Below are 115343 nucleotides of genomic sequence, written 5' to 3'. Positions count from 1 at the left end.
ATTTATCTTTTCTTTATTATAATCTAGTAGTCCAATTATTTCTACATTGTTTTTCTTTAAAAAGTTTATATATTCGTATATTTCTTCAGTAATTATTTCTCCTGGCACTACTATTGGTATTCCTGGTGGATAGGGAATGATAAAGCTGGCAGAGGTTCTACCTATACTGTCCTTTAATTTACAAGACTGCTTTTTACTGAAAAATCCTTCCCTTATTGACCTGGATATAATTGGCTTAAACTCTTCAAAATTAAAATCTCTCTTTTCTTCATATGGTGCCCATTTAGATATATCTTTTAAAGCAGATACAAGACTATTTAAATCTTCTTCTGTATTCATAAGGGTAGTCAAAGCCAATGCATAATAATAATCTGACATTTCCAATTGTATATTATATTTCTCCCTTAATATCTTTTCTAGCTCAGTCCCCCTTATTCCTTCTATACTTAAAAGCATTTTAGTTATATCCACATCTTTAATAGTAGAATCTTCTATATCACCTGTAAATATAGATACTCTATCTATTTCTTCTATTTCTGATATACATTTCTTTATATTTTGTATATGTTTATTCAGTCTTTCCTTTCCTTCTTCAGCCATATAAGCTCTAGCTATATCTAATGAAGCCATAAATATGTAGGAAGGACTAGTAGTTTGATATAGATTATACATATCTTTCAATTTATCTATATCTACCCTATCAGATCCTACATGAATCATAGAAGTCTGTGTAAAGCTAGGTAATGTTTTGTGAGTGCTTTGGATTACTATATCTGCTCCTACCTCTAATGAAGACTTGGGAAGAGTATCAGAAAATACTAAATGGCTACCATGGGCTTCATCTACTAAAAGTATTTTATCGTATTTGTGAACTATATCTACTATCTTTTCTATATGACTACATATTCCATAATAACTAGGATAGGTAATGACAACTGCCTTTATATCTGGATTTTCTTTTAAGCTATTCTCTATATCTATTGGATGGATTCCCGTTATAATATTATGTTTTTCATTATAGTTTGGATAAATATATTTGGGAACAAGATTATTTAAAATGATTCCATTATAAACAGATTTGTGACAATTTCTTTGAATAAGCACACTGTCTCCAGGGTTTGTTATAGCAGACAACCCTATATATATTCCCCCTGTAGTTCCATTTACAGAATAGAATGTTGATTTTGATTTAAAGGTCTTAGCAGCTAGCTTTTGACTTTTAAGTATTATCTCACTAGGGTCTTGTAAATTATCAAGACCTTCTACTTCTGTTAAGTCTATAGTCGGTATATATTTTTCCCAATTTATAGTAGTATATCTACCTTTATGACCTGGAGTATGAAAAGATATATTATTTTCTTTTATATATTGTTTAAGTCCTTCAAATATTGGAGTTTGCATTTTTTGCTCCTTTCAATTTATTATATATGTATATTATAACAAAAAAGAGTATCAGTTTAATTAAACCTGACACTCTTTTAATATATCTTTAAAGATATCCATATATTTTTTATACTCTTCATCTTCAACTCTCGTCTTTGTAATATTATCTAAACATTTTTCACATAAATGTACTTCTAAAAATTTTATCCCTTCATCTTTATTTTGTTTACAAACTGCACAGTACAAATAATCAACTCCTTAACAAGCTTTTATTATGATTATTGCCTATACATTACATATTATTCTTATTTTAGGAAAATTGTGCTTGTTTATAAGGAGTCTAATATTTCAATCTTATATTATAGCCACAATTTGTACATTTGTTATCTTCAATACCTATGATTTCTACACCATAATTTCTCTCTACTAATTTTGTGCTACATTCTGGACAATAGGTATTGGCATCTGCTCCCCACACATTGCCTATATAGACATAGTTTAAGTATTTAATTGCTTCATTTTTGGCATTTAAAAGAGAAGCGTAACTAGTTGAAGGAACATTCATTCTAAAAGCTGGATAATATCTAGTCAGATGTAGAGGAATGTTTTTATCTATACTGGATAGCCACTTTGAAATTTCTCTAATCTTTTCTACAGAGTCATTCCTGCCTCCTATAAGAAGGGTTGTTACTTCAATTAAGGTTTTTTCTTCAGCCAATTTTATAGTTTCTAGTACTGGTTCTAGACTACCTTTACATAGTCCCTTATAAAATTCATCATCTATAGATTTTAAGTCTATATTCATAGCATCTATATAAGGTAATAGTCTTTTTAAAGGTTCTTTTTCTATATACCCATTAGTAATATAGACATTTTTAAGCCCTTCATCTTTTACTTTTTTTGACATATTTAAAATATATTCATACCATATGGAAGGTTCATTATAGGTATAAGCTACACCTATAGAAGAATTGGACTTTGCTAGTTTTAAAATATCTCCATCAGATATTTCTACTGTGGCTGGATTGGAATGGGCAATTTCCCAGTTTTGGCAAAAACTACATTCTAAATTACACCCAAAGGTTCCTATGGAAAATATTTTGCTCCCTGGATAGAAATGATATAATGGTTTTTTTTCTATAGCATCATAGGCATAGGAAGAAACTTTCCCATAGTTTAGTGTATATAATACCCCGTTTTTGTTCTGCCTTGCTTTACAAAATCCTAGATTTCCATCCACTATAATACAGCCATGAGGACATAAATGACATTTTACTTTTTTATCTCTAATTTTTTCATAGTACAGTGCTTCTTTAAGTTTTTCCATGGAAAACTCCTCCTATTATGAATGTCTTTCCACTTCAAATCTTTCTATAGTATAATCTTCCTTTTCATTTATACCTGCTTTTTGAAGAGCTATTTTAACCTGTTCTTCAGGACTAGTTATCCCTTCTAAATTAGGTAAAAGTAATCCTCTTCTAAAGCCCTTTGAAACTATAACACCATACTTTTCTACATCTAATTGGTCTATAGAGTCTACTTCTTCTGCTTCTTTTAATATATCTACAGAATACACTAAATCCTTTAATTCTTCTTCATATACAACTGGGAACCTAGGATCCCTTGTACCTGCACTTATAGCATTTTTAATTATTTCTTCTGCTACAGAAGATTGGACAGGATCTATTGTACCTATACATCCTCTTAGCTTTCCATCTTTTTTAATGGAAACAAATACACCGGCTCTTTTATCTGTTAAATCCTTGCCGAGATTGTTAGGAATTTTCATCTGTTTTTTGTTTTTTATATAGTATTCTAAACTTTTTCTAGCAAGAGACACATACTCATCTTCATTTTCTCTTATAGATTTCAGTCTATTCCTTTCTTTTTCTTCTAATTTATCATATGATTTTTTATTGTCATCTCTTCCCTTTATATCTACTTTTGCTGTACAATATCCAACTCCAAAAGGTCCTTCATAGGAGTAAACTTGAGTTTCTACATCAAATCCATCTAAAAACCCTGCCATGATCATTAAAGATCTTAGTCCACATTCTCCTGCACTTTCTCCTAAGTTAATATCAAAGGAAGCTATAGATTCAAAATCATTATTTCTCAAATATTTAACTATTTTTTTATCAAATACTTCTCCATCTGGTGAATAACTATAGGGTCCTTTATTAGAAAGTCTATGAGACAAGTCTCCACTTGCAATAAATACTACTTCTTCTTTTGAATCTAAAACAATTTCTTGTAGGATAGTTCCAAATCTATATAGTTCTAAAGGTGATATAAGTCCATAAGTAATGTGAACTAATTTATAGTCTTCATATTCCTTATTTACAAAGTATAATGGAACCAATGTACCATGGTCTATTTCTGTTTCAATATTATAATCTAAAGCGAACTCCTTATCTATAGGTGCAATAGCTATTCCTTCTTTGCCAGCGTTTCTAACAATCTTATTTACTATATCTCTATTATTCCTAAACTTAAATTTTAAATCTTTCCTGCCAAAATTTTTAAAGCTTCCCATAAGTATTTCTTCGCAAGATATAGATAAAGCGTCGCTAAAAACTGGACCATGAGGAGTAATTATAATTATAGTAGTTGGCTTTTTTGATTTTATATCTTTTGCTAGTTTTTTTACTCCTACAATAGTATTTTCTGCTCCTTTTTCTCCACCTCTTCCTATTTCTTCAACTATTATTGGGGGATGAGGAAATAGATAGGTACCTAATAATTTTCCCATTTTTTTCACCTCCAATTGTTTTAACGTTTTCCTTTATCTTCTATTGTAAGCAAATAATCAATAAATATCAAACTTGTTTGATATTTATTGCCAAAAATAAAAGAGGCTGTCCCATGATTTCTCTTAAAATCATTTAAAGACAACCTCTTTTGACATTATTTCGTTTTGTAATGGCTGGGATTTACTTGAAACTTTGAAGAATTAATAGAAGATACTTTGCCTTTCTTCTTACTTCTTGAAAGTTTATAATCCTTTTCTAAATCCCTAAATGCATAGGTTAAAAAAGTGAATATGCACATTAGGATAATAATAGAAATAATGTATTTCATATGATAGTTCACCACCAGTGCAACACATTATTTCTATACATTATATCAGATACTAATATCTATTACTATAAATTATTTATTCTTCATCAGCATCTTCTTCAGATTCTTCACCGATTACTTCTACTTCTGGCATTTCTTCTTCTAAATCTTCTTCCACTTCTTCAGCTACTTCAGTCAATACAGCTATTGGATCTTTTACATCATCCAATATAGTTATATTCTCATCTTTAGCTATATCTAAGTCTTCAATAAGTAAAGGAGTATTTAAATCAATATTAGAAACATCTGCCTCTACTGATTGAGGTATATTCGCTGGTAAACATTCAATATTAACTTCATCAATTTGTTGAACTAGTATAATATCTCCCTTTTCAACATTTTCTCTTCCTACTATAGTTATAGGTATAGTAAGTTTAACCGTTTCATCCATACGAAGTTTTTGGAAATCAACATGAAGATATTGATTCTTAATAGGATGTTCTTGTATTTCTTTTATTATTACTGGAATTACCTTATCATCTAATTCTAAATCCATTAGTGATGAGGAGCCATGTTTTCTCAACACCTTTCTAAATTCTGCTTCATCTACTTTTACAGGTTGTGTTTCCATTCCTTTTCCATATAAAATACCTGGAATATAACCTTTATTTCTTAATTGCCTAGATCTGTTTTTCCCCATCTCATTTCTTAATTCTGCAGCCATTTTAACTTCTGCCATTTTTATAGCCCCCTTCGTGTATTTTTAGCTATATCGTTTGGTAAAACGATATTACATTAGTTATATCAGAAAAATTGAATATTTGCAAATTCCCAGTCAATTTTTACAGTATTGCTTGAAGTATAAATAAGAGAATTACTCCTGGAACCCCTAGAAAACCTGCAACTAAAGCATTTAAAGGGTTTATCACTATAGATAGTCCAAAAAGTCCTCCAATAAGATTTACTAAAAGGAGTATCACTCCCCCCAGTATACCATTTATTATTAATTTAATTATTATCTTAATAGGAATAACCAATAGCATCCCAATTAGATATAGAAGCATTAACCCAAAAGCATAAGCAAGTACTATGCTGAAATTCATACTATCCCCCCTTATTATATGTTTACAATATTATATAATAGGGAAGTCTTTTTACAAGTATGATTTTATTCTTATATCCTTTTTCTTAGCCTTTTTTAGAAAATAAATGTATTTTATCTTAGAGGCTTCTATTTCATATATAGCATGATCTATTAAGTCTGGTTCTGTAACAGATTCAAAGTAAATTTCTTTTTTCTTCCATTCTTCAAAAGCTTCCCTCAATTTATTAACTATCTCTTCTTCCTCTGTTAACTCCTTGTTTCCACTTAACTCTTTAATTTTTTCCGAAAAAAGTCTTACTGTATCCATTATCTTTTCTGGTCTTTTCTTATAATCTTCCTTTATATCAGCCATAATAATCCCCCCGACTTTTTTTATTAATATATATCTTTAACAAAAAAGGGGAATATTATACTCATTAAACTATTCTAACCATTTGCTTATGCCTTTTCTTATAGAATAAGCAACTTTTTCCTTATATTTATCATCTTTTAATAAAGCGTTATCCTTTGAGTTAGTTATAAAGCCTATTTCAACTAATACCCCAGTATATTCTGTTTCTCTCAATATAAAATAATCATAGGGAAAATATTTAGCATTCAAATCTTCTTTTAAATAATTCTTATATACATTTGTATTTATTGAATCACAGATGCTTTTAGCTAATTTTTCACTTTCAGATGAATCTGGATAATAATATACTTGAATACCTCTAGCTGAAGGACTTTTACTTGAATTAACATGAATACTTACAAAAGCAACTGGCTTACTTTTGTTTATAATAGTCTTTCTTGCATTTAAATCCCTTCTATATCTAGAAGCATTGATACTACTAAAATCTTCTAAGGATTCATCAGCCTCCCTTGTCATGACTACATTGAATCCTTCTTTTATTAGCTCCTGCTTTAAATATAGCCCTGTATCTAAATTTATATCTTTTTCAAGTAGTCCATCCCTATCACTTGTACCTCCATCAATTCCCCCATGGCCCGGGTCTACTACAATTACTCCATTGCTATTATATTTAAATATGCTAAGTGACTTTGAGTTACTAAAAAAAGTGATGAGTATAATTAAAAATATTATTAAACCCAATAGAGCCAATATTAATTTCCTATTTAATTTGATTACATAAATTCTTGGTTTTCTCTTCATTTTATTACCTACATTCTTAAAATAATATAGTTCTCTCTATTATATCTATTTAACACTCTAACTATATAGACCTAAAAATATTAAACAGATATAATAAAAAAACTAGGCTATAAATATAAAAAAGATCCTATGGAGTAGACAATGAAAAAAGTCTACTTCTACAGGATCTTTTTTGTACAATGTAATAGAAAGGTTGTGAATATAATGAGGAAGAAACTATTTTCTGTCTATATAAAAACCCCTCTCTTTTTGCTTATAAGCATTGAATCACTTCTCCTCTGTTGCCAGATTAGGTTGTGACAACATGAATATTAAGGGTTTGCATTATACTTCATAATATTCTATAATTTAACTATAAAGTTTCTATTATAAATGAAATGAGGTGGAAATTATAAAAAAATTATTTGTTTAATTATAGTTAGTACATTTTTTTTAAGCTTTTCTAGTTTAACATTTGCTGAAACTAATTTACCATCTTCTCAAAATCAACTAATAGAAACACATAACCACAACGACACATCTGAAGAAAATATAGAACCAGAATCAGCTTCAGTTGGCAAAACGATTGTAGGATTATCAATGTGGGCATCTCATCGTAATTATCATACCTCATATACTAGAACAGTTGTTAGACAAGGAAAAAAATACGTAGTAACATATAAAGCGGCTCCTAGATCAAAGTGTAAATATTGCAAAATAAAATCTTATTAAAGGAGAATATTATGGACATTATAAAAAAGTTTGTTAGTAGATATGCAGAATATTTTATTATATTTTTCCTTGCTGATTTATTAATTGATCGTACATTTAACATTGTAGGAAATTTAAAAATTACATTTGTTATAACAGTCATAACAACGTTATTTGTATATGTATCAAAAAAATTACCATCTTAATAAAATCTAAACTTAGACATACTTTCACCCCTTAATTTAATTCTTTATGAAAATTCTTTTCAATTTTACAAACCTATACCTATAAGTTTGTCAAGTGAAAGATTAAAAGAGGTGAGTAAAGACTTTACCTTTACTCACCTCTTTGTTTCTAAACTATTTAATTTTTTCCGTTTTTAAGCCATTGTGCTACCATAGCTGTTCGTTTACCTTGATGTTTTGCTGCTTCTTCTACATCTTCAATCATTTTTCCATCTTGATCTATTGTTACGCTGGTTCCATAAGGGTTTCCTCCAGCCTTAAAAATAGATTTGTCTGTATATCCAGGAGGTACAATTATTGCTCCCCAGTGCATTGCTGATGTATATAACGCTTGAACAGTAGCTTCTTGCCCACCATGAGCATTTCCTGCACTAGACATAGCACTTACTACTTTGTCATTTAATTTTCCTGCTGCCCACATTCCCCCCATTGTATCTAAAAATTGCTTCATTTGAGAAGCTACATTTCCAAAACGAGCTGGTGAACTAAGTATAAATGCGTCAGCCCATTCTATATCGGCTTCAGAAACAACAGCTACATCTTTGGTCGCCTCTACATGAGCTTTCCATTCTGGTTTTGAATTAATCGCTTCTTCAGGTGCCAATTCTGGAACCTTTAACACCCTTACTTCTGCCCCTGCTTCTTTCGCTCCTTCTTCAGCCCATTTAGCCAGCTGATAATTAGTCCCTGTGGAACTATAATATATAATCGCTAATTTAACTTTTTCCATATCTAAATTCCCCTTCCCAAAATAACTTTACTTCTCTCTTATATAAATGTTACCCTAAAAAGTAGGATATAAACTTTGGACATTAGGAACAATTATTTTTATTTCGTTAAAAAATATATTCTTATAAAAAGTAAATACTAATATCAAGCCTTAAATATCAAATTGGAGGGATATTTTTTGAAAATAAAAGGTTTTTTTAGCAACTTAAAATCAGCAAATAAAGCAATAGAAGAGCTTAAAAAAGAAGGCTTTAAGAATGCCTATTTAGATGCTAATGATCATTATATAGGGAATAGGAATGTTCAAACCAACCTTCCTGGAGCTGATGGTGCTGGAAGTCTTTCAGATTTAGTAATAAATTCAGGTTCTAATAATATTGAAAGGGATGAAGCTCCACTAGCCGCAGCTAATCCAATGGTAAGTGGCATGGGCAACTTTGAAGAAATAACAGATATAAATTTTAGTGTAGTTGTAGAAACAGATGGAACAAATTCTACCAAAGCTGAAGAAATAATTAAGAATATGGGTGGAATGACTGATGACCCTAATGTAAGCAGAAATAAAGAAATATCTAAGGCTGATATAGACTTTGGAGAAATAACAAAAAATACCAGGAAATATTAAGGTAAAAAAGGTAGGTGCTGTTAACAGCACCTACCTTTTTATACTGGATCTATACTTGCTTTTCCATGAGCTTATTCATTATCATAAGCTTGAATTCATCATCGTGAACTATACTAGCTTCCCCAAAAACTAATACACTCCAAAACCTCATGGTGAAATCTTTAGCCTCAGATGTAGAATATATTTTTCCTGGACTACTAACTTCTAAACAAACCTTAGGATTATATCCTATATTATCTAGTTTTCTTCCTTTAAAACCTGTGTGGAAATATATCTTTTCCATAATTGCTATTTATTGAAAAATTTATTGCTTTAAGATATTATCTTAATATAAGAATTTTTGAAATATTATATTGGAAAGGAGAATGGATTTGGAAGTCAAGGAAAAGAAAAAAGTTAAAGTCCCTCATGTATATGTAATAGTTTTTTTCTTAGTTCTTATTGCTGCCATTTCTACATGGTTTATACCTTCAGGAGAATTTGAATATGAGGAAATCAATGTTAACGGAGTTGTAAGAAATGTCGCTGTACCTGGTTCTTATAAGATTATACCAAAAGAAGAGACTACAAGGGCTGGACTAATAGAATTTATGAGTTCCTTTCATAAAGGAATGATAAATAATGCAGAAGTTATGATGCTAATATTCATAGTGAATGGCGCTTTTGCATTGATTGTAAAAACTGGTGCTTTTCATGCAATGCTTGGATCACTTCTTAGAAAGCTTGGAAATAAATCAAAAATTATTATTCCTGTATTCTTTGTATTATTTGGCTTAGGCGCTTCTCTATTTGGTATGAATAATGAATACAATGGTCTAATTCCAATCTTTGTTGGACTTGGAACTGCCTTAGGTTATGATGCAATGTTAGGTTTCGCAATTATAGAGTTAGGCAGGAGCTTAGGATTTGCAGCAGCAATTATGAATCCATTTACAATAGTAGTGGCCCAAAGTATAGCTGGAGTTCCTATATATTCTAATACTCCATTTAGAATAGGTATATTCATTGTTTTCAACATTATAGGTATATATTGGATTTTTAGATATGCTAGAAAGCTAGAAAAAGATCCAGCAAATAGTTTGATGAAAGATGAAGAAACAATGTTTTCTTTTGACAGAGAAGAATTAATAGAATACGAAGTAACCAATAAACATATTTTAATATTTATTGAAATGCTATTAGCATTATTACTTATAATGTATGGATTTATCAAACTTGAATGGGGTTCTATTGAATTATCTGGTATATTCTTGTTAATGGGAATTATAGCTGCCCTAATCAATGGATGGAGCCCTAATAAAATAGCTGAAGAATTTATAGAAGGCTGTAGGAATATTGTATATGGAGCATTAATAGTAGGTTTTGCAGGGGCTATTTTAGTAGTGCTTAAGGAAGCTCAAGTAATAGACACTATAGTTAATTTCATGGGCTCCAGTCTAGGCCGTTTTCATCCTGCAATAGCAGCTCAAGGTATGCTATTTATACAAACTATAATTAATTTCTTTATACCTTCAGGGTCAGGCCAAGCTGCAACCGTAATACCTATGATGGCACCTATAGGTGATTTAGTAGGTGTAAGCAGGGAAATAACTGTTTTAGCTTATCAAATGGGAGATGGACTATCAAATCTACTATGGCCAACATGCGGTATTGTAACAGCCTGTGGAATAGCAGGTATACCTATTGATAAATGGTGGAAATTCTTCATTCCTCTATTTGGAATAATGTATGTTATGCAAATGATAATAATATTTATTGCAACTGCTGTAGGAATGTAAATAAAAAATCTGAGCTAATTCTGGCTCAGATTTTTTATTATCTTATTTTTCCTTCTTGTTTAAATAGTCTTTTATTGCACTTCTAAGTGCTTGAACTCCAAGATTAGAACAATGTAGCTTATTCTCAGGAAGACCGTCTAATGCTTCAACTATATCCTCTTCTTGTATTTCTAAAGCTTCTTCTATTGTCTTTCCTTTTGCAAGAACTGTAGTCATACTACTTGTAGCAACTGAAGCAGTACATCCAAATACTAAGAAAGATATATCTTCAATTACCTCGTCTTTAACCTTTATGTAGATAGTTAGTGAATCACCACATCCAGGGTCACCAAAAGTTCCTTTACCATCTGCCTCAGCCATAGTTCCCACATTTCTTGGAGTCATAAAATGCTCAATAACCTTATTCGAATACATTTCCATCACATCCTAATTTAAAGTTTATAATATATGTCACTGGAATGTTTTAGTTGTTACATATTTTTAATCTTTATTTCTTGCTAAAACTTTCACTTATAAGTTTGCTTATTTTTCAGAAAAAATACAATGTGAAGTCTATTTACTTCCCGTTCATATGCCTATATTATGTGCTCTCTATATTCTTGAGAAAAAACATCTTTTTTCTTACTGGGTGAATGGTTCTGCAGAATTAGGAATAATATCTTCTGCCATATACCTATCATTCATTTATAAACTCCCCTTTACATCAAAAAGCTCTCTTGTACTATCTAAATCTCCCTAATTACCTTACAAGGATTTCCTACGGCAACTACATTTTGCAATAATCAATCTTCTTAATATCTCTTCTTTTTTTCTCTTTTCACCAGGTCTTGTATTGTTGAACTCAAAAGTTAATTCTCTTGCATATTCTCTTTCTCTCACTAATTCTTTATCATTAGCATTATAAAAATCACCTGCTAACATTTTCTCCTTTTCACTTCTCATAGTACTTTCTCCTTTATAATCTTATAAAAATCCTAATACTATTATATCTAAAAAATTTTTTCAAAAGCTATTCTTCCACTTCCATCTTCTAAATAAATTATTCCACAATATTTAAATCCATTTTTCTTAAGCAGTTTCTGCATGGCCAAATTTTCCCTATGGGTATCTATTTTTATGCTATGTACATTTTTTCCCAAACAAATTTTCTCTACATTCTCTAAAATCAAACTTGCTAATCCTTTTCCTTTATATTTTGAATCAATAGCTATTCTATGAATAACAACATATTCACCATCACTAATCCATTCACCATCATAAATATGTTCATAAGTTTTTTCTCCATCAAAGGAAACTGCTGCAGTGCCAACTATAATATTATCTTTTAACAATACATATCCATAATTATTAGCAATATCATTACAAACTGTTTCATAATTAGGATAGTTGTCTTGCCACTGGTCAATTTCTTGTTCTTTAAAATAGTCTTGTGCCTGCTTTATAATATTCATTATACTATTGGCATCTGATTTAAAAGCTTTTCGAAGTTCCAAACTTATAGCTCCCTTCCTTACTCCATTCTACCCCATTTCATTTCTTCACCATTTAAATCATATTTTTTTCTCTTGGCATTGATTTCTTCTATATCTATTCTATATACATTGGTCCTTTTCAATCCTGCTTTAATAGCCATGTCAAAATAATCCATCTTTGTCTTAGTATATTTCTCACATATCAATCTCATAGCTTTAACTTTTTCTTCCTCATCTTCTACTAATTTTACTTTACCTGTGACAACAGCAGACTCATATTCAGTTGTAAAGACCTTGCTAATAAGTAACACTGCTTTCGACTCATCTTTTACTATTTCATCTAATTCCTCTTTGGTATAGTTTTCTGGAATTTTTGTTTCTCCTACAAAGGCTATACTGACTTTAGGGTTTTTTTCAAATATTTCAACCTTTTTCCCACCCATAGCCGAATGAAAATATAGGTTGTTTTCATCCCTTACAATAGAAAGAGGTATGCCATAAGGTTCATTATCTTCATCAATCATAGATATAACTCCATATTTAGACTTGTCTATGACTTCTAAACCAAACGCCTTAGTCATTTCTCTGTCTTTTCGCCTCATTGTTTTCACCTGCCCAATTAGTATGCTTTTGTTTCTTTCTCCCACACCTACTCAAATATATCAGACAATTTAATTATCAAATCTTTAAATATTACCGATTTTATTATATCTTCTTTAGAGTAAATAATTGGTTCTGAATAAAAATCATCCTCATTCAAGTTAAAAATTTGAACTGTTTTATTTTGAGGAGATATTATCCAATATTCTTTCACCCCTACCTTCATATATAATCCCATTTTTTAATGAAATCATTAGAAGCAGTAGAAGGAGATAATACTTCAACAACAAGGGTAGGAACACCAATATAGTTTTGTTCTCCTAAACCTTCTTTATCACAAATTACAGTCAAATCTGGCTGAACTCTATGGGTTTTATCTTCATGCTTTAAAACCACATCAAAAGGAGCAACAAAATGTCTACATTCTTTACCTTTGAAGTAATTACCAAATTCTGTTGAAAGATTAGTAACAACTATTTGGTGAATTACAGAAGGAGCAGATAGTAGATATATCTTACCATCTATAAACTCTAAATTATCATTACTCTTTTTATCTATTTCTAAAAATTTTTTATATGAAATTTCTTTTTCTTGAGGAGTCATATTTCCACCTCCAGTTATATTTAATGTATCTCTAAATAATATCTTCTATATTATTTATATAATATCATAAATTATAAACTTCATCATTGTCTTTTTAATATTTCATGTGTAGAACTCATTTAATTGAAATAGCTTTTTGCCTTATTTTATAAAAATATATTTCTTATAAAAAGTAAATACTAATATTGATTTGTGAATATAAAAATGGAGGGATATTTTTGGAAGTCAAAGGTTTTTTTGAAAACTCAAAATCAGCTAATGAGACCGTAGAAAAACTAAGGTCAGAAGGATTTGAAGATGTTCATTTAGATAATAGTATACATTATATAAGGAATAGAAATTCTAAAACTAATTTTTCTGGCACTAATGGAACAAATCTTTCTTCAGATATAATTTTAAACTCTGAAGTAAATAATGCTAATGATTCTGATGAAATGACAAATATAGGATGCAGTATCATTGTTAAAACAAATGAAACAAATTCTGATAAAGCTGAAGAAATAATAAAAGATATGGGTGGAATAACTAATAAATCTATCTAATAAAAATGAAAAATAATAGAAACCATAGCTCTAAGGTAATCATTCTCACCCTAGAACTATGGTTTCTAGCAAATTATATTATTATACTGGCCTATTTTTTAATACTTTAATATCTACTTCATGTCTTCCTATTATATCTTTTACTGCTTCAAGATTTTCATCCACATTCTTTAAATATCCTTGTATATGTGCTATATCATTAGACATTTTATCATGTTCTGCTTTATTTATTTCCGAATTGTGCATCAATGCCTTCAATATGGAATGATCCTCTTTTTGTTGCTCTTTAATCCATTTTATTTCATCCTTAATTGATGACATTTCACCTTTCATTGATGCCATTTTCCCCGTCAGCTTTTCATCTAGTGATGTCATTTCACTTTTTATTGAAGTCATTTCATCCTTCATTGATGTCATTTCACTTTTTATTGAAGTCATTTCATCTTTCATTGATGTCATTTCCCTCAATATAGATTCTAATATTTCTCTATCTGTCATAAAAGTTCACCCCCAGCTTTACAACTCTCTTCTACCTTCCAGTGCCTTGGAAAGTGTGACTTCATCATAGTACTCTAAGTCTCCTCCCACAGGTATACCATGGGCTATCCTTGTTGTTTTAATTCCCATTGGTTTTAGAAGTTTTGAAATATACATTGCTGTTGCTTCTCCTTCTACTGTAGGGTTTGTTGCTAGGATTACTTCTTCTACTTCACCATCTTGAAGCCTTTTTAAAAGCTCTTTTATTCTTATATCATCTGGTCCTATATCATCCATAGGTGATATGGCACCATGAAGAACATGATACATTCCATTGTATTCTTTAGTTTTTTCCATAGCTACTACATCTTTTGGTCCTTGTACTACACATATTGTAGAATTGTCCCTCTTTGTATTCTTGCAAAGATGGCAAGGATCTTCATCTGTTAAATTACAACATATACTACAGTATTTAATTTTTTCCTTTGCGTTTACAATTGAATGTGCCAATTTTTCTGCTTCTAAAGGCTCCATTTCAAGAATATGAAAAGCTAATCTTTGAGCTGTTTTTTTACCTACTCCTGGAAGTCTAGATAGTTCATCTATTAGATTGGCTATAGGTAATGCATAATATTCCATACTTTATTGCCTCCTAGAAAAGACCTGGAATATTCATTCCTCCAGTAATCTTTTGCATTTCTTTTGAAACATAATCTTCTGCACTTCTTAACGCTTCGTTTACAGCTGCTAATACTAAATCTTGTAACATTTCTATATCATCTGGATCTACTACATCTTCATCTATAGTAATAGAAACTACTTGTTTTTTACCATTAGCTACTGCAGTTACTGCTCCTCCACCTGCGCTAGCTTCTATTTCCTTTTCTTCTAATTTTTCTTGAAGCTCTGCCATTTCTTTTTGCATTTTTTGAACTTGTTTCATCATACCACCCATATTGCCCATTCCTGGGAATCCACCTCTAGCCATAATTTTTTGCCTCCTTAATCATCTATTATTCGGACTAAGTCCTCTCCAAAGAAGTCTATTACTTCTTTAGCCATTTCCTTTATTTCATTGTTTTTTTTTTCTTCTTTTCCATCTTCATTTTCCATACTATTTGCCATAACAAATTTCACTTTTATATTTTTATTGAAATGGCTGGAAATAATTTTTTCAACAAATTCTCTATTGTGATCTTTTTCTATAGCCTGTTTGTGAAATCCAAAGCCATCACCATACCCTATTGTCAACATCTTATTATCATAAAACAGTGGCTTGCCTTCCTTCAACAAAGCTTGTGTAGAAACTCTTTTACTTTTTACCAATTTTAAAACATTTGGCCATTCTTTTTTTATTTCATTAAAACTTATATCTTTTCCATCATCTACTATATCTACTACTTCCTCTATTTCTTCAGTATCTTCCTCATGAGTTTTTTCTTCAACTTGTTTACTTGTATTCTGTTTTTTCTCTATTTTGTTTTTAGTATTTATTTTTTCATCTGCTTTTTTTTCTGATACAGTTATATTTCCACTTTGTATCATCTTTTCTAATTTATCTATTCTTTCTTCAAGGCTATCCTCTCCAGTTAATGATATAAGTCTTACAACTATCATTTCGAGAATTATCCTAGGTTGACTAGACCATTTAGCTTGATTTTCTCCTTCATTTAAAACTTGAATTGCTTTTAATATGAAATTAAGAGATAGTTCTTTAGCTTGTTTAGTATATCTTTCTACTATTTCAATTTCTAAATCTATTATATCCCATGGGTCTGTAGAAGTTTTTGATATCATTAAATTCCTAAAATGGTATATTAAATCCTTTATAAATTGGTTAATATCTTTACCATTTTGTATAATGTCATCAACTACATTCAATGCTTCTTCTAGTTTTTTATCTTTTATACTGTCTATTAGATTAAACATTAGATCATTGTTAGCTATACCCAATATGTCTAGTGCATCTTCATAGGTTAGGATACCTTCTCTAAAAGATATACATTGGTCAAGTAAACTTAAAGCATCCCTCATTGCTCCATCTGAGTTCCTTGCAATAAGTTTTAGTGCACCTTCTTCTGCTTCAAGACCTATTTCATTACATATATTATTTAAATTTTTAATTATATCTTGTGTGCCAATCCTTTTAAAGTCAAACCTTTGGCATCGGGAAAGAATAGTCTGAGGAAGTTTTTCAACTTCAGTAGTGGCAAGTATAAATATTAAATGTTTCGGCGGTTCTTCCAATGTTTTTAATAAGGCATTAAAAGCTCCCTTTGAAAGCATATGAACCTCATCTATTATATAGACCTTATACTTTGCCCTAGATGGAGGGTATTGTACTTTTTCTCTCAATTCCCTTACATCATCTACACTGTTGTAACTAGCTGCATCCATCTCTATTACATCCATTATACTTTCATCAATAATTCCACTACATATATCACAACTATTGCATGGATTGCCATCCTTTGAATTAGTGCAATTTACAGCTCTTGCAAAGATTTTGGCTGCAGAAGTTTTACCTGTTCCCCTAGTTCCTGAAAAGAGATAAGCATGGCCTATATTATCTCTTAATATTTGATTTTTTAAAGTAGTAGTTATATGTTCCTGTCCTAATACTTCATCAAAGGTTTTAGGACGAAAGCGTCTATAAAGTGCTTGATACATATTATTTTCCACCTTTATTGTACTTAATAAATATATTATACCAAATAACTCTTGTCAAATACATACCTTAATTATATTCTAAAAATTTTTGTATATAAAAAGACTAAATTTAATGACAAAAATAAATTTGACATACTCTAGTTTTTCTTGTATAATAAGAATCTGTAATGTACAAATTTAAAGTTTTTAAATTTAGTCAAAATTTGGAGAGATGACCGAGTTGGCTGAAGGTGCTCGCCTGGAAAGCGGGTAGACGTTAACGCGTCTCGTGGGTTCGAATCCCACTCTCTCCGCCATAAGAAATTTTGCCGTGCTAGATGGGGAGGTAGCGGTGCCCTGTAACCTGCAATCCGCTATAGCAGGATTGAATTCCTAGTTTCGGCTTATTTATTCTAGGGTCTGCCCTAAATAAGTGATGTTGACGATTGGGTCCTGCGCAATGGAAATTCATGAACTCCGTCAGGTCCGGGAGGAAGCAGCGGTAAGTGAACACTTTCATGTGCCGTGGGAGTGCCTAGTCCGAGTTAACTGTTTAGGTAACGTCTAGGGTAATAAGTCTACGCTAGGTGCACGGCTTACATATGAGAAAAAACTGTCTCTTAATATTAAGAGACAGTTTTTATTTTATCCTTTAAAATCTTTATTTCCTTTTAATTGATATTCGGCAAGATTAGATTTTCCATAAGTAAGTCCTGTAACTATTTTAGGATCTATATTTTTCTCTAATTCACTAAAGCCTTCTTTAAGTGGCATAGTTATCTTAATAGCTTTTTCAAAATAAGTCCTATCCTTATTACTTTCTCCCATAGTTAGAAGCTTATTTATATAGATATATATTTCTTTTAAATTCTTTGCTATTTCTGAATTCCCTTGCAGGGTAGAAAGAAGCTCTGCTAGAATATCTCTGGAATTATTATTTATATAATTCAGCTCATTATAATCTTTTTCATCTATAGCAACTATACTATCTTCAAAATTATCTATTATTGCCTCGTACAATATAGTTACTAGTCCTGCTTCATTAGTAGATAATATTCTCTTTTCTATTTCCTCTTTATTAAGCATATATCCATCTCCTATTATCTAAGTAATTGTAATACTCCTTGTGGAAGTTGATTAGCTTGGGCCAACATAGCTGTTCCTGCTTGTTGGAGTATATTTAGTCTTGTAAATTCACTCATTTCAAGGGCCATATCTGCATCTTCTATTCTTGACATAGAAGATGTTAAGTTTTCAGCAGTGTTGTCAATATTTTTCATAGTATGTTCTAGTCTATTTTGATAAGCTCCAAGTTTTGAACGCATACCTGCTACCCTGTCTATGGCAGTATTGAAAATTTCTATACCATTTGCAATTTTTTCATTGCTTAATTTCTCATCCTTTTCTGCTGCTTTTATTGCATCTTCTATTTCCTTTTTAAAATCATTAATTTCTAGTCCAGAAATTGTAGCATTTATATCATTCATATCTATCTCTATAGTTTGTCCTTCATTTGCACCAACTTGTAATTGAACCTTTTCTTTTCCATTTAATAATTTCTTTCCATTAAATTCTGTATTATTGGCTATTTGATCTATCTGTTCTGTTAACTGTACTATTTCATCCCCTATAGCTTTTAAATCATCTTCTGTATAAGTACCATTTGCACCTTGTACAGAAAGCTCTCTCATTCTTTGAAGCATAGCATGAATTTCATTTAGTGCTCCTTCTGCTGTTTGTATAAGGGATATACCATCTAAAGAGTTTCTACTAGCTTGTCTAAGCCCTCTTACTTGAGCTTGCATTTTTTGTGATATTGCCATTCCTGCTGCATCGTCAGCAGCCCTATTGATCCTTTTTCCTGATGACAATCTTTCTAAAGACTTTTGCATAGCATTTGTATTTCCAGTAAATATTCTATGGGTATTTAATGCTGGTATATTATTATTTATTCTCATTTTCTTCCTCTCCTTTGTACACTTTTTCTATAAAATTTAAAGTCTCTGATAGTATTAGAAAAAGTTCTTCTGGAACTTTGTCTATACTATCTGTTTCCAATCTATCCTTTATATCTAATTTATTTTCTCTATATTCTCTTTCATAGGCCTTCTTTATTTGACTTTTAGGAACCAATCTAAGTTTCACTCTATATCCTCCTGTCCACAGTTTTAAGAGAATATTCTTCCCCTTCTTTGTCTTCCTGAGAAAAATCTTTTAAATTGTATCCAATATTTTTTAACCCTTCTTTAAAAATACTTTCCTTTTTTAAAAGTTTAGGTATATTTTCTTTGCTTGATATAAAGCTTACTGAAATATCTTTGCCTTCTACTTCTAAACTAAATTTTATATTACCTAAGTTCTTTGCATTTAGATTTAAAAGAAACCTCATATTGCTTTTATTTATTCCTTTATTTAAATTAGGAATTATAAGTTGCAAATTTTCATAGCCATCTTCTATAGAAATAGGAATTTCTAATACTAGATCATCTTTGGAAAGAGCTTTTCGTATAGATAGTGCTTCTCTCATCTGTCTAAATCTATCTTTTTGTTTTCCATCATCTTTAAAATCAAAGGAACTAGTCAACTCTTCGATTTGTTTTATTAGTTCTTTATACTCTCTTTTAGATTTTTCTTCTCCATTTCTTATACTATTAGAAACTTGTTTAGACTTTTCTTCTATATTCTCTATGGCTTGTCTCAACTCTGAGCTTTCTACATATTTCCCTTCTTTTATTAAATCGTCTATAGCTTTCCCCAATCCATTTTCATTTTTTTGAAAAGAATCTATCCTTCCCAGTTCCTTTAAGGAAATATCCAAATCATTTTTCATAGCCATAGTTATTAAATCACTTTCTTTCCCTTTTAAGGATTTTACCTTTTGAAGAATATTTTCTCCTTGTCTATATTTATTTATCTTTTCTATGTATTCATTTAATTCATCTAAAGGCATATATTCTATTTCTAAACCTTCTTTTACACTTTCCTTAACTATATTTAATGAAAGGCTTTTTTTAGCTTTTAAATATTCTTCTCTAATTAAATTTTCTGTTGATTTCTCTATAGATGGTATCTCCACATAGTTTTCTTGTACTGTCATCTTACTTTCATATAAGCTATTTAAACTAATAGTTGAAAATTTCTTAACAGTTAGAGAGATAGTATCTGATGACAACTCTCCTAAACTGTGGATAATATTGGATACCTTAAGTACCTTATCCACAAGTTTATTGCTTTCTTCTTTTGATATATTTTGAAATGTAGATAGATTTTTCAAATTTTCTATTTTAAAGTCTTCACCTTTTTTTATTAAAGATATTAATTCTTCATCCTTTATATTTTCTAACGCTTTGATTTCCTTAAGTATTTCTCTTGTTTTCCCACTATCTATATCTGTATTTTCAGGGGTTTTCTCCACTTCATCTTCTTTAATAATTTTAGAAAGTTCTCTTATATCTTCTTTTAATGGATCTACACCTTTATTTAAAAGTAATGAAACTTTTTCTTCATCTAGCAAATTTTCAAGCTCCTTTAAAGCTTCTTTCATTTCTTCTATTTCTGCTATGTTGTCAACAGTTATATCTAAATCATTCACAATAAACTGCTCTACAATATTTAAGTTTTCTTTTGAAGGCTCTAGTCCTAGTTTTGCAATATGTTTTAATATATCTTGTTCTGTAGCTTTAGATTGGATTATAAAATCATTATATTTATTTACAGCTAGATTTCTATCTGTTTCTGTAATACTATAGGAGTGTTTTGTCTTATATATATTTTCTATATTAGGAGTTAGATCCTTTTTAATTATTTTGACTAAATCTCCATTTTCTATATCTTTTAAATCCTGAAGTTTATACACAACTTCCCTTACCTTTTCAATATTTTCCTTGTTTATTTCTATTCCTTCTTTATGCAAAGCTATGATGCTATCATAGATATCTTTTCCCATTCTCCTACCATAGATTTGTATACAAATTTCTTCTGCCTCTTTATAGGTTAAATCTTTTTTTAAACCCAATATCTTAGCCAATGAAAAATCTTCTTCTACTTCTATTTCATTTATATATTCTGCAATTTTTTGAAGAGATTCTCCTTCTAAATCTATATCTTTTTTTAGAAGTTTTATAGCGGAGTCATAGTCCAGTTTTTCTATTATCTCATCTAAGTATTTTTCACATACAGAAAATTTTTCTATATTTTCTTTGGTTATTGGTATACCTTGTTTTGATAATATTTCTGCTATTTTAAGATTTTCTTCTGTTATTTTAACTCCTGTACTTTTAAGTAAATCTTCTATTTTTCTTGACCCTTCTTTACCCTCTTCTTCTTTTATAGAATATTTGGAGGATAATATATTTTCCTTCTCTATTAAAACTTCTTCACCTTTTTCTTCTTCTATCTCTTCTTTTAATTTTAATGTATATTCTACAACCTTACCTCCTACTTGGGATTCTACTTTTATATTTTTTCCTTCTTTTTCAAGAAGAATCCCTTCTATGTCATAGGAAAGGGTTGGTTTAATATCATAGGCATTTATTAAATTTTCATTATTTATATTTTTTATAGAATTCATTTAGACCACCTTTATATTTTCTACTAATTTTATCGTCATTTACATAGTTTTCTTTAAAAGACTTTTAATTTATATTTTCTTGCCGATAATATATAATAAGAAATAGAAGGAGAGTGATCTCTTTGGTTAAAATAGAACCTATAAATGGGCAAAATAATATACCTAAAATAGAAAGGGTAAAAAACCAAGACAAGAAAACAATAAATACTACTTTTAAAGAGAAGTTAGAAAATCTAAAACAAGAGCAAATAAGGGATGAGTTGAAAACTTTATTTTCCAAAATTGAAGGTCAAACTTCAAAACTTCAAGATAGGCTTTTCATAGAAGATTTAGTGGAATATAAAAAACTAGTTAGAGATTTTCTAGATATTTCAGTGAACAATTCCCATATATTTTATAAAGAAAATTCCTTAGATAGAAGAGGAAGGCATAGAATATATTCTATAGTTAAAAAAGTAGATACCGAGTTAGATGAGTTAACTAAAGACTTTTTAGATATAGAAAATAATAGACTTAGAATTTTAAATAGATTAGATGATATTAAAGGTTTACTTCTCGACATTTTAACATAGAATATTGATTGAAAAGCTTATTATGCTATTATTAAGTTAATAGTTTCTTTAAAATAGGAGGGATTAGAATGGATAATACTTTAAAAAATATACTATTGGCTGGAATAGGTAGTATGGCTTATACTTATGAAAAAGCTAGTAGTATGGTAGAAACTTTAGTTCAAAAAGGCGAAATCACTGTCAATCAAGGTAAGCAGTTAAATGAAGAACTAAAAAAAGTTATAGACAATAATACCAATAATCAAAGCACAACAAATATAGACACTGAAACATTAAAAAATATCATCCAACAATTAGATCTACCTACTAAGAAAGATATTGAAGACTTAAAAACTAGAATTGATAATCTAGAAAAAAATAATTAATATGGGAGGATTAAAAATACCTTGATTTATCAAGGTATTTTTAATAAACATTATGAAAACAAATTATACTAAAAAAAGATTAAAAGAAATAGTTTCTGTTTCTGTAAAGCATGGATTGAAAGGTGGAATAAATAATCCTAGCCAACTTAGAGAAGCTTTGGAAGAACTAGGTCCTACTTTTATAAAAATTGGCCAAATACTTTCTACAAGGCCTGATATCTTATCTAAAGAATATATTTTAGAGTTACAAAGACTACAAGATGATGTAAAACCTGAGAAATTTGAAATGGTTAAAAATGCAATAGAAAGTGAATTAAATAATCCTTTAGAAGAAAATTTTGCTATATTTGAAGAAGAACCTATTGCTTCTGCTTCCCTTTCTCAAGTTCATTATGCTGAATTAAAAACTGGGGAGAAAGTAGTAGTAAAGGTTCAAAGACCAAATGCAAAAAAGATGATGATGGCTGATATAGATATTTTGAGAAAATTAGCCCCTTTTATAAATCTCACCCCTACAGGAAGTGCTATGGATGCTAAAGAGGTTATAGAAGAGTTGGCTGCTGCAACTAAAAAGGAATTAGATTTTATAAATGAAGCAAAAAACACTAAATGTTTTAGAGAGAAAAATAAAGATGTAAAGTTCATTTTATGTCCCAAAATATATGAAGATTATTGTACGGAAAAAATTATAGTAATGGACTATATTGAAGGTATAAAGATTGATAATATAGATAAATTGAAAGAAGAAGGTTATGATTTAAAAGATCTTGCTACTAAACTTACATACAATTACTTTAAGCAAATATTTGAAGATGGTTTCTTCCATGCAGATCCTCATCCAGGCAATATATTTTTATGTGGTAGGAAAATAGGATATATAGACTTTGGCCTTATGGGGGTTCTAGACGATAACCTCAGAAAAAAGTTCAATGAATTTCTTGAAGCAGTAGCCAATAGAGATGTAAATTTAATGACTAAATCTGTAATGAAAATTGGCCAAAAAAGAGGTCCTGTAGATAGAAGCAGATTATATGAAGATATTGAAATAATCTATGACCAATACATTGAGGAATCTATACAGGATTATGATCTTCCTCAAATAATTGAAGAGATATTTAAAGTATGTAAAGACAATAATATATATATGCCAAAAGATATTACTTTGCTAGTAAAAGGTCTAATGACTATTCAAGGGCTAATAGCTAAGCTAGATTCAGAAATAAATATTATGGATATAGCTCTTCCTTATGTAAAAGAGCATATTACTAATGAAAAATTAAAAGATTTAAATTCTATAGAAACCCTTCGTTCCCTATATGAAATAATAAAGTCTAATTTAATATTATCTTCAAAGATCATTGAATTAATAGAACAAATTAAAGCTGGAAATTTAAGAACCCAAATAGAATTTAAAGAATCAGAAGAAGCTTCAAATGAGTTAAATAAGATGGTCAATAGATTGATCTTTGGAATGATAGTCGCAGGATTGGTTGTTAGCTCTTCTATAGTTATAAATGCTAATGTAGGACTTAAAATATATGGAATATCAGCCTTTGGCCTTATAGGATATTTAGGTGCTGCTATAGCTGGGTTTTGGCTACTTATTTCAATAATTAAATCAGGAAAACTATAAAAGTAGTTGTGATTCAAAATTGAATCACAACTACTTTTCTTTTATTTTTCAAAAGCTTTAATTATATCATCATAATTCTCAGCTTCTATTAAGGCTTGTCTAACTTCATTATGCATAAGTCTTCTTGAAATATAACTTAAAACTTTTAAATGTATATCATCAGATTTTTCAGGAACTGCTATTAAAAATATTAAATGTGCTGGCTCTCCATCCATAGAATCAAAATCTACCCCATTTTTACTTATTCCAAAAGCTATAGCTGCTTCAGTTACAAATTTACTTTTTCCATGAGGTATACCTATCCCATTACCAATACCAGTAGAAAATTCTTCTTCCCTTTTCATAACTGCTATTTTAAATTTATGTTTGTCTTCAATTACATTATCATTAAAAAGAATTTCTATTAATTCATCTATTACCTCTTCTTTCGTTAATCCTTTTAAGTTGAAAGATATTCTATCTTTTGTTAAAAGCTCTTCAATATCCATGTCGCTCTCCTTTCTATTATAGTTGTCTTATTCCAACATCTTTTACAATCTTATTTATTAATAATCTATCTGGTTTTTTTGTGCCTTCTGTCATAACTTTAGAAGCTGCACAAGCTGTAGCCAATTTTAATGTATCAATATCATTTAATTGATTCTTTATAGCATAAGCTAATGCTGCTACCATAGCATCCCCTGCTCCTACTGTGCTCTTAACAGGAACTTTGAAACTCTCAGAAAAAAAACTACCTTCTTCAGTTATATATATTGCACCTTTACTACCTAATGATATTAGAACCTTCTTTATACCTGTATCTACTAAACGTTTTCCTCCACTTAAAATAGAATCCATATCATTTTCATCTATTTCCATAACCTTTTTTAACTCATCTATATTGGGCTTTATAGCATATGGAATAGATTTCATTCCATAATATAAAGGTTCCCCATCTGCATCTAATACTACTTTTGCTTTTTTTTCCTTTAGTTTTTCTATTATATACCCATAGGAATCGGAATCTATACCTTCTGGTAAACTACCAGAAATAACTACTATATCTCCTTCTTTTACAAAAAATAAAAAATAACTTAAAAAATTGTCCAAATCTTTCATAGTCATTTTAAATCCTCTATCATTTATATCTGTTAGGATATAATTAGTCTTCTCCACTATTTTTATATTGGTCCTATTTTCACCAGATATAATATGAAAATTAGTATCTATGCCCAAGTTTGTTAGATATTTTAGAAAAAAATCAGAATTTTCTTTTCCTAATATTCCAGTACATATACTTCTAGTATTTAATGAACACAATACTTTAGAGACATTTATTCCTTTTCCACCTACATCTACTCTAGAATTTAATATTCTATTTACTTCCCCTTTTTTTAGCTCTTCCAATATTATAGTTTTATCTATAGCTGGATTTAATGTTACAGTATAAATCATTTTTTTCCTCCCTTAAGCTTAAGTTAAAACTTTAATTCCACATTTTTCATAGTATTCAACTTCTTCTTCTGGTCTTTCATTATTGGTAATTATATAATCCAGTTCATCTAAACTGCATATTACAGAAGAATACACTTGACTAAATTTAGACTCATCTACTAAAAGATACACTTGACTTGTTGCATCTATCATAGCTTGTTTAATCACTGCTTCATCTAATGTTGGAGTAGTTACTCCATATTTTATGGATAATCCATTAGCCCCTAGAAAAGTTTTATTTACTCTAAATTGTTTTATAGTTCTTTCTGTTATAGGCCCTACTTGCGCTTTTGTATTGATTCTAATAGTACCACCAGTATTTATTACCTCTATGTCCTCCCTATTGGCTAATTCATAAGTCAATACAATTGAATTAGTAATTATAGTTATATCCTTTGCTTTTAAATATTTAGATATATAATAAGTAGTTGTTCCTGAATCTATAATTATAGTATCTCCATCTTCAATTTGGCTTGCAGCTATTCTGCCTATTCTATCTTTTTCTTCCGCATATTTATCTTGTTTTTCTAAAAAAGTAGCTTCTAACTTATTAATACTTTTAGATACAGCTCCTCCATGGGTTCTCAATATTTTCCCTGATCTCTCAAGCTCTACTAAATCCCTCCTAATTGTTGATTCTGATACATTAAACCTTTTCGTAAGCTCAGATACTTTAACGCTCTCACCTTTTTTTATCATTTCTATTATTTTCATGCGACGTTCTTCTGCAAACATATATACACCTCTCTGATTGTTTATAATTGTTTTATCAATTTCAGCGATTTATAATAGCTATTTATGACTGTTTATGATTGATTTAATTGTATTTAACTTTTAAAGATTTGTCAAGGGAATTTCATGAAAAATAAAAACTGTTAAGTAAAAACTTAACAGTTTTTATTTACTCTATATTAAATTTAAGATCTCCATTTTCCACTTCCACTACTATATTGTCCTTATCTTTTACTTCGCCAGCTATAATCTTTTTCCCTAATTCAGTCTCTATTTCTCGTTGTAAAAATCTTTTTACTGGTCTTGCACCATATTTGAATGAATAAGCTCTATCTAATACCAATTCTTTTGCTTCATCTGTTAGTTTTATATTAATTTGTCTGTTTTTTAATTTATATTGAATATCTTTAAGTTGTAAATCTATGATCTTAAATATCTCTTTTCTTCCTAAAGGTTTAAACATAACTATTTCATCTATACGGTTTAAGAACTCTGGTTTGAAAGTTCTCCTCATCTCTTCTCTTACTCTTTCTTTTGCTTCTTCACTTATTTCTTCATCTTCTTCTAGACCTTCTAACAAATAAGAAGAACCTAGATTAGAAGTCATTATTATAACTGTATTCTTAAAGTCCACAATTCTTCCTTGATTGTCTGTAAGCCTTCCATCATCTAATACTTGGAGCAGTATATTAAATACATCTGGATGAGCTTTTTCTATTTCATCAAACAATATTACAGAATAAGGCTTCCTTCTTACTGCTTCTGTAAGCTGTCCTCCTTCATCATAGCCTACATATCCTGGAGGAGCACCAATAAGTCTTGATACTGAAAATTTCTCCATATATTCACTCATATCTATCCTTATCATATTTCTTTCATCATCAAATAGTGTTTCTGTTAGAGACTTAGCTAGCTCAGTCTTTCCTACCCCTGTTGGACCTAAAAATATAAAGCTTCCTACAGGTCTGTTGAAAGATTTTAGTCCTGCTCTTGCCCTAATAACTGCATCCGAAACACTTTTTACTGCTTCATTTTGCCCTACTACCCTTTTATGAAGTATATTTTCTAAGTTAAGTAGTTTTTCTTTTTCACTTTCTACTAATTTGGTTACAGGAATTCCTGTCCATTTAGATACTACTTCTGCAATTTCTTCTTCAGTTACTTCTTCTTTCAACATCCTATCTTCATTCTTATTTAACTCTTTAGTTTTTTCTAACTCCTTTTCAAGTTCTGGCAACTTTCCATATTTTAATACTGATAGTTTTTCTAAATCATATTCTCTTTCGGCTTCTTCTATTTCTCTTTTAGTATTATCTATTTCTTCTTTTATATCTTTTACCTTTTTTATATCTTCTTTTTCTTCTTCCCATTGTTCTTTCTTATGTTCATATTCTTCCTTTAAATTGGATAACTCCTTTTCTAGTTTTTCCAATCTTTGTAAAGAACTTTCATCTGTTTCTTTTTTTAGAGCTTCTCTTTCAATTTCGAGTTGCATAATCTTTCTTCTTATTTCATCTAATTCTACAGGCATACTATCTATTTCTGTCCTTATCATAGCTGAAGCTTCATCCATTAAATCTATTGCCTTATCTGGTAAAAATCTATCTGATATATATCTATCTGACAAAGTAGCACAGGCTATTACAGCACTATCTGATATACGAATACCATGGTGAATTTCATATTTCTCTTTAAGTCCTCTCAAAATAGCTATAGTAGCTTCTACATCTGGTTCATCTACTAATACTTTTTGGAATCTCCTTTCAAGAGCTGCATCCTTTTCTATATACTGTCTATATTCATCAAGGGTAGTAGCTCCTATACAGTGAAGTTCTCCTCTTGCAAGCATAGGTTTTAAAATATTTGAAGCATCCATTGCTCCTTCTGCTGCTCCTGCACCTACTATGGTGTGAATTTCATCAATAAATAATATTATTTCTCCCTCTGATTTTTCTACTTCTTTTAAAACTGCTTTTAACCTTTCTTCAAATTCTCCTCTAAATTTTGCTCCTGCTACTAATGAACCCATATCTAATTCAAATATAGTTTTATCTTTAAGTCCTTCTGGCACATCACCATTAACTATTCTTTGAGCCAATCCTTCTACTATAGCAGTTTTTCCTACTCCTGGCTCTCCTATTAAAACTGGATTATTTTTAGTCCTTCTTGAAAGGATTCTAATTGTATTTCTAATCTCATCATCTCTTCCTATAACAGGATCCAATTTTCCATCTTTAGCTTCTTTAACTAAATCCCTTCCATATTGTTTTAATGGATTATAAGTTCCTTCTGGATTGTCTGAATTAACACTTTGATTTCCTCTTATATTTTTTAATTCTTCCATAGTCCTTTCAAGATTGATATTATATTTTTTAAGGATTTTTTCAGAAGAAATTCCTCTTTCTTTAAGCATAGATATAAATAAATGTTCTACACTAATAAATTGATCTCCAAGTTTTTCAGCTTCATCTTCTGCTCTTAAAAGTATTTTTGCAAAAGCTCTGCTATTATAAAGAGAATTGGAACCATATTGTTTTGGAAGACTATCTACAGCCCTTTTTACATCTTCCCTTATTAAATCTACATTTTCTCCCATATTATTTATGAGTTTTGGAATAAGTCCATTCCTATCTTCAATAAGGGCTAAAAATAGATGTAGATCTTCAACTTGAGGATTTTCATATTTTATAGCTAACTCTTGAGCTCTACCTATAGCCTCTTGGCTTTTTTGAGTAAATCTTTCCATATCCATATATATCACACTCCTATTCTCTTGGATTATAATTTGAAATATCCCTTAACTTTTTATAAAGTCTTTTTTGCTCTTCTGTTAAATATGGTGGATTTACTATAACTATTTCTATATATAAATCTCCTGTATTTCCCTTCATATCACTATATCCATTTCTCGGTATCCTTATTTTTTTACCACTTTCTATACCACTAGGTATCTTAACTTTTATTTTTCCCGATAGTGTTTCTACTAATACTTCAGTTCCAAATACTGCCTCCCAAGGTAGTATTTTTATTCTAGTAGTTAAATCTAATCCATCTAGTTTAAATTTAGCATCTTCTAAAATATTAACCTTTAAATATAAATCTCCATTAATTCCTATTTTTTTACCATCTATTTTTATCTTTTTACCTGGAAGAATACCTTTTGGTATATTTACTGAAATAGTCTTAGTTTCATTCCCTATTCTAAAAGATACCTTCTTTCTAGTTCCCTTATAGGCTTCTCTTAAGGATATACTAATTTCACTTTCTATATTTTGTTTTGGTTCATTGTAGAAGTTTTGTCTTCTTCTACCTCCACCAAATAAATCACTTATTCCAAAATCTTCTCCTCCAAAGAACATATTAAAAAAGTCACTAAAACCTTCACCATTAGTGGTGTAGGTGTAGGTATAACTTCTTCCGTTGCCAAAATTGTCAAATCCAAATTGGGAGGGATCAAAATTTTGACCATTAGTAAAATTACCATTACTACCAAACATATCATACTTTTTCCTTTTCTGTTCATCTCCCAATACCTCATAGGCTTCGTTAACATCCTTAAATTTTTCTTGTGCACTTTTATCTCCTGGATTTAAATCTGGATGATATTTTTTAGCTAATTTCCTATATGCTTTTTTAATTTCTTCTTGATCTGCATTCCTATCTACTCCCAGTATTTTATAATAATCCTTATATTCCAAATCTCATCCCTCCTTTATAATAAAATAAACGCTTATCTGATTTTGACTTTCTCTGACCTTTATATCTATTATATGGTTTTTTAAGAAAAAAATCAATAATAAATACAAAGAAATAGGAAAAGCTAGTACTAGCTTTTCCTATTAAATTTATTTTAATATGCTTTTTTATTTTATTCCTTCTTTATAATATTCTAATATGACCTCATCTAACTCTTTACTTATTTTTAAAACTTCTTTAGTATTGATATTTTTAAAATTTACCTGCTTATTTAATTTCTCCCTTATTTTTTCAACCTTATCCAACACCAGACTTCCTCCCATATAACTTTTTATTATTATTAATTTTTTACTTATATAATAGAATAGCGTTTTTTGTGCAAATTGGCAAGTATTTTTTTATGCTAACAGCTTATTTAGTTGTAAATAGTAAAATAATACAGTTAATCATGAGGAGTGGAGTATATGGACAAAAAAGAAAAAGATTTAAACTTTATAGAGATAGGAGCAAGAATAAGAGCAGAACGAGAAAGGTTAAATTTAACTAGAGAAAAACTTGCAGAAATTATTGGATTGTCCCCTTTTTATATAGGTCAAATAGAAAGAGGGGATAGGAAAATGAGCGTTGACACCTTGGTTAAAATATCTAATTCTCTTCATGTATCTGTAGATTATATATTGAAAGGTTGTAAAAAATCTAACGAAGAATTAGATTTACAAAAAGAATTTCATGTACTAGAAAATAGTGAAGAAAATTATAATAAAGCGTTAGATGAAGATATTAAAGAACTACTTAATATATTACAACGTTGTTCTAAAACAGAGATAAATTTAATAAAAGATATGACTAAATTGATTGTTCCATATTTAAAAAATAGATAATATAAAATAAATATCACGAAATAAATATGTCTTGTTAGAAAAGAGCACCTCTCATGTTAAAATCATAAATTAAATTACAAACTTAAATAATAAAATGTACCAGCTGATGTATCAGCTTCCTCACAAACCCAAACAAGCAATCATTTCTTCAAATCCACCTCACTGGCTTAGGTCTATATACCAGTACCACAAAATTAGTTAGAGCAATGCTTTTACAATAAAACATGAAAACTTTGTTATAATTTACGACTTAAGTATTACATATTATGACAAAGTTTATCGTGTTTGTATGATAATTTAGTATTTAAATGAGAAAATTGCATAATTTAAAATCCAAAGCTAAATAGATATAGCATAACAACATATAGCATATATTTAAAATTTACATACTCTATATTGAAGTGGTATTGTAGATAAGTTAAATGTGCAATTTCCTCAAATACTAAAAGGAGGTTATATGGACATGAAAAAAAAGATTTCTTTATTACTATTAGGTTCATTATTTTTTGTACTAATAGCATTTCCACAAAGTAAAGATATTTATGCTAGTAGTGATTCATTAGAAGAGTTCGATTTTTCAACAGATTTAGTAGTGGAACCTTGTACAATGTATGATTGGTCTGGCAAACCAGTAAAAATACCTGCTCATAGTCAAAGGTATATGGACCACCCCAATAAACAAGGTTTCAATACAAGAAATGCAGTAGGAAGTAATACCTATTACTCAACTTTTAAGGTAAGCTATAGCATAGGCGGTAATAAAAATTTCAAGATAGAACTAATGAAAGATGGAAAAGTTGTTAATTCTAGAATAGTTAAAAATGGAAAAGGAACTGTATATTTTAAAAAACTAGATCCAGGATGGTATAAAATTAGACTCACAAATTATAATAATTTCCAAGTTATTGCAAATATGCATGTGTATACACAGGATCTTAATTGTATAGGATGTCCTAAATAGATTATAAAGTGAAAGATTAAAAGATTTTAATCTTTCACTTTATTTTTATTTGAAAGTTTTTTGGCGACAAATATAATTAATAATATTAAACCTACATTAGGCAGGAAAACATTGCTACTAGTAGTGATGTATAATATATTTTTGTTTTTTATATTTAAATTTAATTTAGAGAGTAGTAAACTGATTGCATAAAATCTATTTGGTATTATTATATACAATATATTAAGTACGATAATTAGTATTATAAATAAAAAATTTATAAAGCTAAGATTATATATATTAATTCTTGATAAAAAATCTATTTTATTTATTAAATAATCTAATAAATAAAATAAAGGCAAACTAAATAATAATAACTTTAATAAGTTAACATCAAATGAGTAAGTAAATTTAGTAAATTGACTTAATATAAAAAATACAAAACTATCTATTATAGTTATTATTAATAAAGAAACTATACCTATAAAAACTAATACTTTCATGGTCTCTAGAGTATTGTTTTTTATTAATTTAATTTTTATATATATATATATTATTAAATAAGAAAAAAAGAAAGATTTACTTTGTGGTAAATTATCTGGAACTCCTAAAATATGTGCAAAAAGGTATAACGACATAAAATATAAAAGCACCATTAAAGCTATTGATTTAAAATAGTCTTTTATATAAAAATGTGACTGTTTATTGATAGTATAGGCTTCTTTCATATCGGAAATAAAATTACTATACTTAAAATCATTAATAGATTCTTTTTCAGCTTCTTTTTCAGATAATCCATTTTTCATGTAGGTACTCTTAGATTCTTCTAAATGAGATTTTATTTCATTTTTAACTATTGCTTTTTCTTCTTCATTTATACCTATTTGTTCTATCACAGAAGATATGTATTTATCTATCAAACTTTTCATTTACATATACCCTCCTCTAGATATTTTATTAAAGAACCTAACTCTTTAAATTCTTGACACTTTGAAAAAAATTCCTTTTTACCATCTTCCGTTATCTTATAATATTTTCTTTTTCGTTTGTTTTCCTGGTTAAAATGCATATATGATTTTAAGCACCCTTTATTCTCCAACCGCTTTAAGGCGGGATATAGAGTACCTTCAGCTATAGCATATTTTTCGTTGGACAAATCTTTTATATTTTTCGCTATTTCATATCCATAGCTATCCTTTTTAAAAACTAAACCCAATATGAAGATTTCTACAACTCCCTTTAATAACTCAGTATTCATGATTAAAACACCTCATAAGTATTATATGTAGTAACACTATACATAGTAACACGATATATGATATTTGTCAATAGTAAAAAGTATTAAAATCCCCCCAAATTTTAAGATTAAATCAACATACACTATCTATCTTGAAATATTAAATTAAATATATTAATTCTTAGGGCTTTTATATCATATTTTCCTTTTAATATTTATAGCTGGCTATTAACAATTTAATTTATTTTGTTCCATTATTTAACTTACAACAAGAAATATGATTATAAACACCATTCAACTTCAGTACTATCATCAAATATTTAATATTTCAATAATTTAAAACAAATATGTTATTCATCTATTTAGTATATAAAATAAACTGATGCCATATGGCATCAGTTTATTTTATATATTTATCTATTATAGTAATTATCTCGTTTATTTTTTCTTCTCCTTCATGCTCACCTTTCAATATAGCTTCGCTAACACAGTGTTTCAGATGTTGGTCCAATATATTTATATTAGCTTTTTTTAAAAGGGCTATTGCTGATAGTATTTGAGTTGATATATCTACACAGTATCTATCATCTTCTATCATCCTCACAATACCATCTATTTGACCTCTTGCAGTCTTTAAAAGATTCATTGCCTTTTTTTTCTCATCATTCATCATTTTCTTTATCACCATCTACATTATTTTATTTCAATTATATCATATCCTGCTTCATCTATGGCTTCTTTTATTTTATTATCATCTAAATTATCCCCTTCAACAACTGCTTTTTTTCCTTCTAAATCTACAACTACAGATTTAACCCCGTCTAATTCTTTCAATGCTTCTTTCACTGCCTTAACACAGTGACCACAAGACATACCTTCTATTAATATTGTTTTTTCCATGATAATCTCTCCTTTTTTATTTTATCCTTTAAAATTTTTAAGCCTTAAAGAGTTTGTTACAACTGATACTGAACTAAAGGCCATTGCTGCACCTGCTATCATAGGATTTAAAAAGCCCATGGCTGCAATAGGGATTCCAGCTGTATTGTATGCAAAGGCCCAGAATAGATTTTGTTTAATAGTTTTCATAGTCCTCTTGCTCAATCTTATAGCCTTAGCTATATCCTTCAAATCTCCTCCCATAAGGGTTATATCTGCTGCTTCCATAGCTACATCTGTACCAGTACCTATGGCAAATCCTATATCTGCTGCAACTAATGCTGGTGCATCATTTATTCCATCCCCTACCATACCTACTTTCTTTCCTTTAGCCCTAATATCTTCTACTACTTCTGCCTTATGTTCTGGAAGTACCTCTGCCAATACATTTTTAATTCCAACTTCGTTGGCAATAGCTTTTGCAGTCCTCTCATTATCCCCAGTTATCATATATATATCTATATCCATATTCTTTAACTGGTCTATAGCTTCTTTAGAGCTTTCTTTTACACTATCTGCTACAGCTATTATACCTTTTATCTCCCCATCTATGGAAAGAAGCATAGCAGTTTTTCCTTCATCTTCTAATCGTATAAGCTCTTCTTCTGCTATTTCCACTTCTATACTTGCATCCTTCATTAATTTTTTATTTCCTATATAGATATGCTTTCCATCTATTACTGAATGGATCCCTTTTCCTGGTATAGCTAAGAACATTTCAGGATCTATTAACTCCATATCTTTTTCTTTTGCCTTCATAACTATTGCTTGGCCTAATGGATGTTCCGATGTTTTTTCAGCTATTGCTCCTAATCTCAGAATATTGTCCTTATCTTCTCCAAAAGTTATTATATCTGTAACTTCAGGTTCTCCTTTAGTTATAGTTCCTGTTTTGTCAAATACTATAGTGTCTAGTTCATGGGTTTTCTCTAAATGCTCTCCGCCCTTGATTAAAATACCCATTTCTGCACCTTTTCCTGTTCCAACCATAATAGCCGTTGGAGTTGCTAATCCTAATGCACAAGGACAAGCTATAACAAGTACGGCTACTGAGCTAATTAGGGCATGGGTAAAATCTCCTTTTACAAAATACCATATTAAAAAGGTTAGTAATGCAATAACTAATACGGTAGGAACAAATACTCCTGATATTTTGTCTGCTAATCTTTGAACTGGGGCCTTTGAACCTTGAGCATCTTCTACTAATTTAATGATTTGAGCCAATGCTGTATCTTTTCCTACCTTTTTTGCTTCAAATTTAAATGTACCAAATTTATTTATAGTTGCTCCAACTACTTCATCCCCAGCCTTCTTATCTACTGGAATACTTTCCCCTGTAATCATAGATTCATCAATAGATGAACTCCCCTCTACTATCACTCCATCTACTGGAATCCTTTCTCCTGGTCTAACTACAATAATATTTCCTACTTCTACATCATCTATTGGAATATCTATTTCTTCACCATCTTTTATAATCCTTGCAGTCTTAGGTTGAAGACCCATTAGCTTTTTAATAGCTTCTGAAGTCTTTCCCTTAGCTACTGCTTCAAAGGTCTTTCCTAGAAGGATTAAAGTAATGATAACTGCCGAAGCTTCAAAATAGTATTCTTCTACTCCTGACAATAAATTATATAAACTAAAGAAATATGCCGCACTAGTTCCCATAGACACTAGCACATCCATATTGGCTCCTCCACCTCTTAATGAGTTAAAAGCACCTTTGTAGAATCTATACCCAATTATAAATTGTACTGGAGTTGCCAATGCTAATTGAAAATATCCATTATTAAGTATAGTGTGTACTCCAGCCATATGGAAGAACATTGCTGAAAATAGTGGTATGCTTAATATAGCTGATATAATAAAAGAAGTTTTTAAAGACTTTATCTCTTTTTCTCTTGCTTCTTTTTCCCTATCTGCATCCCTTTCCTTTTCTATTTCTGCTTTGTATCCAGCCTTTTCTACAGCCTTTACAAATTCTTTAGGATCTAATTCGTCAGATATATAGCTTATAGTTCCCCTGTTTAAAGTTAAGTTTACATTAGCTTCTACTACTCCATCTATTTTATTTAAAGCCTTTTCAACCCTTGCAGAACAAGCTGAACAGGTCATTCCTTCAATTAAAAGATTTACTTTATTCAACCTGACTTCATAACCTGTTTTTTCAATAGTTTTTACTATATCTTCTAAGGAAATTTTATCTTCATAATACTCTATTGTAGCCTTTTCTGCCAATAAATTGACTACTGAAGATTCTATGCCTTCATGTTTTGAAAGTACCTTCTCTATTCTCTGTGCACATGCAGCACAGGACATACCAGATATATTTAAAGTTATACTTTTTGTACCCATTTTTTCACTCCTTCCCTACCCCCATGGGGGGTGTCTGAATATATAGTATCATTATCTTTTAAATTTGTAAAGCCATTATATAGTTTTTCTCAATTATATATTTCTAATCAGTTTATTGAACAGAAAAATACCTACTATTTTAAAATAGTAGGTAGGAAGGGGATACTAAGGGGCGTCTTAGTAGTAAATATTGCACATATGCATTAAGTTTTTAATTGAATTTATTATCTAATACTTATTATAGTACTATTTTGCATAAAAATAGTTACAGACTAGTTACATCTTACTCCCCTTTCAATTTTTTAAAAAAGTTTAGATATTTTTTAACAAAACCTATTGATTTTAAATCTATTATGTATTATCATGTATTTGATAATGATTATCATTTTCGAAAAAGTTCGGATAAGGAGGATGAAAATGAAAAGTTTAGATGAAATGCCTTTAGGCTCAAAAGCTAAAGTTAAACAGATATCAAAAAATACTTCTGTTAGAAGAAGGCTTATGGATATGGGGGTAGTTCCAGGGGTAGAAATAGAAATTAAAGGTAAGGCTCCTTTAGGTGATCCTATTGAAATATTATTAAGAGGATATAAACTTACTTTAAGAAAAAATGAAGCTGCTAATATAATAGTAGAATAGCTTTAGGAGGTGAAAATATGAACAATATGCCTTTAAGTTTTTTTAACACTGGTGAAAAAGGTACGGTTGAAAATATTTTAGGTGGCGAAAAAGTATCTAAAAGATTATATGAAATGGGGTTTAACAAAGGAACGGAAGTAAAAGTTATGAAAAATGATGCAGGCCCTATTATCGTTTCCCTGTCTGGCTATAAAATTGCCTTGGGACGTGGACTTGCTCAAAAAATACTGATTAATAAACAATAATTAGTTTGTATATTATTTTTTTAAAATGTGATTGATAATGATTATTAATTGATTAGGAGGCGAATACTTTGAACACAATTGCATTAGTTGGAAATCCTAATAGTGGAAAAACCACCTTATTTAATGCTCTTACAGGAACTAATCAGCATGTAGGAAATTGGCCTGGAGTTACTGTAGAGAAAAAAGAAGGAACCCTTGACTTTAACGGTAAAAAATACAATATAGTAGATTTACCTGGAACCTATAGTTTAGGGGCCTATTCTGAAGATGAGGTTGTTGCTAGGGATTTTATTATGAAGGATGATCCAGATATAGTTATAAATGTAGTGGATGCAACAAATATTGAAAGAAATTTATATCTTACCACCCAGCTATTAGAAATGGGTACAAAGGTTATTATTGCTTTAAATATGATGGATGAAGCTAAAGAAAAAAATATTTCCATAGATATAAAGAAACTTTCAAAAGAATTAGGGGTACCTGTTATAGCTACAGTAGCTTCTAAAAAGAACGGAATAGATGATTTAGTTAAAGAAGCCATTGATTTCATGGGAAGAGAAAAAACATCTCAAAATAAGATAGATTACGGAAAAGATATTGATCTAGAAATTAATAGACTTAAAGAAGTTATAGAAAATGCTAATTTAAATACTGGTTATCCTTCAGAATGGATTGCTATCAAACTTCTTGAAGGTGATGAGTATATTTCTAAAATAATAGATAAAAATATTCTTAACATAGCTCAAAAAAGTAGCGATACTATTGCAGTTGCAGCTATGGAACCTGAACTTATAATAGTTGATAAAAGATATGAATTTATCGGAAATATAGTTAATAAAGCTGTTAAAAAACCTAAGGAAGAAGTAATTACTAAGTCGGATAAAATTGATAAAGTTTTAACCCACAAATGGTTTGGTCTTCCTATATTTGCTCTCATAATGCTTGCTGTATATCAGTTAACTTTTGCCATAGGAGAAGATATTCTTCAAGAAGGTTTAAACGCTGGAATGGAAGCTCTTACCGAGGCTATTGAAGGCTTTCTTATTAGTGTAAATGCTCCAGAATTATTAACAGCTTTTATCACCGATGGAATACTTGGAGGGGTTGGAGCAGTTGTTGAATTTGTTCCATTAATAATGGTTTTATACTTATTACTTGGAATTTTAGAAGACAGTGGATATATGGCAAGAGCTGCCTATGTTATGGATAGAATAATGCGTTCTGTAGGACTTCATGGAAAGACTTTTATATCTATGTTGGTTGGCGTTGGATGTAATGTTCCTGGAATAATGGCTACAAGAACTTTGGATAGCAAAAAAGATAGAATGATAGCTATTTTAATAAATCCTTTTATTTCTTGCGGAGCTAGACTGCCTATATATTTAGTATTTATATCTGCTTTCTTCCCTAAACATAAAGCTCTTATATTATTTTCTATATATGCTTTTGGATTTTTAGTAGCTATAATTATGGGTAAAATATTCAGTAAAACATTATTTGAAGGAGAATCCTCTTATTTTGTCATGGAATTACCTCCTTATAGGATTCCTACTTTAAAAGGTACCCTTCTTAATATGTGGGATAAAGTAAGTTCCTTCTTAAAAAGGGCTGGTACTGTAATATTTGCTGTTGTAACTGTCCTTTGGGTACTATCTGTCCTACCATATGGAGTAGAACCTTATAGTGAAGCTAGTATACTAGGAAAAATAGGAACTTTCATTGCTCCTATATTTAAACCAGCAGGCTTTGGTACATGGCAAGCATCAGTAGGATTGTTTGCAGGTATTGTTGCTAAAGAAGCCGTTGTTGCTACACTTGGTATGGTATATGCAGGTGTTGAAGAAGGTGCTAAACTAATATCAGCAGTTCAAGGAGCTTTTACACCACTAAGTGCAATATCCTTTATGGCTATGACTTTATTATACACACCATGTGCTGCAGTAATTGGCACTATAAAACGAGAAACAAATTCAACTAAATGGGCAGCATTTACAGCATTCTATACTTTTGCAATTGGTTGGATAGTATCAGTACTTATATTCCAAATTGGTAGATTGTTCGGATTAAGTTAAGGAGATGATCATATGTTAGTAGATATGTTAAAAGAAATCAACAATATGGAGGCTTTTTCTAAGAAAGCATTAGCAAATAAACTAAATACTAGTGAAAGTATGATTGAACATCTTTTAACTCAATTAAAAAGGATGGGATATATTGAAGAGGAAGAAATGCCTAACAATTTTTGCAATAAAAAATGTGCAGGTTGCAATATAAAATGTTCTGTAAATATAGCAAATAGCCTTTATATTACAGACAAAGGTAAAAAGCTATTAACTTCTAAATAATAATATCTAAAATTAAGAAGCAATTATAATTGCTTCTTAATTTTTTTAGCCAATATTTATAATTTTCTGAAAAAACACTTTACAATTCTATTATATTAATATACAATTAATATAAATAGAACCAATAATCTTTACTGGCCATTCATCAATAAGCTTTTTGTCCCTTGGTCCCCTTGTATTTAGATAGATGGCCAATTATTATATATTACTTTACACTTTATAAAAATTAATTTAATCTTTAAGCTTTTTATAAAACAAGAAAAGGAGAATTAACAGATTGGAAAAAATAGATTTTTGCTGTTCAAAGGCTAGTATGGTTATAAGGTTCTATTTACTTGATTAACGGGTGGCCCTAATTAGGAGAATTGGAGTCATCCGTTTTTATTTTTAGTAGTATAATGTTGAATTTTTTCATATTTCCAAATATAATTGAAGTAACAAAATAATTTTAAAAGGAGATTTGACATGACCAATATTGATTGGAAAGATAAGAAGAACTTAACAATGCTTGCAGACTTTTATGAGTTTACTATGGCTAATGGGTACTTTGAATGTGGAATGGAAGACAAGATAGCCTACTTTGATATGTTTTTTAGAGCTATTCCTGACAATGGTGGTTTTGCTATAATGGCAGGAGTAGAACAACTTATTGAATACTTAAAAAACTTAAAATTCCAAGAAGAAGATATTGAATATTTTAGGAGTAAAAATCTATTTAGCGAAGAATTCTTAGATTATCTAAGAAACTTCAAATTTGAATGTGATGTATGGGCTGTTCCTGAAGGCACTCCTATATTCCCTCATGAGCCTATAGTTACAGTTAGAGGCCCTATAATACAAGCACAGATAGTAGAAACTATGGTTCTATTAACTATAAATCATCAAAGTCTTATTGCAACTAAAGCTAATAGGATAGTTAGAGCAGCTAAAGGTAGATCTGTAATGGAATTTGGTTCTCGTAGAGCCCAAGGATATGAAGGGGCTATTTTGGGAGCTAGAGCTGCTTATATTGGAGGATGTATAGGTACGGCATGCACTATAGTTGATAGAGATTTTGAGGTACCTGCACTAGGTACAATGGCCCATAGTTGGGTACAAATGTTTCCTACTGAATTAGACTCCTTTAAAGCATATGCAAGACTATATCCAAATAGTTGTGTGCTTTTAGTAGATACTTATAATGTTTTAGAGTCTGGAGTTCCAAATGCTATAAAAGCTTTTAATGAAGAAGTTGTTCCTAGAGGCTATAGACCAAAAGGCATTAGAATAGATAGTGGAGATATTGCTTATCTTTCAAAAGAAGCAAGGAAAATGCTAGACGAAGCTGGATTTGAAGACTGCCCTATTGTAGCTAGTAGTTCTCTTGATGAGTATGTGATTAGGGAACTTTTAAACCAAGGAGCTAAAATAGATTCCTTTGGAGTTGGGGAAAGACTTATAACAGCTAAGTCTGAACCAGTATTTGGTGGAGTATATAAATTAGCAGCTATAGAAAAAGATGGAAAAATAATTCCTAAAATAAAGGTTAGTGAAAACGTTGGTAAAATAACTATTCCTGGTTTCAAACAAGTATATAGACTCTTTGATAGAGATAGTGGAAAAGCTATAGCAGATGTTATTACACTTCATGATGAAGTTATAGATGATTCCAAACCTTATGAAATATTCCATCCTATATATACTTGGAAACGCAAAACCATAACAAATTTCTATGCAAAGAAACTTTTAGTTAAAATATTTGATGGTGGAGAATCAGTATATGAAAGTCCAAATATAGAGGATATTAGAAATTATTGTGGTGAACAAATAAATACCCTTTGGGAAGAAGTACGTCGTTTTGAAAAACCTCATAAATATTTTGTAGACTTATCTGAATCTCTATGGACTATTAAAAATCAACTATTAGAAAAACATAAATAAGAAAAATAAAAAATCCTAGATATCTAGGATTTTTTATTTTAACTTTTTATAGTTTGCCTTATATTTCTTTATATCTTTTTTATCTACTTCTTTGTTTCCATATCTTGTATCTATATAGATATTTCTAAACTCTTTTAAGACTTCACTACTATATAGTATTTCTGCTTTATCATTTATTTCTTCCGTTGTATTATGTTTTTTTATAATAATATTGTTTTCCATACATTTATTTAAAAACTTAATATAATAATATCTTACAAGCTCTTTTCCCTTTTTAGGTATTAATAGTTTCCTTCTTGATTTTTTCCTATTTATTTTAATAAATTCTTTTTCTTCTACATACCCTTCTTTTTCAGAGCTTTTTTGTTTAGTTTCTTTGAACATTCTCCATATTATATATAGGACTATTCCAATAAGAAATATTTTAAATACAATCTCAAATATTAACTTAATAGTAGGAGAAATTCCTTTAGTTGTTATTTCTAAAATTTCTTCAGATATCTGTTCAGATTCTTGAGGTTTTATCTCTTCTATATTATTTGATGAAAAACGCTTTTTGAATATATTTATTATGAATACAACTAAATAAGCAACTCCAATAATAAGCCAACGAAATACTTTGGATAATATTTCCACCAAAGCAATATAAATGTTTTTTAAAATAAGAAGTATTCCATTTAATAGTTTTTCTGAACTTCCAATTATAGAAAATATAATAATACCAATAAAGTATTTTAAATTCTGTCTATTTATTTCTTTCATATCCCTATTATGTTCTAAATGTCTTAAACTACGGAGTAGTACAACCCCTGATAAAAAGTATATAATCATAAAAAGCCCAGAGTTTTTATTAATATAAGATATGGTTTCTGTTAGAAATGAAAAGAAAATCATGACCATAAAAACAGTAAGACCTCTTTTAAATTCTTCAGTAGTAAAAACTACTGTATCTATTCCTTCATATTTATATAGATAAAAATATATAGACACAACTATAATAGTGACAAACAGTATAGATATATATTCTTTAAATAATATAAAAAAAGGAATCAATAAAAGGCCTACTAAAATATAAGGTTTTCTTTTTCCCTTTAGATAAAAACCAAAACAAGTAACTAATATTGTCCATATATATATGATTATATGTACTGATAGAATTCTTGAAAAATTTGAAATTATGTGGTATGGAAAAAAATAAGTTGCTATGGCAAAAACAAAGGAAAGTCTTACCATTATATTGAGAAGTTTTATTCCTATCATTCTTTCTCCCTCACATATTTAATTATGGAATCATCCAAAAGATCTAAATTTTCACAGTCTAAAGAAATAAGAACCAGTCTATTTGCCATTTTATTTAATCTTTTTACAGGCTCTATATAAGAGCTTAAAACTTTCGGTGTAATGACTATATAAGTGGTATGTTTTTCATTTTTTCTCATCTGCTTTTCAATCAATTCTTCAAAAGAATAGTGTATATTATAAGAAACTCTACCTAATGTCTCTAATATATAATCTAAATGGGTTGTACCAATTCCTGGATATATTAAACTTTCTCCATAATTAAATCCATTTATTTGAGAATTTGTTGCAAACCCATAGGGAACTTTTTCTTTTTCAAACTCTTCTATAACCCCTCTAGATAAAGATATAGATTCTTCAATACTCTCTTTATTTATATCTGCCCAAAAAGGTTTACTGGACTCGATATTCAAAATAAGCATTACATTGTTATCCGTTGTAAAATCAAAGTTTTTAACCATAAGCTTCCCATATCTTAAAGAAGAATTCCAGTGAATATATTTTTGAGGCTCCCTTCCTGTATACTCTCTAATTCCTATAGTCATTAAAGGATCATCAATTATCCATCTTTTAACAGATATATCTCCATTATAATCTCCATAAGCTACTAAAGATTCAGCTATGTTGAGACTTTTAGGAAGCACTACTAACTCTTGAAGATATTCGATTTCTCTATACTCAGTATTAGAACCTAAGAAATCTCCTACTGACAGAGAAGCATTTCTCAATATATGCACCCCTCTTTCCCTTCCCATCATAGTATAGGTCCTTTTTATCCTTTGATAAGGCATGAGAAACATATTTGTATCATGATACAAATATCCACTTGTTTGAATAGGGTTTGCTTTGAATTTATATTGAAAGCTATCTGGAAAATGTTCTGTCACTTTTAAAAAAGTTACAGGTAGAGGTTTTCTATTTTCAACTATCATAGTTATTTTGAACTCTTCACCTATTTCAACATTTGTTTTAGATATCTTTCTATAGTATTCTATTCCTTTAAACCCGTATTTTATAGTTAATTTATTTAATAAAAAAGTAAATATTAATATTAAAATATAAAACCAAAGCATATAATCCTCCTAAAGTTCTTCCACAGGTACTTTTATATGGTTAAGGATATTGGAAAGTATATCTTTGCTAGTTTTTATATCACTTGCTCCTCTTATTAAGATTCTATGGTTGAATACATAGGGGCATAGTTCTTTTACATCTTCTGGAATGATATAATCTCTTCCATTTATAGCTGCATAACTTTGACAAGCCTTAAATAAAGCTATACTTCCCCTAGGACTTACTCCTAACTGAATCTTACTGTTATTTCTAGTAGCCTCTACTATATCTAAAATATAGTCCATAACATCTTCTGTGATTTTTACTTTTCCATAATTATTAAGTACATAATCTAATTCATCTTGGGATACTATTGTAGGAAGATCGTCTATTATATTGGATGATGGTTTTCTAAATATTACTTCTTTTTCTTCTTCTCTTGTAGGATAGCCCATACTAATTCTCATAAAAAACCTATCCAACTGGGCTTCTGGCAAAGGGAAGGTTCCATAAGATTCTACTGGATTTTGAGTAGCCAATACCATAAAAGGAATATTTAATACTCTAGTTTCTCCATCTACTGTTATTTGTTTTTCTTCCATAGCTTCTAAAAGGCTGGACTGGGTTCTAGGAGTTGCTCTATTTATTTCATCTGCCAATACAATATTTGCAAATAATGGCCCTGGTCTAAATTGAAAATCATCTATTTTTTGATTGAAATAGTTTATACCTGTAATATCTGAAGGCAATAGATCTGGGGTAAATTGAATTCTTTTGAAAGGTAATCCTAATGTTTTAGCAAAAGCTTTAACTAGCATAGTCTTCCCTACACCAGGAATATCTTCTAATAATACATGTCCACCTGATATTAATGCTACTATTAATAATTCAATTATATTATCTTTTCCAATTACAACTTTGGATACATTTTTAATAATTTTAGCTTTAAAATCTACAAAAATTTTATTGTCCATAATTTCCCTCCAATATTTATTCTATTATATTAGTTCGATAATTAAGACAATTCTCCTTTTTTAAAAAGTAAAAAAACATCCTTTTAGTAAGGATGTTTTAATCTATTTTTTCCCCTTAACTCTCTTGAGTCTAAAAAAGTCTTCTCTTTCCTTTTCTTCTAAAACTTCTCCAATAACTTTTATTTCTTTTGTGTATTTAGGAATTTGGATTTTTTCCAATGCATTGGCTCTTTTTTGAGTTTTTTCTATTTCTGTAGCCAACTTGTAAACAGAATTTTCTATTTCTGCTAATTTATAAATAAGGTATCTTATCTTTATAAAAGACAATACTGCCATATCAAAAGTAGGATTGGTCCTAAAGAAATCATATTCTGTAGAAAAAGGTTCTTCTTCGTATTTTATATAAGGAATCTCTACCCCCATGATACTTTTAAAAAGTATATCAAAACCTTCTTCTTTTTCTAATGACATGGCTATCTCTTCTACCGAATCTGAACCCATAGTTATATTAGCAAACTGTAGTTTTTTATATGCTTCTTGAAAAGCTATATTTATTTCATTTTCTATTTTATTAGCACTTTCAATTAGAGCCATCATTTCCCTTATGAGAACTGTTCTCTTTTTATCTAACAGCTCATAACCTTTCTTAGAGAACTCTAAAGAATTTTTAGCTTTAATTAAATTAGCTTTTGTAGGGGTCATTTTATATACTGGCATATTATCACCTATTTTTAATATGTTTTTCTATTAATTTAGAATCTAACCTATCTAACTCTTCTATTGGTAGGATAGATAACAATTCCCAACCTATGTTTAAAGTATCTTCTATGTCCCTATCATCGTTAAAATCTTGATTTACAAATACTTCTTCAAACTTCCTGCCAAATTCTAAATACCTTTTATCTTTATCTGATAAATCATCTTCTCCTATTATTTGGGCAAGGGATCTTACTTCTTGAACTTTTGAATAGGAAGAAAAAAGTTGATTTGATACATCTGGATGATCTTCTCTTGTAAATCCTTCCCCTATACCATCCTTCATTAACCTTGAAAGTGATGGCAGTACATTTACAGGTGGATAAATATTCTTTTGATATAATTCTCTTGAAAGAACTATTTGTCCCTCTGTTATGTATCCAGTTAGATCTGGAATAGGATGGGTAATATCATCATTAGGCATAGTAAGTATAGGTATCAATGTAATTGAACCACTTTTATCCTTCAACATTCCTGCCCTTTCATATAGACTTGCTAAATCTGAATAGAGATATCCAGGATATCCTCTCCTACTAGGTACTTCCTCTCTTAGTGAAGATATCTCTCTTAGCGCTTCTCCATAACTTGTAATATCGGTCATTATAACTAATATATGCATATTTTGTTCAAAAGCTAGGTATTCAGCTGCTGTAAGAGCAGCTCTTGGAGCTATAATTCTCTCCATAATAGGATCATCTGCATAGTTTATATACATAACTACCCTATCTAATACATGGGATTTTCTAAAAGTTTCTCTGAAAAAATGGGCCTCATCATGTTTCACTCCCATAGCTGCAAATACTATTCCAAACCTTGTATCTCTTCCATCTTTAGCCTTTATCTTTGCCTGCCTTACAATTTGAGCTGCCAATTCATTGTGTGGAAGGCCATTTCCAGAAAATATAGGAAGTTTTTGTCCTCTTATTAATGTCATAAGTCCATCTATTGAAGAAATTCCTGTTTGAATATAATTTCTTGGATACTCCCTTGCTACTGGATTTATAGGTCTTCCATTAACATTGTAACTTTCTCTAGAGTATATCTCTCCCATTCCGTCTATAGGCTTTCCTATGCCATTAAAAGTTCTTCCTAAAATATCTTTTGACAATGATATCTCAAAAGGTTTCCCTTTAAATCCCACCTTAGTATTTTTAGTAGATATGCCTGTTGTAGAACCAAAAACTTGAACTATTACACTATCTTCCTCTATCTTTATAACCCTTCCAAGTTTTTTATTCCCATTATTATTTTCTATTTCTACTACTTCACCATAGCCTACATTGTGAGTATTTGAAAGCTCTATCAATGCTCCTTCAATTCTATCTAATTGTAAATACTCCTTCTTCATATTATCTACCTCTCTACCTAGAGTATTTTGCATCTAAATCATTGTAAAAATTATCTATTTGTTCATTTAATTCAACAATTCCATCTAAATTATTATTTGGAATATTGTATTTCATCTTAATAATATCCTCAAATAATTTGTTATCCTTTATCTGAGAAATTGGTATTCCCTTCTCAATTGAATTCAATCCTCTTTCATAGAGATGGTCTATTGTCTTTAACATTTGAATTTGTTTTTTCAATGGGACAAATGTATCTTCTTTATGAAAAGCATTTTGTTGTAAAAAGCCTATCTTTATCACCCTTGCTATCTCAAGGATAAATCTCTGTTCATCTGGAAGTACATCTTCCCCTACCAATGAAACTAAATCTTTAAGCCTATTTTCTTCATATAAAAGCTTCAACATTTTTCCTCGAAGCTCTTTTACATCTTCATCTAATTCTCTACTATAGAAATCTTTGAGCATTTCTACATATCCACTATAACTTGTAAGCCAATTTATAGCTGGATAATGTCTAGAATATGCTAATTCTCTATCAAGGGCCAAAAATACATTTACAAACCTTTTTGTATTTTCTGTAACTGGTTCTGAAAAATCTCCACCTGCTGGTGACACAGCCCCTATAATAGTTACAGACCCTTCTTCATTGTTTAAATTTTTTACATATCCTGCTCTTTCATAGAACTCTGCAAGCCTAGTAGGTAGATAAGCAGGATATCCTTCTTCAGCTGGCATTTCCTCAAGTCTGCCAGAGATTTCCCTTAAAGCTTCAGCCCACCTAGAAGTAGAATCTGCCATTATGGCTACATGATATCCCATATCTCTAAAATACTCAGCTATAGTTATTCCTGTATATATACTAGCTTCTCTGGCAGCTACAGGCATATTTGATGTATTAGCTATGAGGACTGTCCTTTCCATTATAGGTTTATTAGTTTTAGGGTCGATTAATTTCGGAAAATCTTCCAATACTTCAGTCATTTCATTGCCCCTTTCACCACAACCTATATACACTATAATATCTGCATCAGACCATTTTGCTAATTGATGTTGGGTCATAGTTTTTCCTGTTCCAAATCCTCCAGGAATAGCAGCAGTTCCTCCTTTAGCTATAGGAAAAAATATATCTAATACCCTTTGTCCTGTAATGAGTAATCTATCTATTGGCAATCTTTCTTTAACTGGTCTTGGTGTTCTAACAGGCCATTCCTGGTACATCTTTAACGAATGATTATACCCTTTTTCATCCTCTACTACTACTAACTCTTCTTCTATAGAATATTTGCCATTTTCTTTAATATTAACAACCTTTCCTCTAACTCCAAAAGGCACTATTAATTTATGGGTAATAAGGGATGTTTCTTCTACAGTTCCAAATACCTGACCTTCATTTATAAAATCCCCTACATTAACTAAAATATTTACTTCCCATAGCTTTTCTTCATCAAGGGATATAAGCCCTATGCCTTCTGGAATAAAGCTTCCAAAATCATTATTTATCTTTTTCAATGGCCTTTCTATACCATCAAACATATTTCCAAGTATTCCTGGTCCTAATTTGAGGCTCAAAGGTTTCCCTGTAGATACAATAGACTCTCCTTTTTTTAATCCTTCTGTCTCCTCATATACTTGTATGATACCAGTCTCCCCATCAATGGAAATAACTTCACCTATAAGCTTTTTTTCGCCAACTAGCACCATCTCACGCATTTTAAATCCTGTCATCTCTACACCTCTAATAACAGGCCCGTTTATCATATCTACTTTTCCCAATATATCAGTCAAGAATATCACCTGCTTTTCCTAAGGTGCTATATAGTTCTTCTCCTATTAAGTATTTGTTTTCTTCTATTTTTCCCTTAAAGCTTTCATCTATTAAATATTTTTTATCTATATCAGAAACTATAAATCCTCCAATTATATCTTCATTGGCATTTTCAAAAGAAATTTTCTTACCTATTTCTATACCTACCTTAGCTATACTTCCACTAAGGCCAAGTCTATCCTCATTCTTCAAATAAATTATTATAGCCTCATCCTCTATATCTTTTAAAACTCTTCCTATTCCATCTAATAAATACTGGCTATATTCTTCAGAGTTTACAAAGTCTTTAGCTTTTTTCTCTAAAGATAATATAAGGTCATCTAACAACCCTTCTTTCTTAGTAAATATCCTTTTTCTAGCTTCTACTATTTCCTGAGAAATTAATTCATCTTTTTTCAATTCTCCATTTTTAATACTTTTTTCTATGATATCATCTTTTACTTTAAATAGTCTTTCTCTATGTTTATCTAAAGTCGCTTTATTCTTTTCTTCAATCTCATTTAATACTTTTAGACTTTCTTCTTTTTCTTTTTCTAGTACTATCTTATAAAATATATTTAGTTTATCTTCAATGGTAATCACAATGCCACCACCTTAAATTTTAATACCTATTGAATCTCTTATATATTTTGTAATAAAATCTTTATCCCTCATTCCATATCTATTAGGTATAGTAATTATTAAAGGGACTTTTTTTCTTAGCTTTATCTCCAAGACCTTATCTTTTACCTTGTTAAATGTATTTTCTGTAAGAATTATTATTCCTATATCCTTATTTTCAATAGCTTTATCTAATTCTTCAATTATGTCTTTGCTTTTTGTGGCTAAAACTCCATCTATTCCAGCAAGCCTAAGACCTACTATTGTATCTTTATTGTCGCTAATTAGAAATGATCTCATTTTCTACAGTCTCCCTAATATAAGGATTGACACTATAAGACCGTATATAGCTATACCTTCAGCTAATCCAACAAATATAAGGGTTTTCCCTAATATACCTGGTTCTTCTGATACAGCACCTAAGGCAGATGATCCTACTACTCCTACTGCATATCCTGCACCAATAGTTGCTAGTCCTGTAGAAAGGGCTGCTGCCATAAGGCCTAGTCCTGAAGGTGAACTAGCATTAGCTCCTTGGGCTTGAGAAAAGTTTGGTACAAATATAACAATAGCTGAAACTAATAGTGGTATAAATGCATATAGGTTAAAACAAAGTACCTTTTTAAGTTTACTTTTATTAGCTTCTACTCCCTTATATAGAAAATAAAACCCTGTTCCAATAGTCATTAAAACCATGATTGTAGTTGATATCATTATGAAAGTCATTTAATTTTCCTCCTATCTTTCAATTCTTATTGGCTTAAATTCAATACCTTCTCCTTTATAATACCTGCTAAACAATTCATAATACTGAAGCCTTAAACCTTGTATAAATACTATTAAGCCTTCAAGGCCTATTATGATTAAGTTTCCTAAAATCAAAACAATTACATTCCCTACTTGAGTACCTATCATTTCTCCTATAGTTTGAAAAGCTATAAATAGCCCTACATGGGTAAGGGCAAAGGCACCTACCCTTATAAAAGATACTGTGCCACTTAACATACTTAGAAGGGTTTCCAATATAGAAAAACTACTTTCTATATAATAACTTGAAGGGTCCTCTCCATATAATGGCCTCTTTCCTAAAATTAAATTGGATAATGGCTCTTTTAAAATCATTAAGGCAATAAAAACAATAGATAACACCAAACCTAATGTTTTAGGAATAATAGTCTTTCTAAGTACTACTCCACCTATAAGGAGCAATAAAAGTATATAGAACATAAATCCTACTAATCCGTCTTTTCCAAATAATCCATCCTTTAAATCTTTCCTCTTAATACTGTTTAACATGCTAAATATATAGCTTATAAACAACAAAAGTATTCCTATGGCTATAGCAGCTTTTAAAACTATATCTATATTTTCAAAGGGCCTGATTAAAAGGGCTGGAATTACATCCTCAAATCCAAAAAAAGCTCCATAAAGGGTCCCAAATATCATAGAGCTAATCCCTAATCTAGAAACTAAACCTCCAAACACTTTACTTCCTTTTTTTCTTGAAAGAATATATCCTCCCAAAAGGAGTACTAGTCCTTGACCTAAATCTCCAAACATTGCTCCAAATAAAAGCATATATGTAATACTCAAAAAAGGTGTTGGATCTAATTCATTATAAGAAGGTGTACCATACATCTTAACCAATGTTTCAAAAGGTCTAAATATTTTATTGTTCTTAAGTTTAGTAGGTGGGTTAGATTTTGAAATTTCACTTTCATCTTTAAATGTAATAAGTAATCCTTCATATTTAGCTAGAGCACCTTCTATATTGTTTTTATAGCTAGCTGGCACCCATGCTGAAAGGTAGAAAAATTTTTGGGAGCAGGCCATGTTTTCCTTTGCCTCTTCAATTTTTTCTGCCATCTGAACCTTACTCAGAAACTTTTGAACTTCATCTATATTATTCTTCTTTAACTCTTCTAGCTTTTTTTCTAGAGATTCTAATTTATCTTCAATTTCACTTTTCTTTACATGAAGATCCTCAATTATATTTTGTGGAGTACCAGAAAATTCTTCAGGAATATCTATCTTATTGAAATTTAGGGATCTTAAAATTCTAGTAGTCTCCTCTTCTAAGCTACTAGGATATATAATAAGATATACTTCTCCATTATCCCCAGTACCTGTATGAAGAACTGCTGCTAATATATTTTCATAATTCTTTTTCAATTTCAATCTATCTTCTTTTGTTAAAACCCCAAAGTCATAATTAAAATACTTTAAGTTTCTTAAGTCTTCCATATGAATTTCGGTATCTTGCAAATACATGAAATTCTTATAAGCTTTATTAATGCTTTCTAATTCATCCTCTAAAGATAATATCTCATCATATGTTAATATAATTTCTTCATAAATACTTTGAAAAGCCTTTATAGATTCCTCAAAATCATAATCTTCTTTTAAAGAATTTTTATCTAAATAAAGTTCTTCTTTAAATATACTATTTAATTTTTCTACCTTTTTTAAACAATCTTCACATTTTTCATCTTTAGGGAAAGATGATATGAAATTTAAATCTATAATCTTTTCAATATTTTCGTCTTTTACATTGAACATAAAGCTATTTTCTTCTATTTCTCTTAGAGCATTAACTAGACTAATACTTTCTAAAAGGATAAGATCCTTCAATACCTTATCTGCAATTCTTACATCTCCTACAATATTCATCATAGACATTTTTTCAACAGCCATTATCTATCATCACTTCCTTCAATTCTCCTTATGAGATACTTCTTTCCCTCTTCAAAAGATAGTCCATATTTTATAACTTCTATAGTAGAAAAAAGATCTCTCACTTCGTATTCCAATAGATGAATATAAGCTAAAGATACTGTAATATCTAATTTACCTTTCCTAAGTAATTCTAAGGATTGAAAATACAAATACCGTTCTATTCTTCTTTCCATATACAAATCTATATCTTGTTTAGTATCAAATAAAAAACTATATTTTGAATTTAATACCTTTTCTTTAAACTGTCTTTCATTAGAATAGCAAAGGGACTTTATATCCTTGCATTTAAATTCATGTCCATCTTGAATTGTATAGTTTATAAGCTCTTCAGGAATTAATTTATAAAATTTTATTCCTCTATAAATCCATTCCAAATTTAATAAATCAATATTTTTTCCAAGAAATTCCCTAAATAAAAGGCTATCCTTTTTATTTAATCCCATAGAATACTTTCTAAGAAGTGAAAAATATAATCTATCTAAATTCATTTCCATATAAAATAAAAGTCTTCTGTCTTCTTCAGTTAAATAAGGTTTTAATACTGGATAATATATTGTTTCTTTCAAGCTTTCTACAAATTTATTAAGTTCATTAATATCTTCTTTCCTTGATAGATTTCTCAAATGCAATTTTAAGTCTTCTATTTCATACCTAATAAATATAGTTTCAAATAGCTTTCTATAGTCATCTGTAAAATAATAAAGAAGCTTCTTATATTGGAGCACTATGTATTCCTTAAGTAACTTTTCTAAATCTCTCCTATGAATGTTTTTTATATTTACATCTTTTAAAACTACTTTATAATTTGTACTTTCTTTTAAATACTCGGCAATTTCCACTACATTTTTTTTATCAAAAAAATATATGAAATCCTCATCTGTCAAAAGATTTCCCTTTAAAACCCTTATCTTAGTATTTAATGCTGCAAATCGTCTTTCATTTTCCATGATTTCAGCCCCTTAAATTAACCATTAAAAACTTCATTAAAAATTTTATTCAATATTAGGCCTTTTTCTTCCCTATAAATCATTTCAATTTCCTTATTTATAGCTTTCTCTTTTTCTTCAATTTTTTTAATCTCTTCTTTTCCCTTTTCTAAGATTTTTTCATAAATGTTTTGTCCTTCAAGTTTTGCTTTCTTCATCATTTCTTCCTCTATTTTATCCATATTTTCTTTTAGTATTTTTGCATTTTCTTTTTTTATATTTTCAAGCTTTTCTTTTGTCTTTACAGTTTCACTATTAATATTTATTATTTCTTTTATTATATTTTCCAAATATATCACCTCATAATTATTTCATTATACTCCTCCAATAAATATTGTAAATTTAAAATTTAGACATTAATTAACTATATAAGCCTAAACTACTCCATCTTGATTTAGTTTTTGTAATAAATCACATAATATTACTAAAAATCTTCAATTATTTACTTTTATTTTCATTTTTTATTCTTGACATAAAAAAAGCACCCTTTTTTTAAAGAGTGCTTTTTTCAAAATTCTAGTTGTCTTTTCTTAGAAAACTCCATTTAGTTTCTGCTGTAATTATAGCTATTAGAACTATTAAACATCCGAAGAAAAGTTTTAGAGTAAACTCTTCTCCTAATAACAATACAGAAAATAAACTACCAAAAACAGATTCCATACTCAATATTATAGCTGTATGGGTAGATGATGTATATTTTTGGGCTACATTTTGAATCCCAAAAGCTATTAGAGTACTTACAACTGCTAAATACAACATGGAAAATATAATTTCATTGTTCATAGAACCCATATCCACTTTGAATACCAATGCTACTATTAAAGAAAAAACTGCTGCTGCTGCAAATTGAATTATAGTAAGTATAATAGGATCATGTTCTTTTGTAAAATATTCTATTGCAATTATATGACATGCAAAAAATACTGCACAAATCATTGTAAGTCCATCTCCTAAGCTTATAGACAAGCTTTCTTCAAGACTTAATAAACCTACCCCTATAAAACATAGAATAGCTGCTATAAATCCATAAATATCTGGTTTTTTCTTTGTAAGAGCCCAATATAAAAATGGAACCATTACAACATAACTTGCAGTTATAAAAGCTTGTTTACTTACAGTAGTGTACTTTAAGCCAATAGTCTGGGTAAGGAAAGCCAGAAATAAAAACACCCCAATAATACTTCCTGCTTTAATATCTTCCTTAGTTGTATTTTTAAATCTCTTCCAAAATACTAAGGCCATTAATACCGCTGATAGTGAAAACCTTAATACTAAAATATAGATAGGATGGATAAAGTCTAATGCATTTTTTATAACTATAAATCCACTTCCCCATATTATTGCTACTAAAAGTAAAGATAAATCTGCATATAGACTTTTCTTTTTAGTTGAAGTCTTCATTTAATTCCCCCTCTTATATTATTTTGTTTAATTATGTAAATATTGCTTATTTTTTAAAAGTTAATACCTGGCAATTCATCATCCACTTGTAGAAGATGGGAGAATTCTTGCCTAAAATAGGTTAAATACAATCTTATATTATATAATTGCAACATGTATGCCTAAATCTTAACAATCTCTTTTCTTCTGATAAAATGGCCCTTTTAAAGCTAAATAAAATATTTTCCTATATATTAAACCGCAAAATTTCAATCACCAGACTTTTACGTTTAGTATTGTAACCCTTAGATTCATTGAGATTTGCGTAGAAAATAGATGAAATATAAACCGCCACTTTTCCAGCAAACCAATGCAAATATATTTGCATTGGTTTATTTTATAGGATAAAAATATACAGTAGTTTATATAAACTACTGTATATTTTTTGTTTAAGCTTCTTTAGCTGTTTCTTTTCTCAAATCTTTAACTATTGGTTTATTTTCATCTAATGGTGCTAATGCAATACCTAAAAATCCATATAGCGCTGAAACAATAGGTGTAATAAGGCCTAAGAAATGGAACCTTCCATATTGAAACGCACTGATTCCTAATGTAGTTCTATAAACTCCACCACAAGTAGACCAAGGTACTAATCCTGATGTTAATGTACCAGCATCTTCTAATACTCTAGATAAATTTTTAGGATGTAGATTTAATTTTTCATATACAGGTCCATACATTTGTCCAGGTATTACAATAGCCATATATTGATCTGCTGCCATAAAGTTCATCGCTACACAAGCTATTACATTAGATAGCATAATTGAACCTCTAGTATGACAATGATTAAGTATTACTTCAAGTATATTGTCTAAACAACCTATTTTCTTTATTAAGCCACCAAAAGCCATAGCACACATTACTAGGGAAATGGTTTCCATCATCTCTAGAAGTCCACCTCTATTTAACAATGTATCTACCATTTCATTTCCTGTTGCTATTTCGAATCCATAGAATAAGTTATACAATACTTCACTGGCACCAGTTCCTTGTGCAAATGCAAATATAATCCCTATAGCTGTTCCACCAATCATTCCTGGTACTGCAGGTACTTTAAATATAATCATCAATATTACTGATATTGGCGGAATAAATATTAATGGTGTTATAGTAAAATTTGCATCTAATGCATTTAATATACCATTTATTTGAGCTGTATCTACTGATGTACCCTTATACCCTTGTCCTATTATACCAAATATAACTACGGATATTAAAAAACTAGGTACAGTAGTATAAAGCATATGTTTTATATGATCAAAAACATTTACTCCTGCAATTCCTGCTGCTAAGTTTGTACTATCAGATAATGGTGACATTTTGTCTCCAAAAGAAGCACCTGATACTACTGCTCCTGCTGTTATAGCTGGAGGAATTCCTAATCCTGCTCCTATACCCATTGCAGCTGTTCCCATAGTTCCTGCTGTACTCCATGCACTTCCTGTTGATACTGCAATTACTGCACATATTACTGGTAATAATAATAAAAACATACTTGGAGTAAATAATTGAAGACCATAATATATCATTCCAGGTACTACTCCACCAGACATCCAAACTCCTATTAAACATCCTACTATCATAATAATAAAATTTGCTTGCATAGTCATAGCATTTGAATCAATCATTGCTTGTTCCATTTCATCCCATGAATAACCTAAATATTTCCCAATAAATGCTGTAACTATACAGGCCATTATTAATGGTATTTGTGGCTCACTTCCAAGGCCAACTACTCCTATAAGCATGAAACAAATAAGACAAATAAAAGGTACTAACGATAAAGCTAAAGATGGTTTTTTAACTTTGTTCAAACTTTCCACTTATATTCTCCTTTCTCGTATATAGCTATTTTAAATTTTGCATAAATATTAATTGCTCTACTTGTTAAATTTTAAATTAAATCACCACCTATATATAAACTTAGAGAAATCAATATTTAAATTAAATATTAAAATATAAAATAATTTATTGATTATACACATTTAATTGCAATATCCGTGCCTAATTTTATTATTAAAAATTATATTAGTAAAATAGCTATATCACTGAGTTTGAAAGAGAAAATATTTTCCTGTTTTAAAATATTTAATTTTTTATTGCCAATATATTAACAATTATTGATTTTTCAGCATTTTTCTTTATAAAATATGTTTATTCTACATTTTCAATTTCATATTTTTTTATTTTATATTGGAGGGTCTGCCTTTTTATTTTTAGTAGTCTTGCTGCTTCTGAAACATTTCCATCAGCTCTATCTAATGCTTCTAAAATAAGTTCTTTTTCAACTGCTATAATTCTTTCTTCATAGCTCTTATCTTTATTAACTTTAAGAATTTTTTTCATCCTTTTTCTATTGTTTTCATTTATAATATATTTCGGTACATGCTTTATTTTTATTACATTTTCTCCACAATCCACTTTAAGATTGATCATTGATTGTATAATTACATTTTTTAATTCCCTTACATTGCCTACCCAAGGATAATTTACAAATAAGTGCCTAACTTCAGGAGATAATTTAATCGATTCCATATTTAAAAATTTAGCATTTTGATCTATAAAATACCTACTTAAGTACAATATATCTTCTTTCCTTTTTCTTAGTGGGGGAATTTCTACATAAATCTGAGATATTCTATAGAAAAGATCCTCTCTCAATTTCCCTTTATTTATTAATCCTAAAGGATCTCTATTTACATTAGCTATAACCCTTACATCTACTTTTATATCTTCTTTTCCTCCTAATCTTCTTACATAGCCTTCTTCTATTACCCTTAAAAGTTTGGCTTGAGGATAAACTGGAAGGGAATTTAATTCATCTAAAAAAATTGTTCCTCCATCTGCCATCTCAAATAAGCCTGGTTTACTTTCCGCTCCTGTATAAGCACCTTTCTCAGTTCCAAAAAATATAGATTCTAAAATATTTTCAGGTACAGCTGCACAGTTTTGCGCTATAAAAGGTTTGTTTTTTCTATAACTTGCATTGTGAATACTTTGAGCAAGTATTTCTTTACCCGTACCTGTCTCTCCAAATATTAGTACATTATAATCATATTTAGAAATAGCTTCTAATTTGTTTATATTTTCTTTCAATTCTATATTATTAGTTTTAAAATCTCCAAAGTTATAGTAATTAGCCCCTTTTTTCCCTTTACCCTTTTTAAGGCTAATATCTTTAGAGCTATACCATCTATTAAAGGTTTCATATAAACTACCTATTGAATCCATGTCTAATGCAAACTCAACTACTCCTTCTACTTTTCCATCTTTAATTATAGGAATATTAGTGACAATAGCATAAATTTGTTCTCCTTTGTTGTTTAAATAACTTTGTATATTATTGTATATAGGCCTACCGGTTTCAATGCATTTAAACATTGTACTATTCTCATAGTTAAAACTTGGAAAAATATCAAAAATAAATTCACCAATAACCTCTTGACTACTAAGTCCTTCTAACTTCTCAATGGCCTTATTATAATAAAGTATAGTCCCTCTGTAATCTATTACATCAATCCCTACATTGATATTATCAAAAATAATATCAAATAATTCTTCTTTTGAAACTGGAAATTCCTTTTTGGAATTATAATCTTTGATTTCTTCCATTTTCTCCCTCCCTTGATCTTATATCCGTTATAAATTATATTTATTTAGAAGAAAAACTTTATTTTGATATAAATAAGTTAATGTTTTATCAAAGATATGATGGCTTTTCTTGTTTTTTAATACATTTAAGTGGTTTTTTACAAGACTTTTATAGATGTGATTTATATAGAAAATAAATGGTTTTTTCCATAACTCTTGAGAAAAAATGATTTTAAGTTACTATATATTCTATTACAAATATAAATAAAATCAATGTTTAATACTCTTTTTAAAAAATTATTATAAATATAAAAATACAGTAGTTTCTATTTTAGAAACTACTGTATTTTTAGTTATTTATTGTATAATTATAAGTTTAATCATCTTTGAATGTTTCCATATTTACTTCGTCAATTTTTTATTTTATTCTATTTCTATTTGATTACCCTTAGATTTTTCAGATTCATCTTTTGGCAGTGTAATATATAAAATACCATCTTTAAATTTAGCTTTTATTTCATCTTCTTTTATATTATCTACATAGAAACTTCTTTGGAATCTCCCTCTTTTTATTTCTCTTCTAATATAATTTTCTTTTTCTTCTTTAATTTCTTCATCTCGTTCTACAGAAATTGTTAATAAATCATCTTTAAGTTCTAATTTTATATCTTTTTTATCAACACCTGGAATCTCTGCTTCTAAGATATATTCTTTATCATTTTCTTTAATATCTACTTTTATGCCTTCATTAGCCATTGATGTAAAACTTGGAAAACCTACACCATTGAAAAATTCCTTTACCATAGAATTAAACATTCGATCAATAGTATCCATAGCGTTGTAATCTTCTCTTCTACTAACTCCTCTGTTTCTATATGGTGTTAAGTCAAACATATATATGCACCTCCCACATTATATATTTATTTGACTTTCTTTGACCTTCCATGTATATTATATACATTTATCCTGTATTATGACAAATCCTCTATACGTTAATTATCATATGCTATTAATGATTTTATTTGAATATTTTATTTTATATCCATTTTTCTCATAATTTCTATTGTTTTTATAATTTTTTAATCATATACATTTCCAACTATTTCTTTCTCTGCAAATAGTCCTGTTCCTCCTCCTGTATGCCAAAATACCACTTTGCTTCCTTGAGGAATTATCCCACTCTTTACATAGTCTATAAGGCCTGACATAGCCTTTCCTGTATAAACTGGATCTAAAATAATACCTTCTTTTCTTGCAAAGTATTTTATAGCATTAGAAGCTTCTTCTGTAGGAATTTCATATCCTTCACCAACATAATTTGTATCCACTTTTACACTATCTCTAGATATAGTTTCATTTACACCCAATAACTTTAATGCATCATTTGCTAAACCTACTACTCTTTCCTTATACTCTTCCCCTTTTGGACTAGCTGCTATTCCAATTACATTTGTATCGGAATCAAGTAAACTAATACCTGCCAATATTCCTGCCAATGTACCTCCGCTACCTGCTGTAACAAATAAATAGTCTATATCTCCCACATGGTTCTCTTCTAATTGAATATATAGTTCTAAAAGTCCCTTAATAAATCCTAATGTTCCTACTGGTGTCGAACCGCCTACTGGTATTTCGTAACAAAACTTTCCTTCAGATTCTAATTCTTTAATCCTTTCTTTAGCCTTCTCATGTGCAATTTTTTCCCCTTCTGCTTCTGTCATTCCACCTTCTAATTCTATTATATTGGTTTCTGCACCAAGAACTTTATCTAATAGAAGATTGCTTTTTAAGTTAGCCATATCTGGAGATACTAGGGCTAATAAATAAAGTATACAATTTAGACCTAATTTATTACATGCTGTAGCCGTCTGCATTGCGTGATTTGATTGGGTAGCCCCATGAGTAATTATATAGCTTGATCCTTTGTCAATAGCATCTCCTAATAAAAATTCTAATTTTCTGATTTTATTTCCTCCAAAAACACTAGGTCCAGTAATATCGTCCCTCTTCAAATATAGTTCTACTCCTAACTCTTCAGAAATTTTATTTACTTTATATATTGGAGTTGGAAAATATCCTAACTGGGCTTGAGATATACTTTCAAATAATTTTTGCTTTTCTAAAACTCTTTCTTTATTCATAAAATCCGCACCTTCTTTTTAATTAATTTAATTAATTAGACATTATATCTCTATTCTATCACTTTATTGGAAAATATTCTAATTATGAATTTCTTCCACTTTATTATTTTCTTCTTTAAGACCTGTTTTAATCTCCCAATGAATAACAAAAGTTAATATAACTCTTAACACAACTACTGCTGAAAGTATTATAAATTCATCTAATGTTCTAATAATAACTGTTTTCAAAATTTCTGCTGCCAATTTAAACTCTAAGCTTAATGCTAACCCCTTTGCCAGTTCAATTTTTAAGCTCTCATCATTGAAATCAAATTTGTTTTTTATAAATTTTATAAAAGTTTTTAAAGAAGCAAATACTATTATAAGAACACCTATAGTTTCTAATGTACCTGTTATATAAGGTATTATTTTTTCTAAAAATATTTCTATTGCCAATTTTATCTCTCCCTTTATTAATTTAGACCTTTTTCATCCAAGTTCTATTATAACAAAAAAATAGTAAAAATATATTTATTAGAAAATAAAAAGTTGTCAAAACTATTTAAATAGTTTTGACAACTTTTTATTCAATAATTCTATTCAGTATATTCTCTAGCCGTTTCTTCCCCCTTTAACACCCTAAGAGTGCCATAGGCTAAAGATTCCATTTCATTTTCTCCAGGCATAACTTCAACTGGTGCTATAAATTTTACCCGTTTTTTAATCCATGAAACCATCATATGAGAATATGCAATTCCTCCTGTTAAAATAATTGCATCTACTTCTCCATCTACTACTGTAGCAAGTTCACCTATTCCCTTGGCCACTTGATAAGCCATCGCTTCATATATTATCCTTGCTTTTTCATCTCCATCTTTAATCATTTTTTCTACTTCTCTAGCATCAACTGTATTAAGATAAGCCCTTAATCCACCATTTCCTCTCAATTTTTTTTGCATAGTTTTTTTATCATATTTACCTGAAAAACACAAATTTATAAGCTCTCTACAAGGCACCCTGCCAGCTCTTTCAGGTGAGAAGGGTCCTTCATCATCTGAAATTATATCTACTATACGTCCCTTTTCATGGACATTTAAAGATACTCCTCCACCTAAATGAGCAACTATAAAATTCATGTCTTGATACCTTTTGCCATACTTTTTAGCTACCTTCATAGCCGTTGCCCTAGTATTTAAAACATGGCAGGTACTTGTTCTTGGTATATCCGGCATACCAGATATACGTGCTATATCCTTCAACTCATCTGTTCTCACTGAATCATATATATAGGCCTTAACTCCAGCCATTTTTGCTATCTCATAAGCAATAGGAGCCCCTAAGTTTGAAGCGTGTTCCATTACCGGTCTATTTGAAAGAACATCAATCATTGCTTCATTTACTGTATAAGCTCCTGATTTTACTGTAGGAAGCATACCACCTCTTCCTACAACAGCTGATAAATCATCTATGTCATATCCATTTTCCTTTAAAAAAGATATAATCAAATCCTTCCTCATTTCAAATTGATCTATGGTTTTATCATATTTTTCTATTTCATCAATAGGGTGTTCCAGCGTTTTAGTAAAAATCTCTTTTTCATCATCATATAAAGCTATTTTTGTGGAAGTTGAGCCTGGATTAATAGCTAATATTTTATAGCCCATCTACCATACTCCTCTCTACTGTATTAGTTTCTATTTATTTAATATATCTTTTAACTCAGTTAAAAATTTCTCTGTCTGTTCTACTGTTCCAGTACTAACCCTTAGCCAATTATCCCAGCCCCATAGATATCCTGGCCTTATTATTACTCCCCTTTTCATTAATTCTTCAAAAACTGTTTTTGAATGCATATCCACATCAACAAATATAAAATTTGCATTAGATTTTACATATTCTAAATTCCACTCGTCAAATAATTTTTCCATCATATTCAATGATTTATAGTTCATTTCAACTGTTTTATCCACATGTTCTTGATCCTCTAAAGCTCCTAATGCGGCAACTTGAGCAAGCCTATTAACATTAAATGTACCTTTAACCTTGCCCATTTCTGTAGCAATCTCTTTTGATGTAAGTACAAACCCTACACGTACTGCTGCTATTCCCGTAACCTTTGAGAAGGTCCTTAAAATTATGGTATTTGGTCTTTTCTTCAATATATCTAAAGTTTCTGGATAATCTGGATTAACCTTTGCATAGTCATAATATGCTTCATCAAATATTAAGACAATATCTTCCGGAACATTTTCAACTAAATATTCAATTTCATCCTTTGGCATTATATTACCTAGAGGATTGTTAGGATTACATACATATATTAGCTTAGTGTTTTCGTTTATATTTTCAATAAATCCTTTAAAATCCTGTTTATAATCTTTAAGAGGAACCTTTACTGGAACCCCTCCCATATGTAGCACTGTATTAGCATATATGCCAAATGTGGTCTTAGCCATAATAGCTTCATCGCCAGGATTTATAAATGTCTGAGCAATTACTTGTAATATTTGCTCTCCTCCATTTCCAACAACTATATTATCACTGTCTAATCCATATTTTTCAGCCAATCTTTTTCTTAACTCCATAGCAGAAGCATCAGGATAAATATTCATATTTTTTAATTCATTCTTTACAGCCTCTACAGCTTTTGGTGATGGTCCTAATTGGTTTTCATTGGAAGCTAATTTTATAACATCTGTCAATCCATATTCTTTTTTTACTTCTTCTATAGGTTTACCTGGAACATAAGGATTTAATTTGGCTAATTCTTTTTTAAATAAATCTTTTGACATTATACCATTCCCCTTTATTATTTATTCTAAATTACTACAATTAATCTTTTCATTGTTAAAATAATTGTTCAGCAAGAAAAATATACAAACTTGCTGAACAATCTATTTTGAAATTCCTTAGTTTATAATACGTTTGCTTCAGCTATTGCATTCATTCCAGCATTGAAAGCCTTTATATTTATATCAACAAATTTTTCTTTTACTGTTTTTCTTATAACATCTTCCCAGTCTATATCTGTTAATCCCATAGCTTTAACTAAGGCACCAAATAAAACAATATTCATAACTTTTGTATTCCCTAGATTTTCTGCAATTTTTGCTGCATCTATTATATTGGTATTTGCCTTGTCCTTGATTATATCTATAACTCCTTCAGGATAATCTTCTTTGCCCATAAGTATTGGAGCAGAAGGTATCTTGTAATCGTTTACCACAACTTTTCCATCAGGTTTTAGGTATTCTAACCATCTCAATGCTTCCATTGTTTCAAATGAAACTAATATATCTGCTTCTCCCTTGCCTATAATAGGAGAAAAAACCTTATTTCCAAATCTAACTTGAGTGGAAACGCTTCCACCTCTTTGAGCCATTCCATGAATTTCAGACATTTTTACATCATAACCCGCTTCAACAAGACCTTCTGATAAAACTTTACTTGCCAAGATTGTACCTTGACCACCTACTCCAACTAACAATATACTTTTTGTGTTATCCATTTTATTCACCTACCTTGCTTATTGCTTTTACAGGACATACCTGCATACAAACTTCACAACCTACACATTGTGACGCATCAATACTTGATTTCTTAATTGTCTTATCAAATTGAATTGCTGGACATCCAGTATTTACACACATTTTACAACCTATACACTTATCTTGATCTACTTCACATTTTCTAAAGTCATATTCAAATTCTTCTTTATCATATTTAGACAATACTTTAAGTGCACAAGGCCATCTTGAAATAATTACTGATGGTTCATCAAGTTCAAGTGCCCAGTCAAAAGTCTTTTTAAGCTCATCTAATTCTAATGGATTAACAGTCTTAACATTCTTTATTCCTAAAGCTTTAACTATATCTGGAATACTTGCCATATTAGTTTCTTCACCTTGAAGGGTATATCCTGTACCTGGGTTATCTTGATGACCTGTCATACCTGTTACCCTATTGTCAAGTATACAAGTAATAGTATTACTCTTGTTATAAACAACATCTAATAAACTAGTCATACCTGAATGGAAGAATGTAGAGTCACCTATAACACTGACTACTCTCTTATCTTTATTATATTTTTTATTAATCTTCTCAAAACCATGTCCTAAACTAACACTTGCACCCATACATATACAAGTATCCATTGCTTTTAATGGAGGTGCACCGCCTAGTGTATAGCATCCTATATCACCAGGTATCATTAGATCTTTTCTCTTACCTAGTTCATAGAAAAATGCTCTATGTGGACAACCTGCACAAAGAGTAGGTGGCCTATTTACAACAACAGATTCATCATATTCTATAGTCGGTTTTTCTTCTTCAAATAAAGATTTTTCAACAATTCCAGGATTAAGTTCCCATATATTAGTTATCCTTTCTTTACCTATACAATCAATACCAGCAGCTTTAATTTGTTCTTCCATAAATGGCTCTAACTCTTCTACTACATAAAGTGTTTCAACTTCATCAGCAAATTTCTTTATTTTTTCCATTGGAAGTGGGTATGTAAACCCTAATTTCAAGTATGAGGCTTTATCACCAAATACCTCTTTAGCATATTGGTATGCAACGCCAGCAGAAATAACTCCTATTTTTTTATCATTCCATTCAATATAATTTAATTCAGTTTCATTTGAGAATTTCTCTAATTCTTTAAGCTTTTTCTCCACTTTAACATGTAATTGTTGGGAAACTGCAGGTGCAGTATAGAACTTCTGCAAATCTCTTTTATAAGGTTTAATAGGAACTTCTTCCCTTTCACCAGTTTCCACTATAGATTTACTATGGCATATTCTAGTTGTTAGTCTCATCATAACTAATGTATCAAATCTTTCACTTATCTCTATTGCAGATTTAACCATATCCTTAGCTTCCTGGCTATTACTTGGTTCTACCATTGCTACTTTTGCAAACTTTGCATAATATCTATTGTCTTGCTCATTTTGAGATGAATGCAAACTAGGATCATCTGCATTTACCAAAATCATTCCCCCATTAATCCCTGTATATCCTATAGTGAAAAATGGATCTGCAGCAACATTTAATCCTACATGTTTCATTGTTACAAGTGATCTTGCTCCAGCAATAGAAGCACCTAAAGCAGATTCTACAGCAACTTTTTCATTTGGTGCCCATTCTGCTATTATTTCTTCCTTATAAGGAGCAATATTTTCCAATATTTCTGTACTTGGTGTTCCAGGATAAGCAGCAGCAAAATGAATACCAGCCTCATATGCTCCAAGGGCTACTGCTTCATTTCCTGTTAATAACTTTTTCATTTATTGTCCCCCTTTTTTTCTTTGCACATCTTATATTTTTTGAATAATTAGAAATAATTAATTATAAAATCAATTTTTTTCCTAGTATATCTCTATTAGAAATTCTAAAAAAATATTAATATTCATTCTGAAATTTTATTAATGCATTTTTTATACCAATATAGTTATTTATTATATCTTCCCTTTTTTATGTCTTATAACTTGTAAATTCTCATTTACAGATAGTTTACATAATAACTTAATAGTATCTATAAAACATAAATGGGTTAAAAGGTACCTTATATTTGTCCCATATAACCCATTTATATTTATTAAATACTCTTGTTGTTTAAGATTATATCTTTATTCCATCATTTCTATGTTTAAACTTACTATATAAGGTAAATAAAACACTTAACACTGTAGCTGGAACAATCCATGGAAATCCATTTTCATAAAGAGGTAATTTTTTTATTAATTTCATAGGTCCATTTAATATTTTAAATGTTTGGTTTAGATTTATAATAAAACTAACTATAAAAGCTCCTAAAACAGCACCTGTATAAGTAGTACCACTTGGAACATATTTATCGAATAATGTCATTAAAATTAAAACTATAATAACTGGATATATAGTAGATAAAACTGGAACTGCAACATTGATCAGACCTTCTACACCAAGTAATGATAAGAAAAGGCTGCATATTGTTACAGCAATAACCATTGATTTGTAGGAAATTTTACCTTCGCTTATATCATTGAAATAGTTTGCTGTAGTAGCAGTAAGACCTACTGAAGTAGTCAAACAAGCCAAAGATACGACAAGCGACATAGTAATTGCACCAGCAGAGCCAAAGATTTCATTTACTAATGCTAATAATAATTCAACTCTAGGCATATCAGGTTGAAATATAGAGCTTCCTGTAGCTCCTACATATGTAAGTCCACCATATATAAAAAGTAACAAAGCACCTGCAATTAATCCGGCCCTATTAGTCATATACTCTTGTTCTTTTCTATCTTTATATCCTCTAAAAGTTAAATCTGTCAACACTATACCTGCCATCAATGATGCTCCTAATGCATCCATAGTCTGATAACCTTCTTCAAAACCTATTAAGAAATAATTATTAGGTTTCGGTTCAGCTTTTGGTCCAATAGGATTTACTATACTCACAATTATTATAATAGTAAGTATAATTAATAATGCTGGAGTTAAATACTTTCCAATTCTATCAATTACATTATCTTGATTTACAGCTAATAAATAAGTAAGTACAAAAAATATTATAGATGTTACTATAAGTGGTATACTAGATAAATTAGGCCGTATAGCTATTTCATGTGTGGTCGCTGCAGTTCGTGGTATTGAAAACAAAGGTCCAACAACCAAAATAGAAATTGCACCTAAAGTTCTAGAAAAAGTAAGGCCTACCCTTTTTCCTAGGTCTTCAGCTTTCCCTCCTGCTTTAGATGTTGCAATAACGCCAAGAATTGGTAAAACAGGATCTGTAAGTAAAAATCCAAATGCTGCTAAAACCCAATGTTTTCCCGACATAACACCTAAACTAGGTGGAAAAATTAGATTACCAGCTCCAAAAAAAATTGCGAATAGTGCAAAACCTACTATAAAAATATCTTTTCTCTTCTTCGACAACTATTTTCACTCTCCTTTTCCATTATATTAGCATCAAGTCCCTCTTTACTTTATTTATTAGAATATTAAGAAACTTATTACTATTCTTTCATTGGTTTATTAATTAATGCATTTCCTATGCCAAACTTTTTTAAAAAATCTATACAAATGATTATACAATATAAGTCCTATACTTTGCCACTTATAGGTGAAATTTTATAAAAATTATTATAATAATCTCTATACATAGCAAATGGGCAGAAAGGTAAAAATTTCTATACCTTTCAACCCATTTGCAAGTATCTTAATGCACGTATTCCATATTCTGTTATAACAGTTCCGCTTCTACCTTTAAATATTTCTACCATCGAAAATTTTTCAAGATTTACTAGCATACTCCTTATTTCCTGTTCACTGATAAAAATATTTTTTTCCTTTGCTATTTGATGAAGGCTCCTTCTTCCCAATCTTCTATTATCAATGTATCCTTTTTCTAATTCTTCTAATAGAAAAATATATTTTTTTATATTAGTTCCAGCCATTTCTAAAAAGTTCACCATTAGCTCTTTTTCATACTTATCTTCAAAACCATTGTCTATACTTTCTTCATGGTCAAAAGGGAAGTTTTTAGTATCTATTTCTTTTAAATCTAGATTTATAAAATACTCAACATAATTCCGAAGCTCCCTTACATTCCCATTCCAACTATGGTTTAACAATGATTTTTTTGCATTTTCTGTTAATATAAAATCACTTTTAAATTCTTTTTTAAATTCTTCTATAAGAAATAATATATCTTCTTTTCTAGCTCTTAAAGGTGGTATTCTTAAGGGCAGTACATTCAATCTATAGTACAGGTCTTCTCTAAATTCCCCTGTCCTAACCATGTTTTTTATATCATTATTAGTGGCCGCTATTATTCTAACATCTACATCTATCATTCTATTTCCACCTATTCTTATTATCTCTCTTTCTTCTAAGACCCTTAGAAGTTTGACTTGTAGATCCATAGACATTTCAGTGATTTCATCTAAAAATAAGGTGCCGTTATGGGCTAATTCAAAAAGTCCTGATTTCCCACCCTTTTTTGCACCAGTAAAAGCCCCTTCTTCATATCCAAACAATTCACTTTCTAAAAGGTTTTCTGGAATAGCACCGCAATTAACAGCTACAAATTGATAGTTCTTCCTTGGAGAGTTATTGTGAATAGCCTGAGCAAATAGCTCTTTTCCAGTTCCAGTTTCTCCTGTAATTAATATTGAGGAATTAGACTTGGCCATTCTTTTGGCTATCTTCTTACATTTTGTAAGGGCGGCACTTTCACCAATTATATCATCAAAATTATATTTTGCCTTATGCCCTTTTCCAATTAATTGCTTTCTTAATATATGCTGTTTTTTTTCAGTATCACTATACTTTCTTATTATAGAAATAGCACCATATAGGTTTTTTGAATGTATCAAAGGACTAACTGAAGCAACAACGTCATATCCATTGAGCTTAACAAGCTTTTCTTCTACTGGCTTTAAATTTTTAAGAGCATATTCAAAAGGTATTTGTGGAAACAATTCTATACCGTTTCTATTTATAATTTTATCCTCCCTAATCCCTATTACATCTTCAGCAATATCATTATAAAGAAATATATTGCCTTCAGGCTTAATACCAATAATTCCTGCATCAGTTACTTGAAGTAATATATCAAGTTGACTTTCTCTGCTATTGGTTACCTTTAAAATCTCTGCTAGACCAAAATTTACAGTTGCAACTTCTCTGTAACTTCTTGCAATATCTTGTCTGTTTAGCATAGGCATTAAATTGAATTTCATTCCGATATCAATTATTGTATTAAAATCTAATAAACTATTTCCTATATTAATTACCTCTTTTGATGTATCTGGTAAATAGTCAGATTGTCCTATGATGATTACAATTTCATCTTGAATATCTTTTTCTTCCATTGACCAATAGGACTTTAAGTTAATATGGCTTACCCCTAATTGATAAATTACTGAAATCATTTGTTCTGTCATTTCAGGACTTTCATCAATTAATATTACTTCTTCACCGTTTTCAATATTTAGTATCTTTTCTAGTCCTAATTTAGATATTGTCCTACTAGCAAATACTAGATCACATTTACTCTTTATGTACTTTTTAATTTTCCCAAACATATGGTAGGAAGGCATAAGTATTACATCTGCATATATGCCATTTTCAATTTCTGAATCATCTATGCTAATCTTTCCAACTTCAATTTTATCTCTAAATAGGCTCTTTATCTGTGCATAATAGGAATTAACTGATTCTATACTATAGCTTACTATTGCTAGTGTTTTCTTCATAAAACCACTCCTTAGCTCTATCAACTAGTATAAGTCTTATTAACTATCAAATCTTAAAATACTAATATGATATCAATAAATAATATAATCGTTTTTTGTCTAAAAGTCAAAAAATCTTCCGAATTGTCTGAAAACTGGTGGTGATTTTAATTCTTAATAAGTTTTCTATAGATAAAAACCATAAAAAATAAAAGAAGAAATGTATCACAAGAATACATTTCTTCTTTTATTTTTGGTAGCCCCAAGGAGAATCGAACTCCTGATTCTGCCGTGAGAGGGCAGCGTCTTAACCGCTTGACCATGGGGCCCTATTTGTTTTTGGCTCCGGGACTAGGACTCGAACCTAGACTATGTGATCCAGAGTCACAGGTGCTACCAATTACACAATCCCGGATCAAAAATTATTACATTAATAGTATACTCCTATTTTTTTAATATAGCAACCTAGTTTTTTGATTTTTTTTATCACATAATTTTATTTCTTTTTTATGATCTACAAATAAAAGCATGTGATAGTTTTATTCTAAAATGTTTTTATTTATATAGCTTATAGCCTTATCCATTCTTTCAACACAAGTCTCTTTTCCTAAAATAGATATGATGTCAAATAGACTTGGCCCTACTGTTCTTCCAGAGATGGCAAGCCTTGTAGGATGGATAATATCTCCACCTTTAATTCCTAACTCATCTATTAAATCCCTATAAACCTTTTCTACAGTTTCTACATCGAAACTCGGAGCATTTCTTAAAGCTTCTTTACCTTTTTCAAGTATTTCAGTTACTCCTTCTTTTTTAAATCTCTTTTTTACGCCTTTTTCTTCATATTGGTCTATGTCTTTAAAAAAGTAACTGCTAGCCTCTGGAATTTCAGTAAGCAATTTTACTTTCTCCCTTACAACATTTACTACCCTTTTTATATAATCATACCTTTCTTCAACATCATTACTCTCAATTAGCCCATCTTCAATAAGATAGGGAATAGCTTCTTTAGTTATATATTCTAAATCAGATTTTGTTAAATATTGTCCATTCATCCAACTTAGTTTCTTTATATCATATATAGCTGCTGTTTTATTTACTTTGGCTAATGAAAACTTTTCAATCGTTTCTTCTATAGAAAATAACTCTTCATTACCTCCTGGAGACCATCCTAATAAAGTCAGATAGTTTACCAATGTTTCTGGAAGATACCCATCTTCTCTAAACTCTTCAACAGATGTAGCACCATGTCTTTTACTTAATTTACTCCTATCTGGAGCTAGTATCATAGGTAAATGAGCAAACTTTGGTACTTCGTAGTCTAAGGCTTTATAAGTTAAAATTTGTTTTGGAGTATTAGATAAGTGTTCTTCTGCCCTTATTACATGGCTTATTCTCATAGCATGATCATCTATTACACAGGCAAAATTGTAAGTAGGTATACCATTAGATTTCATGATTATATAGTCATCTAATTGACCATTATCAACTACTACTTTCCCTCTAATTAAATCTTCCATTTCAGTACTTCCATCCCTAGGCATTTTAATCCTTATTACATAGGATTTCCCAGCTTTTAGGTTGCTTTCTATTTCTTCCTTTGATAAATGACTACATCTGCCTGAATATCTATATGGAAGTTTATTCTTCCTTTGTTCTTCTCTTTCTTTTTCTATATCTTCTTCAGTACAAAAACAATAATAAGCTTTTCCTTCATCTAAAAGCCTTTTTATTTCTCTTCTATACAACTCTATTCTTTCCGATTGAAAATAGGGTCCGTATTCTCCACCTATTTCTGGGCCTTCATCCCAATCCATTCCTAGCCACTTCATACTAGATAATATTTGGGATATAGAATCCTCTTTAAGTCTTTTTTGGTCTGTATCTTCTATTCTTAAGATAAACTTCCCATTGTTTTTCTTTGCAAAATAATAATTAAATAATGCTGTTCTAGCCCCTCCTACATGCAAATATCCAGTAGGACTAGGAGCAAATCTAACCCTTACTTCCTCCATAGATACATCTCCTTTCAAATAGCTATAACTATTATATCACTAATATTATATATAGTTTTAAAAAAAGCACAGAATAATCTGTGCTTAAAACATATTATTAATTCCTTTTATATATTTGTAATTATTTTCTACTGCAATAACAGTTATGCCTCCATTTTTAACTTTAAATCTATAGAAATGTTCAACATTATCAAATATCCAGCATAGTGCACATATTATAACGCCTTCATGGGTAACTACCAATGCATCTTTGTCTTCTTCAATCCTATCGTTTAAAAAATCTACTGTCCTATTATATAGGTCTAGTAAGCTTTCACCTTCAGGCATTTTATAGTTTATATAATCTTTTGTCCAATAAGCTGTTTCTTCTGGATATAATTTTTTAATCTCTTCATAGGTTTTACCTTGAAATAAGCCAAAGTTTATTTCTTTAATTCTTTCATCAAAATTTCCTTCTACTCCTAATATTTCTGCTGTTTCTACAGTTCTCTTAAGAGGACTTATATAGATATTTTCAAAGGAAAGTTTTTCTATTTGCTTTTTTGTTTCAAGTATTTGTTTTTTACCTACTTGAGATAATGATGTATCTAAACTTCCATAAACACCTTTCTTGTTCTCTCGTGTTTCACCATGTCTAACAAATATTATATCCATTTTAACGCCCCTGCAAAGGCTATAAGAGATACTATCTCCGTTGTTTCAATAGTTGCACCGTAAACATCCCCTGTAAACCCTCCAATGGTCTTATATGTCTTTAAAGTCACTAAAAATGCCCATACCATAGATACTCCCAATGGTATTAAAAACATTGGGTTTACAAGAAAAACAATTATACCATAAAGTATTCCTCCTGCTATAGCATATTTTCTTGGATTGCTACTGGCTAGCATATCTCCTAAACCCCCTGGCCTAGCAATTTTAGCAAAGGACATAAGTAATACTGCCATAAATCTAGCATTGGCACAAGAAAATGCTAAGTATAGCGGAATATTTCCCTCTATATTTGATATGAGAATATATTTAAATAGTATATCGAGTATTATGGCTACTACACCATAGGTTCCTGCTCTACTATCCTTCATTATCTCAAGTATTCTCTCCCTATCTCTAGCAGAATAAAATCCATCAAATGTATCCCCTATTCCATCTAAATGGAGTCCCCCTGTTGTTATTATGATACTTAGTACAGCTATAAATGAAGCTATATCTTTATTTATATAGGAAAAAACATAGTAGAAAAGTCCTGCAATTCCTCCTATAATCATCCCTGTAATAGGATAGAAGAAAGTGCTCTTTCTTAAGTTTTCTTCATTAAAATCTACAGCTATATTTATAGGTATTCTAGATAGAAATTGGATAGCCAGTATCAGTCCCTTAATCATTTTATTTTCACTGGCATGCCACAACATACCAAATAGACTTCATCAGATACAGAAGCTATCCTTTGATTTACTCTTCCTTGAATATCCCTAAAAACCCTTCCTATATGGCTTTCTGGTACCAATGAAGAACCTATCTCATTAGTAACCAATACAAGATTGTAATTTTTTTCTTTTACTTCAGATATAAGTTTATTTAATTCGTCCACAACTGTATCTTCTACCTTTTTTTGAAGCTCTATTGATATTCTCTCTTCATCTTTGGTTAAATCATACATTATATTTGAAGTAAGGACTGTTATACAATCCAGTAGATAATTTTCTTCTCTTCCTACCGCTTTATCTAAATTATAATTACCTTCAAAAGTTCTCCAACAACTAGGCCTAGACTTTTGATGCATCAAAACCCTATCTTCCATTTCTTTATCCATTACTTTAGATGTAGCTATATATACTACATCTCTTTTATTTTCATATTGTTTTTCAGCAAAGGAGCTTTTTCCGCTCCTTGCTCCACCTGTCACAAGTATAATCATTTTATCACCTAATGTCTATTAATTTATCTCTATCAAGAGTTGATTGTTCAAAAGTAGCTAAATTGTCCATAATATAAAGAGCTGAATCTATAACTTGAAATGCTAATGGGCAACCTGAGCCTTCCCCAAGTCTCATTTCAAGATTTAGCATTGGTTTAAGGCCTATTTCTTCCATCATATACATAGCCCCTGGCTCTTTTGAAAGATGGGATGGGAACAAATAGTCTTTTACTAGTGGATTAAACATAACTGCACATAATGCTGCTGCTGAAGAAATAAATCCATCTATAACTATTGGTTTTCTATTTTTTGCTGCTGAAAGGAAACATCCGCACATTCCAGCTATATCAAAGCCACCTACCTTTGATATAACATCTAAAGGATCATTTTTATCAGGTTTATTTATTTCTATAGCTTTTTTAACAGTATTTTTCTTTTCTTCATATTGTTCATCTGTAAGACCAGACCCTTTACCGCAACTTATATCTGGACTTAGTCCTGAAAACACACTTAACACTGCTGCACTAGTAGTAGTATTTCCTATGCCCATTTCTCCTGTTCCTAATATATCATATCCTTCACTATAAAGTTTATCTGCTACTTCTATTCCTACTTCTATAGCTTTTATAGCCTCTTCACGGGTCATACTTGGTCCCTTTGCCATATTTTTAGTTCCATAGGCTACCTTCTTATTAAGAACTTTAGGATTATCTATATCTGTATTTACACCAATATCTACAGTAGTTACATCTGAGTTTGTAAACTCTGAAAGAACAGATACTCCTGTATAACCTTTTGTAAGATTTTCAGTAAGTATTTTTGTAAACCATTGAGGACAAGCACTTACACCTTCTTCTACTACCCCGTTGTCAGCACACATAACTACTGTACTTCTTTTTTCCATTTTATTATGTACTTTTCCTGTTATTCCTGCCATTTTTATAGCTATCTCTTCTAAAATGCCTAAACTTCCTATAGGTTTTGTTAAATTGTCCATTCTTTCTTTGGCTTTCTTTTTTGCCTCTTCATCTACTGGCTTTATAGCCTCTAGCGTTTCTTTCAACAGCTTCATGGAAAATCCCTTCCTTTTTTTGTATTTAAAAATAAAAAAACTACCTATGGAGGTAGAATTGAATAAAATGTATAAAACTTCCCTCCGAAGTTTTACCATTTGTTAAGGTAATCTGGCTTACGGTTTGTTACCGTTTACAGTAGCGGGGGCTGCAGTGGATTTTCACCACTTTCCCTTATTTTTTATAAATTAATTATATATCTTATTTTTTTTTCAGTCAAATAATTTGTTTACATCTAATTTGGAGAAAATTTTTGATATAATATACTATAAACAAAAATTAATTTGAGGAGAATCTTATGTTTGGATATATTACTCCCTGTAAAATGGAATTAAAAATAAAGGATTATGAAAAGATAAAAGCTTATTATTGTGGACTTTGTCGAAATATAAAATATGATTTTGGCAATCTTCCTAGAATTACATTGAATTATGATACAACCTTTTTAGCTATCTTTTTAGACGCTTTTAGTAAAGATAAAGAAAAATATATTAAAAAAAACTGTATACTTCATCCTGTAAAGAAAAGAGTATTTTTAATAGATAACGAACCTTTAAAATATGCTTCTACTTTAAATATTATTTTAGCTTATCACAAGGTTTTAGATGATGTAACAGATGATAATACTTTGAAAAGTAAAATTTTCTCATCTATACTTAAACCTTATTTAAATAAGATACCTAATAATTTTCAAAATACTGAAGAAAATATAGTAGAAAAATTAGATAAACTTTATTATCTTGAAAAAAATAAAAATATAAATAGTTTAGATGAGTTAAGCCACCCTTTTGGAGAACTAACTGCTTATACTATAATGGCCTACCTAAATAATAAAGAATATGAAGATGCTTTATACCATTTAGGATATAATTTAGGAAAGTGGATCTATATAATAGATGCCTTCGATGATTTAGAAAAGGATTTAAAACGTAATGAATTCAATGGAATCGATTTAATTCTAAACAAGGACAATATGCCCTATGATGATTTTGTAGTAAGTATAGAAAATAGATTAAACTTCATCCTAACTTCCTATGCTAGGGAATGTAGTATAGCTTTGGAGTCATTACCTATAGTAAAAAATAAAGATATACTATTTAATATTTTTAATTTTGGTCTTTTAGAAAAAATGGACAAAGTATTTGAAACTAAGAGGAGGAAAACAAATGAAAAATCCTTATGAAGTATTAGGCATAAATAAAAATGCCTCAGAAGCAGAAATAAAAAAAGCTTATAAAGAGCTTGTTAAAAAATATCATCCTGATAAGTATATAGACAATCCTTTAAAAGAATTAGCAGAAGAAAAGCTAAAAGAAATAAACGAGGCCTATAATTTCCTTATGAATAATAAAAATAGTTATTCAGACAAAGATCTCTTGCATTCTATAAGGATAGATATTCAAAATGGAAATTTAGGTGAAGCTGAAAGAAAATTAAATATGATAAACAGAAAAACAGCAGAATGGTACTTTTTAATGGGAATGGTAAATAAAAGTAGAGGATGGTATGATGCAGCTTATAGCAATTTAGAAACAGCTTGCAATATGGAGCCTGGAAATAGGGAATATAATAGAGCCTTCAATTCTTTATTTAGACAAAACGATCATTATAGAGAACCATATAGGAAAGAAAGCGATCATAATATATGTAATATTTGTGCAACCCTCTATTGTTTAGATTGTCTTTGTGAATGTATGGGAGGAGATTTCATATCATGTATTTAAATAATAAAAGTAAAGCTGTAGCTTATGGGGGACTTCTTACAGCACTATCTGTAATATTTATTTATTTAAGTACTATTGTACCTTATAATAAATTGTTATTCCTCTTTTTTTCTACATTGATTATTCCTATTGGACTAATACTTACTAATGTTAAAAATAGTTTATATATATATATTGCTTCTTCTGTTTTATCATTATTACTACTAGGGATGAGAGGAAATGTTCTATCTTATATCTTATTTTTTGGTCCCTATGGCATAATAAAGAATTTTATAGAGAAAATTGATAATTTATTTATAGAGATTATTTTAAAACTTATATATTTTAATATTGCAGCTTTTGTACTTTATAAATTATATGGATTATTTATTGCAAATCCTATAAATGGAAATATATCTATTAAAAAGCTAATAATATTCATTCAGCCTGTTTTTTTATTATTCGATTATTTCCTAACCTTATATATACATAAATTAAAAAAATATAGGATATAGACTATATCCTATATTTTTTATCATACATTATATTATTCCAATTCCTGCTAAAAATACTATAGCTATAAGAATAGGCGAAACAAATCTTACTAAAAAGTAAAAAGCATTTATATAGCCCACTCTAACAGTCCCATTATTGGTCAATTGATTCTCTAAGTTATTCTTATTAAACTTCCATCCTACAAATATACAAGTTATTAAAGCTGCAATGGTTAAGAAATAATTAGCTGTTAAATAATCTAAAAAGTCAAATAAATTTCGACCAAAGAACACTTCTCCAGACAATGGTCCATTGGAAAGAGAAGCAAAGATTCCTAATATAGTTATTAGAGTGATAGATATAATTGTAGCACTTCGCCTCTTCATTTTAAAACTTTCTATTACATAAGCAACTACTACTTCTAGTAAAGATATAGTACTTGTAAGAGCTGCCAATGCTAATAATACAAAGAACATTATAGAAAATATATAGCCTCCTGGCATCTTAGCAAAAACGTTTGGAAGTGTTATAAATACTAATCCTGGTCCACTATTGGGAGCAATACCAAAAGCGAATACTGCTGGAAATATAGCTATTCCTACTAATAATGCTATTATAGTATCAGCTATAGCTATATTTAAAGCTGTTTTTCCTAGTTTTTCTCCTTTTCCTATATAAGAACCATAAGTGATCATTATTCCCATACCTAAACTCAATGAAAAGAAAGAATGCCCCAATGCATCTAATATACTACTTCCAGTAATTTTAGAAAAATCTGGTTTGAAAAGAAAATCTAATCCTTCTTTTCCTCCTGGTAAAGTAATAGCTCTAATATCCAATATAATAATTATTACTAATAACAATGGTACTAATATCTTTGAAAATCTTTCTATCCCTTTTTCTATTCCTGTTGCAACTACAGCTCCTGTTATCAACATAAATATTATCTGCCAAATTATAGGTCTTATTGGATTGGTTATAAAATCTGTAAACATTGTCTCAATTTCAGATGCACTACTACCTGCAAATTGATTTCCAAAAGATTTAACTATATATTCTAAGGACCATCCTGCTATAACTCCATAGAAAGAAAGTATCATAAATGCAGCTAAAACCCCTAATACTCCACTAATATACCATTTTCCATTAGGAGAAAGTTCTTTAAAAGAACCAATTGCATCTTTTTTTCCTTCCCTACCTACTGTAAACTCAGCTAACATAACTGGAATACCTATTAGTACGACACAAATTAAATAAACTAAAATAAATGCTCCTCCACCATTCATTCCTGTAATATAAGGAAACCTCCAAATATTACCTAACCCTACTGCTGAGCCTATAGCCGCAGCTAAAAGACCAAAACTGGTTTTAAAACTCTCTCTTTCATCCCCTTCTGTTTTAACCTTGTTTGAGTTTTGATTCATTTTCCTACCTCCCTTGATAAAAGTTACATTTTTTTAATATTCTCTTTATAAGAGCATAGTATGAAATTTAATAAAAGTCAAGAAATTTTCTGAATTGTCTAAATATTAACGAAATAACGAAATATTTTTTAGTCACCTTTTTTTCTTTTTATAAATATAATGTATTAGTATGTATTAGAAGGAGGGATTTTTTTGCTGTCTAAGGAAGAATATACTAAACTTTCTTTAGAATATAATTTGTTTTTTGCAAGAATAATGAAAGAACATCTTATATTTATTGAAGCTTCACTACCAATAAAAAATAGTAAATTAATATTAGATGTTGATGATCTTAAGAAGGATTTTGAAAGCTTTTTATTAGAAATTTCCTACTTAAGTAATAGAAGAGTAAGTGAAAAGGTTATTTCTTCAAACCAATTAGTAACTCCATATACAATGAATGCTGAAATGCTTACAGAATTTTATACTGGAATATGTATAGATACAAAAATTACAGAAGTAGAAATGAATTTAGAACCTATGTGCAATGCTGGTTATTCACCAGATCTTTATAAAAAAATCTATAATCTAAATATAGAAGCTATAAAGCTAGTTGAAAAATTAATTGATATGAAACAAAAATTATTAAAAGATACTTTAAATTGTAATATTTTTATAACACTTTATCCACTTCTTTTAGAGCATACTTTTGAAGAAGCAAAGGTATATCTAAATATACTTATGAAGTTACAAAATTTAGATGAAAGTGTATTAAATGACAATATACTAAATAAAGAAGTTTTCTGGAATGAAATAATGGAAGAACATTCAATGTTCATAAGAGGATTTCTCGATCCTACTGAAGGAAATTTAATAAATATAGCTAATGAATTTGCTGGATTGTTTGAAGAGCTTATTGAAAAAGCTAAAGAAGCTCTGGAAGGCAATTATTCTCCAGAAGAAGTTACTAAAGAAAGTATAGAAGCTACTGAACAAATAAAAGAATTCAAAACTGAAGCTACAGAAGGCATATTAAATTGCAATATTCGCTCTATAATCATACCTCTTTTAGCTGATCATGTGCTTAGAGAAGCTAATTATTATCTAACAATATTAAAAAGCTCAAACTAAATTAGTTTGAGCTTTTTAAATAATATATTTTGGCGGAGAGAGAGGGATTCGAACCCTCGGTACAGTAAACTGTACAATGGTTTTCGAGACCACCACCTTCAACCTCTCGGTCATCTCTCCAAACTATTTTTGTCTTAACTTTTTAAAAAAAGTTTTTAAAATTTCTCTGCATTCCGTATCTAATACTCCAAATTTTGTATCTACACTATGATTAAAATTATTATTATGGAGTAGATCCACTACAGTACCACAACAACCCATTTTATAGTCTTTAGTTCCAATAACTAATCTGTCTATTCTAGAATTTAAAATAGCTCCTGCACACATAGGACAAGGCTCTAAAGTTACATACATAGTACAATCTAAAAGCCTCCATCCACCTAAGTATTCACTTGCTTTCTTTATTGCAATTATTTCTGCATGAGCTGTAGGATCTTTTGTTGTTTCTCTCATATTATAGCCTGTAGCTATAACTTTGCCATTATGAACAACAATAGCTCCTACTGGAACCTCTAGAATATTAAAAGCTTTTTCAGCCTCTTTAAAAGCTAATTTCATATACATTTCATCCATATTTTTCACCCATATTTTTAACTATAAAAAATGGTGCACCCGAGAGGAGTCGAACCCCCGACACACGCCTTAGGAGGGCGCTGCTCTATCCAACTGAGCTACGGATGCACACTAGGTACCTATATATTTTACACTATTTTTATTTAAAAGTCAAAATTGATTAATTATATTTTAAAAAAATTTATTCCAATATATTTAAAAAAGCCTTTTAAATTTCTAAAAGTTTTTGTAATAAAATTAGCTTCTTTCACATTTTTACCTAATATTAATTCCACTTCTTTTAGCACCTTTTCACTATTTTCACTGTATAAAATTGTTTTTCCTATAGTATCTCCTTTTTTAAGAGGAAGTTGGATGTCATTGTCTATAACTATTTTTTGTAATATATTATCATTATTTTTTTCTAAAAGACGGATATTTTCTTTGGGAAATACTTCTACCTCTAATCTGTTTGCATTGGGAATATGTATAATATCTACTGGAATGTTTTTAGAAAGCACTTCCCTTTTTTTATAATTTGAAATTCCATATTCTAACAAATATTTACTTATATTTTTTCTACTTTCTTCACTTTTAGTTCCCATAACTATGCCAATAAGCCTAAAGTCTTCAGATTTAGCTTGTCCTTTTACTTTTGTGGTAAAAACTAAACAGTATCCAGCTTCACCTGTAAATCCTGTTTTTAACCCATCTACTCCATTCATTTCTTTTAATAGTGGGTTTGTATTTTCATTTACAAACTCTTCATCCCTTATTCCATCTTCTATGTCTATTTTATCTTTTTTAGTTATTTCAAGTATTTCTGGATATTCTTTTATTATGTATCTTGATAGCTTAAATATGTCTCTAACAGTCATAGTATTTTGTCCATTTTTTTCTGGAAGTCCATTAGGATTCAGATACCTTGTATGTTCTAGTCCAATTTCTTCAGCTTTTTGATTCATTTTATTAACAAAACTTGGCACATCTCCTGATATATGTTTAGCTAGTGCTACACAGGAATCATTGGCAGAAACTATTAAAGTACTCTCAAGTAAAGTTTCTACAGAAAATTTTTCCCCTTCCTTAAGCTCAAAAGTTGAACCATTAACTTCCTCAACTTCTTTATCTATGGTTATAATATCATCCATAGATATATTACCATTTCTTATTTCATCCATTACTATAGTATAGGTCATAAGTTTTGTAATACTGGCTATTGCTAGAGGAGTATCTATATTGTACTCTTCTACTATCCTACCATCTTCAAAATCCCCTAATAGATAAGCAGAAACCCCATCTTCAATTCCTATTTTTCCAGCAAAAGCTATAGAATTAGTGAATAAAACTAAAATTAGAACAAGAAATAATTGTCTCTTAAATATATTTTTCATAATATCACCTTATATCTTTTTATATAGTATCTTTATTATTTAACTACAGATAAAGCTATTTATTATAAAGCCATTTATTAGCTCTCTTCTCAAAACTAACACCTGTGACTTCTTCACAAATTTTAATAAAATCCTCTGTTTTAGCATTGAAAAACCTATGTTTATGATAATACTTATTTAGTATATCATATAGAATTTCTTTTCCAAAGTCTTTTTTTATTTCATCTAAAAACATAGCCCCTCTATAATACACTAAAGCACCATAATCATTCCAATCATTAAAATCTTCCAAGGATTTAACTACTGTTTTTTCAAAATTATATGATTCTGCTATATAATCATAATAACCTTTCATTTCTTCATACTCTTCTTTTCCTATCTTTTCACCATATATTTCATCAGAATATATAATTTCAGAATAAGTTGCTAATGATTCATCTAGCCAAGCTTCCTCTATTTGATCATTTCCTACTATTCCATACCACCATTGATGAGCTGTTTCATGAACTATTACCTTTTCTAAAAAATCTTTTTCAAATTCATCATAATATTCTTTTCCTATAAAAACCAATCCTGGATACTCCATTCCCCCACTAAAATCTGTAGCTACTACAGAATAATATCCATAAGGGTATTTCCCAAATAATCTGTTAAATAGTTTAATAGAATTCTCTGAAACATCTCCTACAAATCCTTTAATATCCGAATCATTTTCTAAAAAATAATTTTTTATTCTTACCCCTTCAACCTCTTTTTCTTCTACTATAAAATTCTCACTGGCAACCCAAGCAAAATCCCTTATAAGTTTACCTTCTATATTATATATTTTCTTATCTTTTTTTACTTTTTCATCTAATATATTTCCACTAGAAGCTACTATCATGTCTTTAGGTACTATAATTTTCACTTCATAATTATTTATATCGCTATAGAAAGGATCTCCAATATTATAATAAGGATCTGTGTTCCATCCTTCTTCATCATATACTGATACTATAGGATACCAGTTACCAAAATTAAATGTATTTTCTCCATATCCAAATCTCTCTTCTGCAGGAGGAAGTTTAGCTTCATACTCTAAATATATTTTTACTTTTTTTTCTGGTTTTAAAGGAGAGTTCAATTTTAATTTTAAAATAGTATCTCCACTACTTTGTATATCATAATTTACTCGTTTTTTATCTACTTTTACTTTATTTAAATCTATAAATCCTGGTTGAAATTCAGCCTTGTACTTTGTATTTAAATCATCATATAAAAAAGGAGCGGTATCTTCTGACTTAAATGCATTTGGATAGAGATGTATAAATATCTCATCTAAAATATTTCCTGTATTATTTATATAAGTAATAACTTGTTTGCCTGTATAGATCTTTTTTTCTGGATTAAATTCTACTTCTATTTTATAATTATTTACCTTATCTATTCGCAAGTCATTGTAATCATCTGTAATCAATGTAGGATGGGTTTTTGTAGATATTAAACAACCTGATAGTAATAAAGATAAAGCTAATATAGTTATTAAAAAAGTAGATCTTTTTTTATTTATGTACATATTTTCCCTCCAAAGTTCTATATTGTTATAGTATATTATGGAGTTTAGTATTTTATTAAATTTTATTTCATAAAAATAAAAATCTTAGTAGTTTATAATAAACCACTAAGATTTTCTATTACCCTATTTAGTTATCTTTTCAATTCCTCTCATATATGGTCTTAGTACTTCCGGAATAAGTATAGAACCATCTTCTTGTTGATAGTTTTCAATTAGAGCTGCAAAAGTTCTTCCTACTGCCAAACCTGAACCATTTAAAGTATGAACATATTCTAATTTTTTGTTTTCTTTTCTTCTAAATCTAATATTTGCTCTTCTAGCTTGGAAGTCTTCGAAATTACTACAGGAAGATATCTCTACATATCTATTGTAGCTAGGCATCCATACTTCTATATCATAAGTCTTAGCTGCTGAAAAACCTAAATCTCCTGTACAAAGATTTACAACCCTATAAGGAAGGCCTAATTTTTTCAATACTTCTTCTGCATCATTTGTAAGTTTTTCAAGTTCTTCATAAGAATCCTCAGGTTTTGAAAACTTAACTAACTCTACCTTATCAAACTGATGATTCCTTATAAGACCTCTTGTATCCCTTCCTGCTGACCCTGCTTCCTGTCTAAAACAAGGAGTATAAGCCGTATAGTAAGTAGGCAGTATGTCTTCATTTAATATTTCATCCCTGTGTAAATTTGTAACTGGTACTTCTGCTGTAGGTACTAAAAAGTAATCTTTACTTGGAATAGAAAAAGCATCTTCTTCAAACTTAGGTAATTGTCCAGTTCCAGTCATACTACTCCTATTTACCATAAATGGTGTTAGCATTTCTATATAGTCTTGATCTACTGTGTGAAGATCCAACATAAAGTTGATCAATGCTCTTTGAAGCAATGCTCCTTTATTCCTAAAAATACTAAATCTTGTACCTGTTATTTTAGATGCCCTTTCAAAATCAAGTATATTTAATTCTACTCCTAGATCCCAATGGGCTTTTGGTTCAAAGGAAAATTCTGTTGGTTGGCCCCATTTTCTAATTTCTACATTGTCTTCATCTGTTTCCCCTTCAGGTACACTTTCATGAGGAATATTTGGAATACCTAAAAGTAATTTCTTTAAATCTTTGTCTATTTCTTTAACTTCTCCATCTATATCCTTAATATTTGAAGATAATTCTTTCATTTCTTCTAATAATTCAGATATATCTTTACCTTCTTTTTTCATCTTTGGAATTTCTTTTGAAACTTGATTTTGTTTTGCTTTCTTTTCTTCTACTTCTACTAAAAGATTTCTTCTTTTTTCATCTAGCTCAATTACTTTATCGATATTATGATCACCGGAAAGTTTAGATATTTCTTTTTTTACCAACTCTGGGTTTTTTCTTATCATTTTAATATCTAACATTTAAATTATCCCTCCTACCTTTATTTTGGAAATAAAAAAACTCTCCATCCCATTTAGGGACGAGAGTTTACCCGCGTTGCCACCCTAGTTAGCTAAAAAGCTCACTTAATATAAATAATCTGCTCTGGGTCGGATTCAATAATTTGTCTCACCAATTTTCACCTGCCATTGGCTCTCTTTAGAGACTAAATATATCTACTATTTCCCATCATTGCAAACTATATAATTTTGTTGAACATTATATCATATGTGAATTCTAAATTCAAGTGACTTTTTCTGGATTTTTTGTTGACCTGTTATATTTTCATATCCCCTTTTTTAATATATCCCTTTTTCCTCATCCATTCTGATATTATAAAAGATATTAGACCTGGAAGAATAAAATGGAGTAAAATAATTTTTATAAACACTCCTGGTTCAGTTCCCATAGTATCTATTGTTGCAAATTGTCCTACTAATCCGCTAGTACCCATGCCAGCTCCTATCATATTTCCTTCCATTTTAAATACTGTGGTAGACAATGGTCCTAGTATTGCAGAAGCTATTATTGGTGGAATCCAAATTTTAGGATTCTTAATTATATTAGGAATTTGAAGCATAGAAGTACCTATTCCTTGTGCGATAAATCCACCAAGTCCATTTTCTCTATAAGAAGAGATGGAAAATCCTATCATCTGTGCTGCACAACCTACTGTACTAGCTCCTGCTGCAAGTCCACTAAGACCTAAGGAAATAGCTAAGGCTGCACTGCTTATTGGAAGAGTTAGAGCTATCCCCATTAGTACTGATACTAATATTCCCATAGGAATAGGTTGAAGTTCTGTAGCTAAATTTATTATATTTCCAATAAAAATCATTAAGCTATTTACTACTGGAGAAATATAATTACCTACCAGTCCTCCTACAATTATAGTTCCAAGTGGAACTATAACTATATCTACTTTAGTTTTTCCCTGAATTAATTTGGAAAACTCTGCTCCTAAAAGGGAAGCTACAAAAGCCCCTACAGGTTCTCCAACTTTTATCAATACTTCCCCACCATTAATATCAATAGTACCTGCTCCTATTGCTCCCGTAATAATAGAAGCAAATATTCCTAATGGAGAAGCCCCTATACTATATGCAACTCCAGCACCTATTGCTGGTCCCATCATATATTGAGCTATCTGTCCAAACTCAACTATAGTATTTACTTTAAAAAAGGTTCCTAGTTGTTTAATTATGAGTCCTATAATTAAAGAAGAAAATAATCCAAGTGCCATACCATTTAAAACTTTGATCAAATAATCCTTTACTCCATATTTTTTAGATTCTTTGTCCATTCCAGCCACTCCTCAATTTTGTTATTACAGTTGTCTTGTCACCTGTATATACAAAATATATCACTTTATTAATCTTTTATCAAGTAGCTTTTTTCTTCTAATTTTTCTATAATTTTTTTGAAAGTCTCTTCATCTTCTATTTCTATAGAATGTATATGAATTCCATCTGTTAAAGAAGATAGTGGCTCAGCATTGGTATTTTTTAAATTCTTTATAAATTTTTCTACATCTAATCTTGAACTAATCATAAGGGAACCCTTTATTTCTCCATAAACAGGATGTTCAACAATCACATCTAATATTTTTCCTCCCATATCTACAATAGTTTTTAATTCATCTTCAATTTCATCATAAGTTGAATGTTTACATACTATGGTTTTAATTATTCTATTTCCATCTACATCTTTTAAAATAATATATCCTTGAGGTGTAGCTATAATTTCTTCACCGCTAGCTCTCAAAATAGCAATATCTTGAACTATTACCTGTCTACTTACCCCTAATTTTTTAGCAAGTTCTGTACCACTTATAGGTTCATCTAATTTATTTAATATATTTATAATCTCTAATCTTCTTTCGTCTGAATTCATAATATCACTCCTTTACTTTTTATTAAATTATAGCATACTTTATATTATTTTTTATATAAATGTTAAAAATGTGTTGACAAGCCTTCTGTTTTGAGATAATATATAATATGTTGGGTTTTGGCATAAAATATGGCCCTATGGTCAAGCGGTTAAGACACCGCCCTTTCACGGCGGTAACCCGGGTTCGAATCCCGGTAGGGTCACCATATTAAAATTTTAAAAATATGAAAGCTAAGCTTTCTATTTTTTATATCATAATTTAAAATTTGTAATTTATAATTGCCGCAAGGCTAACATGGCCTGGTAGTTCAGTTGGTTAGAATGCCAGCCTGTCACGCTGGAGGTCGAGGGTTCGAGCCCCTTCCAGGTCGCCATATAAAAGGAGCTTAGAAAATTTTCTAAGCTCCTTTTATTTAACTTCCCATCTCAAATCTGGTCCATAAAATTTTAATGGTATAAACTTTTCAAGAATCCTTGAAAATATTCTATCTGTATATATTTCAGATATTTCCTTAGGAGTTAAATTAGTTGAAATAATTGTCTTTTTCCCACTTATAAGCCTTGTATTTACAATATTGAATATCTCTGCATTAGTAAAAGTATTTGACACTTCTGTTCCTAAATCATCTATTATGAGCAAATCTGCTTCAAATAGATAATTATAATCTTCATGATCGAACTTTTTCCCGTTTTTATTAAATCTATGATTTTCTATTATTTCCAATATAGTAAAAGCTGTTTGATAAACAACTATTTTATTCTTGTCTAGTAATGCTTTTGCAATACAATTACACATAAAAGTTTTTCCCAATCCTGTACTTCCATAAAAGAGAAGATTTTCTCCATTATTCTCATCAAAATTACTTACAAATCCTTCAGAAATACTAAGTATATTCATCATATTTTCTCTAGGAGTTAGTTTTTCACCTTCAAAGGATTTATTGGGAAAAATATTTATATCAAAGGTCTTAAAGTTTTCTTTTTTAAGGGTATTTTCAATGTTTGACATATCATAAGCTTTTCTTATAAGTGCCTGTTTAAAACAACTGCATTTTTCTCCACTTTTAAGATACCCTGTATCTTTACACCTATTACATTCATAGTTCACATCTAAATATTCTAAAGGTATATTGTTTTCTGTTAGAAGAACAGCTTTCCTCATTTTAAGTTTTTCCATTCTTTCCTTTATTCTTTCTACATTTTCTTCATAGCTTTTAGGGTTTCTTAAAATAGCCTTAGATATTAAAAATCCTGTTTTAGATATTTCTTCATCAAGCTTTTTTATTTCAGGTACTTTAAAATATACTTCATTCTGTCTTAACTTTTGTTCATATATAGCTCTATCTCTTTTTTTTTCAAATTTACTTAAAATCTCATTTAAAACTTTTTTATCCATGAGCTATTCCCCTTTAACCTTAAAATAATATGATTCTCTTTTCTTCCTTACTATTTCTTCCAATTCATCAGAAGTATAGTTAGAAGTCCTTTGCTCAAAATTATGAAATCTTGTTTTTACTGGTTGTTTTCCAGTAGCTCTAATTTGCCTTTTTGGTTGTGCTTTCTTATAATCGTATCCTTTATTATCTATATCTTTCTTTTCTTGTATCTTGTCTTTCTTTTCAATGTCGTCTAAAGTCTTTATACCTTTACTATGCCAAGAAGACAGTATTCCATCTATATAATTAATACTTGGGTTTGAAATTTTATTAGTATTTTCACAAGCTTTAAGTACCATTTCTAGAGAAAAATCATAGTTATCAAACCATTTATCTATAACCTTCATCTGACTTTCTGTAGGGATTCCTTTACCATATCCTAAATATTTCATTATTCTTTCGTATCTATAATACCTTTCATCTTTCATCTTTAATTGTTCTTGCAACGCTTCTACATTTGTTATACCTGAATCATACCAGTTCCTAATTATTCCTTCTACATAATTTACTTTTCTTATGCCTTTTTTTTCTACTGAATAGAAAAATGCTTTAACTATTATATCAGGATTCATATTATAATTATACATCCACTCTAGTATTTTCTTTTTTTCATTAGGAACTAATTGTCTTCTCATTATATAATCAATAGAGTTAAACATTTCATTTATAGTTGCTATTTTATTTGCTTCTATTAAATCTTTCTGAGAACAATTATATGAATTATTAGAGGAAACTTCTTCATTATTAGACATTGAAGAGACTGGTTTATAATTATTCTTTATATAAAGTTGTTTAAGATTTAAAAATTTAACTTCATAATCATATTCATTTCCATTTTTCTTCGGTATTTTCTCTATTATTCCTTTATTTTGCCAAAAATCCCAAGCTCTTAAAACATCTGAAAGAGGAATATTTAAATTTTTAGCAATAGTTTCGTTGTTTACCTGTATATCTATATCTTTATCATGGGCATATTTAAAGCCTAAAAGATATACCTTCACGTAAGTTCCATCTGCCATAGGCATAAAATCATTAATAAATATATTTTCTATAGGAGTATCTCCTAAATCTATCTCTGTAGTTTCCAAATTAAAACTCATTAAACTTCACCCACTTTTTTTAACCTCTTTACATACTAAAAACTAATTGCTTAAAATCTAATAAAAGCTCTTTAGATATATAGTGATTATCAGCCATATTCAACATTATATCAATAGCCCTATTAGCTTCCATACCCTTTCTATAAGGCCTATCTTCCGTAAGAGCTTGGTATATATCTGCTAATGCTATTATTTGATCCTCTCTAGTCAAAGTTTCATAATTTAATTTTTCTGGATATCCTTTTCCATTTAGCTTTTCATGGTGATTTCCTGCCCATTCTGCAATATCTTCTAAACCTTCTACCTGTTTAAGTATTAATTTAGTATAGTAAGGATGAGATTTAATAATTCTAAACTCATCTTTTGTAAGCTTTCCTGGCTTCTCAAGAATATCATTGGGCACAGTAAGCTTTCCTAAATCGTGAAGGTTAGCAGCTATCTCTAATTTTTCTATCATTCTAGGACTATAACCTAAATATATAGCAAACTTTCTTGTTAAATTAGATATGCCTTGAGAATGTCTATAAGTAAAAGGACTTTTACTGTCTATTATTATTGAAAAAGCTTCTGATATTTTTTTAAGTCCATACATATCTATACAAGTATTTTTACCAGGTTCAATTAAATCTAAAACCTGTCTAATATTTTTAAATTTTAAATCTAGCCAAAATTTTTCTTTTTCCATGATGGAAAGTAATACATCACATAACTCTCCTTTGAAGTTTTTATCCCTAGAAGAATCTAACCATTTTTTTATAGTGTCTATATCTGGATTTCCTTCTAATTTTTCAAACTTCCTTAGAAAAAACAACTCAAAATAATCGGATATATGTATTATTTGAGCTGGTAATGGTATTTCATCTTTTTTAAGTCCAAATACTCCATCTCCATTCCACTCTTCATGATGATAAGTTATATATTTTATAACCTCTCTGTCTAGTGGAAGTTTAGAAACAATATCGCCACCTAATTCACAATGCTCTTTTTTTAGTTTATTATCAAAATGGATTTCTTTCACTGTATATTCTGCCATTTGTCCTGCCATTCCAATATCATGAATAAGTGCCCCATAGTAAATATCTATAATTTCTTTTTCTGACAATCCCATTTCAACTGCAATGCTGTAGGCAATATATGCAGTTCTTCTAGAATGTCCAAAATATCTATTTTCTGATATATCCAATGCCAGAGATAAGCTGGAAATAAGCTGTCCAAGTTTTATGCTAAGTTTTGTTTTTGTCAATTTCTTCCCTCATCTCATAATATGTATTATTGTCTACTTTCATCCTATATATAAAATTATATATCTTACCCCGTTTAATGACAAAATTATTTTTTTCATTTTTAAAATACTTATTATTTCTATCTATATTCTGATCATGATATATATCAAGATATTGATCATACTTCATAAAACCACATTTTTCATAACATCTTATTGCTCTTTTATTAAAACCCGCTACTTCTAATAAAAGGGTCTTCATTTTCATTGTATTAAAAAAATAATCCAAAAAAGCATTTATAGCATCTGTTCCATACCCTTTATCTACATAATTTGGATCAAATACTATACCTAAAGTCGCTTTCTTGCTTATTCTTCTTATACTTTTTATGCCAAGATACCCTATAGCTCTTTTTTCTTCATTATAAACAATAAAGTATATTCTTCTTCTACTACTTTTTTTAGAATTATACCACTCAATTATATCTTCATCGTCATAATAAGGAAAATTATAATCACTTAAAAGTGGAGTTTCATGTTTCCCCCATTTTTTCATAAAGAAAGCATCCTCTAATTTTAGTGGAGTAAGCATAACTTTATTACCTTTAATTATATCCATATTTATCATCCTAGTTTTCTTAAATAATTGCTTCGAGGATTCATCCTCGAAGCAGTTATTTAATGTTTTATAATAGATTTTAATAAAATTACTTGCCATATTAAGAAGATTTCTCAAATTCCATCTCTCTATATATAATCTGGTTTAAAAAGCTACTCTCTGTATTTTTCTAAGTTTACAAATTTAGTGAATTGACCCATCCAAACTAATTCAACAGTCCCTGTAGGACCATTTCTATGTTTTGCAATTATTGCTTCTCCTATGTTCTTTTTATCCGTATCTTCGTTATAGTATTCATCCCTATATAAAAACATTACCACGTCTGCATCTTGTTCTATGGCCCCAGATTCCCTAAGGTCAGAAAGTATAGGCCTATGATCAGACCTTAACTCAGGTGCACGTGAAAGCTGTGAAAGGGCCAATACTGGACAATCCATTTCTTTCGCCAAAGCCTTTAATCCCCTTGAAATAGATGATATCTCCTGTTGTCTGCTTTCATGAGGTGTATCTGATTGCATAAGTTGTAAATAATCTATCACCACTAAATCTAAACCTTTTTCTATTTTTAATTTTCTACACTTTGCTTTCATTTCCATAAGGGATATTCCCGCTGTATCATCAATATATATACTAGCATCAGATAATGGACCCATAGCTTCAATTATTTTTACCCATTCATCTTCATCAAGCTTTCCACTAATTATTTTTTGCAAATCTACATGGGATACAGAACTTAACATTCTCTGTACCAATTGCTCTTTAGACATTTCAAGACTAAATACTGCTACATTAGCGTCTCCTTCTAATGCACTGTTTAAAGCAATATTTAGTCCTAATGCAGTTTTTCCCATACTTGGCCTAGCTGCAAGAAGTACCAAGTCAGATTTTTGCAATCCAGAAAGCTTCTCGTCAATATCTATAAATCCTGTAGTAAGACCTGTTAGTCCATCTCCTTTCATAGACATTTCTTCAATTTTTGTAAAACTCTCCAACAAAACATCTTTTATTGGAAAAAAACCATCCCTATTTCTTCCTTGAGTTATATCAAATATGTTTTTTTCTGCTTTTTCAATTATAGCATTTACATCTTCACTATTTTCGTAACTTTTTGATACTATCTCATCACAAGACTTTATAAGTTGTCTTAATGTAGATTTTTCCTCTACTATCTTACAATAGTATTCTACATTTGCTGTAGTAGCTACGCCACCAGAAAGGCTAGTTAAATATCCTATTCCCCCTACACTATCCAATGTATTCCTTCTTTTCATTTCTTCTGAAAGGGTTATAAGATCTACAGGTTCATTTTTATTGTATAGTTCAAGTATAGTTTCATATATTTCCTTATTTGCTTCTTTATAAAAATCATCTGGCATTATTATTTCAACAGCTGTATTAATAGCTTCCTTATCTACAATCATAGCTCCTAATACAGACTGTTCTGCCTCTAGACTATGGGGAGGTAATTTTCCTAAAACTTGAGCATCTATATTAACCACCTCTTTACTTCTCTTCAGTAACTTTTACAGCAAGATTAGCTACAACTTCAGGATATATTTTTACTTCTACAATAGTTGTCCCAAGAGTTTTTATATTATCATCTAATGCTATTTTCCTCTTATCTATATTAACATTATGTTGTTTTTTAAGGGCTGCTGATATATCCTTTGATGTTATAGAACCAAAAAGCTTGCCACCTTCTCCAGCTTTTCCTTTAATTACTACACTAGTTTCATCAAGTTTCTTTTTCAATTCTAATGCTTTATTATACTCTTCTTCTCTTTTCTTTTTCTCTATTTTTTTCTTTTCTTTTAAAGTCTTAAGATTCCCTTCAGTAGCTTCTATTGCTATTTCTTTAGGAAGTAGATAGTTCCTAGCATAGCCATCTTTTGCATTTACTAAATCCCCTTTTTTTCCTAACCCTTTTACATCTTTTAATAGTATTACTTTCATTTATCCTCACCTTCCTTTAAATATTCATCAATTGAATCTATAAGCATTTTTTCAGCTTCATCTATAGTCACATCATTAAGTTGAGTACCAGCACTAGTTAAATGCCCTCCTCCACCTAATTTCTCCAATATTAATTGAACACTTATTTGGCCTAAAGACCTACCACTAATATGAACTTTGCCATTACTTAGTGTAAGTACAAAGGAAGCCATTACACCATTAATATTTAAAAGGTCATTAGCAGCTTGAGCTGCTATAAGAACTGAGTCATCAATATTTTCTTCCAATCTAGATATAGCCATTTTTCCATGAACAATAAATGCATTTTTAACTACTTCTGCTTTTAAAATATAGGTATCATAATCATCCTTAAACAGTTGTTTTACTGAGGTTGTATCTGCACCTGCTCTTTTAAGAAAAGAAGCAGCTTCAAATGTTCTTACCCCAGTTTGGAAAGTAAAATTTTTAGTATCTACACTTATTCCTGCTAATAGTGCATCTGCTTCAAAATTAGTTAACTCCATTTTATCTTCCATATAGTAGAGTATCTCCGTTACCAATTCACAAGTTGAAGAAGCATAAGGCTCTAAATAAACAAGAATAGGATTTTTGATAAATTCAGCCCCTCTTCTATGGTGATCTATTAAAACTACTTTTTCTACTATATCTAATAGTACTGGAGCTTCTGTAAAGCTAGGTTTATGATTGTCTACAACAACTAAAAGAGATGATTTGTCTGCTATCTCTATTGCTTCTTCTGGTGTTATAGTTTTATTTAAATATTCAGGTTGTTCTTTGGCCATTCTATCATATATATTTTTAATAGATGGATTAGAACCTTTAAGCACTAAAAAACCTTTTTTATTCCTATTTTCAACTGCTCTAAGTATTCCAATACTTGCTCCAAAAGAATCCATATCTGCGTTTTTATGTCCCATTACAAACACCTTCTCTGATTGATCTATAAGCTGTCTTAATGCATGGGATATAACTCTAGATTTAACCTTATTTCTTTTTTCTACTGCTTTAGTCTTTCCACCATAAAAACTTAATCTATCGTTTTCTTTTAATACAGCTTGATCTCCGCCTCTTCCTAATGCAATATCTATTGCTGCTTTTGCATATTCATAGGTTTCATTAGGATCTTTCCCATTTATTCCTATACCCATACTTAAAGTGATGGGTATTTTATTTCCTAAATCTATTTCCCTTATTTTATCTAAAATATTAAATCTCTTGGCTTCTAATTTTTTTAAATGTTCATTTTCAAATATAATTATATATTTATCATTTTCATATTTTCTCACAAGTCCATTTATACTTGTTGCAAAAGCGTTTATGCTTTTATCTATCTCTGCAAGAACAATAGGTCTATTTACCTCATCTGTATTGCTTTTTACTTCATCATAGTTGTCTACCTGTGCTACACATATTATTATTTTTTCATCTCTATATCTATTTTTAAGCAGTTTAAAATCTGTATCATCTATCCAATAAAGCATAGCAACAAGATTATCAGAGTTTGCCTTCTTTTTATTGTCTACTATATTATAATATATTTTATAATATTTATTTTCAATTTTCACATCTATAGGTTTTTTATCTTCTTTAAATATGTCTTCTATTTTTATTTCAGATACTAAATCTCCTATCTTTTTATTTAAAATTTCCTCTTCTTCCATCATAGTTAAAAATTTTGTATTATACCAGCTTATAGTCCCATCTTCTTCTATCATAGTTAATGGGACAGGCATATTAAATACTGCATGCTCAGTTAAAGAATTAAATTTCTCTTCTAGACCTTCTACATACATAGTCCATTCTTCTTTTCTAGCATGAACATCTTTCCAATAATAATATATTAGATATCCAAGAACCAGTACTCCAAAAAAAGCTATTATAGGTTTATATAAAGCTAATATAAACACCAATACGCCTATAACAAATAAGCATGCCTTTATATCTGGTGTAAGAAACTTAAAATATTTTTTAATATCCATAAAAAATCCTCCTAAAGGAATTATATTCTTCTTCTTATTCTTCTAAAGTCAAATATTATATCTAGGAAACCTATAATAGAAATAATTGCACTTAAAGGTACTGTTGCTATTATAAATATTATAAGAATCCCTTTAATTACTTTATTTAATCTACTCTTATTTAAATAAAATATTATTACGGCTAATCCCTCTAAGAAAAAGAAAAATGAAATTAATAATGTTACATTTATAAGTATAGTTTCATGATATGTAACTTTTAAAGCTCTTAATATAAATACGCCTACATAGATTACTATTGTACCTAATATAATATTATCTGGTAATTTAAAATAAGAAAACCTTGGTACACTTACTATTCCATACCCCATTTTCCTAAGAATAGATGTAGATATTATATTATTTAAAAATGCCGTAAACATCGAAAACATAATTATTGTAGATGGTATTATTAAAATCATGTATTCATATATATTTTTTAAATTATCAGTGGTCTCATACATTTCATAAGAACTAAGTCCCATATCTTTTAATAGTTTTATTTGAGATTTTAAAACTTGAGAAAAGGCTTCTTCTATCTGATTTACAAAACTAATCCCTGTTATTTTCCCTAATAAAGTTATGGTTATTATGTATGAAATTAAAGCTACAATAGTTGTATATAACATAATTTCTTGGGAACTTTTCCTTTTTTTAATCAAATAATTTAAGGCTATACTTATAGGCGCAAAGGCTAGCAATATAAAGAATCCAATAGTTTTGTCTGCAAACAGCCCTAAAAGTAAAGTAGATATTATCATGCTGGTTATATTGTATTTCATACCATTTCTAATTCCCAATACTATAAAAGCGGCTGGAAAAAGTATGCCTAGTATAGGTAAAAAATATATGGCTATTAGCATATATATTGTAGATATACCAATTGCTAAAATAGATTCTAAAAAGGGCTTATTATTATCATTTTTCTGATTCAAACCTTTCACTCCTATTCTCCTCTTCTATTACTGAAATTTTCATTTAATTCACTTAAATCACCATACCATTTCTCTATCTTATGCTCTTCTATCATTCCAAGTTTTATTTTATTTTCAACCTTTAAATTTATAGTCTCATAACTTAATCCTAGCCTTTTCCCTAATAAATAGGATACAAGTATTACATTAGATATTATATCCAATATATCGTCTTTTGTATTTTCAACCCCTTTTGCTAAAAGTTCAAATAATTTAGCTATAGATGTCAATAACTCACATTTAAGCCACTCTATTATCTTTACATTCCTAATAATATCTATATTTCCACCTTTTTTCATATTCCTTTCACCCTTTATCTTTTTCGGTAAAAACCTTAAATTTTTTATCAAAAAGTAAGCCTTATTAAAATAATACAGAGTAATAGATAGTATGTCAAACAAAAACATGTATTGTTAAAGTCTTTAAGGATTGGAAATCATATCTTCTGGAAGAAATGTTTTTACTATAAAAGCTAATATACCTCCTATTAAAGCAGTATAAAGTTGAGGAATTGAAAAAGCAGCTACTACTTTTGGTGGTATTTGAACAAATAGAACCACTATATATCTTACTGATATAGCTAAAAATAAATATTTTATAATGCTAGATATAATAATAGATATAATTTCTTTAGATGAATTTAATCTGTCTTTAAAAAATTTAAAAAATAAAACATACAAACCATTCCCAATCATAATAAAAGGAACTATAGGTAAAAATGGGGTAATACCAAAGAAAAATGCAATTAAAGGCGTTAAAAATCCTACAATCAATCCAGATAAAGTTCCTACTAAATAAACGCTCATAATAAGTACAAAATTAACTAAAGGTCCAACTAGTGGTTGTCCTATCCCTTTTAATCCTATTTGAAACACTAAAGCTATAGCTAGTAACATAGCTGTTTTTGCTATAAATTCCGTTGTTATTTTATCCCTCAACTTTACATCCCCTTTCATTTTATTACCTTGTATATATAGAGAATATACTAATTTAGGATATTTTTCAATTAAAAAAAGAGAGTTCTCACTCTCTTTTTTAATCTGCGTTATAAGGTAATAATGCTACTTGTCTAGCTCTTTTTACAGCTTTTGTAAGTTGTCTTTGATGTATTGCACAATTTCCTGTGATTCTTCTTGGCAATATTTTACCTCTATCAGATATATATTTTTTAAGTTTGTTTATATCTTTATAGTCTAAATGATCAACTTTATCTGCGCAAAAACTACAAACTCTTTTTCTAGATCTATATCTTTTTTGTACCATATTTTCGCCTCCTTTTTAGAACGGAATATCGTCATCATCTACTGGATGAAAGCCTTCAATATCTGGATAATCTGAAGTACTTTGGCTAAAATCTGAACTTCTGTTATTGTCACCCCACTCTAAAAACTGAACTCTCTCGGCAACTACTTCTGTAATATACCTTCTAGTTCCGTCTTTTGCTTCATAAGACCTGGACTGTAGTCTTCCTTGAACGGCAGTAAGCCTGCCTTTCGCTAAGTAATTTGCACAATTCTCAGCTTGTTTACCCCAAACAACAATATTTATAAAATCTGCTGTTGGTTGACCTTTAGATTCCATTTCTTGTTTTTTTTCTTTAGATATTTGTTTGTCTACTGCTAGACTAAAATTAGATACAGGGGTTCCATTTACAGGAAGAAATCTAAGCTCAGGGTCTCTTGTAAGTCTTCCAATTAAAACTACATTATTCAAATATAACACCACCCTTAGCCTTATTCATCTTCTTTAATTATCATATGTCTCATAATACCATCAGAGATTTTAGCTATTCTATTAATTTCATCAACAACCTTTGGTGTTGACTCAAAGTTAAGTACTACATAATATCCATCAGTATAGTCATTTATTTCATATGCAAGCTTTCTACTTCCCCACTCATCAACATTGGAAATAGTACCATCTGATTCGATTATTTCCTTAAATCTATTAAGGAGATTGTTTCTTTTCTCATCTTCCATATCTGGTACAAAAATTAACATTGCTTCATATTTTTTCATATCTTCACCTCCTCATGGCCTAACGGCTCTAATTTATAAATTAGAGCAAGGACTAATCTATGAAATTATATCATTTATGTTTTAATTTTGCAATATATTTTTATATTTAAATTCCCTATGTTTGCACATAGGGAATTTAAAATACTTATTTCTATGCTTTTTGAGATTCTTTCATCATACTTTTTATAGCTTCTGCAAGTCTTTTAATACCTATTACTATTTTTTCATCATCCATACTAGAATAATTAAGTCTTAAAGTATTTTCATTTCCACCATTAGGGAAGAATGATCCTCCAGGAACAAAAGCCACATTCTTTTCAATAGCTTTAACAGCTAAATCCCTAGCATTCATATATTCTGGAAGAACTACCCAAGTAAATAATCCACCTTCAGGATTAGTGAATTTTATTTCTTCTGGAAACTCTTCTTTCATAGTATTTATCATTAAATCTCTTCTCTTTTTATATACTTTTTTCAACTTCTCAATATGTGCCTCTATATCATATTCTTCTAAGAACTTAGCTACTTGCATTTGAGAAATAGTACTTGATTGCAAGTCTGAACCTTGTTTTGCAAGTACAAATTTATTTAGTACTTCCTCTTCAGCGCATACCCATCCAAGTCTTAATCCTGGACAGAATATCTTAGAAAATGTACCTAGGAATATAACCCTTCCCTCAGTATCATAATGTTTAATTGCTGGATAATACTCTCCTTCAAATCTTAACTCTCCATAAGGATTATCTTCAATTATTGCTACATTATATTCATTTGCTAATTCTATAAGCCTTTTTCTTCTTTCTATAGACCAAGTTCTACCTGATGGATTTTGAAAGTCTGGTATTACATATATAAATCTAACCCTATCATTATTTTTAAGTATGTCTTCCAATTCCTCCATGATCATTCCATTTTCATCTGTAGGAACACCTATGAACTCTGGTTCGTAAGCCTTAAATGCATTAATCGCCCCTAGATAACTAGGACTTTCACAAAGTACAATATCCCCTGGGTTTAAAAATATCTTTCCTGAAAAATCTAAGCCTTGTTGAGAACCACTAGTAACTAGTATATCTTCTGGCTTACATTCAACTCCTACCTTCTCCATCCTCTTAGTAATTTCCACTCTTAATGGTTCATAGCCTTCTGTAGGTCCGTATTGTAATGCTGTTGTCCCTTGCTCTTCTAGTACTTTAGAAGATACTTTCTCTAGTTCTTCTACAGGAAATAACTCTGGTGCTGGAAGACCACCAGCAAAAGAAATTATTTCTGGCTTTTGAGTAAGTTTTAGCAACTCTCTTATTTCTGAAGCCTTAATGTTATCCATTCGTTTAGCATACCTTAAACTCACAAAGAGCACCCCCTATTTCGAAAAGCGTTTTCCTTATGTAAAACGCTCTCTCTCAATATTAGTTTATCATGTAAAAAATTAATTGTCTAGATTTTGATAAAGAAGCTATTTTAAATTTTATTAATTATTTTTTTACATTTTCCCATTTTCCATCTATATATATTTTTCTAACCCTTTTTTCAAAATTAATTCTGGGTATCCAAACCTGCCTTTCACATCCTAAACATTTAAGTTTAAAATCTACCCCAGTTCTTAATATTTCCCATTCGTTGGTACCACAAGGGTGGGGTTTTTTTAGTGAAACTACATCTCCTACTTTATATTTTCTAATCATATTTCTCCCCCCATTAAGCTTTTTTCTCAATAACTACCCTTTTTGGATAAGGTATTTCTATATTATTATTATCAAAGGCTTCTTTAATTTCTTTTCTAAGTAGCCTTTCAATTCTCCATTGTTCCATAGGTTTCGTTTTCGCCACTATAGTTAAACCTATTTCATATTCACCTAGTTTTGAAATTCCTAAAACTGTAGGTCCTTCTACGATGCTATCCTCTCTATCTTTCAACTTTTTAGAAATATCTTCTAATACCTTTATAGCTTTATCTATATCTTCTTCATAAGATATACTTACCTCAACTAATGCTCTCATAGCTCCTTTAGTACTATTAGTAACTATTTGGATATTGCTATTAGGAATTATATAAAGCTCTCCAGAAAACCCTCTAACTTTAGTAACCCTAAGTCCCATTTCTTCTACTATACCTTCGTATCCATCAATCTTTACATAATCTCCTACAGAAAACTGATCTTCGAACAAAATGAAAAAACCAGTTATAACATCTTTTACGAGGCTTTGAGCTCCAAATCCTATAGCAAGCCCTCCTATTCCAGCTGTTGCTAGTATAGAAGTGGTCTTTATACCAAATAACTCTAGTGCTGGTACTAAGCCTATAAAATAAAATACATATTTACCTAAGTTTTTTAAAATGGCTGCAAGGGTATTGGCTTTTCTATCATCCATGCCAAATCTTAATTTATTTCTTCTTTCCATAGTCCTATTGATTAGAGCATTTAAAACCCTAATTGCTATTCTAACCAATAAGAATATTATAACTATCTTAACTAGTTTTCCTAATATAGTTAAATCTTCATTTCTATTTATAAATATTCCTTTTAAAAATTGTAAAACCCCTTGCATTGTATCTCTCCTATCAATAAACCTTTTCTATATTATTTTTTGCGTTTTCTTTCCAAAGTTTATATATGCCTTTGATAGCTAAACTCTTTTCATTAACTATTTCCTCTACTTCATTTATATGCTTTAAATCAAATTTAATAGATAAACCACAACTAGAAGTTATTTCTCTAGGTGTAGGTATTGTTTTAAATTTCAATCCTAAGTTTTTAAATAGTTTCTCTCCTTCTATTGCGTGATGGGTTGATTCAAATGTCAAAACTCCAAATTCTTTACTCTCCATTATAACATACTCCTAACCAATAATAATATTATTTGTAGGATTTTTAATTTTTTCCAATATAGTATACATATTGGTTACTCCACCTACTTGTAATTTATCTTGAATTTTAAAAAAGTCTAAACATGTGCCACAAGAAAGTATCTCTACTCCTTGTTCTTCTAATTTCTTTAAATCATCTAAAACCTCAGAACCTTCACAAGTTAATTTTACTCCTCCATTATAAAATACTAATGTAGATGGATAAGGAACAGATTCAGTTAAAGTATAAATAAAACTTTTCATAAGTATTTTCCCTAATTCTTCTGAACCTTCACCCATAGTTGAAGAACTAAAAGCAATAGTCATATCTTTAAATGTATCAGGTATACATACATTAGCTTCTTCCTTTGATTCTCCTTTGATTATTTGAACATAGTATTCACTATCACTCTTTTTATCCACCTCAAATTCGTATCCAGAGCTCTTTGCCAATTTAGAAACATTTTCTTTTGCAACTTCATTATCTACAATAGTAATTACTACACCATCAGTTATTTCATCTAATGCTTTTTTAGTCATTATTACAGGTTTTGGACAAGCTTCCCCTCTTGCATCTACTTCTCTTTTCATGAAAATCCCTCCTATATGTTTAAACTAACTATATTATACTAATAAATATCCAATTCAATATTGATTATAGATAATATATATATAGTTTTATTTTTTATAAAAAAAATCTATAGTTTTCCTTTGTTATTTTAAATATTAATTTATTTAATTTGTATATTAATATTTTTAAATATGTCATTGACATTTTTAAAGTTAAAGAATAATATATTATTAAAGATTATATATACGATTAGTTTTAAAAGGAGGATTTCCTTTGAAGTCTAATACTATAAAGATTCTTAATCAACTAGACCAAGGTAAGATTAGTTGTAAAAAAGCCATAAGATTAATTAATAAAAAAAATAGAAGAATAAAATCAACAAGAAAGGCCTCTAAACTGAAAATATATGTATCAGAAAAAAATAAAACTATAAGATTGCCAGGAATACATTTTTGTTTTTTAAAATTTTTAATTAATATAGGTATTTATATAGCTAATATTTCAATGAAAAAAGGAAAAATAGATGATGAGGATACAAAAAAGCTATTATACATATTAAATGAAATAGATTTAAATATAATTTTTAATGAATTAAAAAACTATGGTCCATTTGATCTGATACATGTTGAAGAAGGAAAAGATACTGAAATTAAAATATCCATACTATAAGAAAGGTGATTAGAATGAAAAAAGAAGCTATAGGTAAATGTCCCGTTTGTGGAAAACCTATGGAGGTTACTAAACTATCTTGTAACCATTGTGATACCCATATAGAAGGGCATTTTACACTATGTAAATTTTGCAAACTTACTGATGAACAGAAACATTTCGTAGAAGTTTTTATAAAAAACAGAGGTAATATTAAGGAAATTGAAAAAGAATTAGGTATATCTTATCCTACTGTAAGGAATAAACTAGAAAATATTATAGAAGCATTAGGCTATAGTCCTAAATATAATTCTAATATAAATAAAAAAGAAGTATTAGAAAAATTAAGTGCTGGAGAAATCACTTCAGAAGAAGCTATTAAGTTGTTAAAAAATTAAAATAAAGTCCAGCTAAGAATTGTCAATAGTAAATTTAAAAATTTTTAATAAATATTTCAATCAATTCTAGCTAAAAAAGGGTAAATTTAATAGGCCTTCTAAAAGGCGTCAAAAATTCAAAATTAAATATAGAATTCCTTATGCAGCGATGCCGTATTTCGCCTTCAAGTAATTCGCTTGGTGTTCCTCTGGAGTGATGATTTTAAATTCTTTTTCATCACGAAGTATTGCAAATACAATATTACACACTTTATGCATGATGGCTCCTAGAGCTACCATTTTAGGCTTACTTTGACACTTTTTAAGATAGTATTCACGTAGAACAGGATTGTTAGCAGTTCCATTACGATTTAGAGCAATACTGACTAAAGCTATGGTATGTATTACTCTTCTTGCAATCCGTGAACCTCGTTTTGATATATTAACATCAGTACCTTTAAAGTTGCCAGATTGTTTAACAGCTGGATCAAGACCAAAATATGCAAAAAGTTGTTTAGGAGATTTAAAAGCAGAGAAATCCCCAATTTCACACATAAGGGTAACAGCGGAAAGAAAGCCAGCACCTTTAATAGATTCAATAAGGCGTATTTGCTTTACAAAATCTGTATCCTTGTTAGACTCAACAAGTTCACGCATATCAGATAATATAGCTTCGATTTCAACGTTATACTGTCTGATAAAACGGATATATAGAAGGATACGTTTGAAATTACTGTTTACAGAATAACTAAAGGTCTTAGCATCCTTAGCAGCCTGAATAATAGCCTTGTACTTCTTTTCAGCATAGGTAATACCAAAACGAGCAGTAGACCTAATAGAGGCAATAATTTGATCTTTAGAAGCCTCTAAAAATCCATCTGGAGAAGTAAACTTCTCTAACAAGGTCAAGGATGTATTAACGGTAACCTTGGAAAAAATCTTTAAATACTGTGGAAATGCTATTCTAAGTTCACCTTGAAGTTTATTAATGTAAGCAGAACGATTATCCACAAGATCATAATACTCTCTTGAAAGATTTCTTAAATCAAGGGCAAGCTCCGAAGGCATAAGAGATACTTTTAAATCAGGCTTTAGACCAATTAAAGCAAGCTTTTTAGAATCAAATTTATCATTATGGACTTTCCTAATATTAATATTTGTGCTATTCTTAGAGATGATAGGATTAATGATGGATACCAAAAATCCTTTATCACTAAGATAGCAGAAGAGTGGGTAATGATAAATCCCTGTGGATTCTAGGAAAATACGGCTTTCCAAAGAATACATCTCTTCTGCTTCTTTGATTTTTGAAACAGCCATAGATAGGGAATTAAAATCAGAATGAATGATTTTAAAAGGTTTACCCACAAAGGTTTGATTAGGTAGTGCAATAGACATAAAACTAAAGTCCGAACCTACATCAATACCAACAGAAATAAATAAATCATACTTAACACTATTAGACATAAACTACAGCTCCTTTCAGATAGGAATCCATTTCCAAACAATGAGTACACATCCTAGCATGTGATACGGGTATAGCCCGAAGGCTCCCAACCAGCCAAATCATAAAACCTCATTGAATGGACTAATTGACTTAATCAGGGGTATGAGCCAGTAGAAACTGACTTCCCAAGGGGGAATACATTTTTCGTCCTATCCCTTAAGATTATATCTTATGATAAGTCTGAAGTCTATCAGGAGCCATTAGACATATTAAATTAGAAGTAACCTCTGACGAAGATTGAATATCTTCTTCAGTTACTGAATAAAGAAATGAGATTTTTAGAAAAGTTTTAACTGCATAGTCTTTATTGACTATGACATTATTATACTAGGGGGAGTTAGAATGAGAGAAGAAAAAATTCAAATTTTAAAAATGGTAGAAGAAGGTAAAGTAACTACAGAAGAGGGAATTGAGTTATTAGAAGCTTTAGAAACTAGAGAAGAAACAGAAAGCCCAAATTTAGATAGTCCTAAATGGATGAGAATACGAGTTTTCGACCCTGATGATAGTACAAAAGTAAATGTAAATGTTCCTATATCCCTTTTAAATATAATGATGAAAGTTTCCAATAAGTTTGTTCCAGAGTTAAAAGATAATGGATTAGATGAAGAAGATTTTAAAGAAATATTACAGGCTATTCAAAATGGAGCTGAAGGGAAAATAGTTGATATAGAAAGTGATAATGGAGAAAAAGTAGAAATAATAGTAGAGTAATCCCATAATGGGATTACTCTACTATTGCTCCTTAAGGTTATATTATCTAAAAAGTTTCATAGGAAAAATACTATTTACCTGGCTCTGTTTTATATTAAAAAAATCAATAATTAAATTATTGTTTTTAAAATAACCCGAAAACAGTGAACCTTCTAATGCCTTGGAAATAGTACCACCTGGATAAATAGATTGTATGAATATAAAGATTGCAAATATCAAGTACACTATAACCATTCCTCTTATTAGTCCAAATAAAAAACCTCCAAATATATTTAGTTGTTTAAGAATAGGAGCTTTAAATAAGAAAGAGATAGCTCTTTCCAAATAACCTAATAGCCATCTAATTATTGTATAAATTATAATAATAGAAAATATAGTTATTCCCATTTTTATTAAACTATCTGAAACCATATCATATAATAAATTTTGATTTTCTTTAATTTTGCCATAAAATAATAACTTTGATATTCCTTCAAATAATTTTTTAAAAATATTATACAAAACTGGTGTATTCATTATATATTCAGAAATAACAGGATAATAGAGCTTTGCTAAGTATATTGATGCTAAAAATCTTATAAAACTAAATATTGACCTAACTAACCCTATATTTGTACTTCTTATTATATTTATTATTATTATAAATATAGTTAAATAATCTATCCAATTCATGCCTAGTCACCATACTTTATCTATTTATTTTTTTCTCAGTCATAATATTTATTCTATTATTAGCAAATAATATAATATCTGAATCATTTATTATAACATTTTCTATTTTTTCCTGAGTATCATATTTTAAGTTTTCTCTACCATTATTAATTCCTATAATCTTATTATCTCCTACTAACAGTACTCCTTTGTTAAATCCTTCTACCTTATTATACTCTCCATTTAAAGAAATGCTTTCTTCAACTTTATTTTTATATGAAATAACTTCCAATGTATTAGTTGTTAATATATATATATCTTTATCCTCTGTATTTACATACATATCCTTTATATGTTCCATATCTCTTTTCCATAAAGTATTTCCTTCTTCTACAAAGTATAATCTGCTATCAGTAAATACGACTATACTATTCTCATCTACAAATTCCATAGATATAATTATCTCTTCATTAAAATCTAATTCTGAAACATACTCACCTTTCTCTTTATAAAAAATTAATTTACTATTTAGATCCCCTTTTTCTATACCTAAAGTAGACAATACAATATTAGTTTTATCCTCATTTGCACTAAAATTTAATAGCCTTTTATCTTCAAGTAAAATATTGTTTTGAACTACCCCTTCTTTATCCATAATAGTTAATTTTTCTCCATCTTCAGTTTCTAAAGTTATAAAAATAAGCCCGTCTTTTTCCACTATTTTTTTTATATGACTTTCCATTTGTATTCTATTTAAACTTCTTCCATCTAAGTCTAAGAAATATAAATCTCCAGTATTGCCTTCACAAATATAGATAGTATCTGTTCCTAAAAATACTAATGGGTTCTCAAAATTTATTTCTTTTTCCCATTTACTCGTTCCATCCTTATTTAAAGCAATAATACTTTTACCATTCCATTTTATCAATAAATCATCATAAAATCTAACTTCCTCTTCTTGATTAGTAGGATATTTTTGAATTACTTGAAGGGTCTTATTAGACGAACTTGGTAATATCTTTTGTAAAAAATCTTTATTAGATAAAATAAGTACAGCAAAAATAAAAATTAAAATGAATAATTTAAACTTTTTTTTATTATTATTCTTCTTTGTTTTTTTATTTTTTTTACTCTTTTGATTAACATTTACAATATTTACCTGAGACATATTGCTTCTAGTATTTAAACTTCTTTTTTTCCTTTTTGCCACAATCAAACCTCCTTTTATTTATATACTATTTTTCTTGAAATTGTTTAAACTTGAAAAAATATTTAGGAGTTTACACTAATTTTTGTATCTGATATAATCATTGTATCGATACATTTGTAGATAATAATTTTAACCTTTATGGGGGATAGAGTATGAAAAATAATATAATAATACAATTAGATAAAAATCTAAATAAATCTTTATATATTCAATTAGCTGATAAATTAAAAAAGTTAATAGAAGATGGAGTTTTTCAAAAAGATGAAAAACTTCCTTCTATTAGAAGTTTAGCAAAAAAATTAGAAGTTAACAATATTACTATAGTAAATGCGTATAAACTTCTTGAACAAGAAGGCTATGTTTATTCTAAAAAAGGTAGTGGTACTTATGTAAAGAGACAAGATGAGGACTTAAGTCTCAATTATTTAGTAGATGAAAACATGGAACTTATGACTAGCGGAATCTTATCTCTTTCAAAAAATAGTATCAATTTTGCCAGTGTATCTCCAACTCCAGAACTTTTCCCTGTAGAAGAGTTTAAACAGGTTTTGATTGAAGTATTAGATCGAGATAAAGGTAAAGCCTTTGTATATCCAGAAATCAATGGCTACGGTCCTCTTAGAGAATCTATTTCTTGTTTTTTAAAAGATAATTACTATATAGACATAGAAGCATCTAAAATTCAAATTATTTCTGGTGGTCAACAAGGAATAGATTTACTTGCAAAAACTTTAATTCAACCTGGAGACTATGTTTTTGTGGAAAATCCTACTTATTCAGGTGCTGTTGCTGCCTTTGAATCTAGAGGAGCTAAAATAATAGGGATTCCTATGGAACAGGATGGAATAAATTTAGACGAGCTAAAAAAATATATAGATATGTATCATCCTAAATTTTTGTATACAATGCCTAATTATCAAAGTCCAACAACTTATTCCTATAGTGAAGAAAAAAAGAAGGAACTTTTAGACTTAGCTCATAAAAATGATCTTTATATTATTGAGGATGACTTTATGTCTGATCTATCCTATACAGATAAAAAACTTCCATTAAAATCAATGGACAAATATGACCAAGTCATATATATTAAGAGTTTTTCTAAAATTTTGATGCCTGGATTAAGATTAGGTTTCTTAACTACTCCAGAAAAGTTTTTTAGAGATATAATAAAAGCAAAACATACTACAGATATATCTTCTTCTGGATTTATTCAAAGAGCTTTTGATCTGTTCTTAAGAGAAAATTTTTGGAAACAACATATAGAAAGAGTAAAAAAAGACTATAATGAAAAGTATAAATTAATTTTAAAAGAAATCAATAATTTTAAAAAATATAATATAAACTTTAAAAAACCTGATGGAGGACTAAGTCTTTGGTTAGAACTACCTAGTGATATAAGTTGTATAGAGCTATACAATGAATGTGCTAATAATGATGTAATTATAGTTCCAGGAGAAATATTTTTTATTGACAATAATAATAGTAAAACTAATTTTATTAGATTAAGTTTTGGATCTGTAAATAAAAAACAAATAGTAGAGGGAATAAATGTAATTGAAAATTGCATAGCTAAATTAAAAGGTGAAAATGATGAAAATACTAAATTTATTCCTCTCATATAAAAAAGCCCTCATATTTTGAGGGCTTTTTTATCTCTTTTTACTTAAGCATTGTGTATATGTTTTAACATCTTAAAAAACATTTTATCTCTATTTTTCATAGCTTCTTCATCTTTTCCATTAGAATAGTCATAGAAACCTTTCTTTGATTTTACACCTAAATTATTATTATCAACTAAATCTTTTAACATATCTGATGGTTCTTTTGCATCTCCAAGCTCATTAAATAAATAGGAAGATATATAGTAAAATGTATCTAGTCCACCTAAATCTGCTGTTTCAAAAGGTCCTATTACCGCATATCTAAAGCCAAGCCCGTATTTCATTGCTCTATCTACATCTTCAACAGTAGCTATACCTTGTTCCACTATATTTAACGCTTCCCTAAATACTGCAAATTGTATCCTATTGCCTATAAATCCATTTGCATCTTTTTGAACAACTACTGGCTCTCTATCTATTGCTTTTACTAGTTCTACAAGCAAATCAACGGTTTCATCATCTGTGCCTTTTCCTCTTATTATCTCAATCAATGGAATAATATGTGGTGGATTCCACCAATGCATTCCAATAAATCTACCTTTTTTCTCTACTTTTTCACTTATTTCTGTAATGCTAAGCCCTGATGTATTAGTTGCAAATATAGCATCTTCCTTAGCTATTTCTTCAACTTCTTTCCAAAAATCTTGTTTAATATCAATTTTTTCTATTATAGCTTCAATAATTACATCTGCATCAGAAAATGCTTTTTTATCTGTTGTAAAAGATATTTTCTTCATAGCATTTTCTGCTTCAGATTCGGTTATAAGTTTTTCTTCAATTAAACTACTATTATTTATTGATATAATCTTTTTAGCGTTTTCTAGGTACTTTTCTCCAATATCTGTTACAACTACTTCATAGCCTTTTTGTGCAAATATTTGAGCTATACCAGCTCCCATAGTACCTGCTCCTGCTACACCGATTTTCTTAACTTCTTCCAATTTCATTATATACCCCTCCTCTGAATTATTTTGAAGCACATCTTATATAATTAATAAATTGCAAAACCTATGCCAATTATAATTTATATTCTAATATGCTCTATATCACAGAGTTTTATATAATTTATCCATTGAAACTAAGCCTTTTTCACCTTAAAAAACACTTATTTTAATTTTAATTTTAATTTCAAAATAATTTACATTTTTATCTTTTATCTTTTAAAAGTGTTAGATTTTCTGAACAATATACCTTAATATGTGAAATAATTGTTCCACTTTTCTGACAATTTTTTTTTAATTAGCCGTCCAGCCTCCATCCATTGTCATCATTGAACCTGTAATATGATCCCCTGCATCTGTACATAAAAATTTAACTAAATCTGCAATCTTTGAAGGTTCTATTAATTTTTTAACAACAGCTTTTCTTAACATTATTTCCTCAACAACTTTTTCTCTTGATATACCATGGGTTTTTGCTTGATCATCAATTTGATTATCTACTAGAGGTGTCTTAACATATGCAGGACAAATTGAATTTACAGTTATACCATATGGTCCTCCCTCTAAAGCTGCAGTTTTTGTTAAACCTGAAACGCCATGCTTAGCCGACACATAAGCTGATTTAAACTCAGAAGCTCTTAAACCATGCATAGAATTGATGTTTATTATTCTTCCCCAGTTTTGTTCTTTCATCGAAGGCCATACATATTTTGTTAATAAGAATGGTGCTGTCAACATTAAAGAGATCATAAAATCCCATTTATCTTCTGGAAAATCTTCAATTGGAGAAACATGTTGGATACCTGCATTGTTTACAAGAACATCTACTTTTGAATATTTATTTAGAGTATAATCAACTAATCTTTTGCAACCTTCTCTTGTACTTAAATCTGTTTTAAAATAATCTACTCCTATTTTCTCTGACTCATTTTTTAATTTTTCTTCATTGATATCAGCCATAACTACTTTTGCACCATCTTTAGAAAAAGATTTTGCTACTGCTAATCCTATACCACTAGCTGCTCCTGTTACAATACATACCTTATCTTTCAACATTATATAACCCCCTCTAATAATTTTGTGCTACAAATAATTATTGCAAAACCTATGCCATTTTTTTCTGTTAATTTGACCATCCTCTAATCCATCAAATTTTAATAGTTATTTTTAAAAAATTAAAAAAGAAGAATATACATTTTTCAATTTGAAAAATGTATATTCTTCTTTTAGGTTCAAAAAATTAACATTCTACTTTAATAGCATAGTTAAGTGTTAAGTTTTTCGAACACTATGTTTTTTTAACTTGATTATATGTAGTTTTTTCTCACAATTCTTGAATTTTTTATTATGTTTTTAAAGTTCTATATTGTATTTATCAATTTTTTCATATAAACTTGTCCTACTAATGTCTAAAATACTTGCAGCTTTTGTTTTATTCCCATTAGAAAATATTAAACTATCTATTATAGCTTGTCTTTCTACCTCTTCTAAAGTTAATTTTAAACTTCTAACCTTTTTCTTTCTCATAATTCCTGTAATCTTAGAAGGCAAATGTTCAGGTTTTATAACGGTTTCTTCATCTAAAAAATTTATAGCTCTTTCAAGTATATTTTCCAACTCCCTTACATTGCCAGGCCAATTATATCTTTTTAAATATTCTAATGCACTGTCTGAGATTCTATCTACCCTTATATTTTCTCTTCTAGATATTTTTTGAATCAAATATTCAGATAAAATAGGTATATCATCTTTTCTTTCTCTTAGTGGGGGGACTTTAATGGTTAATACATTTAGTCTGTAATATAAATCTAATCTAAACTTGCCTTCAGATACCATTTCTTCTAAATCCCTATTAGTTGCAGTTATAATCCTGACATCAACTTTTTCTGAACTATTAGATCCTATTCTCTCTATCTCTTTATCTTGAAGAACCCTTAAAAGTTTTACTTGCATATTCATAGGTAGATCTCCTATTTCATCCAAGAAAATAGTGCCTCCATCAGCAGCTTTAAATTTTCCTATTTTACCTCCTTTTTTAGCACCTGTAAATGAACCTTCTTCATAGCCAAATAACTCTGATTCCAACAACTCATAAGGGATTGCACCACAGTTCACCTTTATAAAAGGTGCATTTGAACGTCTACTAATACTGTGAATAGCATGAGCAAATAATTCCTTCCCCGTTCCACTTTCACCTAAAATCAAAACATTAGAATTAGTTTTTGCTGTTCTTTTTGTTAGTTCTTTTATTTTATGCATAGATTTACTTTCACTTATAATACTATCTAAAGAATATTTAGCACTGTTAACTTTCTTAAACTCATCTTTATAAAGATTTAATTCTTTTTCAATTTTGCTTATCTTCATATAGAGAGCATTTAATTCATTTATATCTCTAAATAGTACTCTCCCTACTGCTCCAACAACATTCCCTTTTACAAAAACTGGAATTCTAGTAGCTATCATTTTATTTCCATTGATTTCTTGAACTTCTGCTATTTCTGAAACTCCTGTTTTAATTACTACATCCATTCTTGTATTCTCTATAACATCTCTTACATGCTTTCCAATTACTTCTTCCCTCTTTACTTGTAAAAAATCTGCATAGGGTTTACTTATCATTTCTATATATCCTTCTTTATTTACATAAACAATAGCATCATTTGTAGTCTCCATTATAGTTTTTAATAAAAAAGCCGCTTCCATTTCATCATCAAATTGTCTAATAAATTCTTTATAAGAATCTAGCTTTTGAAAAATTAAAAAAGTTCCCTCAACAAATCCATTATTAATGATTGGTTTTTCAATTGCAATTATCTCCATACTTTTATATTTTAAAGTATGGGTTTTACTTTTCTTATTAGTTTTTAAAAAATTACTAATTTTTAAATTAGGTATAACCTTATCTACTTTTTTATCTAAAGCACTTTCTCTGTTTAAATCTAATATTTTTAAAGCTCCCTCATTTAAATAGTCTATAATACCATTTTTATTTATTATTAAAAGTCCTACACATAAGGAATTAACCATATTATATAAAAGCTCTTTGTTTTTAGACATTATTGCACACCCCTATACAAAATATCTAATAATTATAATTAAATTATCATATTAATTATATCATATCTATATAGGTCTAATTCCATTTTATATAGGTTTATAAAGTTTTCAACTCATATTATCTACTTTTTATGTAAACTATGTAAAAAAGTCTAATTTTCCAATTCAAATTGGAAAATTAGACTTTCAAAAAAACATTTTATATAACTTATTTAACTATATATTAAATAATCTATTTTAAAGCTAGTTCTTCAACTGTTTCACTAAGTTTATCCGGATTCTCTACTACTAGAAAAAATGTTCCATTAGTTCTTCTAAATCAATAGCAAATCTATTCATTGTTAATCCTTTTTCTGGTCTATCAGAAGCACCATGGCCTCTAAGATCATAAGTAACAACTTTGAATTTTGAACTCAAATTTTTAACTTGAGGATCAAAACTTGTATGGTCCGCACTCCATCCATGAATAAATAAAATTGGTTTTCCTTCTCCTGCTACATCATAATAAAGATTAACTCCATCGCTAGTTTTAAACATTGACATAATATACCCCCTAGATTTATTTTAACTTCAGAACTAAATTTATAATAATGTTATACTATTTACTGCATTAATTAAATTGCAAAAGTTATGCCATTTTAATTTATTTTTTATTGTTTCTACCTAAGAGTCAATGTTTAACACTATTAAAAAAATATAATATACAACATAATTATTTTCAAAAAACAATTTTTCTATATTTTTAGGGTACATATTATAACAATATTTTAATTTCTAAAAAAAGCGTAAGGTTTTCTGAACATTAGTTGATTTTTTGAATTTTAAATGTTCGGTTTTCTAACAATTTTAAAAATTACGATAATATATAGTAATTTTTATCTTATAATCATATTGAAATCAATAGTTTTTAAAAATCCTAGCAATATTGAAATAAACTCATGGGGCTTTTCGTATATACAAGCATGTCCTGAATCTTTTATTAAAATCCATCTAGAACAAGGTATTTTTTCATAAATATACTTTTGATATCTTATAGGCATAATTTCATCTAAATCTGAACTTATAATTAAAGTAGGAATATCAAATTCCTTTATCTTAAAACTTATATCAAAACCATCTGTACTTTTTATACCTCTCATAAATGCTTCGTACCATTCTTTATTCAATATTCTTTTAAGCTGCTTTTTATTTCCATTAAACCATTCAAAGTTTTCTTTATAAAATTTTTCTGAATATAGACTAGGAATAACTGTCTTTAAAAATAAATCACTATCATAAGTTTTTGCTGCTTTATACCAAGTTTGTAAGTTTCTTTTTATGTGATTATCTACATTACTAGTTGTATTTGAAAGTATCAAAGACTTAACCATATATTTATATCTTAATGTAAATAGTTGAGCTACCTGTCCCCCATAAGATATGCCAAAAAGATGTATCTTATCATAACCTAGTTCTTCTAGTAACTCTTTAAGTATTTCCACATGCATATTTTGATCATAGTCATTATCTGCTTTATCAGAAAAACCTTGATCTATTAAATCAACTAAAAGCATCTTATATTCTCTAGAAAAAACCTTTATAAAGGGAGACCAACTAATAGTACTCATCATCATACCATTTAAAAAGACTACTACTTCTCCTTCTCCATGCTCTCTATAATATATTCTTTTATTTTTAATCTCTAAATAAGGCATATACTCACTCCTTTTTTCTATAATATTATAATAATATTTTTATATCAATCTAATTATAGAAACTAATAAAATAAATCCTCCAAAATATCCAAATATAGGATATATTGTTGCTACTAAATTAGAAAAACCTAATTTAGCTAATGGTATAGAAGACAAGCAAAATAAAAATGAAGTAAATATATAATTTCTTTTTTTGGAAACCCTCTCTATAAACCCAAATCCATTTGCTATAGCTGTAGTAAACATAGCAAGCCATAATATAACACTAAAAATTTTACTATATATTCTACCTCCATAACCTGATATATTAAGCATAGGTATGTCTAAAGCATATACCTGAGTATAAAGAATTAATAAAGGTATCAATATAAAACAACCTAAAACACCTAATATTCCTCCTCCCATTAATCCACCTTTTATTGCTACCTTCTTATTTGTGATAATAGGAAGTAATGAAGATAATATTACTATTAAAAGTAAACTATTAAATCCAACATATAAAATAGAGGACGTTATAAAATTCCCTTTATTTGTATATTCTATTCCTTTTAAATTACTAAAAATAAAACCTTCTTCTATAATTACATTACCACCAAAATAAATAATTCCTAGTACTAAAAGTGGAACTAATATAGAATTTATAAAGGATAACCCTTCAAGGCTAAATAAAAAAGTTATAAATGATAATATAACCATTAAGTATATCCCCATATTTTTAGATAAGTTAAATTCTTGATTAAATAATGCACCAGAGCCAGAAACCATAATACAATAACCAATAAATAATGAAAGTATAATTACAGTATCTATAAAAAACCCTAATTTTTCACCAAATATATTATTTATCAGGTTTTCATATCCATTTATTTTTTTTTCATATATTTTAGATAGAAAAAATGCCCCTATAAACATAAATAAAAAACTACTTAAAACCATACCTATTATTCCTTTAGCTCCATATACGCCAAAAAAATCTATTATCTCCCTACCAGAAGCAAATCCTGCTCCAATTATGGTACCTATGTATATAAAAGCAAGTTTAAGAACATCTTTATTCATAACTCTCCTCCTTTTCATAGCTATATAACTATATTCTAAGGAAGCTTATCCTATGAAAAATATTGTTTAAAAGATTGATTTACATTTCTAGGAATGATATCATAATATTAAGAATATTCTTATATGTAATGGTATGAAAATAGGAGGTGAATAAGATGAAAAAGGTATATCTTCTTACAATAATTATTATTGTTTTACTATTATTGTCTTCTTGTAATACAAAAAATCAAAATCATATGTTAAATGTGGTTGTTGACACAGAAAAACTCGACCATAAATTTTCAAATTTTAAAATAACCTATGATGAATATATAGATAATATCCAAAAATATTTTACTGATAATTATAATGAAGAACATCACTATAATAGAAGGTATGTCCCAGATCCGACTGATTTGAAAAATCTTAATAAAAGCCAATTAGAAGAGATTAGAAAAGATTTAAGTAATCAATCCAATATATCGGTGGACATATCTAAACCTTATAGTGATAACAAAGAAGCTTACTATGTATTTACTAAGTCTACTGTTGATTCTAAAGATACAGAAATGGAGAAATTAATTATAACTAGAAAATATAGACTGACTAAAAAAGATAATATGTGGAAGATTATGGAGTTAGAACAAAGTATATCAGGTAAAGAAACTCCTGAAGATAATCTAAAATATACTACAAAAGATAATAAAAAAGTTGAGTATATAAAAACTATAAATATCGACTAAAATAAAAAAGCCCTACCTCGACCTACGAGATAGAGCTTTTATTCTATGTATTTGGATCTGGCAACTTCCTACTCTCCCAGAGCGTTACCACTCAAGTACCATAGGCGTTAGGAGGCTTAACTGCTGTGTTCGGTATGGGAACAGGTGTGACCCTCCTGCTATAGTCA

General features: G+C 29.3%; 120 protein-coding genes, 7 tRNA genes, 1 rRNA gene, 1 other RNA gene, 1 riboswitch and 1 other annotated feature (1 of these 131 running past the window's edge). Of the genes, 26 read left to right on the top strand and 103 right to left on the bottom strand.

Annotated features, from left to right (window positions below; translation table 11 throughout):
- The 9 genes from FYJ27_RS07350 to wrbA form a co-directional block, all read right to left on the bottom strand.
- Positions 1-1401: the 5' portion of an aminotransferase class I/II-fold pyridoxal phosphate-dependent enzyme gene (locus FYJ27_RS07350; protein WP_154484203.1), read on the bottom strand. It extends 12 nt beyond the left edge of the window; only the first 1401 of its 1413 coding nucleotides appear in the window; the start codon lies at positions 1399-1401; the stop codon falls past the left edge of the window.
- Between the two features lie 60 nt (positions 1402-1461).
- Positions 1462-1629, bottom strand: a complete 168-nt coding sequence (locus tag FYJ27_RS07345) for a sigma factor G inhibitor Gin (RefSeq protein ID WP_154484202.1) — start codon at positions 1627-1629, stop codon at positions 1462-1464.
- Between the two features lie 94 nt (positions 1630-1723).
- The gene (gene amrS, locus FYJ27_RS07340; RefSeq protein WP_154484201.1) at positions 1724-2710 is read right to left on the bottom strand and encodes an AmmeMemoRadiSam system radical SAM enzyme; all 987 of its coding nucleotides are present in this window, start codon (positions 2708-2710) and stop codon (positions 1724-1726) included.
- Positions 2711-2725: 15 nt separating this feature from the next.
- Positions 2726-4135, bottom strand: a complete 1410-nt coding sequence (gene amrA, locus FYJ27_RS07335) for an AmmeMemoRadiSam system protein A (protein ID WP_154484200.1) — start codon at positions 4133-4135, stop codon at positions 2726-2728.
- Between the two features lie 405 nt (positions 4136-4540).
- Complete coding sequence (locus tag FYJ27_RS07330) at positions 4541-5182, bottom strand: 50S ribosomal protein L25 (RefSeq protein WP_154484199.1); 642 nt, start codon at positions 5180-5182, stop codon at positions 4541-4543.
- Between the two features lie 103 nt (positions 5183-5285).
- Complete coding sequence (locus FYJ27_RS07325; protein WP_154484198.1) at positions 5286-5546, bottom strand: pro-sigmaK processing inhibitor BofA family protein; 261 nt, start codon at positions 5544-5546, stop codon at positions 5286-5288.
- Positions 5547-5597: 51 nt separating this feature from the next.
- The gene (locus FYJ27_RS07320) at positions 5598-5900 is read right to left on the bottom strand and encodes a DUF2508 family protein (RefSeq protein ID WP_216385122.1); all 303 of its coding nucleotides are present in this window, start codon (positions 5898-5900) and stop codon (positions 5598-5600) included.
- 69 nt (positions 5901-5969) lie between these two features.
- Positions 5970-6701 (bottom strand): N-acetylmuramoyl-L-alanine amidase, encoded by a 732-nt coding sequence (locus FYJ27_RS07315; RefSeq protein WP_154484197.1) that lies wholly within the window; start codon positions 6699-6701, stop codon positions 5970-5972.
- Positions 6702-7754: 1053 nt separating this feature from the next.
- Positions 7755-8366 (bottom strand): NAD(P)H:quinone oxidoreductase, encoded by a 612-nt coding sequence (gene wrbA, locus FYJ27_RS07310; RefSeq protein WP_154484196.1) that lies wholly within the window; start codon positions 8364-8366, stop codon positions 7755-7757.
- A gap of 177 nt (positions 8367-8543) precedes the next feature.
- On the opposite strand from wrbA, the gene FYJ27_RS07305 reads away from it, so the two are divergent.
- Complete coding sequence (locus tag FYJ27_RS07305; RefSeq protein ID WP_195839102.1) at positions 8544-8990, top strand: hypothetical protein; 447 nt, start codon at positions 8544-8546, stop codon at positions 8988-8990.
- A 49-nt stretch (positions 8991-9039) separates the two neighbouring features.
- Here FYJ27_RS07305 and FYJ27_RS07300 read toward each other — a convergent pair whose 3' ends face one another.
- Positions 9040-9273, bottom strand: a complete 234-nt coding sequence (locus FYJ27_RS07300) for a pyridoxamine 5'-phosphate oxidase family protein (protein WP_154484195.1) — start codon at positions 9271-9273, stop codon at positions 9040-9042.
- Between the two features lie 88 nt (positions 9274-9361).
- Here FYJ27_RS07300 and FYJ27_RS07295 point away from each other — a divergent pair, with 88 nt between their 5' ends.
- Positions 9362-10768: a YfcC family protein gene (locus FYJ27_RS07295; RefSeq protein ID WP_226808005.1), complete on the top strand. Its 1407-nt coding sequence runs from the start codon at positions 9362-9364 to the stop codon at positions 10766-10768.
- A gap of 42 nt (positions 10769-10810) precedes the next feature.
- Here the strand turns inward: FYJ27_RS07295 and FYJ27_RS07290 are convergent, their stop codons facing one another.
- The 6 genes from FYJ27_RS07290 to FYJ27_RS07270 all read right to left on the bottom strand — a co-directional run bounded on the left by FYJ27_RS07290 (position 10811) and on the right by FYJ27_RS07270 (position 13443).
- The gene (locus FYJ27_RS07290; protein ID WP_154484193.1) at positions 10811-11182 is read right to left on the bottom strand and encodes an iron-sulfur cluster assembly scaffold protein; all 372 of its coding nucleotides are present in this window, start codon (positions 11180-11182) and stop codon (positions 10811-10813) included.
- 330 nt (positions 11183-11512) lie between these two features.
- Positions 11513-11710: a maltose acetyltransferase domain-containing protein gene (locus tag FYJ27_RS07285; RefSeq protein WP_154484192.1), complete on the bottom strand. Its 198-nt coding sequence runs from the start codon at positions 11708-11710 to the stop codon at positions 11513-11515.
- A gap of 47 nt (positions 11711-11757) precedes the next feature.
- Entirely contained in the window at positions 11758-12261 is a 504-nt protein-coding gene (locus FYJ27_RS07280) for a GNAT family N-acetyltransferase (protein ID WP_154484191.1), read from the bottom strand.
- A 17-nt stretch (positions 12262-12278) separates the two neighbouring features.
- Positions 12279-12842: a pyridoxamine 5'-phosphate oxidase family protein gene (locus FYJ27_RS07275; protein ID WP_154484190.1), complete on the bottom strand. Its 564-nt coding sequence runs from the start codon at positions 12840-12842 to the stop codon at positions 12279-12281.
- Positions 12843-12889: 47 nt separating this feature from the next.
- Positions 12890-13066: a Uma2 family endonuclease gene (locus FYJ27_RS12910; RefSeq protein ID WP_268234915.1), complete on the bottom strand. Its 177-nt coding sequence runs from the start codon at positions 13064-13066 to the stop codon at positions 12890-12892.
- Positions 13063-13443, bottom strand: coding sequence for a Uma2 family endonuclease (locus FYJ27_RS07270; protein WP_268234914.1), 381 nt, complete (start codon positions 13441-13443; stop codon positions 13063-13065). The genes FYJ27_RS12910 and FYJ27_RS07270 overlap by 4 nt, the downstream gene beginning before the upstream one ends.
- 218 nt (positions 13444-13661) lie before the next feature.
- Between FYJ27_RS07270 and FYJ27_RS07265 the strand changes: the two genes are divergently transcribed.
- On the top strand, positions 13662-13985 hold the full coding sequence (locus FYJ27_RS07265) for a hypothetical protein (RefSeq protein ID WP_154484189.1): 324 nt from the start codon (positions 13662-13664) through the stop codon (positions 13983-13985).
- A gap of 81 nt (positions 13986-14066) precedes the next feature.
- On the opposite strand, the gene FYJ27_RS07260 is transcribed toward FYJ27_RS07265, so the two are convergent.
- From FYJ27_RS07260 to dnaX, 4 genes are read right to left on the bottom strand one after another with little or no spacing between them, the layout of a single operon-like run.
- Positions 14067-14483 (bottom strand): hypothetical protein, encoded by a 417-nt coding sequence (locus tag FYJ27_RS07260; RefSeq protein WP_154484188.1) that lies wholly within the window; start codon positions 14481-14483, stop codon positions 14067-14069.
- An 18-nt stretch (positions 14484-14501) separates the two neighbouring features.
- Positions 14502-15101: a recombination mediator RecR gene (gene recR / locus FYJ27_RS07255; RefSeq protein WP_154484187.1), complete on the bottom strand. Its 600-nt coding sequence runs from the start codon at positions 15099-15101 to the stop codon at positions 14502-14504.
- Positions 15102-15114: 13 nt separating this feature from the next.
- A complete protein-coding gene (locus FYJ27_RS07250; RefSeq protein ID WP_154484186.1) occupies positions 15115-15450 on the bottom strand; it encodes a YbaB/EbfC family nucleoid-associated protein in 336 nt (111 codons plus the stop codon).
- Between the two features lie 14 nt (positions 15451-15464).
- Positions 15465-17132 (bottom strand): DNA polymerase III subunit gamma/tau, encoded by a 1668-nt coding sequence (gene dnaX, locus FYJ27_RS07245; protein WP_154484185.1) that lies wholly within the window; start codon positions 17130-17132, stop codon positions 15465-15467.
- Positions 17133-17337: 205 nt separating this feature from the next.
- On the opposite strand from dnaX, the gene FYJ27_RS07240 reads away from it, so the two are divergent.
- Positions 17338-17428, top strand: a tRNA-Ser gene (locus FYJ27_RS07240).
- Positions 17429-17440: 12 nt separating this feature from the next.
- An RNA gene (gene ffs / locus FYJ27_RS07235) (signal recognition particle sRNA large type) lies at positions 17441-17706 on the top strand.
- A 50-nt stretch (positions 17707-17756) separates the two neighbouring features.
- On the opposite strand, the gene FYJ27_RS07230 is transcribed toward ffs, so the two are convergent.
- From FYJ27_RS07230 to FYJ27_RS07215, 4 genes are read right to left on the bottom strand one after another with little or no spacing between them, the layout of a single operon-like run.
- Entirely contained in the window at positions 17757-18197 is a 441-nt protein-coding gene (locus FYJ27_RS07230; RefSeq protein ID WP_154484184.1) for a flagellar export chaperone FliS, read from the bottom strand.
- A gap of 14 nt (positions 18198-18211) precedes the next feature.
- On the bottom strand, positions 18212-19069 hold the full coding sequence (locus tag FYJ27_RS07225; RefSeq protein WP_154484183.1) for a flagellin N-terminal helical domain-containing protein: 858 nt from the start codon (positions 19067-19069) through the stop codon (positions 18212-18214).
- Positions 19056-19256: a hypothetical protein gene (locus FYJ27_RS07220; RefSeq protein ID WP_154484182.1), complete on the bottom strand. Its 201-nt coding sequence runs from the start codon at positions 19254-19256 to the stop codon at positions 19056-19058. The genes FYJ27_RS07225 and FYJ27_RS07220 overlap by 14 nt, the downstream gene beginning before the upstream one ends.
- A gap of 1 nt (position 19257) precedes the next feature.
- Positions 19258-21681 carry a DUF6240 domain-containing protein gene (locus FYJ27_RS07215; protein WP_154484181.1) on the bottom strand — a complete coding sequence of 808 codons (2424 nt, stop codon included), beginning with the start codon at positions 21679-21681 and terminating at the stop codon, positions 19258-19260.
- 122 nt (positions 21682-21803) lie between these two features.
- Between FYJ27_RS07215 and FYJ27_RS07210 the strand changes: the two genes are divergently transcribed.
- The 3 genes from FYJ27_RS07210 (at position 21804) to FYJ27_RS07200 (ending at position 24251) form a co-directional block, all read left to right on the top strand.
- Complete coding sequence (locus FYJ27_RS07210) at positions 21804-22253, top strand: YaaR family protein (RefSeq protein ID WP_154484180.1); 450 nt, start codon at positions 21804-21806, stop codon at positions 22251-22253.
- A gap of 68 nt (positions 22254-22321) precedes the next feature.
- Complete coding sequence (locus tag FYJ27_RS07205) at positions 22322-22618, top strand: phasin family protein (RefSeq protein ID WP_154484179.1); 297 nt, start codon at positions 22322-22324, stop codon at positions 22616-22618.
- Between the two features lie 52 nt (positions 22619-22670).
- On the top strand, positions 22671-24251 hold the full coding sequence (locus tag FYJ27_RS07200) for an ABC1 kinase family protein (protein ID WP_154484178.1): 1581 nt from the start codon (positions 22671-22673) through the stop codon (positions 24249-24251).
- 41 nt (positions 24252-24292) lie between these two features.
- On the opposite strand, the gene FYJ27_RS07195 is transcribed toward FYJ27_RS07200, so the two are convergent.
- The 6 genes from FYJ27_RS07195 to FYJ27_RS07170 form a co-directional block, all read right to left on the bottom strand.
- Entirely contained in the window at positions 24293-24739 is a 447-nt protein-coding gene (locus FYJ27_RS07195) for a PTS sugar transporter subunit IIA (RefSeq protein WP_154484177.1), read from the bottom strand.
- A 16-nt stretch (positions 24740-24755) separates the two neighbouring features.
- Entirely contained in the window at positions 24756-25685 is a 930-nt protein-coding gene (gene pfkB / locus FYJ27_RS07190; protein WP_154484176.1) for a 1-phosphofructokinase, read from the bottom strand.
- Between the two features lie 18 nt (positions 25686-25703).
- Positions 25704-26459 (bottom strand): DeoR/GlpR family DNA-binding transcription regulator, encoded by a 756-nt coding sequence (locus tag FYJ27_RS07185; protein WP_154484175.1) that lies wholly within the window; start codon positions 26457-26459, stop codon positions 25704-25706.
- Between the two features lie 166 nt (positions 26460-26625).
- The gene (gene clpB / locus FYJ27_RS07180; RefSeq protein ID WP_154484174.1) at positions 26626-29208 is read right to left on the bottom strand and encodes an ATP-dependent chaperone ClpB; all 2583 of its coding nucleotides are present in this window, start codon (positions 29206-29208) and stop codon (positions 26626-26628) included.
- A gap of 13 nt (positions 29209-29221) precedes the next feature.
- Positions 29222-30154, bottom strand: coding sequence for a DnaJ C-terminal domain-containing protein (locus FYJ27_RS07175; RefSeq protein WP_154484173.1), 933 nt, complete (start codon positions 30152-30154; stop codon positions 29222-29224).
- 165 nt (positions 30155-30319) lie between these two features.
- Positions 30320-30460, bottom strand: coding sequence for a Spo0E family sporulation regulatory protein-aspartic acid phosphatase (locus tag FYJ27_RS07170; RefSeq protein WP_195839101.1), 141 nt, complete (start codon positions 30458-30460; stop codon positions 30320-30322).
- A 156-nt stretch (positions 30461-30616) separates the two neighbouring features.
- Between FYJ27_RS07170 and FYJ27_RS07165 the strand changes: the two genes are divergently transcribed.
- The gene (locus FYJ27_RS07165; RefSeq protein ID WP_154484171.1) at positions 30617-31033 is read left to right on the top strand and encodes a helix-turn-helix domain-containing protein; all 417 of its coding nucleotides are present in this window, start codon (positions 30617-30619) and stop codon (positions 31031-31033) included.
- A 463-nt stretch (positions 31034-31496) separates the two neighbouring features.
- The gene (locus FYJ27_RS07160) at positions 31497-31994 is read left to right on the top strand and encodes a hypothetical protein (protein ID WP_154484170.1); all 498 of its coding nucleotides are present in this window, start codon (positions 31497-31499) and stop codon (positions 31992-31994) included.
- A gap of 26 nt (positions 31995-32020) precedes the next feature.
- Here the strand turns inward: FYJ27_RS07160 and FYJ27_RS07155 are convergent, their stop codons facing one another.
- The 5 genes from FYJ27_RS07155 to FYJ27_RS07135 form a co-directional block, all read right to left on the bottom strand.
- Positions 32021-32902: a permease prefix domain 1-containing protein gene (locus tag FYJ27_RS07155; protein ID WP_154484169.1), complete on the bottom strand. Its 882-nt coding sequence runs from the start codon at positions 32900-32902 to the stop codon at positions 32021-32023.
- A complete protein-coding gene (locus FYJ27_RS07150) occupies positions 32899-33231 on the bottom strand; it encodes a PadR family transcriptional regulator (protein WP_154484168.1) in 333 nt (110 codons plus the stop codon). Before FYJ27_RS07150 ends, FYJ27_RS07155 begins: the two co-directional genes overlap by 4 nt.
- A 379-nt stretch (positions 33232-33610) precedes the next feature.
- The gene (locus tag FYJ27_RS07145) at positions 33611-33880 is read right to left on the bottom strand and encodes a metal-sensing transcriptional repressor (RefSeq protein ID WP_154484230.1); all 270 of its coding nucleotides are present in this window, start codon (positions 33878-33880) and stop codon (positions 33611-33613) included.
- Positions 33881-33903: 23 nt separating this feature from the next.
- Positions 33904-34110: a heavy-metal-associated domain-containing protein gene (locus FYJ27_RS07140; RefSeq protein WP_154484167.1), complete on the bottom strand. Its 207-nt coding sequence runs from the start codon at positions 34108-34110 to the stop codon at positions 33904-33906.
- Positions 34111-34131: 21 nt separating this feature from the next.
- Positions 34132-36504, bottom strand: a complete 2373-nt coding sequence (locus FYJ27_RS07135) for a heavy metal translocating P-type ATPase (protein ID WP_154484166.1) — start codon at positions 36502-36504, stop codon at positions 34132-34134.
- A gap of 417 nt (positions 36505-36921) precedes the next feature.
- Between FYJ27_RS07135 and FYJ27_RS07130 the strand changes: the two genes are divergently transcribed.
- The 5 genes from FYJ27_RS07130 (at position 36922) to FYJ27_RS07110 (ending at position 41653) form a co-directional block, all read left to right on the top strand.
- On the top strand, positions 36922-37143 hold the full coding sequence (locus FYJ27_RS07130; RefSeq protein ID WP_154484165.1) for a FeoA family protein: 222 nt from the start codon (positions 36922-36924) through the stop codon (positions 37141-37143).
- 17 nt (positions 37144-37160) lie between these two features.
- A complete protein-coding gene (locus FYJ27_RS07125; RefSeq protein WP_154484164.1) occupies positions 37161-37388 on the top strand; it encodes a FeoA family protein in 228 nt (75 codons plus the stop codon).
- Positions 37389-37456: 68 nt separating this feature from the next.
- Positions 37457-39460, top strand: a complete 2004-nt coding sequence (gene feoB / locus FYJ27_RS07120) for a ferrous iron transport protein B (RefSeq protein WP_154484163.1) — start codon at positions 37457-37459, stop codon at positions 39458-39460.
- A gap of 12 nt (positions 39461-39472) precedes the next feature.
- Entirely contained in the window at positions 39473-39733 is a 261-nt protein-coding gene (locus tag FYJ27_RS07115) for a FeoC-like transcriptional regulator (protein WP_154484162.1), read from the top strand.
- A gap of 465 nt (positions 39734-40198) precedes the next feature.
- Entirely contained in the window at positions 40199-41653 is a 1455-nt protein-coding gene (locus tag FYJ27_RS07110; RefSeq protein WP_154484161.1) for a nicotinate phosphoribosyltransferase, read from the top strand.
- A 33-nt stretch (positions 41654-41686) separates the two neighbouring features.
- On the opposite strand, the gene FYJ27_RS07105 is transcribed toward FYJ27_RS07110, so the two are convergent.
- The 31 genes from FYJ27_RS07105 to cobT form a co-directional block, all read right to left on the bottom strand.
- Positions 41687-42913 (bottom strand): hypothetical protein, encoded by a 1227-nt coding sequence (locus FYJ27_RS07105; protein WP_154484160.1) that lies wholly within the window; start codon positions 42911-42913, stop codon positions 41687-41689.
- A complete protein-coding gene (locus FYJ27_RS07100; protein ID WP_154484159.1) occupies positions 42910-44025 on the bottom strand; it encodes a DUF58 domain-containing protein in 1116 nt (371 codons plus the stop codon). The genes FYJ27_RS07105 and FYJ27_RS07100 overlap by 4 nt, the downstream gene beginning before the upstream one ends.
- 9 nt (positions 44026-44034) lie before the next feature.
- Positions 44035-44979, bottom strand: a complete 945-nt coding sequence (locus tag FYJ27_RS07095) for an AAA family ATPase (RefSeq protein WP_154484158.1) — start codon at positions 44977-44979, stop codon at positions 44035-44037.
- A 102-nt stretch (positions 44980-45081) separates the two neighbouring features.
- A complete protein-coding gene (locus FYJ27_RS07090) occupies positions 45082-45696 on the bottom strand; it encodes a V-type ATP synthase subunit D (RefSeq protein ID WP_154484157.1) in 615 nt (204 codons plus the stop codon).
- Between the two features lie 4 nt (positions 45697-45700).
- Positions 45701-47083, bottom strand: a complete 1383-nt coding sequence (locus FYJ27_RS07085) for a V-type ATP synthase subunit B (RefSeq protein WP_154484156.1) — start codon at positions 47081-47083, stop codon at positions 45701-45703.
- A gap of 13 nt (positions 47084-47096) precedes the next feature.
- Entirely contained in the window at positions 47097-48842 is a 1746-nt protein-coding gene (locus FYJ27_RS07080; protein WP_154484229.1) for a V-type ATP synthase subunit A, read from the bottom strand.
- 19 nt (positions 48843-48861) lie between these two features.
- The gene (locus tag FYJ27_RS07075) at positions 48862-49491 is read right to left on the bottom strand and encodes a V-type ATP synthase subunit E (protein WP_154484155.1); all 630 of its coding nucleotides are present in this window, start codon (positions 49489-49491) and stop codon (positions 48862-48864) included.
- Positions 49492-49503: 12 nt separating this feature from the next.
- Positions 49504-49809 (bottom strand): V-type ATP synthase subunit F, encoded by a 306-nt coding sequence (locus tag FYJ27_RS07070; RefSeq protein WP_154484154.1) that lies wholly within the window; start codon positions 49807-49809, stop codon positions 49504-49506.
- A 3-nt stretch (positions 49810-49812) separates the two neighbouring features.
- Positions 49813-50235, bottom strand: coding sequence for an ATP synthase subunit C (locus FYJ27_RS07065; RefSeq protein WP_154484153.1), 423 nt, complete (start codon positions 50233-50235; stop codon positions 49813-49815).
- 12 nt (positions 50236-50247) lie between these two features.
- Positions 50248-52203 (bottom strand): V-type ATP synthase subunit I, encoded by a 1956-nt coding sequence (locus FYJ27_RS07060; RefSeq protein WP_154484152.1) that lies wholly within the window; start codon positions 52201-52203, stop codon positions 50248-50250.
- Entirely contained in the window at positions 52203-53192 is a 990-nt protein-coding gene (locus FYJ27_RS07055) for a V-type ATPase subunit (RefSeq protein ID WP_154484151.1), read from the bottom strand. Before FYJ27_RS07055 ends, FYJ27_RS07060 begins: the two co-directional genes overlap by 1 nt.
- A 17-nt stretch (positions 53193-53209) precedes the next feature.
- Positions 53210-53521, bottom strand: coding sequence for a hypothetical protein (locus FYJ27_RS07050; protein WP_154484150.1), 312 nt, complete (start codon positions 53519-53521; stop codon positions 53210-53212).
- A 226-nt stretch (positions 53522-53747) separates the two neighbouring features.
- Positions 53748-54632, bottom strand: a complete 885-nt coding sequence (locus FYJ27_RS07045) for a DMT family transporter (protein ID WP_154484149.1) — start codon at positions 54630-54632, stop codon at positions 53748-53750.
- 428 nt (positions 54633-55060) lie between these two features.
- Positions 55061-56494 (bottom strand): Na+/H+ antiporter NhaC, encoded by a 1434-nt coding sequence (gene nhaC / locus FYJ27_RS07040; protein ID WP_326831054.1) that lies wholly within the window; start codon positions 56492-56494, stop codon positions 55061-55063.
- 331 nt (positions 56495-56825) lie between these two features.
- Positions 56826-58283 (bottom strand): sigma-54 interaction domain-containing protein, encoded by a 1458-nt coding sequence (locus tag FYJ27_RS07035; RefSeq protein ID WP_154484148.1) that lies wholly within the window; start codon positions 58281-58283, stop codon positions 56826-56828.
- A gap of 402 nt (positions 58284-58685) precedes the next feature.
- Positions 58686-59156, bottom strand: coding sequence for an Hsp20/alpha crystallin family protein (locus FYJ27_RS07030; RefSeq protein WP_154484147.1), 471 nt, complete (start codon positions 59154-59156; stop codon positions 58686-58688).
- Between the two features lie 185 nt (positions 59157-59341).
- The gene (locus FYJ27_RS07025) at positions 59342-60403 is read right to left on the bottom strand and encodes a 1-aminocyclopropane-1-carboxylate deaminase/D-cysteine desulfhydrase (protein ID WP_154484146.1); all 1062 of its coding nucleotides are present in this window, start codon (positions 60401-60403) and stop codon (positions 59342-59344) included.
- Positions 60404-60481: 78 nt separating this feature from the next.
- Positions 60482-60838, bottom strand: coding sequence for a DUF1622 domain-containing protein (locus tag FYJ27_RS07020; protein ID WP_154484145.1), 357 nt, complete (start codon positions 60836-60838; stop codon positions 60482-60484).
- Between the two features lie 140 nt (positions 60839-60978).
- A complete protein-coding gene (gene buk, locus FYJ27_RS07015; protein ID WP_154484144.1) occupies positions 60979-62046 on the bottom strand; it encodes a butyrate kinase in 1068 nt (355 codons plus the stop codon).
- Between the two features lie 30 nt (positions 62047-62076).
- A complete protein-coding gene (hisC, locus tag FYJ27_RS07010) occupies positions 62077-63174 on the bottom strand; it encodes a histidinol-phosphate transaminase (RefSeq protein ID WP_154484143.1) in 1098 nt (365 codons plus the stop codon).
- Between the two features lie 122 nt (positions 63175-63296).
- A complete protein-coding gene (locus FYJ27_RS07005) occupies positions 63297-63890 on the bottom strand; it encodes an indolepyruvate oxidoreductase subunit beta (protein ID WP_154484142.1) in 594 nt (197 codons plus the stop codon).
- Between the two features lies 1 nt (position 63891).
- Positions 63892-65670, bottom strand: coding sequence for an indolepyruvate ferredoxin oxidoreductase subunit alpha (iorA, locus tag FYJ27_RS07000; protein WP_154484141.1), 1779 nt, complete (start codon positions 65668-65670; stop codon positions 63892-63894).
- A 334-nt stretch (positions 65671-66004) separates the two neighbouring features.
- Positions 66005-67306: a branched-chain amino acid transport system II carrier protein gene (brnQ, locus tag FYJ27_RS06995; protein WP_154484140.1), complete on the bottom strand. Its 1302-nt coding sequence runs from the start codon at positions 67304-67306 to the stop codon at positions 66005-66007.
- Positions 67307-67569: 263 nt separating this feature from the next.
- On the bottom strand, positions 67570-69630 hold the full coding sequence (locus FYJ27_RS06990; protein WP_154484139.1) for a sigma-54 interaction domain-containing protein: 2061 nt from the start codon (positions 69628-69630) through the stop codon (positions 67570-67572).
- A gap of 233 nt (positions 69631-69863) precedes the next feature.
- Positions 69864-69938, bottom strand: a tRNA-Glu gene (locus FYJ27_RS06985).
- 11 nt (positions 69939-69949) lie between these two features.
- Positions 69950-70024, bottom strand: a tRNA-Gln gene (locus FYJ27_RS06980).
- 124 nt (positions 70025-70148) lie between these two features.
- Positions 70149-71624, bottom strand: coding sequence for a glutamate--tRNA ligase (gene gltX, locus FYJ27_RS06975; protein WP_154484138.1), 1476 nt, complete (start codon positions 71622-71624; stop codon positions 70149-70151).
- Between the two features lie 84 nt (positions 71625-71708).
- Complete coding sequence (locus FYJ27_RS06970) at positions 71709-72278, bottom strand: histidine phosphatase family protein (RefSeq protein WP_154484137.1); 570 nt, start codon at positions 72276-72278, stop codon at positions 71709-71711.
- On the bottom strand, positions 72269-73006 hold the full coding sequence (gene cobS / locus FYJ27_RS06965; protein ID WP_154484136.1) for an adenosylcobinamide-GDP ribazoletransferase: 738 nt from the start codon (positions 73004-73006) through the stop codon (positions 72269-72271). The genes FYJ27_RS06970 and cobS overlap by 10 nt, the downstream gene beginning before the upstream one ends.
- The gene (cobU, locus tag FYJ27_RS06960; RefSeq protein WP_154484135.1) at positions 73003-73539 is read right to left on the bottom strand and encodes a bifunctional adenosylcobinamide kinase/adenosylcobinamide-phosphate guanylyltransferase; all 537 of its coding nucleotides are present in this window, start codon (positions 73537-73539) and stop codon (positions 73003-73005) included. Before cobU ends, cobS begins: the two co-directional genes overlap by 4 nt.
- Before the next feature lie 4 nt (positions 73540-73543).
- The gene (gene cobT, locus FYJ27_RS06955; RefSeq protein WP_154484134.1) at positions 73544-74611 is read right to left on the bottom strand and encodes a nicotinate-nucleotide--dimethylbenzimidazole phosphoribosyltransferase; all 1068 of its coding nucleotides are present in this window, start codon (positions 74609-74611) and stop codon (positions 73544-73546) included.
- 85 nt (positions 74612-74696) lie between these two features.
- Positions 74697-74818: riboswitch (cobalamin riboswitch) on the bottom strand.
- Positions 74819-74910: 92 nt separating this feature from the next.
- On the opposite strand from cobT, the gene FYJ27_RS06950 reads away from it, so the two are divergent.
- The 3 genes from FYJ27_RS06950 to FYJ27_RS06940 are packed head-to-tail and all read left to right on the top strand — an operon-like array spanning position 74911 to position 76830.
- Entirely contained in the window at positions 74911-75795 is an 885-nt protein-coding gene (locus FYJ27_RS06950; protein WP_154484133.1) for a DUF5685 family protein, read from the top strand.
- On the top strand, positions 75779-76336 hold the full coding sequence (locus FYJ27_RS06945; RefSeq protein WP_154484132.1) for a J domain-containing protein: 558 nt from the start codon (positions 75779-75781) through the stop codon (positions 76334-76336). Before FYJ27_RS06950 ends, FYJ27_RS06945 begins: the two co-directional genes overlap by 17 nt.
- The gene (locus FYJ27_RS06940; protein WP_154484131.1) at positions 76327-76830 is read left to right on the top strand and encodes a hypothetical protein; all 504 of its coding nucleotides are present in this window, start codon (positions 76327-76329) and stop codon (positions 76828-76830) included. The genes FYJ27_RS06945 and FYJ27_RS06940 overlap by 10 nt, the downstream gene beginning before the upstream one ends.
- 27 nt (positions 76831-76857) lie before the next feature.
- Here FYJ27_RS06940 and FYJ27_RS06935 read toward each other — a convergent pair whose 3' ends face one another.
- Positions 76858-78234 (bottom strand): sodium-dependent transporter, encoded by a 1377-nt coding sequence (locus tag FYJ27_RS06935; RefSeq protein ID WP_154484130.1) that lies wholly within the window; start codon positions 78232-78234, stop codon positions 76858-76860.
- Between the two features lie 192 nt (positions 78235-78426).
- Between FYJ27_RS06935 and FYJ27_RS06930 the strand changes: the two genes are divergently transcribed.
- Positions 78427-79344 carry a DUF2935 domain-containing protein gene (locus FYJ27_RS06930; RefSeq protein ID WP_154484129.1) on the top strand — a complete coding sequence of 306 codons (918 nt, stop codon included), beginning with the start codon at positions 78427-78429 and terminating at the stop codon, positions 79342-79344.
- A 30-nt stretch (positions 79345-79374) separates the two neighbouring features.
- On the opposite strand, the gene FYJ27_RS06925 is transcribed toward FYJ27_RS06930, so the two are convergent.
- From FYJ27_RS06925 to FYJ27_RS06890, 8 genes are all read right to left on the bottom strand, one after another.
- Positions 79375-79464 (bottom strand) — tRNA-Ser (locus FYJ27_RS06925).
- Positions 79465-79467: 3 nt separating this feature from the next.
- Positions 79468-79917 carry a tRNA adenosine(34) deaminase TadA gene (gene tadA, locus FYJ27_RS06920; protein ID WP_154484128.1) on the bottom strand — a complete coding sequence of 150 codons (450 nt, stop codon included), beginning with the start codon at positions 79915-79917 and terminating at the stop codon, positions 79468-79470.
- A gap of 31 nt (positions 79918-79948) precedes the next feature.
- Positions 79949-80025 (bottom strand) — tRNA-Arg (locus FYJ27_RS06915).
- A 56-nt stretch (positions 80026-80081) separates the two neighbouring features.
- Entirely contained in the window at positions 80082-81290 is a 1209-nt protein-coding gene (locus FYJ27_RS06910; RefSeq protein ID WP_154484127.1) for a D-alanyl-D-alanine carboxypeptidase family protein, read from the bottom strand.
- A gap of 55 nt (positions 81291-81345) precedes the next feature.
- Complete coding sequence (locus FYJ27_RS06905) at positions 81346-82845, bottom strand: M1 family metallopeptidase (RefSeq protein ID WP_154484126.1); 1500 nt, start codon at positions 82843-82845, stop codon at positions 81346-81348.
- A 123-nt stretch (positions 82846-82968) separates the two neighbouring features.
- Positions 82969-84243, bottom strand: coding sequence for a serine--tRNA ligase (gene serS / locus FYJ27_RS06900; RefSeq protein ID WP_154484125.1), 1275 nt, complete (start codon positions 84241-84243; stop codon positions 82969-82971).
- 52 nt (positions 84244-84295) lie between these two features.
- Positions 84296-84464, bottom strand: a binding site (T-box leader).
- A gap of 75 nt (positions 84465-84539) precedes the next feature.
- Complete coding sequence (locus FYJ27_RS06895) at positions 84540-85565, bottom strand: PTS transporter subunit IIC (protein WP_154484124.1); 1026 nt, start codon at positions 85563-85565, stop codon at positions 84540-84542.
- Positions 85566-85633: 68 nt separating this feature from the next.
- Complete coding sequence (locus tag FYJ27_RS06890; RefSeq protein WP_154484123.1) at positions 85634-86155, bottom strand: transcription repressor NadR; 522 nt, start codon at positions 86153-86155, stop codon at positions 85634-85636.
- A gap of 131 nt (positions 86156-86286) precedes the next feature.
- On the opposite strand from FYJ27_RS06890, the gene FYJ27_RS06885 reads away from it, so the two are divergent.
- Positions 86287-86361: transfer RNA gene (locus FYJ27_RS06885), tRNA-Glu, on the top strand.
- Between the two features lie 91 nt (positions 86362-86452).
- Positions 86453-86529: transfer RNA gene (locus tag FYJ27_RS06880), tRNA-Asp, on the top strand.
- A gap of 35 nt (positions 86530-86564) precedes the next feature.
- Here the strand turns inward: FYJ27_RS06880 and FYJ27_RS06875 are convergent.
- The 18 genes from FYJ27_RS06875 to yedF form a co-directional block, all read right to left on the bottom strand.
- Positions 86565-87551, bottom strand: a complete 987-nt coding sequence (locus FYJ27_RS06875; RefSeq protein ID WP_154484122.1) for an ATP-binding protein — start codon at positions 87549-87551, stop codon at positions 86565-86567.
- Between the two features lie 3 nt (positions 87552-87554).
- Positions 87555-88691 (bottom strand): DnaD domain protein, encoded by a 1137-nt coding sequence (locus FYJ27_RS06870; protein ID WP_154484121.1) that lies wholly within the window; start codon positions 88689-88691, stop codon positions 87555-87557.
- A gap of 28 nt (positions 88692-88719) precedes the next feature.
- The gene (locus tag FYJ27_RS06865; RefSeq protein WP_154484120.1) at positions 88720-89934 is read right to left on the bottom strand and encodes an HD-GYP domain-containing protein; all 1215 of its coding nucleotides are present in this window, start codon (positions 89932-89934) and stop codon (positions 88720-88722) included.
- On the bottom strand, positions 89915-90532 hold the full coding sequence (locus FYJ27_RS06860) for a GNAT family N-acetyltransferase (protein WP_195839100.1): 618 nt from the start codon (positions 90530-90532) through the stop codon (positions 89915-89917). The genes FYJ27_RS06865 and FYJ27_RS06860 overlap by 20 nt, the downstream gene beginning before the upstream one ends.
- A 152-nt stretch (positions 90533-90684) precedes the next feature.
- Positions 90685-92031: a replicative DNA helicase gene (dnaB, locus tag FYJ27_RS06855; RefSeq protein WP_226808356.1), complete on the bottom strand. Its 1347-nt coding sequence runs from the start codon at positions 92029-92031 to the stop codon at positions 90685-90687.
- 4 nt (positions 92032-92035) lie between these two features.
- A complete protein-coding gene (rplI, locus tag FYJ27_RS06850; RefSeq protein ID WP_154484117.1) occupies positions 92036-92485 on the bottom strand; it encodes a 50S ribosomal protein L9 in 450 nt (149 codons plus the stop codon).
- Positions 92482-94485, bottom strand: coding sequence for a DHH family phosphoesterase (locus FYJ27_RS06845; protein WP_154484116.1), 2004 nt, complete (start codon positions 94483-94485; stop codon positions 92482-92484). Before FYJ27_RS06845 ends, rplI begins: the two co-directional genes overlap by 4 nt.
- 20 nt (positions 94486-94505) lie before the next feature.
- Positions 94506-95456: a DUF2232 domain-containing protein gene (locus FYJ27_RS06840; RefSeq protein ID WP_154484115.1), complete on the bottom strand. Its 951-nt coding sequence runs from the start codon at positions 95454-95456 to the stop codon at positions 94506-94508.
- An 11-nt stretch (positions 95457-95467) separates the two neighbouring features.
- Complete coding sequence (locus tag FYJ27_RS06835) at positions 95468-95794, bottom strand: MazG-like family protein (protein WP_154484114.1); 327 nt, start codon at positions 95792-95794, stop codon at positions 95468-95470.
- A 123-nt stretch (positions 95795-95917) separates the two neighbouring features.
- The gene (locus FYJ27_RS06830) at positions 95918-96433 is read right to left on the bottom strand and encodes an ECF transporter S component (RefSeq protein ID WP_226808358.1); all 516 of its coding nucleotides are present in this window, start codon (positions 96431-96433) and stop codon (positions 95918-95920) included.
- Positions 96434-96530: 97 nt separating this feature from the next.
- A complete protein-coding gene (rpsR, locus tag FYJ27_RS06825; protein ID WP_154484112.1) occupies positions 96531-96758 on the bottom strand; it encodes a 30S ribosomal protein S18 in 228 nt (75 codons plus the stop codon).
- Positions 96759-96773: 15 nt separating this feature from the next.
- Positions 96774-97217 (bottom strand): single-stranded DNA-binding protein, encoded by a 444-nt coding sequence (locus FYJ27_RS06820; protein WP_326831053.1) that lies wholly within the window; start codon positions 97215-97217, stop codon positions 96774-96776.
- Positions 97218-97228: 11 nt separating this feature from the next.
- On the bottom strand, positions 97229-97513 hold the full coding sequence (gene rpsF, locus FYJ27_RS06815; protein ID WP_154484110.1) for a 30S ribosomal protein S6: 285 nt from the start codon (positions 97511-97513) through the stop codon (positions 97229-97231).
- 151 nt (positions 97514-97664) lie between these two features.
- Complete coding sequence (locus FYJ27_RS06810) at positions 97665-98864, bottom strand: aminotransferase-like domain-containing protein (RefSeq protein WP_326831052.1); 1200 nt, start codon at positions 98862-98864, stop codon at positions 97665-97667.
- Between the two features lie 124 nt (positions 98865-98988).
- Entirely contained in the window at positions 98989-99198 is a 210-nt protein-coding gene (locus tag FYJ27_RS06805) for a DUF951 domain-containing protein (RefSeq protein WP_154484109.1), read from the bottom strand.
- A gap of 13 nt (positions 99199-99211) precedes the next feature.
- A complete protein-coding gene (locus tag FYJ27_RS06800) occupies positions 99212-100063 on the bottom strand; it encodes a mechanosensitive ion channel family protein (RefSeq protein WP_154484108.1) in 852 nt (283 codons plus the stop codon).
- A 13-nt stretch (positions 100064-100076) separates the two neighbouring features.
- Complete coding sequence (locus tag FYJ27_RS06795) at positions 100077-100343, bottom strand: DUF3343 domain-containing protein (RefSeq protein ID WP_154484107.1); 267 nt, start codon at positions 100341-100343, stop codon at positions 100077-100079.
- A gap of 12 nt (positions 100344-100355) precedes the next feature.
- Positions 100356-100952 carry a sulfurtransferase-like selenium metabolism protein YedF gene (gene yedF, locus FYJ27_RS06790; RefSeq protein WP_154484106.1) on the bottom strand — a complete coding sequence of 199 codons (597 nt, stop codon included), beginning with the start codon at positions 100950-100952 and terminating at the stop codon, positions 100356-100358.
- 253 nt (positions 100953-101205) lie between these two features.
- On the opposite strand from yedF, the gene FYJ27_RS06785 reads away from it, so the two are divergent.
- Together FYJ27_RS06785 and FYJ27_RS06780 are read left to right on the top strand one after the other, a co-directional pair.
- Positions 101206-101601: a hypothetical protein gene (locus FYJ27_RS06785; RefSeq protein ID WP_154484105.1), complete on the top strand. Its 396-nt coding sequence runs from the start codon at positions 101206-101208 to the stop codon at positions 101599-101601.
- Between the two features lie 14 nt (positions 101602-101615).
- Entirely contained in the window at positions 101616-101978 is a 363-nt protein-coding gene (locus FYJ27_RS06780) for a DUF2089 domain-containing protein (protein ID WP_154484104.1), read from the top strand.
- 138 nt (positions 101979-102116) lie between these two features.
- Here FYJ27_RS06780 and FYJ27_RS06775 read toward each other — a convergent pair whose 3' ends face one another.
- Entirely contained in the window at positions 102117-103424 is a 1308-nt protein-coding gene (locus tag FYJ27_RS06775; protein ID WP_154484103.1) for an IS110 family RNA-guided transposase, read from the bottom strand.
- A gap of 382 nt (positions 103425-103806) precedes the next feature.
- Between FYJ27_RS06775 and FYJ27_RS06770 the strand changes: the two genes are divergently transcribed.
- Positions 103807-104178, top strand: a complete 372-nt coding sequence (locus FYJ27_RS06770) for an SHOCT-like domain-containing protein (RefSeq protein ID WP_154484102.1) — start codon at positions 103807-103809, stop codon at positions 104176-104178.
- A gap of 42 nt (positions 104179-104220) precedes the next feature.
- Here FYJ27_RS06770 and FYJ27_RS06765 read toward each other — a convergent pair whose 3' ends face one another.
- Both FYJ27_RS06765 and FYJ27_RS06760 read right to left on the bottom strand, forming a co-directional pair.
- Positions 104221-104850: a CvpA family protein gene (locus FYJ27_RS06765; protein WP_154484101.1), complete on the bottom strand. Its 630-nt coding sequence runs from the start codon at positions 104848-104850 to the stop codon at positions 104221-104223.
- 16 nt (positions 104851-104866) lie between these two features.
- Positions 104867-106039, bottom strand: coding sequence for a DUF5711 family protein (locus tag FYJ27_RS06760; RefSeq protein ID WP_154484100.1), 1173 nt, complete (start codon positions 106037-106039; stop codon positions 104867-104869).
- A gap of 152 nt (positions 106040-106191) precedes the next feature.
- On the opposite strand from FYJ27_RS06760, the gene pdxR reads away from it, so the two are divergent.
- Positions 106192-107661, top strand: coding sequence for a MocR-like pyridoxine biosynthesis transcription factor PdxR (gene pdxR, locus FYJ27_RS06755; protein WP_154484099.1), 1470 nt, complete (start codon positions 106192-106194; stop codon positions 107659-107661).
- 41 nt (positions 107662-107702) lie between these two features.
- On the opposite strand, the gene FYJ27_RS06750 is transcribed toward pdxR, so the two are convergent.
- From FYJ27_RS06750 to FYJ27_RS06725, 6 genes are all read right to left on the bottom strand, one after another.
- Complete coding sequence (locus FYJ27_RS06750; protein WP_154484098.1) at positions 107703-108647, bottom strand: 3-hydroxyacyl-CoA dehydrogenase family protein; 945 nt, start codon at positions 108645-108647, stop codon at positions 107703-107705.
- A 288-nt stretch (positions 108648-108935) separates the two neighbouring features.
- Complete coding sequence (locus tag FYJ27_RS06745) at positions 108936-109697, bottom strand: 3-hydroxybutyrate dehydrogenase (RefSeq protein ID WP_154484097.1); 762 nt, start codon at positions 109695-109697, stop codon at positions 108936-108938.
- 297 nt (positions 109698-109994) lie between these two features.
- Positions 109995-111701 carry a sigma 54-interacting transcriptional regulator gene (locus tag FYJ27_RS06740; protein WP_154484096.1) on the bottom strand — a complete coding sequence of 569 codons (1707 nt, stop codon included), beginning with the start codon at positions 111699-111701 and terminating at the stop codon, positions 109995-109997.
- Between the two features lie 288 nt (positions 111702-111989).
- Entirely contained in the window at positions 111990-112244 is a 255-nt protein-coding gene (locus FYJ27_RS06735) for an alpha/beta fold hydrolase (RefSeq protein ID WP_154484095.1), read from the bottom strand.
- A 332-nt stretch (positions 112245-112576) separates the two neighbouring features.
- Positions 112577-113395 carry an alpha/beta fold hydrolase gene (locus FYJ27_RS06730; RefSeq protein ID WP_154484094.1) on the bottom strand — a complete coding sequence of 273 codons (819 nt, stop codon included), beginning with the start codon at positions 113393-113395 and terminating at the stop codon, positions 112577-112579.
- Positions 113396-113434: 39 nt separating this feature from the next.
- Positions 113435-114454 (bottom strand): YkvI family membrane protein, encoded by a 1020-nt coding sequence (locus FYJ27_RS06725; protein ID WP_229775499.1) that lies wholly within the window; start codon positions 114452-114454, stop codon positions 113435-113437.
- Positions 114455-114609: 155 nt separating this feature from the next.
- On the opposite strand from FYJ27_RS06725, the gene FYJ27_RS06720 reads away from it, so the two are divergent.
- Entirely contained in the window at positions 114610-115176 is a 567-nt protein-coding gene (locus tag FYJ27_RS06720; protein WP_154484092.1) for a hypothetical protein, read from the top strand.
- A 55-nt stretch (positions 115177-115231) separates the two neighbouring features.
- Here the strand turns inward: FYJ27_RS06720 and rrf are convergent.
- A 5S ribosomal RNA gene (gene rrf, locus FYJ27_RS06715) occupies positions 115232-115343 on the bottom strand; the annotation flags it as partial.

Source organism: Anaerosalibacter bizertensis, assembly GCF_009696605.1.
In the GTDB taxonomy this organism is placed as follows: Bacteria; Bacillota; Clostridia; order Tissierellales; family Sporanaerobacteraceae; genus Anaerosalibacter; species Anaerosalibacter bizertensis.
Note: the sequence above shows the minus strand (reverse complement) of the source record. Positions and strands in the feature narration are given on the sequence as shown.

Excerpts from the sequence above, each read along its gene's own strand:
- amrS (WP_154484201.1), bottom strand. The coding sequence starts at position 2,710 with ATGGAAAAACTTAAAGAAGCACTGTACTATGAAAAAATTAGAGATAAA.
- amrA (WP_154484200.1), bottom strand. The coding sequence starts at position 4,135 with ATGGGAAAATTATTAGGTACCTATCTATTTCCTCATCCCCCAATAATA.
- FYJ27_RS07330 (WP_154484199.1), bottom strand. The coding sequence starts at position 5,182 with ATGGCAGAAGTTAAAATGGCTGCAGAATTAAGAAATGAGATGGGGAAA.
- FYJ27_RS07325 (WP_154484198.1), bottom strand. The coding sequence starts at position 5,546 with ATGAATTTCAGCATAGTACTTGCTTATGCTTTTGGGTTAATGCTTCTA.
- FYJ27_RS07320 (WP_216385122.1), bottom strand. The coding sequence starts at position 5,900 with ATGGCTGATATAAAGGAAGATTATAAGAAAAGACCAGAAAAGATAATG.
- FYJ27_RS07315 (WP_154484197.1), bottom strand. The coding sequence starts at position 6,701 with ATGAAGAGAAAACCAAGAATTTATGTAATCAAATTAAATAGGAAATTA.
- wrbA (WP_154484196.1), bottom strand. The coding sequence starts at position 8,366 with ATGGAAAAAGTTAAATTAGCGATTATATATTATAGTTCCACAGGGACT.
- FYJ27_RS07300 (WP_154484195.1), bottom strand. The coding sequence starts at position 9,273 with ATGGAAAAGATATATTTCCACACAGGTTTTAAAGGAAGAAAACTAGAT.
- FYJ27_RS07290 (WP_154484193.1), bottom strand. The coding sequence starts at position 11,182 with ATGTATTCGAATAAGGTTATTGAGCATTTTATGACTCCAAGAAATGTG.
- FYJ27_RS07285 (WP_154484192.1), bottom strand. The coding sequence starts at position 11,710 with ATGAGAAGTGAAAAGGAGAAAATGTTAGCAGGTGATTTTTATAATGCT.
- FYJ27_RS07275 (WP_154484190.1), bottom strand. The coding sequence starts at position 12,842 with ATGAGGCGAAAAGACAGAGAAATGACTAAGGCGTTTGGTTTAGAAGTC.
- FYJ27_RS12910 (WP_268234915.1), bottom strand. The coding sequence starts at position 13,066 with ATGAAGGTAGGGGTGAAAGAATATTGGATAATATCTCCTCAAAATAAA.
- FYJ27_RS07270 (WP_268234914.1), bottom strand. The coding sequence starts at position 13,443 with ATGACTCCTCAAGAAAAAGAAATTTCATATAAAAAATTTTTAGAAATA.
- FYJ27_RS07260 (WP_154484188.1), bottom strand. The coding sequence starts at position 14,483 with ATGACAGATAGAGAAATATTAGAATCTATATTGAGGGAAATGACATCA.
- recR (WP_154484187.1), bottom strand. The coding sequence starts at position 15,101 with ATGGAATATTATGCATTACCTATAGCCAATCTAATAGATGAACTATCT.
- FYJ27_RS07250 (WP_154484186.1), bottom strand. The coding sequence starts at position 15,450 with ATGGCTAGAGGTGGATTCCCAGGAATGGGCAATATGGGTGGTATGATG.
- dnaX (WP_154484185.1), bottom strand. The coding sequence starts at position 17,132 with ATGTATCAAGCACTTTATAGACGCTTTCGTCCTAAAACCTTTGATGAA.
- FYJ27_RS07230 (WP_154484184.1), bottom strand. The coding sequence starts at position 18,197 with ATGCTTAATAAAGAGGAAATAGAAAAGAGAATATTATCTACTAATGAA.
- FYJ27_RS07225 (WP_154484183.1), bottom strand. The coding sequence starts at position 19,069 with ATGAGAATAAATAATAATATACCAGCATTAAATACCCATAGAATATTT.
- FYJ27_RS07215 (WP_154484181.1), bottom strand. The coding sequence starts at position 21,681 with ATGAATTCTATAAAAAATATAAATAATGAAAATTTAATAAATGCCTAT.
- FYJ27_RS07205 (WP_154484179.1), top strand. The coding sequence starts at position 22,322 with ATGGATAATACTTTAAAAAATATACTATTGGCTGGAATAGGTAGTATG.
- FYJ27_RS07200 (WP_154484178.1), top strand. The coding sequence starts at position 22,671 with ATGAAAACAAATTATACTAAAAAAAGATTAAAAGAAATAGTTTCTGTT.
- FYJ27_RS07195 (WP_154484177.1), bottom strand. The coding sequence starts at position 24,739 with ATGGATATTGAAGAGCTTTTAACAAAAGATAGAATATCTTTCAACTTA.
- pfkB (WP_154484176.1), bottom strand. The coding sequence starts at position 25,685 with ATGATTTATACTGTAACATTAAATCCAGCTATAGATAAAACTATAATA.
- FYJ27_RS07185 (WP_154484175.1), bottom strand. The coding sequence starts at position 26,459 with ATGTTTGCAGAAGAACGTCGCATGAAAATAATAGAAATGATAAAAAAA.
- clpB (WP_154484174.1), bottom strand. The coding sequence starts at position 29,208 with ATGGATATGGAAAGATTTACTCAAAAAAGCCAAGAGGCTATAGGTAGA.
- FYJ27_RS07165 (WP_154484171.1), top strand. The coding sequence starts at position 30,617 with ATGGACAAAAAAGAAAAAGATTTAAACTTTATAGAGATAGGAGCAAGA.
- FYJ27_RS07160 (WP_154484170.1), top strand. The coding sequence starts at position 31,497 with ATGAAAAAAAAGATTTCTTTATTACTATTAGGTTCATTATTTTTTGTA.
- FYJ27_RS07155 (WP_154484169.1), bottom strand. The coding sequence starts at position 32,902 with ATGAAAAGTTTGATAGATAAATACATATCTTCTGTGATAGAACAAATA.
- FYJ27_RS07150 (WP_154484168.1), bottom strand. The coding sequence starts at position 33,231 with ATGAATACTGAGTTATTAAAGGGAGTTGTAGAAATCTTCATATTGGGT.
- FYJ27_RS07145 (WP_154484230.1), bottom strand. The coding sequence starts at position 33,880 with ATGAATGATGAGAAAAAAAAGGCAATGAATCTTTTAAAGACTGCAAGA.
- FYJ27_RS07140 (WP_154484167.1), bottom strand. The coding sequence starts at position 34,110 with ATGGAAAAAACAATATTAATAGAAGGTATGTCTTGTGGTCACTGTGTT.
- FYJ27_RS07135 (WP_154484166.1), bottom strand. The coding sequence starts at position 36,504 with ATGGGTACAAAAAGTATAACTTTAAATATATCTGGTATGTCCTGTGCT.
- FYJ27_RS07130 (WP_154484165.1), top strand. The coding sequence starts at position 36,922 with ATGAAAAGTTTAGATGAAATGCCTTTAGGCTCAAAAGCTAAAGTTAAA.
- FYJ27_RS07125 (WP_154484164.1), top strand. The coding sequence starts at position 37,161 with ATGAACAATATGCCTTTAAGTTTTTTTAACACTGGTGAAAAAGGTACG.
- FYJ27_RS07115 (WP_154484162.1), top strand. The coding sequence starts at position 39,473 with ATGTTAGTAGATATGTTAAAAGAAATCAACAATATGGAGGCTTTTTCT.
- FYJ27_RS07110 (WP_154484161.1), top strand. The coding sequence starts at position 40,199 with ATGACCAATATTGATTGGAAAGATAAGAAGAACTTAACAATGCTTGCA.
- FYJ27_RS07105 (WP_154484160.1), bottom strand. The coding sequence starts at position 42,913 with ATGATAGGAATAAAACTTCTCAATATAATGGTAAGACTTTCCTTTGTT.
- FYJ27_RS07100 (WP_154484159.1), bottom strand. The coding sequence starts at position 44,025 with ATGCTTTGGTTTTATATTTTAATATTAATATTTACTTTTTTATTAAAT.
- FYJ27_RS07095 (WP_154484158.1), bottom strand. The coding sequence starts at position 44,979 with ATGGACAATAAAATTTTTGTAGATTTTAAAGCTAAAATTATTAAAAAT.
- FYJ27_RS07090 (WP_154484157.1), bottom strand. The coding sequence starts at position 45,696 with ATGCCAGTATATAAAATGACCCCTACAAAAGCTAATTTAATTAAAGCT.
- FYJ27_RS07085 (WP_154484156.1), bottom strand. The coding sequence starts at position 47,083 with ATGAAGAAGGAGTATTTACAATTAGATAGAATTGAAGGAGCATTGATA.
- FYJ27_RS07080 (WP_154484229.1), bottom strand. The coding sequence starts at position 48,842 with ATGATAAACGGGCCTGTTATTAGAGGTGTAGAGATGACAGGATTTAAA.
- FYJ27_RS07070 (WP_154484154.1), bottom strand. The coding sequence starts at position 49,809 with ATGAGATCATTTCTAATTAGCGACAATAAAGATACAATAGTAGGTCTT.
- FYJ27_RS07065 (WP_154484153.1), bottom strand. The coding sequence starts at position 50,235 with ATGACTTTCATAATGATATCAACTACAATCATGGTTTTAATGACTATT.
- FYJ27_RS07060 (WP_154484152.1), bottom strand. The coding sequence starts at position 52,203 with ATGGCTGTTGAAAAAATGTCTATGATGAATATTGTAGGAGATGTAAGA.
- FYJ27_RS07055 (WP_154484151.1), bottom strand. The coding sequence starts at position 53,192 with ATGGAAAATGAAAGACGATTTGCAGCATTAAATACTAAGATAAGGGTT.
- FYJ27_RS07045 (WP_154484149.1), bottom strand. The coding sequence starts at position 54,632 with ATGAAGACTTCAACTAAAAAGAAAAGTCTATATGCAGATTTATCTTTA.
- FYJ27_RS07035 (WP_154484148.1), bottom strand. The coding sequence starts at position 58,283 with ATGGAAGAAATCAAAGATTATAATTCCAAAAAGGAATTTCCAGTTTCA.
- FYJ27_RS07030 (WP_154484147.1), bottom strand. The coding sequence starts at position 59,156 with ATGTTTGACTTAACACCATATAGAAACAGAGGAGTTAGTAGAAGAGAA.
- FYJ27_RS07025 (WP_154484146.1), bottom strand. The coding sequence starts at position 60,403 with ATGAATAAAGAAAGAGTTTTAGAAAAGCAAAAATTATTTGAAAGTATA.
- buk (WP_154484144.1), bottom strand. The coding sequence starts at position 62,046 with ATGGGCTATAAAATATTAGCTATTAATCCAGGCTCAACTTCCACAAAA.
- hisC (WP_154484143.1), bottom strand. The coding sequence starts at position 63,174 with ATGTCAAAAGATTTATTTAAAAAAGAATTAGCCAAATTAAATCCTTAT.
- FYJ27_RS07005 (WP_154484142.1), bottom strand. The coding sequence starts at position 63,890 with ATGGATAACACAAAAAGTATATTGTTAGTTGGAGTAGGTGGTCAAGGT.
- iorA (WP_154484141.1), bottom strand. The coding sequence starts at position 65,670 with ATGAAAAAGTTATTAACAGGAAATGAAGCAGTAGCCCTTGGAGCATAT.
- FYJ27_RS06990 (WP_154484139.1), bottom strand. The coding sequence starts at position 69,630 with ATGAAGAAAACACTAGCAATAGTAAGCTATAGTATAGAATCAGTTAAT.
- gltX (WP_154484138.1), bottom strand. The coding sequence starts at position 71,624 with ATGGAGGAAGTAAGGGTTAGATTTGCTCCTAGTCCTACTGGATATTTG.
- FYJ27_RS06970 (WP_154484137.1), bottom strand. The coding sequence starts at position 72,278 with ATGGATATAATATTTGTTAGACATGGTGAAACACGAGAGAACAAGAAA.
- cobS (WP_154484136.1), bottom strand. The coding sequence starts at position 73,006 with ATGATTAAGGGACTGATACTGGCTATCCAATTTCTATCTAGAATACCT.
- cobU (WP_154484135.1), bottom strand. The coding sequence starts at position 73,539 with ATGATTATACTTGTGACAGGTGGAGCAAGGAGCGGAAAAAGCTCCTTT.
- cobT (WP_154484134.1), bottom strand. The coding sequence starts at position 74,611 with ATGAAGCTGTTGAAAGAAACGCTAGAGGCTATAAAGCCAGTAGATGAA.
- FYJ27_RS06950 (WP_154484133.1), top strand. The coding sequence starts at position 74,911 with ATGTTTGGATATATTACTCCCTGTAAAATGGAATTAAAAATAAAGGAT.
- FYJ27_RS06945 (WP_154484132.1), top strand. The coding sequence starts at position 75,779 with ATGAAAAATCCTTATGAAGTATTAGGCATAAATAAAAATGCCTCAGAA.
- FYJ27_RS06940 (WP_154484131.1), top strand. The coding sequence starts at position 76,327 with ATGTATTTAAATAATAAAAGTAAAGCTGTAGCTTATGGGGGACTTCTT.
- FYJ27_RS06935 (WP_154484130.1), bottom strand. The coding sequence starts at position 78,234 with ATGAATCAAAACTCAAACAAGGTTAAAACAGAAGGGGATGAAAGAGAG.
- tadA (WP_154484128.1), bottom strand. The coding sequence starts at position 79,917 with ATGGATGAAATGTATATGAAATTAGCTTTTAAAGAGGCTGAAAAAGCT.
- FYJ27_RS06910 (WP_154484127.1), bottom strand. The coding sequence starts at position 81,290 with ATGAAAAATATATTTAAGAGACAATTATTTCTTGTTCTAATTTTAGTT.
- FYJ27_RS06905 (WP_154484126.1), bottom strand. The coding sequence starts at position 82,845 with ATGTACATAAATAAAAAAAGATCTACTTTTTTAATAACTATATTAGCT.
- serS (WP_154484125.1), bottom strand. The coding sequence starts at position 84,243 with ATGTTAGATATTAAAATGATAAGAAAAAACCCAGAGTTGGTAAAAAAA.
- FYJ27_RS06895 (WP_154484124.1), bottom strand. The coding sequence starts at position 85,565 with ATGGACAAAGAATCTAAAAAATATGGAGTAAAGGATTATTTGATCAAA.
- FYJ27_RS06890 (WP_154484123.1), bottom strand. The coding sequence starts at position 86,155 with ATGAATTCAGACGAAAGAAGATTAGAGATTATAAATATATTAAATAAA.
- FYJ27_RS06875 (WP_154484122.1), bottom strand. The coding sequence starts at position 87,551 with ATGGATAAAAAAGTTTTAAATGAGATTTTAAGTAAATTTGAAAAAAAA.
- FYJ27_RS06870 (WP_154484121.1), bottom strand. The coding sequence starts at position 88,691 with ATGAGTTTTAATTTGGAAACTACAGAGATAGATTTAGGAGATACTCCT.
- FYJ27_RS06860 (WP_195839100.1), bottom strand. The coding sequence starts at position 90,532 with ATGGATATAATTAAAGGTAATAAAGTTATGCTTACTCCACTAAAATTA.
- rplI (WP_154484117.1), bottom strand. The coding sequence starts at position 92,485 with ATGAAAGTAATACTATTAAAAGATGTAAAAGGGTTAGGAAAAAAAGGG.
- FYJ27_RS06845 (WP_154484116.1), bottom strand. The coding sequence starts at position 94,485 with ATGGATATTAAAAAATATTTTAAGTTTCTTACACCAGATATAAAGGCA.
- FYJ27_RS06835 (WP_154484114.1), bottom strand. The coding sequence starts at position 95,794 with ATGAAAAAAGGTGGAAATATAGATATTATTAGGAATGTAAAGATAATA.
- rpsR (WP_154484112.1), bottom strand. The coding sequence starts at position 96,758 with ATGGTACAAAAAAGATATAGATCTAGAAAAAGAGTTTGTAGTTTTTGC.
- rpsF (WP_154484110.1), bottom strand. The coding sequence starts at position 97,513 with ATGAAAAAATATGAAGCAATGTTAATTTTTGTACCAGATATGGAAGAT.
- FYJ27_RS06805 (WP_154484109.1), bottom strand. The coding sequence starts at position 99,198 with ATGATTAGAAAATATAAAGTAGGAGATGTAGTTTCACTAAAAAAACCC.
- FYJ27_RS06800 (WP_154484108.1), bottom strand. The coding sequence starts at position 100,063 with ATGCAAGGGGTTTTACAATTTTTAAAAGGAATATTTATAAATAGAAAT.
- FYJ27_RS06795 (WP_154484107.1), bottom strand. The coding sequence starts at position 100,343 with ATGGAGAGTAAAGAATTTGGAGTTTTGACATTTGAATCAACCCATCAC.
- yedF (WP_154484106.1), bottom strand. The coding sequence starts at position 100,952 with ATGAAAAGAGAAGTAGATGCAAGAGGGGAAGCTTGTCCAAAACCTGTA.
- FYJ27_RS06780 (WP_154484104.1), top strand. The coding sequence starts at position 101,616 with ATGAAAAAAGAAGCTATAGGTAAATGTCCCGTTTGTGGAAAACCTATG.
- FYJ27_RS06775 (WP_154484103.1), bottom strand. The coding sequence starts at position 103,424 with ATGTCTAATAGTGTTAAGTATGATTTATTTATTTCTGTTGGTATTGAT.
- FYJ27_RS06770 (WP_154484102.1), top strand. The coding sequence starts at position 103,807 with ATGAGAGAAGAAAAAATTCAAATTTTAAAAATGGTAGAAGAAGGTAAA.
- FYJ27_RS06765 (WP_154484101.1), bottom strand. The coding sequence starts at position 104,850 with ATGAATTGGATAGATTATTTAACTATATTTATAATAATAATAAATATA.
- pdxR (WP_154484099.1), top strand. The coding sequence starts at position 106,192 with ATGAAAAATAATATAATAATACAATTAGATAAAAATCTAAATAAATCT.
- FYJ27_RS06750 (WP_154484098.1), bottom strand. The coding sequence starts at position 108,647 with ATGAAATTGGAAGAAGTTAAGAAAATCGGTGTAGCAGGAGCAGGTACT.
- FYJ27_RS06745 (WP_154484097.1), bottom strand. The coding sequence starts at position 109,697 with ATGTTGAAAGATAAGGTATGTATTGTAACAGGAGCAGCTAGTGGTATA.
- FYJ27_RS06740 (WP_154484096.1), bottom strand. The coding sequence starts at position 111,701 with ATGTCTAAAAACAAAGAGCTTTTATATAATATGGTTAATTCCTTATGT.
- FYJ27_RS06735 (WP_154484095.1), bottom strand. The coding sequence starts at position 112,244 with ATGTCAATGTTTAAAACTAGCGATGGAGTTAATCTTTATTATGATGTA.
- FYJ27_RS06730 (WP_154484094.1), bottom strand. The coding sequence starts at position 113,395 with ATGCCTTATTTAGAGATTAAAAATAAAAGAATATATTATAGAGAGCAT.
- FYJ27_RS06725 (WP_229775499.1), bottom strand. The coding sequence starts at position 114,454 with ATGAATAAAGATGTTCTTAAACTTGCTTTTATATACATAGGTACCATA.
- FYJ27_RS06720 (WP_154484092.1), top strand. The coding sequence starts at position 114,610 with ATGAAAAAGGTATATCTTCTTACAATAATTATTATTGTTTTACTATTA.